Genomic DNA, 115,343 nt, shown 5'->3' with positions numbered 1-115,343 from the left:
CATTATGTGAAGCGCGGCTTCGATGGAACACCCCGGTGCGCCGTCATAGTTCCTAAGCTTGGTCATACATCATCCTCAGTTGGGTAGTACGCTTTTTGGCACTACGTGCAAATAAATGCCATATACGCGGTGACGATCATAACTTTAACATGCGCATGTCGAGTGAGCGCAATGGCCCGCCTCGCTTCTCAAACGACCGAAAATGATGGGCGAATACACGCTACAGGTCGGCGGCCGTGAGCGGCCGACCAAGGTTTTTTCTCGTTGAGATTCATGTTGGTATTCATGATTGGGGGTGCAAATGTTTGCAGTTATGGGTGTAACTGGCCAAGTTGGCAGAGCTGTTGCCAACGCATTGCTGGATGCCGGGGAGCAGGTCAGAGTGATCGTCCGGGATGCTGCCAAAGGTGCGGTATGGGCTGCTCGCGGGTGTGAAGTCGCCGTCACGGATAATCGCAATATACCGGCCATGACACGGGCGCTGACTGGTGTGGACGGTGCATTCATCCTGATGCCACCCAACTATGACCCCTCACCCGGTTTCCCGGATACCGTCGAGGCAAACCGCTCGGTGCGTGAAGCCCTGGATAAGGCGAAACCAGCGAAAGTCGTCGTGTTGTCTACGGTAGGCGCCCACGTCGAGCGCGTGAACCTGCTCAACAATTTGAAGATGTCCGAAGAGAGCTTTCGAACCTTGAACCTGCCAATCACCTTTGTGCGTGCGGCATGGTTTATGGAGAACTCATCCTGGGACTTGAGCGACGCCCGCGTCGGCAACATCAACAGTTTTCTCCAGCCTGCCGACCACCCCATTCCCATGATTGCTATCCGCGACATTGGCACCACGGTTTCGCAACTGCTGCATGAGGAGTGGGACGGGGCAAGGTTTGTGGAACTGGAGGGCCCATCACGTTATTCCGCTAAGGACATCGAAAATGCCCTCTCACTCGCATTCGGTCATCGAGTAACAACCAACGTTATACCTCGCTCCGAATGGGAGCCACTTTTCCGATCCCAAGGGGCTACCAATCCCCTTCCCCGCATTCAAATGATCAATGGTTTCAATGAAGGGTGGATTGATTTCGAAGGCGGCGGTATCGAGATGCGCAAAGGTTCGACAACGTTGAACGAAGCCATCTCGCAATTGGTTGCAGAGCGGGCGTAATAGCCGGCGCAACCCTTCAGGCCGGCGCATACGTCCAGAGCGAGTATGTGTCCGCCCTTTATCTTGAGGAATTCATTATGTCCAAAGTCGTCCGCTTCCACCGTATCGGCGGCCCAGAAGTGCTTCAGATTGATGACGTTGATGTGCGTAGCCCAAACGCCGGAGAGGTTCGTATCAAGGTTAAGGCTCTTGGCCTCAATCGAGCAGAAGCGATGTATCGGCTCGGCCAGTACACCTTTACCCCTGAGATGCCCGCCACTCTCGGTTACGAAGCAGCCGGTACAATCGAGAGCGTTGGGCCTGGTGTCACCGAGTATGCTGTGGGCGATGAGGTGAATGTAATCCCCGCTTTCTCGTTCGCAGACTACGGCATGTACGGCGAACTCGCTGTTGCCCCGGTGCACGCTTTAGTTCGTCAGCCAGCAGGAATGACATCCGTAGAAGCCGCCGGTACTTGGATGCAGTTCGTTACCGCATACGGTGCTCTGGTTGATATCGGGAATCTGCAGAAGGGTGACACCGTTCTGATTCGCGCAGCGTCGAGCAGCGTAGGGTTGGCGGCCATCCAGATTGCAAACATTCTGGGGGCAGTTCCGGTCGCGCTAACCCGCACCAGTGAAAAGCGCCAAGCGTTGTTGGACGCGGGAGCCGCCCACGTTATTGCGACACAGGAACAGGATCTCGTCTCCGAAGTGAACCGGATCACCGCAGGCGCAGGTGCCCGCATGGCGTTTGACCCAGTGGGCGGACCAGAGGTAGCCAATGTCCTGCGAGCACTCTCCTACCTCGGAATTTTCTTCCAGTACGGAGCGCTCGATACAGCAGACATGAGCATCCCTGTGATGGAAGTGCTTGGCAAAGATCTGACCATTCGTGGATACCAGTTGTTTGAAATCACTCAAGACCCCGAACGTCTGGACGGCGCTAAAGCATTCATCACCAAGGGCCTGCAATCCGGCTCGCTGCGTCCATTGATAGCAAAGGTCTTCCCGCTTGCTCAAATCGTCGACGCCCACCGGTTCATGGAGTCGAACGCACAAATTGGCAAGATAGCTATCGAGATCTAAGATCTATTCTTCCGCGTCTGGTGGCTTCGTCGCCAGCGCAGTTTGAATGGTGAATAGCACCATATCGGTGTCACTAAAGCCGGACGGGGACTTTAAGCCGGCATTAATTGCTCATGAATGCCTTAGCCCTCACATGTATTTAACCCGACTTTCTAAGCAAGATCCCATCCTATCCCAAAGCCGTCAAACTACCCTGAGACCCCAATAGGCGCTGGGAGCCGCATGTGCGCTATGCCGCGACGCGTTTTGTTTTGCTAAACACCCTCTTACCAAATTGCAAATTCCGTAAACGGCCTCCCCGGCGCATCCTCGGCACACAGCTTCATAAAAACAACAAAAGCCGATCGAGATACCTCCTATGTCCCCATCCAGACTCAAGTTGATGTGCGTGCGGATCATGACCAGTGCGGTTGTGGGTCTTTCTACGCTACCTGCGTACGCCGAAGGCGATAAGCCTGACTCCGTCAAAATCGGCATCACGACATTTATGTCCGGCTCCGCCTCAGTCTTTGGCATGCCGGCTAAGGCTGCAGCCGAGCTATATATAGAAGAACTCAACGCAGCCGGCGGTATTGATGGCGTCAAGGTAGATCCTGTCTACGTTGACGAGGGCGTAGGGGGTGATCGGCTTTTATCTGAATACCGCCGGGTCGTGCAGGAACAGGGTGCGAAGGTGATGATCGCCTCGATCTCCAGCGGTAACTGCAACACACTCGCCCCCGTCGCTGAAGACCTGAAGGTTGTGAACATTCTCTGGGACTGTGGGACAGAAAAAGCACTCGAAGGCCATTCTTACAAATATGTCTTTCGCACCCAGGCAAACGCAGTCACCGAAATGGTTGCCAGCGTCCTTTACTTGCTAAAGGTCAATCCTGATTTCAAAACCATCGCAGTCGTAAACCAGGATTACGCATGGGGCCGAGACTCATGGGAAATCTTCAGCGCTGTGCTGAAGCAGCTCAAACCAGACGTGAAAGTCGTTGCTGAGTTGTTCCCCAAATTCGGAGCTTCTGATTTTTCTGCCGAGGTCAGCCGACTGCAGGTCTTGCGACCAGAAGTCGTGCTCACCACCTCGTGGGGAGGCGACCTGGATACCTTCGTACGCCAAGCCAGCCAGAGAGGCCTGCTGAAGACCTCTAAGTTTTTCCTGGCCCTGGGCGAAACCTCACTTGAGCGCCTTGGTAATACGCTGCCTGATGGCGTCCTGATTGGTGCGCGCGGCGACCATTATTTCTTGAATCCCCAATACGCCAAGGATGCCCGGCATCAGGCGTTCGTCACCAAATACCACGAGCGCACGGGCACCTACCCGATCTACTCGGTGTACCACATGGTGCAGGCGCTCGACGGCATGAAGGCGGCCTACCTGAGGGCGATCCAGGCCAACGGCGGCAAATGGCCCAATGAGGAACAGTTGGCCGATGCCTTCAAGGGGCTCGAATTTCGGGGGCTGACCAGTCAGATCCGCATACGCCCAGAAGACGGGCAGGGCCTGGAATCTCAGCTCTTTGGCATCACCACCTCAAGTCCCGACTACAAATTCAAAGTGTTGAAAGACATCGTGATCGTCCCTGCCGACAAGATCACGACGCCGCCAGGTGAAAAGTCCCCTTTGTGGGTCAAGACCGTGACGCCAGCGTTGCTTGACCAGGTTCAACCTGTGAGCGCCTTGCAATGAGCCGGGATATTTTCATCCTGGCCATGCTGGACGGCATGTCTTACGCCGGATTGCTGTTTCTGGTTGCACTGGGGCTGACCTTCATCTTTGGCGTAGTGCGCATCCTGAATGTGGCACACGGTAGCCTCTACGCGTTCGGTGGCTATGGTGCAGCGTCTTTGGGGCTATGGCTTGGGCAGGGGTCGGAATCTGCGGTGGCATCCGTACTGCTGCTGGTCACAGGCGCTATCGCGGTGGGGATTGTACTGGGTACGGTACTGATGCTTTTGCTCAGGCAGTTCCAGGATCGCGACCCGATTCTCCAGCTCCTGGTGACCTATGGCACCTTCATGATCTTTGAGGATCTGCAAAGGATGATCTGGGGGACGCAGCCTTATTTTGTGGCGGATGTCGTCAACCAGATGGGGACATCTGAACTGCTGGGCGTGGTGTACATGAACTACCAGTTGCTCTTCGTCCCAGGCGCGGCGATGGCGGTCTACTTCCTCCTCAAGTGGTTCCTGAACAGCACCCTAATGGGACGGCAGATCATCGCCGTCACCCATGACCGAGAAGTGGCGACAGCTCTTGGCATCAATGCTCGGCGCATCGCCTATCTAACCTTTGTCGTCGGCGCAGTCCTGGGGGCCTTGGGCGGAGCACTGGCTTCACCCACCACGTCACTGGTGCCGGGTATCGGCGCGGACATGATCGTACTGTCGTTCGCAGTCGTCGCAAGTGCCGGTCTGGGTCAAATAACGGGGGCACTGATCACCGCCCTGCTGATTGGGCTATCACGTTCTTTCTGCGTGTACCTTGCCCCCGAATTTGAAGTCGTCATGCCCTACCTGATCATGGTTCTGGTGTTGCTGGCGAGGCCTCAAGGCCTGTTCACTGTCGTTCAGGCGAGGAAAATCTGATGCGCGCTCTCCTACTTAATGCTGCAGCGGTCGTTGTCATCCTTGGTCTGGCAATGACATTCCCTTGGCTCAAGCTTCCCCTGATTTTGTCGCTGTGCTACGGCTTGGCCGCGTTGGGCATTGTCGTTCTGCTCAAAGCCGGACAGATCTCGTTCGGTCACGCCATGTACGCCTGTATCTCTGGATACGTGGTGGCCTTTGTTGGGCATCGCTTCCCAGGCATGGACGGGGTCTTGCTAATCGCGCTTGGCACCTTGGCGAGTGTGGTCGCGGGGATGCTCATTGGTGCGTTCGTTGTTCGCTACCGGGAGATCTTCTTCGGCATGCTTAACCTTGCCATCTCGATGGTGCTGTTCACCGTCCTTGGCAAGTTCTACGCGGTCACAGGCGGCACTGATGGATTGCGGATCAACCGCCCGACACTGCTGGGGTTTGAACTGACCCGTGACCCATTCGAGATTGCCTTGTTGGTACTGGTCGTTGCGATCTCGCTTGCGGCTATCTGGGGGGTACAGCGCTACTTTGTGTCCAGCGGTGGACAAGCCCTAGCCGCCATCAAGACCAATGAAACCCGCCTGGAATACCTCGGGGTTTCGGCCAAGAAGGTGCTTTGGAAAGGGTACGTTCTGTCGGCCTCGCTGTGTGGCCTGTCAGGGTCGTTGTTTGGCCTCTCTCAAGGTCTGGTCACACCCGAGATGGGCTACTGGCTTCGGTCTGGTGAGTTCGTCTTCATCGCCATCCTGGGAGGTGCCGGTCACGCAGTCGGCGCATTCGTCGGGGCGATCCTTTACGAGTTTTTGAAGATGTATGCAGCCGCGTTGGTCAGTGGTTCCTGGCAGCTCGTGTTGGGCTCCATCCTGATCGTGATTATCTACTTCCTGCCCAAAGGCATTACCGGTCTGATGAATCGTCGTAAACGCCTCATCGGAGGTGCAGCATGACAGCGCTTTTGCAGACTCATGACTTGACGCTGGCCTTTGGCGGACTGGTGGTGGCAAACGGCATCAACTTCAGCCTGGAACAGGGCGAGCGCCTGGCAGTGATTGGCCAGAACGGTGCGGGCAAAACGACTTTCATCAATATTTGCACTGGGCTGCTCAAGCCTAGCAAAGGTCGGGTCAGCTTCGCCGGCCGTGACATTACAGCCCAGTCACCGCGAAAAATCGTCAGACAGGGCATGGCAAGGTCTTTCCAGCTTCCCCAGTTGTTCCTTGAACATACCGTGCGCGAATGCCTGCAGCTGTCCGCAGTCGCGCGTGCTGAGAATTTGTCTTCCTGGAGTTCGTTGGCTGGCGGCAGCAGCGCAGTAGAAATCGATCGGATGCTTGATCTGATCAGTCTGTGCGATCGACAGGATGAGCTGTGCAACAACCTTCCTGAAGGCCAGCGCAAGCTGCTGGATGTGGGCATGTCGCTCATGCTTCAGCCCAAATTGCTGATCCTCGATGAACCCACCAGTGGCGTGTCGACAGAAGAGAAGCATGGCGTGATGGAGATTCTCATGCGTGCTCTGGACGACCAGAAGGTCACCGCGATCTTCGTCGAACATGACGTGGATATCGTTAAGCGTTACGCAACCCGCGTGGCTGCCTGGATCAGTGGAGCGGTCGCTGCTGACGGTAGTCCTGCCAGTGTACTGAGCAATCCGCTCATCCAGCGTGAGGTGCTTGGCGAATGAAAAACGACATCCTGATCCACCTTGCCAACGTCAGCGCCGACATCGTCCGAGTACCTATTCTCAGAGGCGTAAACGCTGATCTGAATAAAGGAAACATCATCGCCGTGGTAGGCCGAAATGGCGCGGGCAAAACGACCCTGCTGCGTACGATTATGGGCCTCATCAAGCCCAAGGAAGGGCAAATCCTGTTCGAAGGCGCTGACCTTGCGCGTGTGCCAGCCCATGGCCGCGCACGCCTGGGCATTGGTTACGCGCCGCAGGAGCGCGTGATGTTCCCGACCCTTTCAATTGAAGAAAACCTTCGCCTGCCCTGCCAGGTTGCGGGGATGAACAAACGTGAGGTTGATGAACGATTGGCGACGACGCTTGAGGTCGTGTCTCAGCTCAAGCCCATGCTAAACCGCTCTGGCGCAGCCTTATCAGGTGGCCAAGGCAAAATGGCTGCCCTTGGTCGAGCGCTTATGATCGGCAGCAAGCTGATCTTGCTGGATGAGCCATTTCAGGGTTTGGCACCTGCCCTCGCGACCGAGTACAGCAACGCCCTCAAACAGCTGCAGCAGCGTCTTCCAGACCTCTGCATCGTCGTGACTGAATCAAACGGCAGCCTGCTAAAGGATGTCCCTGACCATGTGTTGCACATCGAGCGGGGGGAGCTGTCACCTGTCCTCAATACCAGCCGCGAAACTGGTTCCGACTCAATTAACCATCTGCCAATGGAGGCACAATCATGAGCACGCTTTACATCGACGGCCGCAAAGTCCCTGCTACCGGCGGGCAGAGCATTCCTGTCTACTCACCTGTCACTGGCGAGGCGTATGCCGAAATCGCCCGGGGCATGCCTGAAGACATCGACTTGGCAGTAAAGGCCGCGCGCAGTGCAGTCAATGGCGACTGGGGTCGGATGAGCGCTACCGAGCGAGGCCGCATATTGGTTCGTATCGGCAACGGCGTGCTGGCGAACATTGAGGAACTGGCAGAGATCGAAGCCAAGGACACGGGCAAACCTATTGCCCTGGCCCGCAAGGATATCGAGGCGCTTGCACGCTACTTTGAGTTCTACGGTGGTGCAGCCGATAAAGTCCATGGCGAGGTAATTCCGTACCTGTCTGGCTACACGGTCAGCGTGGTCAGAGAAGCCTGTGGTGTGGTGGGTCACATCATCCCCTGGAACTACCCGGCTCAGATGCTCGGGCGTACGATTGCGCCTGCGTTGGCCATGGGCAACGCATCGATCGTCAAGCCAGCAGAAGATGCATGCATGACGTCGCTTCGCTTCGCCGAGATTGCCGCAGAGGCCGGTCTGCCTGCTGGTGCGCTGAATATCGTGACCGGCTATGGTCGCGAAGCGGGCGCCGCGCTGGCGGGTCACCCAGGCATCAACCTGATCACCTTCACCGGCTCTCCTGATGTCGGAGTCGCCATTCAAACCGCTGCTGCCGTCAACCACGTCAAATGCGTGCTGGAGCTGGGTGGTAAATGCCCTCAGGTGGTGTTTGCAGATGCCGACCTCGACAAGGCAGTGCCTGTGATCGTGGGAGCGATCATCCAGAACGCAGGCCAGACCTGCTCTGCTGGTAGCCGTGTCCTCATTCAAAAAGAGGTCTACGAGGACGTCATCACACGCGTAGCTGCCAAGTTCCGTGAAGTACGTGTCGGACTGCCTGAGACCGCGCCAGACTGCGGCCCAATCATCACCAAAGCTCAATTTGGCCGGGTCAACCAATTCATCCAGGAGTGCAAGGACTCCGATCTGCCAGTGATCGCAGAAGGTGCCATGGACAACGATCTGCCCAAAGGCGGCTACTACGTGCGTCCGACTCTGTTCGGCCCCGTTCCACGCGACCACAAACTGGCGCGTGAAGAAGTGTTCGGCCCTGTGCTCGCGGCGTTGTCATTTGATGACGAAGACGATGCTGTGGCCCTGGCCAACGGCACTGACTATGGCCTGGTTGCATCGATCTGGAGCGAAAACGGTGCACGTCAGCAGCGCATGGCCAAACGCCTGGAAGGCGGGCAAGTGTTTATCAATTGCTATGGAGCAGGCGGCGGTGTCGAGCTGCCATTCGGCGGTATCCGCAAAAGCGGGCACGGGCGTGAAAAAGGCCTCCTCGCCTTGGATGAATTCAGCATCACCAAGACCGTGGTCAGTCACCACGGCTAAGCCTGTATCGAACAATCAGATTCTTAATGGTAACGGAGAGAAAAATGGCACAGCTCAATAATAAAGTCGCCATCGTAACCGGCGCGGCAAGCGGCTTCGGCGCTTGCATCGCACGTCGCTACATCGAGGAAGGCGCCAAGGTCGTCCTCGCGGATATCAACTTCGAAGCTGCCAGCAAACTGGCCGATGAACTCGGCGCCAACGCGATCGCCGCTGCCTGCGACGTCACTCAAGCAGACCAGGTTCAAGCAGCAGTGGATCTTTGCGTCAAGACCTTCGGCGTTCCCGATGTTGTGGTCAATAACGCAGGGACAACGCATCGCAATCAGCCACTGATGGACGTTGACGAAAAAACCTTTGATCGAGTCTTCGCTGTCAACGTGAAATCGATTTTCCACATGACCAAGGCCGTCGTGCCACTGATGCGCGAGCGCAAGAACGGCTCGATCATCAACGTCGGTTCGGTTGCCGGTATTCGCCCGCGCCCTGGTCTGACCTGGTACAACGGCTCGAAAGGCGCTGTGAATCTGCTGTCCAAGTCCCTGGCTGTAGAGCTGGGCCCAGACGGCATTCGGGTCAACAACATCTGCCCGGTCATGGGCGAGACAGCCCTGCTTGAAGACTTCATGGGTATGCCGGACACGCCTGCGAACCGCCAGAAGTTTCTTTCCACCATCCCGTTAGGTCGCTTGGCCAAGCCTGATGATATCGCGGCTGTCGCAGTGTTCCTGGCAACAGACGGCGCCGCCTTCCTGAACGGCGTTGAACTTCCGGTCGACGGTGGCCGAGTGGTGTAAATGCATTGAATCCCGGGGCGCCCGCCCACGACTGCGTGCCTCGGGATTATTCAATGACTCATCTGGACTCTTCATGCACTCAAAGCGCAATGCTTGGAATTTAGCTCGCTCAACGCGGCCAGTTAGCGTTCGCCCTGGATTAACACCCCCTTTTCAGAATGCAGATTCAACTTACGCCAATTCTGATGCATGGTGGCGATAGCCGCGCCCTTGTCATTTTTCAAAACCACCAACAAGTTGGCCTGGGGCGCACGGAGAATAATAAATATGCAAATCAGAGCGGCAGTCGTTCGTCAAAAATCAGCTCCTTTCGTGGTCGAAACCCTCACGCTTGAGGCTCCACGTAAGGACGAAGTGCTCGTAAAAATCGTCGGTGTTGGTGTGTGCCACACCGATATGGTGGTCAGAGATCAGGGCTACCCTGTCCCACTTCCTCTCGTGTTAGGGCATGAAGGATCCGGGGTTGTGGAAGCGGTAGGTTCTGAGGTGAAAACCCTCAAACCCGGCGACCATGTGGTTCTGAGCTATGCCAGCTGCGGCCACTGTGGGAACTGCTTGAAGGGCTTGCCCGGGTATTGCTCTCAGTTCTACGAACAGAATTTCGGCGGCTATCGGCCCGATGGGACCAGCCCTTATAAAGGCGGGGATGGCGGTACTGTCTGTGGATGTTTCTTCAATCAGTCCTCATTCGGCACACATGCGCTGGTATCAGAGCGCAATGCGATCAAGATCGCCCAGGATGTCCCTCTGGAGCTGATGGGCCCGCTGGGTTGTGGCATCCAGACGGGTGCTGGAGCTGTGATGAATGCGCTCAAACCGGGCGTTGGTAGCAGCATTGCCGTGTTCGGAGCGGGTTCGGTAGGACTTGCAGCCGTTATGGCGGCCAAAGCCGTCGGCTGCACTACCATCATCGCCATTGACATGAATGATAGCCGCCTGGAGCTGGCACTTGAACTGGGTGCTACCCACATCATCAATGCAGGCACTACCAACGCGCTTGATCGCATCCGCGAGATCACTGATGGCGGCGTTCAATACAGCCTTGAATGCACCTCCAGCCCTAAAGTGCTTCGCCAAGCGGTCGACTGCCTGTCGATTCCGGGCGTGTGCGGGCTTGTGGGAGCTGCTCCACTGGGCGCCGAGGTATCGCTGGACATGAACACGCTGCTTTTCGGTCGAAGCGTGCGGGGCATCATCGAGGGCGATAGCGTTCCTCACGTGTTCATCCCGCAGCTGATTGAGCTATGGCGCGCCGGCCGTTTCCCATTTGATCAATTAGTGAAGTACTACGATCTTGAAGACATCAATCAGGCCGTAGCCGACTCCGAAAGCGGTGTCGTGCTCAAGCCCATCCTGAAGCCTTGAGGATGTGTCTACTCATTCGAAGATAATAAGAAGGATTGCATAATGAATACTGCTCATTCGTTGGATCTGCTCCAAGCGGCTGGATTGCCGTCGGTTTTCCACCTATCCATTAATGGGAAGCTGGTCGACGCTGACCGCTCCTTCGACGTCTTGAACCCTGCTAACAATAAGGTCATCGCTCAGGCGCCCCAGGCTTCTGCTCAGCAGCTTGAAGAGGCCATCCAGGCTGCGGCTCAGGCGTTCAAGAGCTGGTCTGCTCTGTCTTGGCAGACCCGATCGGATTACATCCTGCGATACGCTGACGCGCTCGAAGCCCGCCAGGATGAGCTGATTACCTTGCTGACACTGGAACAGGGTAAGCCCAAGCACAGTCAGGCAAAGTCAGAGGTGGAAGCTGCGATCTACTGGGTTCGGGAAGTGGCAAAGCGCGAAATTCCAGTCCAGGTGATCGAAGATACGGCGGAGCACGTCGTCGAAGTTCACCACACGCCATTGGGCGTGGTGGGTGCGATCACTCCTTGGAACTTCCCAGTGCTTCTTGGCTTGTGGAAAGTGGCGCCATGCCTGATCACCGGCAACACCATGGTGATGAAGCCGTCGCCCTACACGCCTCTCACCTCCCTGTTCTTTGGTGAGATCGCCCAGTCTGTGTTGCCGCCAGGCGTGCTCAGTGTGCTGTCCGGGGGCAATGAACTCGGACAGATCATCACAGAACACCCCGCTATCGCCAAGATCAGCTTTACCGGCAGCACCGCGACAGGCAAGAAAGTAATGGCCAGCGGCGCCTCCAATCTTAAGCGCATCACATTGGAGCTGGGCGGCAACGATGCAGCTGTGGTACTGGCCGATGCTGACTGGCCATCGATCGTCAAACCCTTGTTCTGGGCAGCGTTTGGCAACTCTGGGCAGTGGTGCATTGCCGTGAAGCGGCTTTACGTGCACTCCAGCATTCATGCGGCTTTTACAGCAGCCTTTGTGGAGTACGCCAAGACGGTCAAGGTGGGTGACGGGATGGATCAGTCAACTGACCTGGGCCCGATCCAGAACCGTATGCAGTACGAAAAGTTGATTGACCTGTTCGAGGATACCCGCAAGCAGGGCTACAACGTTCCGCTAGGCGGTGTTATTGACCAGAGCCTGGCCGGCAATTTTGTTCCGATTACCGTTGTGGACAACCCGCCCGAGAATAGCCGCATTGTGCAGGAGGAGCCGTTTGGCCCCATTCTGCCCGTCATTGCGTTTGACGATGTGGAAGATGTAATTGCTCGGGTCAACGCTAGCCCTTACGGCCTTGCAGGTTCTGTATGGGGTGGCGATCGCGCTGCCGCGATCGCGGTCGCCAAGCGAATGGAAACCGGGACAGTGTGGGTCAACGAGATCCACATCCACGGCATTGACATTCCGTTTGGTGGACACAAGCTATCCGGGATGGGCGTTGAGAACGGCCAGGAAGGTCTGGCTGGGTTCACCAACACCAAGAGCTACATGTTCAAGAAATAGGCCCCGGACGCGGCCTCAGCGTGTTTGCGCTGGGGCCTGATTGGCTTGTGATTGTTCCCTTAGCTCCATCATCAGCTCGCTCACAAGTGATGTGAACCATCGAGTGAACGGATCCTGATTCAACACATGCTGCCACGCTATCCCGATATTGAATCGGGAGGAGTTGAACGGCAGAGCGCTTATGGCCAGTCCGAAATGGTCGGCCAGGAAGTGTGCTGTGGTGGAAGGTACGTTGCACAGGATGGGGGTCTCTTTGAGCACCAGCGGCAGCGTTGAAAACCTCGCCAATGTGGCAATGACATTTCGGGTGCGTCCTAGCGCCTGTAGTTGAGGCTCAAGCATTCCGCAGATCTCACCACGAGGCGAGATCAGCAGCTGCGGGGTCGCTAAGTACTCATCCAGTCCTATGGGAGCGGCCAACACGATTTGTTTGGGGTCAAACAGCGCCACAAACCCCTCTTCATAGAGGATTTGGCAAGGCTCTCTGAGCTGCAGTTCTGGCAGTAATGCAGCCAGCACCACCTCCGCGTCGCCCGACTGCAGCATTTTGTCGATGCAGTGGTAGTCAGCGTCTCTGACGACCAGTCGAACGCCGGGTGCCTGCTCCTGAAGCGCACGAATGAGGCGCGGAAGCAGCGCCGCCTCCAGGTCATCGGCTATCGCAAATCGCACCACACGTGTGACGGTGGCTGGATCGAAATGCCCTCGTTCCAAAAGTGCCAATCGAAGGTCTTGCAGAAATGGATCGATCAGCGTCACCAGCTCCAACGCCTTGGGGGTAGGTGCCATGCCCCTCCCCGTTCGCACCAAGAGCTGATCATTCATCAACTCTCGAAGCCGGTTCAGCGACATGCTGATCGCGGGAGATCCCACATGCAAAAGCGCCGCTGTTTGCCTGACGCTGCGCTCACGTACCAAGACGCTCAACACTACCAACAGGTTGAGATCCATTTTCCTAAGTTCATTTAAAGTGAATTCGCTCTTCATAATGTTCACTCTAGTCGAATCTATGTGTGCTCGCTATGCTTTTTTCACCAGCATTACAGATGGAGAAAAACATGACCACCATGCGTACTGTTCGAGTAGACACCCTACGAGAACCGCTAAAGATCTGCCGAGTGAACATCCCGGAAATCGGTGATGACGAGGCCCTCGTGCGGGTCACCGCATCGGGGATTTGCCGTACCGATTGGCATCTGTGGAATGGCGACTGGGCCTGGTTGGGTTTGAAGCTGCCAATGCCAACAACCCTGGGTCACGAAATTGGCGGAGTGGTCGAGAAAGTCGGCTCACGCGTCAAAGGACTTACCGCAGGTACCCGTGTCAGCGTCCCGTTCAACTTCGCGTGCGGATGCTGCCCACAGTGCCGCAAGGGCTCTCAGAATATTTGCGACGACGCCTCATGGCCTTTCATGCTGGAAGGGTCAGGCGGTTGGTCTGAGTACGTTCGAGTGCCTAACGCCTCGCTCAACTGCGTTCCACTTCCTGAGAGTGTTACGGAGCTCGACGCTGCAGCGCTGGGCTGCCGATACATGACGGCCTACCGAGCGGTGGCCAGTCGCGCCAATGTCAAAGGTGGCGAAAAGGTAGCGATTGTTGGCTTGGGTGGTGTTGGTCTCGCAGCAGTTGAGATCGCGGTTGCGCTCGGAGCCCAGGTGATCGGTATCGATACACGTGAAGCTCAGCTCAAGGCCGCTGCCAAGCTTGGCGCCGTCGCGACCCTCAACAGTTCGGGCCTGACCCCAGAACAGGCCGGTGAGAAAGTGCGTGCACTGAACAACGGCACTGGCGTTAGCGCATCGATCGACGCGGTCGGGGTCAGCAACGCCACACTGACAGCCCTTGAAAGCCTGATGAAGGGTGGCCGTATGGCGACCGTGGGCTTGTCCAGCGAAGAAGACAAAGGCCTGTTGACCATCCCGATCGACAAGCTTGTGTTCAGCGAATGGTCGATCGCCGGCAGCTTGGGCAATCCGCAGCCTGAATACGCCAAGCTGCTTTCAATGATCGACGCAGGCCGACTCAATCCGAGCCAGCACGTGACCGAGCAAGTCAGTCTGGAAGACGTCCAGTCCGTGATGGACAGGATGCCCAAATTCGATACCAACGGTTACGTCATCATCACCAAGTTCGACTGAATCAGGAATTTTCTCAATGCCTCTTATCTACGTAAACAGCCCCGAAGGCACCTTCAGTGATTCGGCACGCGACGCCTTGGCCGAAGAGCTGACTGTCGCGGCCCTTGAGTCGGAAGGCCTGCCCACCACCCCGTTTGTTAAAAGCACCACCTGGATTTACTTCAAAGATCACCCTGCTTCCCATGTCTACCACGGCGGTAAGCCTGGCGGCACCAAGATCATTCTAGATCCGGGGCACATTCCGGTGCTCGCCGGGCTGTGGCACATCGACGGCGCAACGGCGCGCCACGATGCCGTGGCCTGGGGTTACGCCAAGCAGGCGGCCAAGCACGGCGTGGAGATTCACCAGCTAACCGAAGTGCAGGAACTGGTCATCGAAAACGGCACCATCACGGCGGTCAAAACCAATCGCGGCACGATCCAGTGCGGCTGCGCGGTTCAGGCCGTCGCGGGGATGAGTTCGCAACTGATGAAGAAGGCCGGGATTCGCTCGCCGATCCAGACCTTCCCGCTGCAAGCCATGGTGACCCAGCCGTTCAAGCCATTCCTCGATCCGCTGGTGAGTTCCTCTGCCCTGCACTGCTACGTGCAGCAGACCAGCCGTGGCGAAGTGGTCTTCGGCGGCGGTTCCGATCCCTACCCGCTGTTCAACACCCGCTCCACGCTGGATCTGAAAGAAAGCCTGCTGGCCCACGCCATCGAGATGTTCCCGTTCCTGGCCAACGCCAAGCTCATGCGTCAGTGGGCCGGGATCACCGACATGACCCCGGATTACAGCCCGATCATGGGCCTGTCGCCGGTGAAGAATTACTACCTCGATGCGGGCTGGGGCACGTGGGGCTTCAAGGCCACGCCGATCTGCGGAAAGACCATGGCTGAGCTCGTGGCCAGCGGCGGCAAGGTGCCGGAGCTGATCAAACCCTTCGGTCTGGAGCGTTTTTCGACCTTCCAGCAAGTCAACGAAATGGGCGCCACAGCGGCCAGTCACTGACCGCCCTTGAGCCAGGAGAGACACATGAAAGTCATGACTTGCCCGCTCAACGGGCCGCGCAATATCAGCGAATTCACCTACGGCGGCGAGTTCAAGCAGATGCCCGATCCTCAGACCTGCAGCGACGCCGAGTGGGCCGATTACGTGTTCAACAGCGAAGACACTCTGGGCGTGGTGCGCGAATGGTGGATGCACAACCCCTCCAGCTATTGGTTTCTGGCCGAGCGCCACACCGGCAGCGACGAAATCCTGCGCACCTTCGACCCGAAAGAACTGTTCAACGCCCGCGTGGAATTCACCGCTGTTGCCCCCAGGGAGACCACCCGATGAGCCGCCTTCCCGCCCCCATGGGGCTGCTGATTGACCGTAATCAGCCACTCGATTTCAGTTTCGATGGCAATCCGTATCAGGGCTTTGCCGGCGACACCATCGCCAGCGCCCTGCTTGCCAACGGCCGCTTTCTGCTGTCTCGCTCGTTCAAATACCACCGCCCACGCGGCCCCCTGACCATGGCCGGGCAAGACGCCAACACGTTGGTGCAGCTGCCAAGCGAGCCCAACGTGCTGGCCGACAGTCACTTGCTGGAAAACGGCGTGCAGGTCACCGGGCAGAACTTCAACGGCTCGCTGGACAACGACAAGGACGCTTACCTCGGCAAGTTCTCCAAGTTCATGCCGGTGGGCTTTTATTACCGCTCGTTCTACAAGCCCAAGGGCGCGTGGAAACTCTGGGAGCCGATCATTCGCAAGAAGGCCGGCCTGGGCGTGCTCGACCTGAAATTCCAGCCCGAGTATTACGACAAAGCCTATCTGTTCGCGGACCTGGCCGTGATCGGCGCAGGCCCGGCCGGTCTTCAGGCCGCCCTGACTGCCGCCAACGCGGGCGCCAAGGTGCTGCTGATCGAGCAACAGCCGGTCCTCGGCGGCTCGCTGACGTACGCCCGCTTCGACCTCGAAGGCACCCGCGCCGAAACCCTGCGTCGTGAACTGGTCAGCGCCGTCGAAGGCCACGCCAACATTCGCGTGCTGAAAAAAGCCACCTGCAACGCCTGGTTCACTGACAACTACCTGCCGGTGATTCAGGGCAAGCGCATGTACAAAGTGCGGGCTACGCAATGCCTGATCGCCAGCGGCTCGTTCGATCAGCCGGTGATCTTCCGCAACAACGACTTGCCCGGCGTCATGTTGACCAGCGCCGCGCAACGCCTGATGAAGCTGTACGCGGTCAAGCCGGGCAAACGCGCGGTGGTGTTGACGGGCAACGACGACGGCTACCTGGCGGCGATGGACTTGCACGATCAGGGCGTTGACGTGGTAGCGCTCGTGGACATGCGCAGCAACCCCGCCGACCGCAGCCTGCTACTGGCGCTGGAAAAGCGCGGCGTGGTCTGTCACTTGGGCAGCACCGTGTTTGAGGCGCTGCACGAAAAAGGGATGCGCCACGTCAGCGGCGCTGACATTCGCAAGATCACCGGACAAGGCCAGGTGGCCAGCAGCGGTCTGGTTCTGGGTTGCGATCTGCTGTGCATGTCCGGCGGCTACATGCCGGTCTATCAGTTGTTGTGCCAGGCGGGTGGCAAGCTGGCCTACGATGACCAACTGGCGGAATTCACCCTCAGCGGTCTACCGAAAAACCTCACCGTTGCAGGCTCGGCCCACGGTTATCACGCGTTGGACAACGTGCTGGCCGATGCAATTCACGCTGCAGCCAATATCGTCATGGCGCTGAATTTGGAACTCGCTGCCAGGCCGCTGGCGATGCGCCCGGAAGCGCAGGTGAACTTCCCATGGCCGATCTTCCCACACCCCAAGGGCAAGGACTTCGTCGACTTCGATGAAGACCTGCAGGTGCGTGACATAGTGAATGCCACCAAAATCGGCTACCGCGACATCCAGCTGGTCAAGCGCTACTCCACGGTCGGCATGGGCCCGTCCCAAGGGCGTCATTCGGCGCTGCCAACCGCACGGCTGGTTGCCGCCTCGACGCAACGCAGCGTCAGCGAAACCGGCGTCACCACGGCACGTCCGCCTTTTGAAGCCGAGAAACTCGCCCATGTCGCAGGGCGGGCGTTCGATCCGTACCGCCAGACGCCAATGCACAAACGGCATGTGGAGGCCGGGGCGAAGATGATGCCTGCCGGCATCTGGCAGCGTCCCGCGTATTACGGCAAGGCCAGCGAGCGCGACGCGTGCATGCAGGCTGAAGCGCTGCACGTGCGCAACAAGGTCGGCATCATCGATGTCTCGACGTTGGGCGGTCTGGACGTGCGCGGCCCGGATGCCGCCGAACTGCTCAACCGTATGTACACCTTCGCCTTCCTCAAGCAACCGATTGGTCGCTCCCGTTATGCGCTAATGACCAACGAACAGGGCGCGGTGATCGACGACGGTGTGTGCGCACGCTTCGGCGAGCACCATTTTTACGTCACCGCCACCACCAGCGGCGTTGATCGCATTTATCAGCAGATGCTCAAGTGGAACGCACAGTGGCGGCTGGATGTGGACATCGCCAACGTCACGGCGGCGATTTCGGCGGTCAACGTGGCTGGGCCGGATTCGCGCAAAGTGCTGGAAAAGGTATGCCAGGACCTGGACCTGTCCGCTGAAGGCTTCCCTTATCTGGGCGTGCGTCAGGGCACGGTGGCGGGAATCAAGGCGCGCTTGCTACGAGTCGGTTTCGTCGGCGAACTGGGCTATGAAATTCACCTTCCCGCGCGCCATGCGCTGAAGCTGTGGGACGCTTTGATGGAAGCCGGCAAGGCTTTGGATATCCGCCCGTTCGGCGTCGAGACCCAACGCTTGCTACGCCTGGAAAAAGGCCACGTGATCATCAGTCAGGACACCGACGGCATGACCCATCCCGGAGAGATCGACATGGGTTGGGCGGTGAGCCGGACCAAGCCGTTCTTCGTCGGACGCCGCTCGGTGGACATCCTCGAAGCCCAGCCGCAGAAACGCAAACTGGTGGGTTTCACGCTGCCCAAGACCAGCCCGCAACCGCTGGAAGGCCATCTGGTGCTCCGCGGTCCGGACATCAGCGGCAACGTGACCTCCTGCGAGTACTCGCAATCCCTGGACACGATCATCGGCCTGGCCTATGCCGCGTTCGATCAGAGCCAGCCAGGGCAGCAGATTCCGATTCGGGTGGAGGGCGGCGTGATCGTCCAGGCCACGGTGGTGAAACTGCCTTTCTTCGATCCTGAAAACCAGCGCCAGGAGCTCTGACATGTCGAGCCTCAACACAGAAACATACATCGAACCCGCTCCGCTTCAGCTCGGCGCTTTACAACAATGCGTGCTGGTCGATCTGACCGAAGTACCGAGGGTCGGCTTTCGCGGTCAACAAAGCGCCGATTACTTGCAGGCGCGAGGTTTTAACCTGCCGGATGAGCCAAACCGGGCGGTCACTCAGGCCGATGGCAGCCATGTGGCACGCCTGTCGCAGACTGAGTACCTGATTCTCGGCAGTCTTCAGGACCGTGGCGAACGCATCGCCGATGAGGAAGCGCGCTGGGAGCTGGATCACAGCGCCAACTACCTATTGCCCCGGGAAGACAGTCACGCCTGGCTGCACTTGAGTGGCGTATGCATTGCCGAAGTCATGGCCAAACTCTGTGGCGTCGACCTGCGCCCCGCTGCCTTTCCGCCGGGCGCTGTCGCGCAGACCTCGGCGGCCCGCATCAACGTGATCGTGATCAACCTGGGAGCGAAAGACCAACCGGCGTTCCAGATCCTCTTCGACCGGGCGTCGCTGGCGTATTTCAAGGACGCAGTGATGGATGCCGTTACCGAGTTCGATGGGCAGGTGTTGGAGATTGAAGCACTCCAGTGAACTCAACTCCTTTATCAGCACAGCTTATCGGCGGCAGCGGTTTCAAAAGCCTCACTGCCGGCAAGCCGGACCGCTACGGGCAGTACTAGGGCTATTATCAAGGAGACGCCCGGATGAAAATGGCCGAAACGCCCGACAATGACACCGACTACAGTGTCCCCGCTCTTACCCGTGGGCTCAGTGTGCTGGGCATGTTCAACGCCGGCACACGCATCCTAAGCATTCAGGAAATCGCTGAGCGGCTGGGGGTCAGCACTTCGGCGGTATACCGCATCCTATTCACTCTGACCAAAATGGGTTATCTGAACAAACACAACACTCAATACGAACTCGGCGCTCGCGTCATCAGCGATGGTTTCAGTTACCTGGCCAGCCGCGATATAGTCGAAGTGGCGATGCCGCACTTAAACGAGCTGCGTGATCGCACATCTTTGTCCTGCCATCTAAGCATTCGTGAGCAAAGTGACAGCGTCTATCTATATCGGGCCTTCGCCGCCCAGCGGCTCTCGGTGAATATTCCTGTGGGCACGCGCATTGCGTGCCACTGTACCGCAATGGGTCGTATGCTTCTAACCTCACTTGGCGAAATAGAGCTAGGACAACTTTATCAACACATCCGTCTGGACGACTATCCGAACCCAGCACCCCGTACACTAGTGGAATTACAAAGCTTGATTGCCGAAGACAGAGCACGAGGCTGGGTACTGCATCGGTCCGATTATTCGACAGCTATTGCAGCATCAATCAAAGATTATAGCGGGAAAGTAGTGGCCGCTATTAATCTGTCTGGGCCCGATGCAGTAATGGATCCCGACGGGATTGAAACGCAATATCGAGAATTATTATTGGATTGCAGCTTTAGCATTAGCAGCGAGCTAGGTTACCAAAAGCAACAAGGGCCACCGTAAAAAAGCCACTCTCTAATGAGAGTGGCCGTTCTCTTATGCAGTGACGTTAACCATATTGCCAGAATTTTCACTCCCAGCGCCTTTTACAGCTTGCAACAATGCAGCCATTACAGTCTGTAACGCTGCTGACGTGCTTGATATCTGAGTCTGAACAGCGCCAACGGCGGCCGCTTTCAACTCGGCAGCCTGTTGGCTGGATTGAATTTTTTGTAGCTGTTGTTGTTCTTGCTGGAGCTGCTTTTGAAGCTGAGCTATCTGACGTTTCAATTGCGACATTATATCAGATGATGCAGCGCCAGAGTTACCCTCCCCCCTACTCGTTTCTTTATCAACTTCTGAACTGTTTGCACCTCTTGCAGCTGCTACATTAGAGAGCTGTAACTTAGCTGCATCTGTGTTGTTAATATCACTAGCAGCCATCCTGCTAGTAACTCGTGTGAGGCCACCAGCATTTACATCATCATTGAAAACGTTTATCACACGCCACCTTTCCCCATTAATTATTAATTCACCGCCTAATCGGCTCAGCGTCAGCGTTTACTCAACGGAGAGATGAACGCTGTAGCATCAACGGCGAAGCGTCCAGCGAGCGTACGTGCGTGGGAGGTACGGCTATAGTTCCCAAAGAACTCCTTAAGTCCTCCCGAGCCTGCCCACAACAACATTGCCTTTTGCTCCCCAGTGTTGCCATCTAACGCCTCCAATTCGACAGCCAAGGCGCCGTTCAGTAGCGGTCCTATGGCCAAGGAAGTTACAGTATTGATCACAGGAGATGCCTCTGTAATTCGTGTAATACGAATTTTTATACGAAGAACCGGCTCAGTAGTAGGGTCACCCTTCAAATCAAACTTCTTTCGCATCTGCGCATTAACATCATCACGCAGCACGTCTGAAATTTCTGTGCAGACCTCAGGAGATACTTCCTTGGCAACGGCAGGAGCAACCTGCACCGACTCTATAACGGCCACTCTATACCGACCAAAATCGACAGGCTGGGGAGGAATCGACATCTCGTTTTCACCACTTGCTGCCAAGCCCTGATAAGACGTCGCCTGGTCAGATTTTAGTGGAGTATGCGAGGCACACGCACTAATACCGAAAACCGCCGCGATCAAAAAACAGCCTCTCCCAAAATAATGGATTTTATCTGAGGCTTTATGCGAAGACCCACATACCAAACTTGCACGCCACGCACTTTTTGAAGCATTCATATATTAGCCCTTAATGATTGAAACACCTGGTCTCGCGCAAAAATAGCGCGAACACATAAAACCAACGCTCGTAAAAAAATAGGATACAGCGCGATCGCGCGCCTCGCATTAAACATGCCGAAACAACAATCACTGTGCAAAAGATTATATCTAAAACTTCAGATATCAGACGTTAGAAATTTAGCCAGCAGTCTGATCAGCATAACTTCAAAGCATTTGCAGAGGCGCACTAAAAAGCGCGACTATAGAATAAAGAAAAAGACTCAATCCCATCATTCGGTTCTTTTATCCCAGCATTTGAGTAATGTATTGCTCGAACACCTACTTTTTGAGTCTCACCGATTTTCAAGCCAGCACCTAGACGATCCTCAAAGTTAAAGCGGACCCCATAGCCCTATCACCTGCATTTCCTCCGGAGAAAACGGCTAAACCCACCCCCAACTCTATGAAAGGTTTGATGTGAGAGGTACCGAATTCGTAGACGAAAACGGGAGCAAAAGATAAGGAATGTCTAGCACCAGCTTTTCTACCAGCCTCCCAAAAGGTGTAACCAAAATCCCAATATCCTGTAAGTTTCCCTATTCGACTCTGCAACCATGAACTGCCCCAATTCACGCTCAGACCAGCGCGACCAGTCAGGCCGCCCTGACTTGTCGAACCAACAGACGAGGACAGCTCAACGGCCTGCGAGGCAGAGGAAAAAAAAACAGAAGTATTGCCATGATGACTCTTTTCATACCCACACCCCTTAATTTCAGATATTTAACTCTTCCATCACTTAAGATTTTTCTATAAAAATACCGCCAGGGGAGATTCCGAGATGCGTAGTACTAGTGAAAAATTATCCTACCATCCCCTTGACCAGCATTAACTGCGAGCATGACACAATCAACCAGCCTGCTGAGCGCCTAGTTTAATTAGCAAAACCCCACCAACGATTAAGACAATACCCAACCCCATTAATTTAGTAAGTGGATCTTTAAAAAGATAGTTCGCAACAATTGCAGTCAGGGCCACACCACAGGCAGACCATATCCCATAAGCGACTCCGACACTCAACCCTTCAGCAAGAGTCAAACTGAGCAATGAAAACGCAATTAAATAGGAAGCCAGAACTGGCAAAATCCATACTTTACGGCGAAAACCATCTGAAGCACGCATTGAGAGCGTGCCTGCGACTTCGAACAAAATGGCACCAATCAAGTAGATCCAACTCATTGTCATTCCTCCACTTTGCGATGAGATGCGACAGATCCCGCTTCAACTAGCCAGACGCCAGCGATGATGCAAACGATGCCTAGTCCCATAATCCAAGTAAGGGGATCGCTGAACAAAATGTGTGCCACCACGGCGGTAAACGCCACTCCGCAAGCGGCCCAGATACCATAGGCGACGCCAATAGCCATGCCTTCTCGCAGCACCATGGAAAGCGCTACAAACGCCCCCACATAGCCGCAAATAACGACCACGATCCACTGAGGATTATCCACTGCAGCGCGGAGTGAGAGCGTCGCCACAACCTCAAGTACTATCGCCATAAGAAGCCATATCCACTGTTTCATTCGGTTTCCTCGTTAGCTAATTAGGCTGTAGCCGCCGCACAGCCAGAGTTTGTAGAAATCCTTGATTTAATTTGGGCAAGCGTAGTCCGAGCTTGCCATCCAAGGTATCACCGTCTGAACAATGCGGACGCTGAGCTCCCTTATCAATTGTTGATGCGCCAAAACCAACGCGCTCATTTCAGCGGTCGCCTCCTGACGAATCACTGATGTGCAGCTCAAGCTTCTGCGTGGACCAGCTCCCCTAGTATTTCTCAGGCTCCAAATTGCCTCAATCAAAGCATAGTGCCCTGGAACCATCTCGAGACGACGTATGTCGACCTGTATAGACGCATTTTGCAAACCTGAGTCGCGAGCGACACCCGCACTGTCCGCCCGCCCCATCTGCAGTCTTAGGTGATGCCGTAGCGCAGATCTCACCTCATCTGACAAAGGGGAGGCCCAGCGTTCTGTCTCCAGTATCTGAACGCCACTCTCTCCTTGACGAACAACTATCTGAGGCTGATCAACTTGAGCCGGTACGTTAACGGTCGTCAGCTCATACTGAAACGGCACCACTGTTGGGGTGATAAGTGAATCCGTAGCAGGCATCAGCGTGTAATAATGCGTGGGCGCAGAGCTGCAAGCAGTCAGGGTTAGGCACGCTACAAGGACATAAAAACCTATTTTCACTCAGAAGACTCCGAAGATAGAGCGGGTGAAGAGGAATTGCTTGAGCGAATACCGTCAGGTTGCCCATCCTTCACTCTGCCGCGAATCAACGCTTCTGGGTGTCGGCTCAGCAAATCGCTAAGCACACGCACTGATCGTGCAGAACGTTGTACTTCATCCATCACCTGACCAAACTGCTGGCGCTGTGGGGAGTCCTCAGCAAAACTCTCGTTGACTATGGTCAGCGTTTTTTGTGTCTGGCCTAACGCATCACGCATTTGCGGCAGTACCTGTCCATTAACCTGCTGCAACGTCTTACGCATTTCTACTAAGTTGTTATTGAAGTTACCTGCAATCTGCTCGAACGGAACTTTACTGATTTTTTCCACGATACGCTGAACCTGGTCCTGCAGTTTGTCTAAACTGCCAGGAACTGTTGGCATTTCCATAGGACGAGCGGCTAAATTAAAATGTACGGGCTGAGCATTTGGGACGAAATCAAGTGCAATATAAAGTTGGCCCGTCAACAAGTTTGCTGTTCGGACTTGAGCGCGCAGCCCCTCTTTGACGAATGTTGATATTAACTGTGCTGACTTTTTACCGTCTTCATCTTCACCTGTACCATACGCAGTAAGTATTTGGTCATAAGCCTGGCCTAAGCGTTGGGGGTAAATAACCGCGCCAACCATAACCGCGAAGCTATTGGTTGACGGGTTGAAGTCCAGATCGGTGGACACAACCTTCCCAATGTTCACGCCTAGGAATTCGACAGGCGCATTTACCGCTAAACCGCGCATTGACTGATCGAAATGCATTCGAATGAAGAAGGGCTCACCATCTGGCGGAGCCAAAGCAGTTGCTTGGTCTTTAAATAATGGAAAGGCGCTATGCTCTTCAGTATTTTTAGCATCGGCCCCATAGGGCGGCTCCATAAAAGCAATACCGCCCGATACGATGGACGCCACAGACTGGGTATTAACCTTCAGCCCTTCTGCGCCAAAACTCACGTCTACCCCACTGGCATTCCAGAATCGAGTTCCAGAGGTGATAAATTTATCATTTGGCGCGTTAATGAAAATTTCGATTTCGACACCTTTGCCATCAACAGACAGCTGGTAAGAGACAACCTGCCCGACTTCGATGCGCCTGTAGTAAACCGGAGAACCGACGTCAAGCGAGCCAAGATCGTCAGCGTTCAATGTAAAACGCGTCCCTTTCTGCCCATAGGTTATTGGCGGCGGACTTTCCAACCCCTTGAAAGCTACCTTGGTTTCACTTGATTCACCGGGATCTGCGCCAATAAAGGCGCCCGACATAAGCGTGTCGATGCCCGAAATACCCTGTGCACCGACGCGGGGTCGAACAACCCAAAAACGCGAATTCTGAGCTGTAAACGCTTTAGCGGAACGTTCTAATTGAACAGTCGCCACAGCGTGATCACGATCATCGCTCAAAGAAATATTAGCGACTTGGCCGATGACTACATTTTTGTATTTCACCTGAGTTTTTCCCGCCACGAGACCTTCGGCACTTGAAAAACTGACTTGGATTTCTGGTCCCTCTGACAGAAGGTTATGCGCAGCCATCGATACGCCGATCAATGCAGCAACTATAGGAAGCAACCAAACCAGTGAGAAGCCCTTGCTTCGATCTTTTACACGAGGTCTTTCAGGCTCTTGGTTAGCACCGACACTCAGTTGATCAGACATTTTCTACCTCAGAATCCCAAATAAGTCGGGGATCAAAACTCATAGAAGCCAGCATGGTGAAGACCACCACGAGGCCAAAAAAAACGATCCCTATTCTGGGTTCGATATTGCTCAACAACTGAAATTGTACAAGTGCAGCCAGCACCGCGACGACCAGCACATCGAGCATGGACCAATAGCCAATGCGTTCAACAATGCGATAGAGACTGGATCGCTCTAATGTGCGCCATCGGCTGCGGCGCTGAGTGCTTGTCAGTAGCAGGAACATAATAAGAAACTTCATGCACGGCACTACTACACTGGCTACAAATATCAATAACGCGATGTCCCAAGCACCACTTTTCCACAGTTCGATCACACCACCCATGATGGTGCTATCACGACCATGACCTAGAATATCAGTACGCATAACCGGCATTAAATTAGCCGGCAGATAAAAAATCATGCCCGTGAGGAGCAGCGCCCACGTTCGAATAAGGCTATTGGGCTTACGGTGGTGAAGTTGTGCTCCACAACGATCACAAATGTTCACGAGAATGGAGCATGTCTTTTTACAGGTATGACAAAGAACCAACTGTAACTCTGAGGCATTTGGAGGACGTCGGGCCATCATACGTAACGCGCCTCGCCCCATAACTGCTCAATGCTTTTATTGGTTACAACAATACTGACAACGCAAAGTAAAACTAACGCCAACAGCCCCAATCCTGGCCGAACATCTAACAACCCATTCAGTTTAATAAGCGCGACTAGAATACCCAGCAAACATACCTCGAGCATGCTCCAAGGTTTTAAGTCCACTAGCAGACGCATGCAGCGCTCGAAACCGGGCGCACGTCGATGTCGGTTAGCAAATCCAAGCAACCAGCACAATAAAGCAATCTGCAGACCCGGAGCCAAAATAATGCATAATCCAGCCACAAAAGCGATCGGGGTAACTTCGCCTTGCGCTAATGCCCAAACCGAAGACCACAATATTGCCTGATTACCCACCCCCTGAAAACTCACATCTATGACAGAAAATACATTAGCAAAGACGAACAAAAGCGCACTGGCGATAGAGATCGCAAACAACTGTTCAATCGTAAATGTAGATCCCTGTTGAAGCACTCCCTTGCACCGTGTGCAAAACGCTGTCTGACCAGATTCCAGCATTACATATTCGAAAACTGAATCGCAATGCTCACAGATAATCCAGTCAGAATTTTGCTGCATGTAAGTTTTCCTAAACGTGGGTTCGACACACCATCCACTCTTACTGAGTAACTACGTAAACGTATAGAACACTCGAAGATTCTTAACCAGGAACCCACAAGCGGTCAGTAAACGGGGAGCGATGGTCTAATTTGAAAAGCACAGAGCAAGGCTACACTGCGCTTTTCAATAAACGATTCAGAAAATATCAAGATTTTATCAAGATTTAGCAATACTCACTAAGGCAGTGCGCGACGATCGCCACGATTACCGTGTGGAGGTTCTCAATTAAGCGCAGGGATTGATATTTGAATAGCCAAGCCCCCACCATCGCGGTTGGACGCACTGATATTACCGCCATGAGCCTCACAAATCGCCGAGGCAATTGACAACCCCAACCCCGTACCGCCCCAAGGCCGAGCGCGAGAACTTTCAGCTCGCCAAAAACGGTCGAACATGCGTGATAGCTGGTCCTCCTTCACTCCAGGGCCTCTATCGGCGACAACCAAGAAAAAAGCACCGTCAAACTGACTTGCTGTCACTTCGCAATGTCTACCTTGAGCGGCATAGCGCAGCAAGTTGTCAATCAGAATCGACAACGCCTGGCCAATCCTATCTCGATCAGCCATCAGCGTGAATTCACGTACAGCATTAACCTGCACCACGACACCCGCAGCGACAATCTGAGGCGCAGCCCATTCAAGGCGCTCAGAAATCAGCTCATTCACGGAAAACTGGTATTTCTCCATCGCTAACTGACCAGCCCGGGCCAGAGACAACAAATGCAAATCACCCACTAGTCGATTCAACTGGTCAAGCTGACCTTTGACCAGCATTAGCTGTTGAGGATCACTGGGGAACACCTCGTCCAGCATGCCTTGCACGCGCCCCATCGCCGCATTGAGCGGAGTTCTAAGCTCATGGGCGAGCACCGCACTGGACACACGAACCTCGCGCTCATACTGCTCAAGCTTCGCAGTCATCCTGTTGAAGTCTTTCGCCAGTTTTCTAAGCTCGGCGGGAGCACCAGGGACACTTGGCGCCCGCACCGAAAAGTCCCCCTGTGCAACTTTCCGGGCAGCACGGGCAACATCTGAAAATTGTTGAGACAATGGCCGAGAAGCCAATAGGCCACCTAAAATCACGACCGGTATTGAGACCATGACAAATAGTGCAAGCCACCACCAATCACGGTTTGCCATACCCGGGAGAAAGTCTCCTACGTCATAATAACGTTGAAATAGCTCCCACAATCGAGCTTGATTGTAATTTGGATCTGCGCGAAGCTCTTCGAGTTCGGGCCTTACCGACGCAGGGATCTGCTGAGTCGTGGTGTAGTCCCAAATCGCAAATCGTAGCCACATGCCAAATGTAATACTGAAAACCACACCTAGTGCAAGCAAGCTCATGCGTAGGCAAACCCAGTACCAAAGTGTTGAGCGAGTTTTACGCGAAAAAGGGAGTTTCATTGTGCCCTCCGAAACCGATAACCGACGGCTCGGACGGTGACCAACACATCAGTTATACCATTCACCTCCAATTTCTTGCGGAGATTGTGAATATGAGTGTCTATAACGCGATCTAAAGCTCCACTTTCAGGCAAACACGCCTCTAACAACTCATTGCGCGTAAATGCTTTGAATGGGGCGCGGAGCAAGGTTGCTAATAAATTAAATTCAGTCGGAGTGAGATCCAACAATTCGCCACCCATTTTCCCTCCTTCTACATGCGCGGTAAATGTTTGGAGATCAACCAGTAGAGAACCATCGCGAAGTTGATTTTTTGGCGCAAGGACACCGGCATCTGTTCTACGAAGAACTGCAACTACCCTGGCAACCACCTCCTTAGGATTATAAGGTTTAACAACATAGTCATCTGCACCGTAACGAAGTGCCCCTAATTTTTCTGGCTCGTCACCAATCGCAGTCACCATAATTACCGGTGTGTTTCCCAAACGGCGAATGATTGAAAGAACTTCCGTACCACTAAGTTTAGGCAGCATCACATCCAGCAGGACCAAATCCGGTCTCCAACGGGCATGCATTTCTACACCGCGCTCGCCATCCTCGGCGATAGCCACTTCAAATCCGTCACCACGAAGATATGCCTCGAGCGTGTTTGCACTTAAGGCGTCGTCCTCAACCACCAGCACCTTTTTGCCTACCATAATAGCCTCTTGATGAAACCTTGATAATTTCCGCAACGATTCTTGAAAGTCATATGCAACCATCTGTTTCCAAGATAACAGCGAATGGTTGAGTTGATGGCTACTTTCTTACCAACAGAGAATCAGACCAGTTTCTTCCGACGCAGTGGGACGCTGGTATTCGGGGTTCTGCTCCCCGTAGTCATCAGTCTATCTGCTTGTTCACTGGCACCAACGTACCAGCGACCTGAAGCATCGATTCCTGCAAAATTTGATACTTCGACGGTTCCCACCTCGAAGGTTTCGGAAGGAAGATCGGAACCGCTCTCTACGCAGGAACGCCTTTTTCTTAAGGCGTTTTCGACAAGCGATGATCTCGTCCCGCTCGTCGAACGTGCTTTGGCTAACAATCGTGACTTTAAAGTCGCAACGCTCCAGGTCGAACAAGCACGCGCGCTAAATCGCATTGATCGCGCACAACAGCTTCCCAGCGTGAGTGCCTCAGTCCAACGCTTCCGTCAGAAATTCGATGATCCCAGCCTCGATGCGCGCTACGGACAGAAATTGAGTGCTGCGACCATTGGTACATCGGATTTCGAGCTGGATTTCTTCGGCCGGGTTCGCAGCCTTTCCGACGCATCCAGGCATCGGTATCTGGCCAGCGCTCAAGGACAACGCGCGTTTCGCGGTGCTCTGATTTCAGAAGTTCTACGTGCTTATGTCATTGATCGCGCAGCTGCGGCTCAAGCACAACAACTGCGAAACGCATATCTCGATACGCTGACCCTACTCAATCTCGCCGAACGCCAACGAGACGTTGGGACGTTATCTGAAGATGAAGTGAACCTGCAACGCAGCGACACCGAACACTCACACGCAAGCATGCAGCAGGCTCAAACCGACGCGGCTGGCGCACGAAATGCGCTGCAGTTGCTGACTGGCTACGCCGGCGCGCCCCCCGCGGGAAAGGTCGAGGAGTTGGCCAATCCCAATGAGTCGCTCGACTGGATGAATTCGTTGCACTCTGAGGTACTGCTGGAACGTCCCGACATCCTTCAGGCGGAGGAGCAACTGCGGGCCTCCAATGCTGACATCGGCGCAGCCAGAGCCGCGTTCTTTCCATCAATTACGTTGAGTACCTCATTGGGTACTGCCAGCGATGGTCTGGGAAACCTGTTCGATTCAGGTGGCCGCGTTTGGACCTTCATTCCTCAAATCACGCTGCCCATTTTCAATCATGGCCGTAACAGCGCCAATCTCGATCTGGCACAGCTACGTAAAGAAGCGGCAGTGGCCGACTACGAAAGAACCGTGCAATCAGCGTTCCGAGAAGTATCCGATGCGCTCATTGCCCGCACCGCGCTGATTGAACGAGTACGTAGCGAGCGTGGACTGGGGATCACAGAGGATGAACGTGTTCGGCGAGCGACTGCGCGCTTCGAAGCGGGATGGGAGGACCAACCGCGGCTATTGTCGGCACGCCTTCGGCTCCACCAAACCCGCATCGACGGTATTTTCGCGCAACGGGACTTAGCCCTTAATCGTATCGCCCTTTTCCACGCCTTCTATGGCGTAACCATGAACGCTCCAGCAACGTTAGGAAAAAAATCATGAAAAAACTTTCTGCGCACGCATTAAGACGCTCTGCTGCCCACATATTCTACGGTTCGGTCATGTCCTTGCCGTTGGCGCTTCAAGTGCAGGCTGAAACGCCCTCAATTACCGACAGCATCTTTGGTGGCGAAACTCAAGCTAGCATCGGTGTAGGTGTTGCCGGTGGGCCCCGCTACATGGGCTCAAAGGATTACCGGAGTGTGCCGGTTCCGGTGCTCTCGCTAAGCCGCGGCATTTTTTTTGTTGATACCTACCGAGGGTTAGGCTTGCAGTGGCAGTCGTCTTCCGGCTTCTACATCAGTCAGTCATTTTTCTACGACGCTGGCAGGGATGATCGCAATAACGACTTCAGGCCTGGGTCTAACCGACTCTCAGGCATGGGCGAAGTCAACAGCACAGCAACCAGTATTCTGTATCTAAGTCAGCAAGTGACGCCATGGCTCTCGGTCAATGGCGAAGCCGAATTTGCGCTGGATGGTGGAGAAAGGGGAACACGCTATCGCGCCGGGCTAGAAGCGACGGTATTGAACCAGTCCAGAGACATCATTGTGCTTGGGCTTGACGTCCGAGCTGCCGATCATCGCTACAACCAGGCCTATTTCGGCGTAACTGGTCAGCAATCTCAGCAATCGAGGTTTACCGCATTTACCCCTGGGGGCGGCCTGAATCAGTACGCTCTGAACGCGAACTGGACTCATAAATTTGACGAAAACTGGTCAACGTATGTGCTGGTAACCGCATCGGAATTGGGCGGAAAAGTTGAGGACAGCCCTCTGATCGAACGCAAAGGAGCTGTGAGCGCCGTTACCTCCATCAGTTATACGTTCTGACCCTGCTAGACGGCAGCCGCTCAACTATAAATATCGGGAATACATGTCGTGATCCATGCCCCTCGTGCGCCTCTTGTACCTTTAATAATGATGTTAAGTCTAATTGCTGGGTGCGGTCGTTCAACACCGCCCCCACAACCCCCGCCTCGTTCGGTGAAGGTTGAAACCGTGCGGGATAGCGATGGCAATCGCCTCCCTATTACGGGTCGGGTCCGGATTGAACAACGCGCTGATCTGAGCTTTGAAGGTTCAGGCCGTATAGCTTCCATTGCCGTGGATGTCGGCGATACGGTTCGGCGCGGACAAACACTCGCACGGCTGGATCCAGAGCCGGCACAACTCAAACTACAACAGGCCCGTGCGGATGTGAGCGCTGCAAAAGCGCAAAAAGCTGAACGAGAGCTGAATTTTCGCCAGCAACAAGCATTGTTTGATGATCGCGTGATCTCACCCGCTACGCTCGCTGCTGCTCGTGCAGCCTACCTGAGCGCCAACGAGCAGTTGGACAGCGCAAAGGCAACAGAAGCAATGGCCAGTCGAGCCGTGCGCACCAGCGCCATTGTGTCGCCATTTAATGGACGCATCGTCGCTCGTTCAGTTCAGCCCTTCGTAGACGTGACAGCGGGACAAAGCGTGCTTCAGATTGAGGGCGCCGAGAAGGCTGAAGTCGTCGGAATGCTTCCCGCGGCATTGGTCACTAAACTTAAGCCTGGGGATGTCGCGTCAGCCTATACAAATGCAAACCCCACGCGAATCGTCTCCATCCGATTGGAAAGCCTATCCAGTCGCCTGGAAAATGGCGCGCTGGTACAAGCCATCTTTCGTCCCGTCGATGCTAACAGCGAGCTGCGCAGCGGCGAGGCAGTACTAATTACATTGCCAACAGCGCAAGCACGATCGCCCTCTGTACCGGTGACAGCACTTATCCCACAAACACAGAGCAAACAAGCGAGTGTCTTTGTGTATGACTCAGGGACCGCAAAAGTCAGCCGTCGCGAGGTCACCCCAGAAACGGTGGAAAACGGTCGAGTACTTGTACATGACGGCCTTGCCGTCGGCGAAACCGTCGTGGTCGCAGGCGCCGCATTCCTGGTTGATGGTCAGGAGGTACGTCTGTATCAACCCGCCACACACATTGGCCGAGACAAAGCCTTATGAACCTGACGCGAAGCGCACTCGGCGCCAGCCGCCTGACCTTATTTACCGCACTTCTGATTTTGATAGGCGGCGTACTAACGTTCCTGCGGTTCCCCTCCCAAGAGGAGCCAACGATCACCATTCGTGACGCGCTTGTTGCAATTTACTTTCCGGGTATGCCGGCAGAGCGCATAGAAAATTTGCTAGCCAGACCGACCGAAGAAAAGTTACGTGAACTGGCGGGCATCAAAAAGATCATCACAACCGTGCGCCCCGGAAGCGCAATGATTCAGATCACGGCCTACGATCAGGTCAAAGACCTTAGCGCGCTGTGGCAGCGTGTACGCGCTAAGGCGAACGAGGCAGCTGCAGGATACCCGCAGGGCAGCCTCGGGCCGTTTGTCGATGATGATTTCGGCCGCGTGGCCGTAGCGTCCGTCGCAGTCACCGCGCCCGGTTTTAGTATGAGCGAAATACGCGAGCAACTTAAAAATACTCGTGAGCAGCTCTACGCTTTACCAGGCGTTGAACGTGTCTCTATATACGGTTTACAAGAAGAACGCATCTACCTCGAATTTGACCGCCAGCGCCTTGCTGGCCTCGGGCTGGGTCCCAACGCTGTACTGGAGCAACTGCGTACTCAAAACGTTGTGACGCCTGGCGGACTGCCCTCTGTTTCCGGATCGGCTTTCACCGTGATGACTACCGGAGAGATGCGAACTCTGGACGACCTGCGTCGATTTCTAATCTCCGTCCCGAGGGGAAATGACACAACAATTGTGGCGTTGGGTGAATTGGCAGACATTCGCTTGATGCCAGCCGACCCGCCGGAAACGGCGGCAATTTATGAAGGACAACCGGCCGTGGTACTTGCCGTTTCGATGGCATCCGGCCAGAACATCGCCGCTTTCGGCCTTCAATTACGCCAACGATTGAACGAAATCGCCAAGCAACTGCCGGCCGGTTTTGCCCAACATATCGTGACCTTCCAGGCCGACGTGGTTGAGCGCGAAATGGGCAAGATGAACAGCGTGATGGCCGAGACAGTCATTATTGTGATGGCGGTGGTGATGTTGTTTCTGGGCTGGCGCACTGGGCTTGTGGTGGGGGCAATCGTGCCGCTGACCATTCTCGGCTCACTGATTGTCATGAGCGCGCTGAAGGTCGAACTTCAAACGGTGTCCATCGCAGCGATCATCATCGCACTGGGACTTCTGGTGGATAATGGCATAGTGATTGCCGAAGACATCGAACGACGTCTTCAGGCCGGAGAGGAGAGACGCTCCGCCTGCATAGAGGCGGGGCGCACGCTAGCCATTCCACTGTTGACTTCATCGTTGGTTATTGTGTTGGCGTTTTCACCTTTTTTCCTTGGCCAGACCAGCACAAACGAGTACTTGAGATCACTTCCGATCGTGCTCGCCGTAACGCTGCTGGGATCATGGGTATTGAGCCTGACGGTAACCCCCTTGTTATGCCTTTACTTTGCCAAGGCTCATGCCCCAGCGGGCAATAAGGAGGCCGCCTACGATTCAAAACTGTATCGGGGCTATCGCCGTGTTATCCAAGCGCTCATGCTCCATAAACTGATGTTCATTGCCATGATGCTGTTGATGCTGACTGGAGCTGTCGCCGTACTCGCGTCCCTCCCCTACAGTTTTTTGCCTGAGTCAGATCGGCTGCAATTTCAGATGCCATTGACGCTTGAACCGGGTAGCGATTCTCGTCAGACACTGCAGACCGTCAAGGAGATCAGCAACTGGCTAGCGAATGACCAGGTAAATCCGGAAGTTGTCGACAGCATCGGCTACGTCTCAGACGGTGGCCCACGCATCGTACTGGGATTGAATCCACCGCTGCCTGCCACGAACGCCGGTTACTTCACCATCAGTGTGCGCCAAGGGAGCGACATGGATGCGGTGATCGCGCGCGTGCGCAATCATATGCTTGAGACCTACCCGCAAGTGCGTGCTGAGCCAAAACGATTTTCCCTTGGCACCACCGAATCTGGAAAGGCGGTCTATCGCGTCAGCGGACCGGACGAGACCGTATTACGTGCAGCGGCCGACCATATAGCTAAGGCTTTGCATGGCCTGCCAGGCACGGTCAACGTGCAGGACGATTGGGATGCTCGAATCTCACGTTACGAAGTGGTGGTTGACCAAGTGCGCGCCCGACGCGCGGGCGTGACCAGCGCCGATGTCGCTCAAGCGCTACAGACTCGGTACTCAGGCGCACAGGTGTCTCAGATCCATGACGATGACACGACGGTGCCAATCATGCTACGTGGGTCGATGACTGAGCGTGACCAAGCTGAAGACGTGGGTAGCACATTGATCTATCCGCAAGCGAACGGCTCGCCGGTTCCGCTGGCGGCTATCGCGCAAGTGACGCTTAGTTCAGAGCCCTCTGCGATTCAGCGTCGGAATTTAAATCGGACCATTACCATCTCAGGCCGTAATCCCGGGCTGACGGCGGCGACCCTAGTCGCGCAGATTGCGCCTAAGGTGGCAGAGTTTAAACTGCCACCTGGATATCATATTGAAATCGGCGGGGAAATGGAGGAGTCCGCAGAGGCCAATGAGTCGTTAGTGCAATATATGCCAGTTGCCGTATTGTCGATGTTGTTACTGTTCGTCTGGCAATTCAACTCGTTCCGAAAACTGCTGATCATCGTTGCCAGCATCCCATTTGTACTTATTGGCGCCGCACTGGCATTGGTGGTGACCGGCTATCCGTTTGGATTTATGGCCACATTTGGATTGCTATCCTTGGCAGGGATAATTGTGAACAACGCGGTCCTGCTGCTTGAGCGAATCGAGGTGGGTGTCGCCGAAGGCCAATCCCGTCACGATGCTGTACTGACGGCAGCAGTAGAACGGCTACGGCCAATCTTGATGACCAAACTGACCTGCATTGTCGGACTGATCCCGTTGATGATGTTTGCCGGTCCTTTGTGGACAGGCATGGCGATCACGCTAATTGGCGGTTTGGCGCTCGGCACCTTAGTTACATTAGGGTTGATCCCGGTGTTGTATGACCTGCTTTTCGCGGGCGCCATCGGGGAGCGGATTACCAACAAGGAAAAGGAACAGAACGTCTAAGGCGGAAGCGCTGAATCGCAAGCGCCCCCCCAATATGCGTTCTCTTGGATGCGTGATAGGCGGAGCCGGGCATCGGTCGCGTCGATTTTTTGATGAGACCGATGTATCACAGGGAGGCCCAGCAACGAAGGAGTGCATGGATGGGACCCATTGGAAGCAATGCTCCGGCGAAACGCCATCCCTAGTGCAACTGATCGGAAACTCTTCACACCACTTTAGCGCAGAGGTGAATACGGGCCTGGTGCATTTCTTTGTAGGCGTCCTGGTTATTTGTTGAGGCGCGCCCTTCGGCGACCAGAGACCGAGGCATGATGAAGCACTCTTAGCAGGGAATTCTCTTATTTGCTGGAAAGGTCCCTGATGTGGGTAATACGCAGCGGGCCAACCCACTGATAATAATTGGCGCGAGAACCATATTCGACCATGGATTCTGGGACGCAAAATTTGAAGGTCTTTCTCCCCCCGTCTACCGATGCAGCGAGCGAGTGAAATTGGCCAATTGTTGTCAAATCGGTGGGCGCCACCTAACCACGCAGGTGGTTTTAGGTGAGCGCTATTCCGCTAGCTATAGGATCCGAGACGAATCAGATCGATATGGCGCTCGAATCAACTTTGGCAGAATCGTATCCGATTACCGAAAGGGTCATAAACCTCCAGAACCTGCCCCCCTCCCTGCTGAACAATATCCGGATGACCAAATCCGTACCGTTTGCCAAGTAACTCATTGCGTAGAATTTCGATATTTTGCATCGGAATAAATATTGTCGATCCTGGACAGGCATCACCCTGCTGTTCGGACAAGTGGAGCTATAAACTGTTTCTGTTGCCCCCTGAATACAACGGTAGATTCGCTTCGAATCGGTGATCAAACTCGACGCTGAAGCCCAGAAAATCAACATATAACTCGCGGGCCTTAGTTTCGTCAAAAATTCGCAATACGGGAGTCGATTTGTCAAATGTAACAGCGGGGTCAGGATTTTCATCCGGAAGCATCGCTGATGCTACCTTCCAGCCCTTATAACCCAACTGCTGTGCGACCAGTTCGAGTGCAACGGTGGGCGACACTTCTTAATTGCGTTAATTGCGCGTCCCTAACGAAGCACACAGGCCCTTGGCCATCCGTTTGGCTTCTAGATTGAAGACATTATTTCTCTTGAAATGGAGACATTTGGTGCTCGCCTTGCCAAACCTCTTTCATCAAGAGAAATTCGATATGGTTCGTAAAAACATGCTCTCCCCTTTCCTTTACGGAGCGAGCGGCTGGCAGCATCGGCGACCCCTTATAGTACTCAACTGCTATTGGAGGCGAAATCTTTCAGGTAGACCGAGTGTAATCACGCAAGGTGGGTTAGACGGACGCACACGACTAATCGTTATCTATCGCCATAAGGCGATCAATGACATTGATCAACTGCTCCACCTGGGCCATAAACTCGGCCGCATTGTCGGGTTGGCCAGAACATTTAAGATCATACGCTAGCTCGGCAAGCCGTTCGGCATACAACTCAAGCTTGCTTATGATAAGCGAGCGCTCGAACTTGGACGTTTGGGCCATCACAACACCTATATTTTTATGATCATGGCCTCTAAAATTAGCTCGGGTTTTTTAATAAACGGTCGAGCTTTTTTCAATATTTCGTCAAGATGTTGATTTACTAGAAACTAAAACTTCGCCAAAATCACCAGCCAATTGATTTAAAAAATAAGCAATAGCCAACTGCGTACACATGTTAAACGTTGCGGTTGCTTGGCGAAGGACTGTGCTTGCGCCACGAACTCTCAGACTCAGAGTGCTGATCAACGATAGAGCCGGGCCGATAAGACGGGCACACTATGCTCAAGACCTGAGTCGCCTCAAGCAGCCAGCTAGCGAAACCATGGGCAGCCATCAGGTTCAGGCTTTCTGGGCCAAAAGCCATCATTCGAAGCTTTTACTGCACGCCGATGAGCCATTCATCGCCCAAGTCTCTGAATATCCAGCCCTCAATAAAAAATTGATAGATCCTTCATACAATCTTGATAATCAAGTGACAGCCTATAGGCAGACACAGCGCGAAATTCGTTTTAGATGCCACTTGCTTAAATTGGGTTGATCCTACTTTGAGGTCTGATGGCTCTCCGCCATAAGCATTTTCTCCTTTGGGGCTATGGCGTTTTTCTCCTGCAGCTGTCGCCTTAGGCCTCGGCTGCCAAGACCTGCCGGCAACTTTAGTACTGGATCGTTGATTTCAAGACGCTAGCTATCGATCAGAAGAAGAATCTTAACTTAACCTCATCGACCGCTAATACTGTCTACACAGCCATTCACTAACCCTGCTGGGCTGTGCCTCAAAATAGCAGCATTCGTTTGAGTCGATTGGTAGCGGAAAGCTCATGTGTTCGAAAGCCAATGTGCGACCTACTATGAATTCCCTGCTTCCTATTTGAGTAAAAGACCTTCGCGGCAGAGACAGGGCGACGCCAAAATGCATAGTGATTAGGGTGATAAACTTCAGCAGATCACGGCTTGACTCTAGACAGCGCGAATCCCCCATGTTCGTCAGTTTTCCGCTCTGGGTCAGGTATCAACGGGAAGGAGGTCGATTCATGCTTGAGCCCCTACAAGGCGTAGCCACCATCGCGGCCACCAATCAGTTCTTTGATGACTTGTGCCGGTTGGTGGACGCTAGAGAAGAGCTGCCCCTTTTGCGGCCTCAGGTCGAAGCATATCGCTGGGAAACCCTACATCATGCGGGAATGGTAAACACATATCATCAAATACAAGGTTTTTTGTGCGGCCTCATGGTCTCCGAGATATTGGACATCGAACAAGGTCGGCACCTGAATCAGCGCCTCGATAATTGTCATGACGTTGGATGGCGTTGATGAGTGCTTCAGCCGGTACAACGGACTACTGACGGGTGAAAAAATAATTACGGGTATCGTATCAATCGTTCGTGTTGCTTTGTGACGTCCAAACCGCCCTGTGAGGGAACGGCCTGGCAATCTTCGAACAGTGCCCCACAAAACCACCTGAAAAACAGCATCAGGACCACAGAAATTGCAACCTATCAGGGAAATAGGACAGCAACCGCATGGAAGCCTAGGTCAAGTGTTGGATCTTTAGACAATACCTAGCGGGTCTGCCCTTTGATAACAAGGCGACCTTTATGTACGACCTCAATAGCTTCGGCTCGATCGAAAAGCTGTTCTATAGTCCCATCGAAGCAGCGATACGCTGGTGCGATTTAATTGCTTATGAGGCTCAGATTCTGGAATCAGAATGGGAGACCCCAGGCCGGATTATCCATTCCTTTCCACAATGGCCCTGCTTGCACATAAAAATAGAAAAAATTCTGGATGCCATTCGAAACCACGAACTACCTTACGGAGCTCTGGGAACTACGGTTGCACCAGGCACTCCCGTTGATATTAAACTACTGACCGTCAGGCATTCGGACTTAAAGCGGTGGATGTTTCACTACCATCCAGATCAGCGGCCCACCTTCCTTTTCAGCCCAGTTGCAGCCGATCAGGTTGCGATCCATTACAGCACCTACTTGATTTTACAAGCAGATCGGGACGCCTTGCGGGTGCAGTTAAAGGCAACCAAAAAGCATCTCCAAATGCTGATCGATGAGCTAAAAGCAGCTGGGCTGGAGCGCGAAAATCTGCGCATGTTTGCCGAAAACAAAGAGCAGATCAGTAACCAAAGTAAAGCGAGCTACCTGAATGTCATTGGAGCGCTGGTAAACACCATACTGGGATCGTCTTCAACAGGAAGAAAGCATTCCATATTCGATAGTCAGGCTTCGATCGTCGACTCCATAACCGCTTATTACGACGGAGTACCAGGGCTGAGCAAGCGATCGTTGGATGAGAAATTTGCAGCCGCAAAACGTAGTCTCGCCCAAGCCAAAACATGAGGATTGCATTGCAATCATCGACGTTGCATTGCAATGACCGATAGCATTTTCTGGTATTGAATCCAGGTCACTTCCCACCCAACGCCATCTGGCTCTAGGAGTGACCACCATGTCCCATCAATCCTCCCCCATCGTTGCTCCGCCACCAAAACAAATCGAACGTCATATCATGCGGCGCGACGAGGTGGAGCGTAAAACCGGTTTCAAGCGTGCCCACATCTACAACTTGATGAAGGAAGGTAAATTTCCTCAGGCTAAACGCATTGGGATGCGTGCTGTCGGCTGGGACTCGCTGGAGATTGAGCAGTGGGTCGTAGAACGCTTAGATACGCAGGCCTGATGCAATGCGTGTGATTTCGGTGGTCTCCACCAAAGGTGGGGTGGGCAAAACCACAATAGCTGCCAACCTTGGCGGTCTATTGGCAGATGCGGGTCTCCGCGTTCTGCTACTCGATCTGGATAGCCAACCCACCCTCTCCAGCTATTACGCCTTGAGTCAGAAGGCTGATGTGGGTGCGTACGAGTTCATCGCGCTCAACTTAACAACCCCTGCGCAGTTTATTTCCAAGACAGTGATTGTAGGACTTGACCTGATCCTATCCAACGATGATCAAGGCCGACTGAGCTCATTGTTACTACATGCCCCAGATGGGCGGCTGCGGCTGCGCAATCTGCTATACACATTGCGCCCCCATTATGACCTGCTGTTGATCGATACACAGGGCGCACGCAGCGTCCTACTGGAGATGGCCTTACTGGCCTCTGACCTCGCCCTCTCTCCCATCACTCCGGAAATGCTCGCGGCCCGCGAACTGCGCCGCGGTACCTTGAAGCTGCTCAGTGAGCTCGAACCGTTTAGTCACCTGGGCGTTTCACCGCCAGCCTTGCGGCTACTACTTAACCAAGTGAACGCCAATCGGGTAGACAGCCGAATGATCATCCGTGGCCTGCGTGAAAGCTTCGCTAAGGTTAATAACATCTCTGTACTAGATAACATAGTTCCTGACCGAGTGGCGTATCTCAACGCTGCTTCTCTTGGGTTACCGGCCCATCGAATCGAGAAGCGTCGGTCACATCAAAAACGCTCTCCATCCGCGCATCAAACCATGCAATCGCTAGCTATCGAATTGTTTCCGGAATGGCGCGAGGCGATCTCTAGGGTGAACGGATGCGCGGAGATTTAATAAGACGAAATACCAAGCCGGCATTTCTCGCCAAGTCATTTTTTATCGACATTGATGCCAACAGCGTTTGGCAAGGAGTCTTTTGATGTTGGATCAGCTTCCCATCATCGCTCAACCATCCACTCGCCCACAGCACCCACCCCGCGAGGAGTACTGCACTGTGGTGTTTCGCCTGCGGGGTGGGCGCTCGGCCATGGGTTGGCTCCTCGAAGAGCTCTCCCGACATTTCGAAGGTTCGGGAACTGCCGAGATCGTAAAATTCGAGGTCGGTGACCATTTGCGTAACCGGCGTTAACTGAGGTTGTTCCGATGAAGAAGCTCAGTCAGGAAGAGATCACCGACAAGCTGCACCAGGAGCATTTCCCTCGAGGGCCGGAACTGGAGCGGCTGTCCGATCCACTTGCTGACACGCCTATGTTGGTCACGCTGGAGCAGTTGCGGCCCTACGAACACAACCCGCGTTTCATCCGTAATCCTCTGTATGACGATATCAAAGCCTCGATCCGTGAGCGCGGGCTGGATCAACCACCGCCGATTACCCGCCGTCCGGGAGAGTCTTATTTCATAATCCGTAACGGAGGCAATACACGCTTGGCGATTCTCGGCGAACTGTGGCAGGAAACCCGCGAGGAGCGGTTCTTTCGCATTCACTGCTTGTTCCGCCCCTGGACCGATGAACTCACCGCCCTGCTCGGCCATTTGGCCGAAAGCGATCTGCATGGTCAGCTCACCTTTATCGAACGTGCGCTGGCCGTGGCCAAACTCAAAACCATGCTCGAACCAGAGGGAGCTGTGCTCTCTCAACGTGAGCTGGCACGACGTCTTGCCGCTGGCGGCTATCCCATTTCGCAGTCGCATATCAGCCGAATGTTGGACACCCTTGAACACTTGCTGCCCGCCATTCCGCAAACACTATATGCCGGATTGGGTAAGCCTCAGATCGAACGCCTGATCGCTCTGCGTAGCCAGGCAGAACGAACCTGGAACCGTTACCCGCCCGTCACCGTTTCGTTCGCCGAGTTTTGGCTCGGCACCTTGGTCATCTTCGATGCCGATCCCGAATCCTTCGATCTTGAGCAGATCCAGGATGAACTGCTCGAACGCATGAGCGGTTTACTCGGACAGTCCTACCGTATGTTGGCCTTAGAGCTGACCGATACCCAACGCGTCACTCCTACACCTGGCTTTGTAGTCACCAAACCTTCGGAGAACAGTGTTCCGCCGGGTATTGATGAAGCCGAGACAGGACCGCGTTCCTCCAAGCCCGGTCCCAAGTCAACCGAGAGTCTGATCGAACCACGGGGCGAGAAACTGCCAGAACCGCCTGAAATGGATGTCGTCTCAGCGGCCAACCCTCCGTCACGCGTTCAAAAGATTCGTGAACAGATTGACCGCGAGACTTCCACCGATGCAGCGCCCACCGTCGAAACCTGCACGATCGACGACATCTGGATCATCGCACCAGCACTCGATACCCCCGAACAACTGCGTTTAGCCATTGCCGGGCTGGCTCGGGAAATGGCGGCCTATGCCGGACATCCTGAGAGCATTATCGATCAGAAGCATGGCTTGGGCTTCGCTCTAGACATCGAACGGGTTGATCTTGCCACGCCTCGCGCGGCCGGCGTTCACCTGCTGCTCCTGGCCCTGTTGCGCGCTCAAGACGACGTGAACTGGGAAGATCGTAAGCAACTGCCGTCAGCGCTATTCGGCCAGTTGTTGCTGGGGATCTATCAACTTTCGCTACCAGACCGTCCCGTCATGGACGTAGGCCTCGAACGACTACCTGATAGTCTGTTAATCAAATTATATCGCCTGATCCGCCTGGCCCGTCGCCTGATCGACTTAACACTTACCCCTGAAGATGACTCACCGAAGGAACTGCCATGAACCTGTCCTTCAATGTGCTCAACCAGGCCATGCTGACTCAGGTACTGCATGAGCTGCGCCTGGGTAACCTGCAACGCTGTAAGGCGCTCGGGCTGAGTGAAGACGACATCTACCTGCTGCAATCTTTACCACCCACCACGCTGTCGCGTTTGGCCCATGCCACCGTACCTTGGGTAGAGGTCAAGATCGACTCGCCGGTGCTGCATCGATTGATCGAACAAGCCGAGCGCGACGAGCAGAACGAGCGCTTGATCAATCGAGCGCTCAAGCTTGGCGCCAGCAGCACCATCATGTATCAGTGCTTCGGCCTGGCGCATTCGGAAACCGCCCTGCGTCGACGCCTGCTCAAGATAGAAACCCGTAAGGGCCGCCCTCAGCATTTGAGCGAAACCCAGGAACACGCGCTATGGCAGCGTTGGTGCCAACTGCGGGCTCAGGACGGTACCGAGGATCAGCTCGACGCCATGATGATGCTGGCGGAGGAGCAACAGATCAGCTTGACCATCGTGTGGCAGCAGATTGACCAGTACAGCAACAACACATGAATACTGCCCCTTCCAGTCGCTGGCAGCGTGTCCTGCAACAATGCACCCAGCAGCTGAGTGAACGCTGGCCCGCACGCCCCACCACTGAACACCCCTCCAACCCGGCTCTGCAGGCGGGCTTTCTGTTCAGCGGCCAATCTCACGAAGTCGTGCCACGTCGGCTGCTGTTGGATAGTCGATTGACGCCATTGGAACGGAATGCCTGGCAAGTGTTCCGACTCATGCTGCAAGGCCAGGGCGTGGTCACGCCGCGCTATGAGGATTTGCAGCCTTACCTGTCAAGCGTGCCCTACGGTGCGTCAGCCTCCCGGGAAACCATTGCTCGGGTGTTGACGATGCTCAGGTTGACGCGTTGGCTGAGTTTGGTGAGTCGCGGACGCGATCAGCTCAGCGGACGTCTTCAAGGTTCGCTGTACGTTCTGCACGATGAGCCGTTAACCCCCGCCGAAGCCATCGAACTGGATCAGGATTACCTGGCGATGGTCGGACATGCCCTCGGTCATGCGACCAAGGCGGTGCGCATTGTCGCGCAGAACATTGTGGAAGAAATCCGCCAGGACACCGATATCGATCAGGGTCGATTACCGACACGGCTCGACAGCTGGGGCGAAATTTGGACGCAGCAAGGATTGGATCCGGCAACCGGTACCGCTCTGCTCGATTCCGGACGGGGGGAAGATGCCCTCGTTCGGAATCGTGCAGGCCCTCGTTCGGATTCCGAACCGGGGCTGAACGCCAGTGTTTCCGGCACTGTTCGGAATCCGAACGCCGCCTGTACTGTATTAAAAGAAAGTATTTGTACAGTACCGCGCGCGACTCCGACGGTGGATAACCTGCACTGGCCCGCTGCGCTGCACCTGAGCCCAAGCGAGCGTCAGGCCGTCGCCGTGGCGCTGAACAAGCTCAAACCAGCGGATCGGCAGGCGGTGCTCAACGAAGCGGGGGCACGCTGTGCGGCCGGTGGAATCCGCAAGCCAGCGGCGTATCTGATGGGCCTGATCCAGCGCGCGCTGAAAGGTGACTTTCATCCTTGGGCAGGTCAGGCCGAACCGCCACCCATTGCAGAACCGCCTGCACAACCACCCTTGCGCCCGATTCGAAAACAGGGCGAACCCGTGTCTGCCCTTGCTCAAGCGTGCCTGAATGAGCTGCGCCAACTGCGCGGCAAACGGGGTGGACGCCAGTAGATTTGATGCCAGTGGCATCAAATCCACTGAGGTCTTCATAGTTAGCCCCTTAAACCAAACCGAACAGACCGCATTCAGCTTTTTGGCTGCCCTTGCCCCTCATCTGTCGCAACGTTCCCGTCCAAGCGAATGCGAGGACAACACCGTGGCCGATCACTATCAACTCAATCTGGGTTCATTGCGCAGCAGCATCACCCTGACCCTGCACACTCACCATGCCGCCCGTATCTGGCAGGGTCGAACCGCACGCGAAGGCGTCCACTCGATCATGGGCATGGCCGGCTACATCAGCGTCACCAACCTAATCAAACAAACCGCGGCCCAAGACGACCCCTATGCCGACTGGGCCATGGTGCAACTCGAAGAAAAGCTGATGCAGGCCAAGGCTGGGATGCTGGAATTGACCCGACAGCTGGACCGAATCAGGCAGGACCTGCCGACACAGATCGACATGGGCGACAACCTCAACATCCACCCCGTCACCTTGCCGTTGTACATCGGCAGCCAGCTGGGCTTTCTCGCGGTCTACCTGCTGACCGACTACGACACCCTGGTACGCCAGACTCTATTGGCCCATCACACCGCCTTGATCGGCCGCATCGACATGGAAGCCTGGATCGACGACGGCGCCCATCTGTTGCGCAGCCTATTCGGCCAGGCCCAGCGCTATCGGCATGCCGGCGTCACACGCGATGATATGGCGGCGAACAACGCCCGAGCCATTGCGGCCATCGAGAAGATGGGTTTGCCCCCAATGGACATCCTGGAGGGTCATCGCCGCTCCCAGTTCGCGCCGCCAATCACTCGCCGTGGTGCTGTGGCAGTGCATGACGCCGACGCGCTGGCAGAGGACGTCGGAGTGTCGTCTGCGACAGTGATTGTGCCGGAGGACGAAGCATGAATCGGATGATCCCGGCTCAACCAATGCCCTTCGAAGCGTTAACACCGGATGCCTATCGACAGCTCGAACACGCAGCCTCCCTAAAAGGCCTTTTAAAACCTTTTAAGGGTAAGGGGGAGTTGGAGCACTTGGCGCAGCTGGCGAGGGAAATCGAGGCGCAGTTATGTCACCTAATGGAGGCTGTGGTGCAGCAAGCCGGACAGCCCCCTTACTCGCTGCTGGACATTCGTTTAGTGCTGCAGAACACCAGCGCAGGCAGCACCTTTTTGCGTTGGCGCACCCGTGACTTCGCCCGTATGGGGGTTGCGGTCTGGGAACGCCAGATCTGCAACAACGCCCTGCCGCAGGCCGTACGCGAGAGATTGCACCGTTTCGAATGCGATCGCATTGCACTGAACCTGCAGATGAGCGTGGTGCATTCGCTCTACCGCCAGGCCTCGACCTGCGCGATCAAAATGGCCAGTGCCGAACGGTTATTGCGCCAGTTCACAACCGCAGTGGAGATATCACGATGAGTACTTTTTTTGTCGGCGAAGGCAATATCGGCAGTGCGCCAGAGTTCCAGGAATTTCCATCAGGCAATGACGAGCCACGGCGTTTGCTGCGGCTGAATGTGTACTTCGACAACCCTGTGCCACGCGAGGGCAGCTATGAAGATCGAGGCGGCTATTGGGCGCCGGTTGAGCTATGGCACCGTGAGGCTGAACACTGGAGCACACTGTACCAGAAAGGCATGCGTGTGCTGGTCGAAGGCCGCACCGTACGTGATGAGTGGGAGGACAGCGAAGACAATGCGCGGGTCACCTTCAAGATCGAGGCCCGTCGAGTCGGCATCCTGCCTCACCGGGTGCACAGCGTGGTCATGCGCGAACGATCCAGTGAACCGGCGGTATCTGCGACACACGTCGGGAAAAGTACAGAACAGGCCAGTTCACCTGCGTCGAAACCCAGAAAGCGCAGAGGGCAGCCACCTACGGACTGACAGACTTTCAGGCATGGAAATTGCGCCTTTGCGCGAAGTTGCTGGTCTACTTTTACTCACTGCTCGTGAAGACCGACCCTGTCGTCCACGCTACAACGGGGTACCAGCCTCGGTCCATCCCGCCCTCACCGACTAATATGAGGAACCTGCCATTCAGGTTTCTCATATCTCGCCCCTGCTACCTCGAACAACGCTGCTCCGAACTCAATCCGGAGTAGTTATATGTACCTCTTCCTCTGCGAAAAACCTTCCCAAGGTCGTGACATCGCCAAGGTTCTCGGAGCCAACCGGCGTGGTGATGGCTGCCTGATCGGCCCCGAGATAACTGTCACCTGGTGTATCGGCCACCTACTGGAGACAGCATCGCCTCAAGCCTATGGCGAGCAATTCAAGAGTTGGTCGTTGGATGATCTACCGATCATTCCCGTGCAGTGGCAGGTCAAGGTCAAACCCAAGACCGCGGCACAATTCAAAGTCATCAAGCGCCTGCTCACTGAAGCCACCACCGTCGTCATCGCAACCGACGCCGACCGCGAAGGTGAAATGATTGCCCGCGAGTTGTTGGAGCTCTGCAAGTATCGAGGCTTCGTTCAGCGCCTCTGGTTGTCCGCCCTCAACGAGGCGTCGATTCGCAAAGCCCTCTCCTCGCTGAAGTCTGGTCAGGAGACCTACCCGCTTTATCTCTCAGCCCTCGCCCGCAGCCGCGCCGACTGGCTGATCGGCATGAACCTAAGTCGTCTGTTTACCCTTCTTGGTCGGCGGGCAGGCTACGACGGCGTATTGTCAGTGGGGCGCGTCCAGACACCCACCTTACGTTTGGTAGTCGATCGGGATCGTGAGATTGCCAGCTTCGTCCCGGTACCTTACTGGTGCGTTGAAGTGCACCTATCGTCAATGGGCCATCGATTCATCGCATCGTGGTTACCGCCACACTCGGGAAGGGATGAGACGGGCCGCTGCCTGCAGCAGGCACTTGCCCATCAGGCGGTCCAAACAATCACCCATGGTAAGTCCGCCACGGTGCTCTCGTTGCAGACTGAACATTCCCGCGAAGCACCACCCCTGCCCTTCGACCTGAGCACATTGCAGGAAGTCTGCTCGCGTAAGCTGGGGCTCGGCGTCCAGGAAACCCTTAATATCGCCCAAGCCCTGTATGAAACTCACAAAGCCACCACCTACCCGCGCAGCGATTGCCGCTATTTGCCAGAGAGTATGTTCAACGAGGCGCCCGCAGTGCTCGACGCCCTGCTCGAAACGGATCCGGCACTCAGACCTGCATTCGGGAGCCTCGATCGATCATTGCGCTCCCGCGTGTGGAGCGATGCCAAGGTCACCGCGCACCACGGCATCATTCCCACCACCGAGCCGGCAAACCTGGCGCGGATGTCTGAACAAGAACGCCAAGTCTACGAACTGATTCGTAGCCACTACCTCGTGCAATTTCTGCCGCACCATGAGTTTGATCGAACCCAGGTCGAGCTGGAGTGTGGCGAAGAACGTTTGATCGCTGTTGGCAAACAGATCCTGGTCCAGGGCTGGAAAGGCTTACTCTGCGAAAACACCGAGGAGGATGAGCCCAATCACAAGTCCCAAGTCTTACCGGTTTTACAACAGGGTACACAGTGCGCAGTGGACGACGTCGAACTCGAGCCCTTGCGTACCACCGCTCCCAAACCTTTCACCGAGGGTGATCTGATCAAGGCCATGAAAAACGTCGCCAAGCTGGTCACCGACCCACGACTTAAACAGAAACTTCGGGACACCACCGGTATCGGTACCGAAGCCACCCGAGCCGGCATCATCAAGGGGTTGATTGATCGCGGTTATCTGCTGAAGAAAAAACGTGCCTTAATGGCCTCCGCTGCTGCCCATACACTGATCGAGGCGGTACCAGCCGCCGTCGCAGATCCAGGTATGACCGCCGTTTGGGAACAAGCTCTGGAGGAGATCGAAGCGGGACGCCTGACCTTGGATGCATTCGTCGCCAAGCAGGCGAACTGGATTGCGCAATTGGTCGAACACTGTGGATCGCTCACCTTGTCGATACCGATCAAAGCCGGGCCGACCTGCCCCATTTGCAATGCATCAATGATCAAGCGTAAGGGAAAATCTGGTCCGTTCTGGTCATGCTCGCAGTACCCGAACTGCAAGGGCACGACGCCTATAAGAAAAGAGACGCAGCGTCAATGACCGTTCAGTTGAATTCGTCATGATGTTGGGGGTTGCACTGTTCAGTGCATTATCAGCGGCGCCTGAGCCCGCTCCAAATCGATCAAAGGTTGTCCGTTTTCTCGGGCCAAGGCGATGCCAATAGAAATCCATATCTGCCCGAGTTCGTTGAACGCTTTCAGATGAGCAGGACTTTCGTTGAGCCAATGAACAAGGCTGTCGAAGTGTTCGGGGTTATCAGGGCAATCATGGATTTTGATGAACAGCTCCAGTGTTCGATCCCAAATCAGATCCATGTCCTTGTTTTCGTCTTCCATGCTCAACCGTCCCTCAGCTTGGCCCTATCAGGCTTTCATTCTCACCGACCACCTTGGACGCTGATTCCTGGTGGAATAGAAACCACGTCGCGGTACACAGCTATTTCAGTCACTATAACAACCCAATGAGTCGATACTCAACCCTTAGGGATGTTCATGTCAACGGGTCTTTGCTCAACCATTCGGGTTGAACTGGAGAACTCATCACTTGGCACATAAACATCCTACCCAAGCCCAAATCGGGCGCATGATCGCGAAGCACCGCAGCGAACGTAATCTGACCCAAGAAGAGGTAGCTGAGCGTTTAGGGATCGGTAGCGAAGCCATCTCTCGCCTGGAACGGGGAGTAGTGGAGCTTACCGTGGTCAAACTGATGCAACTGGCGGACATTTTCGATTGCCGCATGGATGAATTGCTGACGGAATCGAGTAATCGCCCCAATGACCAGAGCCAGATGATTGCGGGTCTGCTGAGTGGACTGAAAGAAAGCGACCGTGCCTTTATCTTGGCAACCGTCGAACAATTAGCCGCACATCTAGGCAGTAAGTGACCTCTTTCATCGCGCTCAACGTAGCGTCTTATGAAGGGGCTCCTACAGACTTGACGTCGTGTTGACCTCTTTGCTGTAGTAGCTTCAGATCACCGCCAACGGCGACCCAAGACCGATTAGCTCCGGGCAGCTCGGTCGAACTCTTCGAGTTCGGAGCCTCCTATTCTGCGGAATTTAATTCCCGTTTTTTGCTCGACCTGATTGTGGTGGCGGATGACCACTGTTGCCTCTATCCGGCAATAGCGGTCATCCGCTTCTGCGATCGTATTCAGTCCCGGAGCCCACCGGGGAAAGAAGGGGGCACCCTTTGTGCGCGGATGCGTGCCAGCATGTTCCGACCCAGGCCACGACAAGGGTCGGTTGGCGAATCATTGCGCAGTTCAACCAAGTTTTGCGAGGAGCTTGTCGACTGCGTAAGACCGCCAAAGGTGGCTTTTCTCTTCCTCGCCTGGCGCCCAGCCGGGCCCACTCTTCATTTTTTTCATTTTCTTAATTCCAGTGACTGCCACCGTATTCCAGCCTTAAAAAAACGGGTTGCAGCGTCTTGACGCCCCCCTGTTACAGGCTTATACAAAGGGCGTGGTTCGCTGTCGTCGACAGCCCAGCCCAGGTAGCTTGAACCTTCAAGGCTACGCCACGTTCGTGGTGGTTTACCCAAGTGCGATCAGCGTTCGGAAGCTCGCGCGGTTACCGCTTCGGCGGTGATGAATGCCCACTACACCAGATCCGCAGACCACTACTGCGGATTCTCTTCTGCTTCACCGCTATTCCCCGGACGCATCGTTCTGATCGTCATCGGATTGCCGGTGACGAGTTGTACATTGCTCGCCTTCACCTACCCACCCTGACGGGGGCTCACATCCCCGTCAGGGATTGTGCGTCGCCGTTTTCCCATGAAACAGGAGAACCACCATGGCCCACGCCAACCAATCCCAAGAAGCGACCACTTACTTCAATCTGCACACCGTCGGTATCGGTTACCTCAACCGTGTTCGTGAAGTACAAGTCCGCCGCGGTCAGCCATTCATGGCCTGCGATATTGCAGCCCTACACGGTGCAACCGATGCGGTGGAGTACACCCGTTTCGACTGCAAAGTCGCCGGGGGTGAAGCTGAACGCTTGATTCGTCTCTATATGGACGCCGTCAAAGCCGAGAAAAAGGTCTTGCTGTCGTTCCGTATCGGCGACCTGTGGATCGATCCGTTTCTCTACGAGAAAGGCGTTAAACAAGGCCAACCGGGCGCCAGCCTGAAAGGTCGTTTGCTGTTCATCGACTGGATCAAAGTCAACGGCACGTTCGAATACAAAGCGCCCGCCAGGCAGGAAGCAACAGCACCTGCTGAGCAAGCGCCGATCAATGAACCCTCTCTAACGTCGGCTGATGTCGACGCCGAGGAGACCGCTAACCCAACAGAGGCTCAGGTCGAACCTGAATCTCAACCCACTCCCCGCACGGCCCGCCGTGACGCCCCCCGTACCGTTCAGTCCGCCTGAACAGTCCACGATGTACACATCAAGGCGCTCCCTCGAGCGCCTTTTCTTCAATTAGCACAGGAGAACCCACATGGAATCCTTCTGGCTTTGCGACGACTGCCTGTTCGCGGCGGCTTACGAGGACTACAGCACGTTATCGCTCTACTACACGACGGATGAAACCGGGGAACGCATCGCCGCGATGCAATGTGGGCTGGTTCGGTTGATGCCCATCAGTGCCGACTTTGATCCCGAAGCCGGCTGGGGAATAAAAGCCTTTTCCCCATTTCCCTGTGACGGTTGTGGTTCACCCCTGCACGGTCAACGCCACCGATTCACTCGGCTGTAAACAGCGCGCCATCTGCTAAGGCCCGCGACTCTATATCCACCTTGGGGACACCACTCCCCTCGGGCGTGTACCCCTGATTGTTCCCTTCGGAGGTACCCCCATGAGCACCCAACTCACACTGATTGAAACCTCGGATTTCGAAGCTGATCGTATCGTCCAAGAAAACCAGGTGATCGACGAAGCGCTGCATATTCTGGATCGTCGGCTGTTCGCCCGCGGCCCTAACCTGACGTCGCCTGATACTGTGGCCTCATACCTAAAACTGCACCTTGCGCAACAAGAGCATGAAGTCTTCGGTGTGATCTTTCTCGACGCAAAGCACCGCGTGTTGGCGTTCGAAGTCCTGTTTCACGGCAGCATTGATGGGGCCAGCGTTTACCCCAGACAGGTCGTTAAACGCTCATTGGCGCATAACGCTGCGGCCGCCATTTTTGTTCACAACCACCCCTCAGGGTGCACGGAACCCAGCCAGGCGGATCGCGTGCTGACGGCACGGCTGAAGGAGGCCTTAGCCTTAATCGAAGTGCGCGTACTGGATCACTTCATCGTGGGAGAAGGTCATCCTCTCTCCCTTGCCGAATACGGTTGGCTTTAACCCTCACAGGCGCCTACGGGCGCCTTGTTCATTTCCATTCTGGAGAACCCTCATGAACCAAACCCCAGCCCTGCTGCAAGGCTCAAACCCATTTTCTCGCGGTTACGACAACCTGCATATTGAACGTCGACTACTGATCACTTACGAAGACGACTGCCCTCCCTGCTTTCGACCCCTGCACGACTCACAAGCCCATCTGCCCGACAATGAGTTGCAACTGTTACCCTGCCTGCTCAATGACGATTTCGCCTTGATCAGCGAAGGCCAATCCATTCCGGAGGAGTTGGATGAACGCTTCCAATCAACCGGACTGGTGCGCCAAGTGATCTACGCCGTGATGGGCGAAATGCTTAACGAGCGGCATCATGTCGGCGATCTGTACTCCCGGGAAGATGCTCAAGCAATGATCCATTGCTTGAGCTTCGAGACGGGACACTACAGTCGAACCTGGGAGATCAGTACCGCACACCTCACTGAAGAAGCATTGCGCTATTTGGAGCGCCGGGCTAGCAATTTCGACTTCAAACCAACTGGTCTGCTGTTCGAACCCTTTACCCTGGCGGACTGCAATGGCGTCGGGTGTAAGCTGATTGGCACGCCTTGGACCGACGATAACCTGGAGAAAATCGAGGGCTGTCCTTACTCATCGCTGAGGCAGGAGCAACTCGATGCCTGTACGCCGGAAGCCTTGGTCAACGTACTGTATATGGCGGCATTGGTGGATGTGCGATTCTTGATCTTCGACCCCGACGCTGCCGTCTTGGATGGGCTCGCCATTTTCGTTGAACAGCAACGTGTTCAGCGTTAACACGACCCACCTTGAATCAACTTTCTCACTGAATCGCTCCTTCACCTCATGTCAGGTTCTGCACTGAATCTGACATGAGGTTTCTTCCATGGAGCGTTTTTTCACGCCTGTCTGCATGCTGGGTTTGTTGAGCGCCTGCACCGCGCAAATCCCCAACCCGTTGCCGACCAATCCAGAGATCGACAGTGGCTCCAATCGGCCCCAGCACTCGAAGGGCATAGCCGAAGAATGCCATCCGGCAGAGCTTCGTTATGGCCGCTACACGCTGGTCAACACCGAGCCCACCAAGGAACAACGCGATCTTCTTGCCCAAATCATTGAAGTGAATATCCCGCCCAGCCTGAACCCCTCGGTACAGGAGGCGCTGCACTACGTGCTGCAGCGTTCGGGTTATGCGCTTTGCGCAGATACTGCGTCGGTGAAGGTGCTGTTCACCCGGCCCCTGCCCGCAGCCCATTACCGGCTGGGCCCGATCCCTTTGCGCCGCGCGCTACAAGTGCTGGCTGGCCCCGCCTGGCAACTCACGGCCGATGAAGTCGGCCGTTCGGTCTGCTTCGAACAGCAGAAAGCTGATGTCGGCAGCGTGCGGGTCACACCCAACTCGTACCATCAGGCGGAGGCACATCCATGAAAGCCTCGACGTTACAAACCTTCATTATTGGATTGCTTTGTCTGGCGGCCGCCGGGCTGAGCGGGGTTTTATATAACCAGTATAAACGTGTGGCCGAGCTACAGAGTACGAACACCCAACACCTAAAAACCCTGGACACTCTGCAACGTGATTCAAACGCCCTCAAGGACGCACAGGAGCAGTTGCAGTACGCGCTAAAAGACCTGAAGCAGATGGTCGATAACGGCGAGCAACAGGCCAATACCCTCGATCCGATGCTAGATCAATGGGCGCAAGAAATACAGGAACTGCGCGACGGTCTGGCAACCCGCGCCACCGCGGCAGACCTGACAGCGCTGCGCGCAAGCCTTGAACAGGTCGAGCAGCAGTTCCACGAGCACAAGCCCCAGCCATCACCCCCACCGCCGCCTTCCGCGACTAAACCGAAAAAGACCGCTCGCCCCAAGCCCGTATCGCTCTCGCCACCGTTCTCAGTGTTGAGCGTCGAGTTCCGCGGTGGTGAGCGTTTTCTGGCGGTGGCACCTCATGACAGTCGCTCGCTCATGGATGTTCGGCTGCTGCACAGCGGCGAGCAGTTCGGTACCTGGCACCTGAAAGTGCTGGAGCCGAACTCAGCTATCTTCGCGGTGGCCGCTCAGCCAGACCAGACCGTGCACCTCCCTTGAGAAGCGATCATGAACAGAGCGCTACTGCCCACCGTCGTCTGTCTCGCTTCGCTATTGGCCATGGGCGCTGCGATGGGCAACCCCGTCACGACACAGTCACGGACCCAGGACACGCAGTCTGCTCCGCTGGGGCGCTCTGACTCTGAACAGGCGGCGAGCTGGGGTCTGACGGAGCAGGAGTGGACGCGCTTCGAACAGATCCAAGCCGGCCCGCGCAGCTTCTGGAGCCCGAACCTCGATCCGTTGACCGCACTCGGGGTCGAGGCCCAGACCGACCAAGAGCGCCAGCGCTATGCCGAATTACAGGTGGCGCTGGAAGCCAAACGCGCCGAGCGCGAGTTGGCTTACCAAAACGCTTACACCGCGGCCTGGGCCAAGCTGTTTCCCGGGCTGCAGCCGATCCAGGGCGCGGCGTCCCCTGGCAGCTCATCGGTCGTGCCGCGCCAAGCCCTGTTTGTGGAGGACCACTGCCCAGCGTGCACCGCCGAAGCGCAGCGTCTGCAAAGCGGCGACACGGCGTTCGATATCTATCTGGTGGGCAGCCAAGGCGAGGATAAACGCGTCCGTAGCTGGGCTCGGCAAGCGGACATCGATCCGGCCAAGGTTCAACGCCGGCAGATCACCCTGAACCATGACCGTGGTCGCTGGTTCAACCTGGGTGCTCCGGGGCCATTGCCTGCCACATTTCAACAGGTGAATGGAAAATGGCAACGCCTCAACTGAGTGCTATTGCGCTCCTGCTGACAATGCTCGCCGTCCAGGCTGACGAACTTCCGCCTCCGGCCTACCAACTGGCGGCGCATGACGCCGACATCCCTTCTACGGTGCTGTTCGCGATTGTCCTGCAGGAGAGTGGTATCCGCGTCCGTGGTCGACTGCTGCCCTGGCCTTGGACCCTGAACATCGCCGGAACACCCTACCGCTTCGCCACTCACCAGGCCGCCTGTCACGCCTTGCTTCAAGCGCTCACCCGGCATGACGCCAAGCGGGTCGATGTCGGTCTCGGACAAACCAACCTGGGTTACCTGGGACAACGTTTTTCCAGCCCCTGTGACGCTCTCGATCCCTACCGAAATCTCGCCGTGACCGCCGCGCTGTTGCAGGAGCATCACGCTGCCACAGGTGATTGGGTGTTGGCTGCCGGACGTTATCACCGCCCGGCAGGAGGAACGCCAGCCGCGCGTTACCGCGCCGGCTTTTCCCGACAACTCGAACGACTGCAGGTTTCCTTCAAACAGGGCACACCGCCATGAAGCGAATATTCCTTATCTGTTATTTCATCCTGCTCTTGGCTCCTTTCGCCCAGCCGGAACTGACCGTAGCCGGGGATCAGCCTAGCGACTTCACCCGGCCCCATTTTCAAGGTTCCAGGACGCCAATAAACAACAAGACCCAGCCTGATCGCGTCATGCAGGCGGACCTGTCCACGTTTGCCGATGAAGCCTGGATACTGCCCGTCCGCAGCTCCCATTTGAGCCCCGGCCAGATCGCATCTCGTACCCTGAACATGCCTGGCCTACAACCCTTCTTTCTGGTGGGCGACGATCCCCGTTCGCGGGCTTGGCTGCATCAACGTGCGACTGAACTGCACGAAATGGGCGCAGCCGGCCTCGCCGTCGAAGTGGCCGATGCTGAAGCCCTGGCCCGGATTCGAGCAGCCGCTCCGGGCATCACCATCCTGCCGGTCAACGGCAACGACATCGCCACCCGCCTGCAGATTGAGCACTATCCCGTCCTGATAACTGCCACCTCACTGGAACAGTGAGTCCAGGTCATGGCCGAGCATGCGATGGAGTCCAAGCTCCGGCCAGCGGTGGAGCTGTACACCGTAGCGATCTGCATCGCTGCCGCGGTGTTGTGCGTGTACTCGCCCTGGGCTGTGGCCCTGTCACCCGAGATCGGTCTGGTTACAGCGCTGGCCTATGCCCTGTTCGGCCTGATCCGGCTGCGACAAGCCTGGGATGTGTTACGCTATCGGCGCAATATCCGCCGGCTGCCCCGCTACGAACTGACCAGTCGGCAGATTCCGGTCAGCCGTAAGCGTTTGTTTATGGGTCGCGGCTTTCGCTGGACCCGCCTGCACACCCAGCGCTTGGTCGAGGCCCAGGATCCGGCTGTTGCTCACTATATCGACCAACCGACTCGCTATCGTCTGGCACGCGGTCTCGAACGCCGCCTGGAACATGCACCGTTTCCGCTCTCCACATTGGCCCGTGTCACCGCTTGGGACAGTGCCTTCAATCCGTTGCGCCCTTTGCCCCCAGTAGGTGGCTCGCCGCTGTTGCATGGGGTCGAGCCCAACGAAACGGAGGTCAGTCTGCCACTGGGCGAACGGGTCGGACACACCCTGGTGCTGGGCACTACCCGTGTCGGCAAGACGCGACTCGCCGAGGTGTACATCACCCAGGACATTCACCGCGTCGAACATGAAGTGGTGATTGTCTTCGATCCGAAGGGTGATGCCGACCTGCTCAAACGCATGTACGTCGAAGCCAAGCGAGCCGGTCGGGAGAAGGAGTTTTATGTCTTCCATCTGGGCTGGCCAGAAATCTCCGCCCGCTACAACGCCGTGGGACGTTTCGGTCGCATCTCGGAAGTGGCGTCACGCATTGCTGGGCAACTCAGTGGCGAAGGGAACTCTGCGGCCTTCCGTGAGTTCGCCTGGCGTTTCGTCAACATCATCGCCCGCGCCCTGATCGAGCTGGGCCGACGTCCGGACTACCTGCAGATCCAGCGACATGTGGTCAACATCGACGCACTGTTCATCGAATACGCCCAGCAGTTTTTCGCCAAGACTGATCCGAAAGCGTGGGAGGTGATCGTCCAGCTTGAAGGCAAGCTCACCGAGAAAAACATTCCCCGGCATATGATCGGGCGCGAAAAGCGTGTGGTGGCCATCGAGCAGTACCTGGCGGTGAAGCGTGTATTTGATCCGGTAATGGACGGACTGCGTTCGGCGGTACGATATGACCGTACGTACTTCGATAAAATCGTTGCCTCGCTACTGCCGCTGCTGGAGAAACTCACCACCGGCAAGACCGCCCAGTTACTGGCCCCCAACTACACCGATTTAGAGGACCCGCGGCCAATCTTCGACTGGATGCAGATCATCCGAAAACGTGGCATCGTCTATATCGGCCTGGATGCACTGACCGACGCCGAGGTGGCCGCTGCTGTGGGCAACTCCATGTTCGCCGATTTGGTCTCGGTCGCGGGGCACATCTACAAACATGGAATTGACCATGGCCTACCCGCATCGGGCAGCAGCAGTGACAAGTTGCCGATCAACCTGCACGCCGATGAGTTCAACGAGTTGATGGGCGATGAGTTCATCCCACTGATCAATAAGGGTGGCGGGGCCGGCATCCAGGTGACGGCCTACACCCAGACCCTCAGCGATATCGAAGCGCGAATCGGCAACCGCGCCAAGGCTGGCCAGGTCATTGGTAACTTCAACACCTTGCAGATGCTCCGGGTACGCGAGACCGCCACTGCTGAACTACTCACCCAACAGTTGCCCAAGGTCAACGTACTGACCAAAACCCTGGTCTCCGGTGCCACCGACACCTCCGATCCTGAGGCCAATACAGACTTCACCTCATCCTCGCAAGATCGCGTCAGCAGCACCAGCGTGCCGTTGATCGAGCCCGCTCACATCGTCAGCTTGCCCAAGGGGCAAATGTTCTCCTTCCAGGCCGGTGGGCAGCTCTGGAAAGTCCGAATGCCTTTGCCAAAACCCTCCAACGACGATGCCATGCCCAAGGACCTGCAGGAGCTCACCCAGCGAATGCGGGCCGCCTACAACGAGCAGGCGGGGCAATGGTGGAGCGCAAGCGGTGGCGGCCCAACAACAAACTTCGATCTGGATCAGGTGGGGTAGCCCGCCCCTGGCACAGGTTTCGATTCAGCAAAAACTATCCAGAAGGCCTCATGACGACATCAACACTGCAGCGCGCAATGGAGTGAACGATGGCGACTTCCGTCCAGAACACGCCGCCACAACCGATCCAGCGCCCGGGGTTGTTCACCTCGGCGATCAGCCTGGTCCTGCGCATCATCGGACTGCTGATTGCCTCGTTGCTATTCTCGATCCTCACCGAGTTCGCCGGCTTGCTGCTGTTCTGGGCCGATCAGGGTTGGCGGCACAGCCAAGCCATGTTGGCGAACGAACTGGGCTGGCTGAGTGAGCACTTCAAATCTTCTCTCATCCTCCAACAACCTGGACAGACGATTGTTCAATGGCTGGATTTTCTCAATCAATGGCTATTAGTTAAGACTGGCTTTGCGGATTTTGCCCGGCAGGCGCGGATGTCGAGCCAGGGCAACGGCATCTGGGGCTGGATCAACCAACTCTACGTGAGCATTGAGGATTTCGTAGTGGCCGCAGTGTATGTGACCTTTACCTTCGTGGTGCGCCTGACGATTCTAGTCCTGGCCACACCACTATTTTTGTTGGCCACGCTCTCCGGTTTTGTTGATGGTTTGATGCGCCGCGACCTGCGCAAGTTTGGAGCCGGGCGAGAAAGCAGTTTTGTCTATCACCGCGCTAAACGAGCAGTGCTACCGCTGCTGATCGTGCCCTGGATCATTTACCTGTCATTGCCCTTTTCGCTCAATCCCATGGCCATTTTTTTGCCTTGCGCAGTGATGCTCGGAGCAACGACAGCTATCACCGCGGCGACGTTTAAAAAATACATTTAATAAAATGTAACGCTGACGTGTTAAACCATTCCGGTGAATTTGGCCAAAATAGCGACGACATAACCGCCAATAATAGACAAACCAACAATACCCAATGGCCGCTGCCACCAATCACCGCTAGGGGACGGCGGCATAGACTGCTGATAAAAATTGATCTGCCCGATCTGATTTGCGTTGAGTTGGGTGGCTGCTCCATTTTGCATCGAGTTGCGCCACTGAGCTTCCTCAAGACGTTCGAGTTGAACCTGAACACGCCTCTTGAGTTGGCTAGCGGAAAGGAGAATTTGCTTTCCAATAATCATCACACCCAGCAAACCGAAAAACAGCAAATTTCCATAGCTGAGCGGGTTTTCCTGGCTGAGGGTAGGCGCGTGCTCCCATACAAAACCGATGTAGGGTGATGTGGCCTGGTAAACATCGGCTACTAAATTTTGCACAACCCCTCCAAAATGCCCAAAAATTTTTGTGCTCGCGAGAATCTCTGCTTGATGGTGCAGAAAAATCAACGATGAAACCAAATAAAATAGCGCCCCGAAGACCATCAAGGAGACGCCCACGGCCTGTCGAATACGATACCGCCGAATTGCTTGTTGGATGTTCACTCTCTGCAATCACTCTTCGTTAACTGATTTCGTCCGCGCTTATCTGCGCCCCGCTAACAATGTTGTTAGCGGAATCAAACGTTAACGGCTACTTATCGTTTTTCATGAGTAACCAATGCTGTACTTGCGGTCCAATCGTGTCATTTTTCCGCGTTTCGTAGCTCTCGATACGATGTTCGAACTCGGTACACGATCAGAGACTGTATCGAAATAAAATGACGCTGCGTGTTTCGTGTTTCTTACTGCTGAGTTCTGGACGTTAGTTGAATGCTGGCCCCATCTCCAAATGGGCTATCCACATGCCGACTACATTTTTCCGAATCTGCACGCTGCTCATATTGATGACGTTCCATAGCGGCGGCTATGCCGCATCTGCTCATGAGCGCGAACAGCTCAGCCTAGTTCAGCAGCAGCTCGATGCTATTGAGCGCCTTGCGGCGCAAGCTAAGGTAGCCAGGACCTCTGAACCAAACGAACGCTATCGCTTCGACTATCCCCGCCTGTCTCAGGACATCCAACGCATTCGCCAAGGAATGCAGAACTATCTGTCGCCCTCGCGTGCTCAACCTCACGATCCTGGTGAGCTGGTCGGCGATTACCGCCTCGACACTCCGCCCCCGGAGCCGTCGCCATGAGCATGACCGACGCGCAGACCGCTGCCTTTCAAAACGCCTCCGGCTTCTCACCGCAGAGCAGTTCGACGCTCTGGCTGTCCCTGGTTCTCGTCCTGGTTTTGCTGTGGTGTGCCTGGGTGATGTGGACGGCTTACCGGGGCTGGGCAACAGGCAGTGTGCGCTTCGGCGCGTTTGGCGGCAGCGCCGCGCGCGTGCTGCTCACCTTGCTGGTTCTGATGTTCTTCACCTTGTCCTAACCCCGGAGATCGCCGTCATGCTCAAGTGCCTTGCCCCCCTGAAAAACAATCTGCGTGATCGCGCTAGCCAGCGCTTGATCGGTCTGCTGTTAGTACTCGGTCCAAGCCTGGCTTTTGCCGAACTACCGACTATGGAAGCTCCTTCACGTGGTGAAGGTTCCGGGTTGATCGAGACGATCAAAAACTACGCCTACGACGGCGGCATCCTGCTCGGTCTGCTGATTGCCCTGCTCGCTTTCTTGGGGGTGGCCTGGCATTCGTTGACCGTGTACGCCGACGTGCAAAACCAGCGTAAGACCTGGAAGGACTTGGGTGCGGTGGTCGGTATCGGTGCTCTGTTGGTGGTGATCATCATCTGGTTCCTGACCAAGGCTGCCGCGATTCTTTGAGGTTGGCATGAATGACGCTATCGAACACCTTGCCGACGGCACTTTGGTTTTTCTACCAGAGCGACTCAATCGTGATCCTGCCGTATTGCGTGGTTTGACCAATGATGAGATGTGGGTGGCGCTCGGTGCCGGCGCACTTGTCGGCCTGGTGCTGGGTGTTCCTCTGGCGATCGCCACCGTCTCCATTGCCGTGGCGCCAACCAGCATGATCGCAGGCATGGCGGTGGTGCTATTTGCCGGTGGCACACTACTGCGTCGGGCCAAACGGGCCCGGCCAGAGACCTGGTTGTACCGCAAACTCGAATGGGTACTGGCCAGCCGTTGGCGCCTGGGTCGCGGAAGTCTGATCCTGCACTCCGGCGCCTGGACGGTTCGCCGTTCGCGTCGGCTGCGCCCTGCCCTGTCCCGGTGGCAGCCATGAGCCGATTTCGAAACAAGGTGGATGCCCAACAGGCCCACATCTTCAGCCTGCGTCTGGCGGTAGTGATTTTGGCCCTGGTCTGTGCCGGACTTTGGTATGGCTGGCGCTCGGCACCGACCGATCTGACGGTGCATGTCCCCCCGGATCTGCGCTCGGGCAGCACGCGTAAGTGGTGGGATGTCCCCCCAGAGAATATCTATGCCTTTGCCCTGTACATCTTTGGCCAACTCAACCGCTGGCCCTCGGATGGCGAGCAGGATTATCGCCGCGCCATCTATGGCTTGCAATCCTACCTGACCCCCGCCTGCAAGGCCTTTCTCGACGGTGATTATGAGTACCGTAAGGCCGCCGGCGAGCTGCGCCAGCGGGTGCGTGGCGTCTACGAAATTCTGGGCCGAGGCTACAGCGAGGATCCGGAACTCAGGGTCAAGCAACTCGACCGCGACAGCTGGCTGGTCAAGCTCGATCTCAATGCCGATGAATATTACGCCGCCGAACCGGTGAAACGGGTGGTGGTGCGGTATCCATTGCGCGTGGTGCGTTTTGATCTGGACGCCGAACGCAATAAGTGGGGGCTGGCACTGGATTGTTATCAGGGCACTCCCCAAAAAATCTCCCTGCCTGGAGGTGAGCCATGAAGCGGATTTCTACCCTGGGACTCGCCGTCGCACTGACTACATGGGGAGCTGTGGCGCAGGCCGTCGAACTGATGCACTGGGAACGCCTCCCCCTCGCGGTCCCTCTGGTGATCAATCAGGAACGGGTGGTCTTTATCGATGAGGATGTTCGAGTCGGCCTGCCCTCAACCCTGACGGGCAAGCTGCGCGTGCAATCAACCGGCGGCACGCTGTACCTGCGAGCGTCGGAAGCCATTGCACCGACCCGACTGCAACTGCAATCGGTCACGACGGGCGAGATCATCCTCCTGGATATCGCGGCCACCCCTGGCGATCAACCGCTGGAGCCCGTGCGTATTCTCAAGAATGCTCCGGTGCAGGCTACCGAGGCGGAATCGAGCACCGCACCTATTCCAGAACGTACGCCGATCCCGGTCGCTTTGACGCGCTACGCCGCACAGAGCCTGTACGCGCCGCTGCGCACCGTAGAATCCCTACCCGGTGTACGCCGCGTACCGCTCAAGCTGCGCACCGAACTGCCGACCCTGCTGCCGACCGAAAACGTGTCCAGCACGCCCATCGCCGCCTGGAGACTCGGTGATTACTGGGTGACGGCGGTGAAGTTGCGCAATCGTGGTTCAGAGACGGTGCAACTCGATCCGCGCCGGCTTCAGGCCAAGCTGTTCGCCGCGGCCTTCCAGCATGCTTTCCTCGGACCTGTCGGCAATGCTGAAGACACCACGATTACCTACCTCGTCACCCTCGGTGCCGGCCTCGAACAAGCGGTCCTATTGATCCCATCTGTTACGCAAGGTAGCGGCCATGAGCGCTAACGCCTTGCTCAAATGGCTGGTACCGGCTGCGCTGCTGGGCGTGGTGCTGATCATCCTGAAAAGCTGGGTCGCGGGTGGCAGCACGCCCTCTCCAGAGCACCCAGTTGATCAGGGAAATATTCAGTTATCCGCCGAGCAAGCCAAGTCGCTCGGCATTGCTGGCGATACCCCACGCGACACGGTCGCCACGCTGGTCGGGCAGGTGAAGGCCATGCGCAGTGACATGCTCGGCCTGAAGAAACACAACGAGTCGCTGCAGACGGAGAACAACCGCCTGCGCGAGCGGGAAAACAGCGTCGATTCGCGTATCCAGACAGCGCTTGGCAGCGTAACCCAGCAGGTCGACGAAGGCCGACGCCAAGCCAACGAGGCCCGACTCAAAGCAGAACAAGACAGTCGTCAGGCCCGTGGTCTGCTGACGCAATTGCAGGAGCAGTTGTCGGGGCTGACCGGCAAAGGCAAGGACATACCTATCGGATTGGGGCTTGAGCCGGGTGACGGTGCTCAGTTCGAAGGGCAGCATTCTGCCAATGATGCACTGCAGTGGATTGAACCTTCGGATGCTCAGCCCACCGGCGCCCGAGGCAAAACCAAGTCCGCCTCCGCACTGAGTCTGCCTACCACCTTCAACTCGCTGGAAGGCTTGAAAGATAACGCGATTGATCGTAGCCAGAAACAGCTACGTGCAGTCAGCAAGGGTGAGCGTGACCTGACACGATCCGCTGATCGTACCGAGGGCGCGAAGCCGGTCTACACCATTCCTGAAAACGCCACGCTGATGGGCTCGGTCGCCATGACCGCGATGATCGGCCGAGTCCCGGTGGACGGAACAGTGAATGATCCTTATCCCTTCAAGGTGCTGGTCGGTCCGGAGAACCTGACCGCCAACGGCATCGACCTGCCAGACATTGCGGGGGCCGTGATGAGCGGCACGGCGTCCGGGGATTGGACCCTGTCGTGCGTACGCGGACAGGTCGAGTCGATCACCTTTGTGTTTACCGATGGCACCATCCGTACGGTGCCTCAGCCGAAGGCGGTAGCCAGCCGAAACGCCTCCACCACCCAGAGCTCAAACACCGACAAGATCCGCGGTGGGCTCGGTTACCTGTCCGATCCGTATGGCATTCCTTGCATTGCCGGCGAGCGCCGCTCGAACGCACAGCAGTACCTCGGCAGCCAGAGCCTGATCACTGCAGCCGGCGCGGGTGTTGCTGCCTTGCTCGGGAATGAGCAGAACAACAGCAGCGTGATCAGTTCGGGCGGCAGTGCCTTCGGGGTCACCAGCAGCAGTGGCAATAGCGCACTGAATTCAATTCTCAGTGGTGGGGTCAGCGACGTCCGCGAGTGGGTCAACAAACTGTATGGCGAAGCCTTTGCTGCCGTGTACGTGCCACCTGCAGCACAGGTCGCACTGCACCTCGACCATGAGATCACCATCGACTACGAGCCCAAGGGCCGGAGCGTTCACCATGAAAAAGACCATGCTTCCCTGCCTGACCTGGATTAGCTTGCTCTGCTGGGTCCTGACGGGGTGTTCCACCGACAAAGACACGCTGCTGCCCCATGGCGAGCAAACCATGATGGATATCTGGAACGGCGCCGGTTCGCAAGGTACTCAGCAGCAACTGCTGGATGCTCGACAGCAGTTACGCCGCCCGCTGGCTCAGGCAGATGTCTCCGCGGCTCTCCAGGAACCGTATACGCGCACCGCAGCGAACGAGATCCGCAACCTGTTCCCTCGCCTGCCCAATCCCGATCTAGTGCTGTACGTGTATCCGCATTTGAGTGGTACCGAGCAGGCACCGGTCCCGGGCTACTCGACCGTCTTTCCGTTCTACCAACGTGTGCAGTACGCATTACCTGGTGAACGTCAGGAAGACTTATGATGCGAACCGGCACTCCCGCGTGGAAAAGCTGGCGCACCCCTTTGCGCCCTCGCGCGACCTTAGCCGACGAAGCCGCACTCTACGCGCACAACCCCAGCTTCACCGATCACCTGCCGTGGGTCGAGTACCTCGACACCGAGCAGTGTTTTCTGCTCGATGACAATCGCTCGGTGGGCGCGGTGTTTGAGTTACTGCCCGTTGGCACCGAAGGGCGCGAACCTGATTGGCTGATGGCAGCCCGCGATGCCCTTGAGGATGCCCTGCAAGACAGCTTTGACGAGCTGGATCAATCGCCTTGGGTGGCGCAGTTTTTCTGCCAGGACGACAACGACTTCACAACCTACCTGTCCCGGCTTACCGATTACATTCAGGACAGCGCACGAGGCACGGCCTTCACCGAGGCGTATTTGGAGCTCAGCCGCCGTCATCTAAAGGCCATCGCCAAGCCCGGTGGCCTGTTTGAGGATAAGGTTGTGACACGCCTACCCTGGCGAGGCAATAACCGCCGGGTGCGCCTGGTGGTCTATCGCTGGCTCGAGTCTGGCGCTGAAGAGACGGGACTCACCCCGTTGCAATCCCTGCAACAGGCTTGCGAACGTATCGGTGCTTCGTTGCAGGCGTGCGGAGTGCAATCAACGCGAGTCGATGGGCGAGATTTGTATGCCTGGTTGTTGCCCTGGTTCAATCCAGCACCCAGGCTCACCGATGAGTCGCCCGAAGAGTTCTATCACCGTGTGGCCTATCCAGAGTCAGGCAACGGCGAGTCGCTGGAACTACCTTTCGATCACGACTTCGCCGAACGGTTGTTTTTCAATGAGCCGCGTTCAAATGTGCAGCACGGACTCTGGTACTTCGATGGTCAACCCCATCGGGTCATGGTGGTGGACAAGCTGCGGCGGGCACCTTTGATTGGCCAACTCACTGGCGAAACCCGTAAGGGTGACGCGGTGAACGCCCTGTTCGACCAGTTGCCTGAAGGCACGGTGATGAGTCTGACCCTGGTGGTCAAACCGCAAGATGCGCTCGAGGATCAGTTGAACCGCTTGGCACGCAAATCCATCGGTGAAAACCTGGCCTCGACCCAAACCCGTCAGGATGTCGAAGAAGCCCGCGCGATCATCGGCCGCCAGCACAAGCTGTATCGGGGAACCCTGGCGTTTTACGTGCGCGGTCACGATGAACAGCAATTGCACCAGCGCTCCGTCAGCCTGGCCAACGCGCTGTTGGGCGCGGGGCTGCAACCGGTACGTGAAGGCGATGAAGTCGCAGCCTGCAACAGCTATCTGCGTTGGTTGCCGATGGCTTACAACCCGGCCCGAGACACGCGCAACTGGTACACGCGCCTGATATTCGCCCAGCACCTGGCGAACCTGGTTCCGGTGTGGGGCCGCAGCACAGGAACAGGACATCCGGGTATCACCCTGTTCAATCGTGGCGGTTCGCCATTGAGTTTCGACCCTCTGTCACGCCTGGATCGGGCTATGAACGGTCATCTGCTGTTGTTCGGCCCCACCGGTGCCGGCAAGTCGGCGACCCTGGTCACCCTGCTGATGCAGGTCATGGCGGTGTACCGCCCTCGCCTGTTTATCGTCGAGGCCGGTAACTCATTCGGCTTGCAGGGCGACTACTTCGCGACACAGGGCCTGTCGGTCAATAAGGTCCAATTGAAACCTGGCGCTTCGGTCAGTCTCGCTCCCTTTACTGATGCTAGGCGCCTGGTCGAGCAGCCGGATCAGGTGGCGAGTCTGTCGATCGATGAGCTGGACGATGAGGTGGTAACCAGTCGCGAAGACCAGCGCGACATTCTCGGCGAATTGGAAATCACCGCCCGGCTGATGATCACCGGCGGCGAGGCCAAGGAAGAAGCCCGCCTGAGTCGAGCCGACCGCAGCCTGATCCGCGAGTGCATCCTGGATGCGGCGCAGACCTGCGTCACGGCGGGCCGCCAGGTGCTGACTCGCGACGTGCGCGACGCCTTGCTGCGCGTCGCTGCTGACCCGCACTTACCGGAGAAGCGTCGTGAGCGTGCCCAGGAAATGGGCGAGTCCATTGACCTGTTTTGTCAGGGTTTCGAGGGTGAGTTGTTCGATCGCGAGGGCACACCTTGGCCCGAGAGCGATGTGACCATTGTCGACTTGGCCACTTACGCTCGCGAAGGCTATGAGGCACAGATGTCCATCAGCTACATCAGCCTGATGAACACCGTGAACAACCTTGCCGAGCGCGACCAATACCTGGGGCGACCGATCATCATGGTCACCGACGAGGGCCATATCATCACCAAAAACCCGCTGCTGGCGCCCTTCGTGGTCAAGGGCACGAAGATGTGGCGCAAGCTCGGCGCTTGGTTCTGGCTGGCGACGCAAAACCTTGCCGACTTTCCCACTGCTGCGCAGACCATGCTCAACATGATCGAATGGTGGATTTGTTTGAACATGCCGCCCGCGGAGATTGAGGAAATCGCACGGTTCAAGAAGCTCACGCTGGCACAGAAAGCCTTGTTGCTCTCCTCCAGTAAGGAGCCGGGGAAATACACTGAGGGGGTCGTGCTGTCGAAAAAGATCGAAACGCTGTTTCGGGCCGTGCCGCCCAGCCTTTATCTCGCCCTGGCCATGACGGAGCCCGAGGAAAAAGCCGAGCGCTGGACACTGATGCAGGAGAACGGCTGCTCAGAGTTGGAAGCGGCCTACCGGGTAGCTGAACGGATCGATAGAGCGCGAGGAATAGAACCTGTGTAGGACATCTGTTTACGCATCCTCCTGCCTTTCTTGCAACTTGACTGGACAATGCAAGTTAGCGCATCTTGCATACTCAAGTGGCCCTTGGCCACCCTCTCAGGGCGATAGGAGCCTTGTCTATAGGCCGTGAAACACCTAGTAGGGGTGGTTCGGCAGAGTCTTTCTTGAACATCAAACTACGCGGAGTCTCAAGCACACCGCATCAACTCGATAGCTAGGCACTGCCATCCCCTATGTCTTCAACAATTACACTCGACCTAATCAAATCAGTCGCACCAATTGCAGCACCGGCAGGACTAGCTATTGGAGCGGCCCTTTGCGTTGGCCGTGACATCATTGCAAAGGTCATCTTTCCGAACCTCACAAAGAAACAAAACTTTTGGATCGTCATGTTCACGGCGTTCACTTTTTTGACCCTAGGGCTCTCAAGCATCGCGGCTTGGGTATATGTATCAATTGCAAGCTTTGGCGCCCAGCCACCAGGCGCAATCACCTACCCTCCGATTTCGATGGAGGTATTGAAAAATCTTACGTATAGAATTGACGACGATTTCATTACGTTGCAAGGCGGAAAGCGTGAGTTTGCTCCTGACACCGGACGTGATTTGCCCGATAAAGATATAGCCGTTTATTTAGTAGACCATGCGTTTGGCGATATTAATGGCGACGGTAACGGTGATGCCATCGCTGTGTTGCAGGCATCGGAAGGAGGCAGTGGGATTTACTACTACCTTGCCACCGTTTTCAATGACAGAGGAAATGCAAGGGCTTACGGGAAAGCTTACGTCTTGGGGGATAGGGTAGAGATTCGTAGCGTATCTATTCAGGGTGAGAGTGTCGTCGTGCAACTGATGATGCATGCTGATAATGACGGCTTGTGTTGCCCAACGCAGTTTCGAACCCTCGAGTTTGTGTTGAAAGGCCGTAAACTCCAATGCACAACAGAACCCTGTTCCGAAGTGTGAAAGTAGCTCCCATTGATGATCGGTGCCTAAGGTCAAAATTGAGAGTTTAAGTGAAAGTGTTAGGGGAGCTGTGTGCCTGGATAGTTATGTATTGCCGCCATTGGTCTATCTCGCCGAGGTTCGATCGAGGTCTTACAACGACGGGGCAAAAGCACAAAGCTTCAAAGCCTCCAGAGATTCAAATTGCTGTCCTTGTGACAGTGCCAATGCACATCGACTCAGCCTGCGAGTAGTGAATCACCTCTGTGCGCCTCCAAGCCGCTGCTGGATGCTCAACAAGAACCCGGCTTCGAATGCATCTTGGCAGTCACCGACAGGAAAGGTCTTGCGGGTTTGCGCCAGCTCCCACCACAGTGGAATCTCGCCGGACGTATCAAGCCAAGCCTGAGCGCATTGCACCCCACGTTCGATCATCGGCGCAAACTCGCTGCCCCAAGGTGTCAGAAGATTTGGGCTACCATCCGCCGCCGGAATTGAAATGTAGTTTTCGTCCATACACACCCTAGATTTCTGATTTTTTGTTAGACGCTGGGCCCAGCTTCGAAAAGCTTAACGACACCAAATGAACGCTTGATAACAGGAATGAGCATCAAATGGCCTAGATCAATACCAATGTATTGGCTATATCCCGTGGATTGAGAGTCCCTCAAGGCGCAATTTGCGCGCATGACTCAAGACTACGAACAGCTTCGTCTGCAGCTGGCGGAAAACATCCGCTTGATGCTACGCGTGAAAAACCTTACCCAAGAGCAGCTCGCGCTCATGGCCGAGGTGGATCGCACCTACGTCAGTCAATTCGAACGATGCACGGGCAATCCGTCGCTGTTGGTTCTGTGCAAGCTCGCCAATATTTTTGAAATTACCGCAGATCAGTTACTTGTGGATGCCGATATCCTGCGCAGTTCCCTTCACGTCAAATAATAGTCTTACGTCTCACAAATCCGATAGATCCGCCTTCATAATTACCGCTGACAGTATTCAATCCGTAACCGACGCTGCCCAGGCCAACCACCGAGAGCTTGGATCATGCTTGTTGCCTGCTCCTCAATCCCGCCCACAAAGCTACGGCCCTTTGCGCTGAGCGTCCTGCTAGCGTGCGGTCCAAGCATGGCTCTGGACACCGGCAGCATCACGTCTTCCGTGCTTTCGCCAAATTGTCTCGAATATAGGGTCGTCGGCATTTGTTTCTGGCTCCTCTGCACGCCCTTCGGCTGCACAGTCAAAACCTCGACCAAGGTTCGTCATTTCATTCCTGAGCTGGTGGTCTCGAGCTACGCCACCACCGGCAATAACTCCTGGACCGAAATGGCCACCCTCTCCTATCCCATCAGCGGTGCGGAAGGTGGCGGCAACCTAATCACCCCGAACACTCACCGCGACAACCTGCCCCGCTTCAAGAACGTCGATGGCATCGGCCACCCCGGTGGCTGGATCGCAACGCAACTGGCTTCGCAATCTGGCTATGCCTGCGCCAGTGGTGCAACTGCTTTCATACCCTACTACCTGAGCACCTTGGACTCGCTGGCGTGGCGCCATGGCATCCCGGAAAGCTTTTACCCCGAAGCTCTCATGCCGGGGATACGAGAAATCGGTCGTCAGGCTTCGGGAAACATGTGGGGCAACGTCTATCCCCGCCAAGGCTTTCTGGTACAGCCCGACGATTTCAAGGCGGCCGCAGTCATGGCGCAACGGGCGGGCGATGTGATTACCCGCAACTGGCAGCCGCATGTGTACTTACCACTCACGCCCGCCAAACGCGACGGCTACTGGCCACCCGGCCCGATCGTTGAAAACGACGCTTCGACCCACAAATGGCAATTGCTCTACCCTCAGGTTCAACCGACATGCGCCATCTTCCCCAGTGATCCGGTACAGAGTGCGGATGGCGGCTACGCCTGGTCGTTGTGGCGTCCCTACACCTGCTGCAAGCGCGAGGGGCACACCTTTCTGTTCAGCATCGACTTCGAAGGCGGTGCGTCATGAGTCGGTTTCTCGCACGACCATGGTTGGGCGTGGTGAGTCTGTTGCTCTACGGACTGCTGACCGTTGTCCTCCATGTCCACGCCGCCGAGGGCGATTACCGCCTGGGCACTCAAGGCGAAGTGCTCGATGACCGGGTGATGTACACCATCGGTGGCGGTTCGGCAGTCGGCTCACCAAGCTCGCTCTACCGACCCAGCGGTCTCGGCGTCGGTGGCTCTTGGCGAGCAAACATGATGTGCGGAAACATGAGCCTCACCAACACCCTGCAAAACCAGCTGAACGGCGCCACCGAAGGTTTCCAGCAGATCATGGGCAGCATCGTGCAGAACGCGACCCAAGCGGTGATGTCGCTGCCGGCGTTGATCATCCAGCGCGCCAACCCCGGCCTCTACGAGTTGTTGAGTAACGGGGTGATGCAAGGGCGTATCGACTTCGATCGCTCCAAACTGACCTGCCAAGCCATGGCCGAGAAGATGGCGGACAAGGTCGGTCAAGCCGGCTGGGGTGCGCTGGCCAAGAACGAGGAAATGCAGGGCAATCTGGAGCAAACCGGCGGTGATGCGGTGGCGGCGGTAAAAAACACCGAGACCCATAACGGCAACAATGGGGTGTCCTGGGTCGGCGGCCAGAAGGCTGGAGGTAGCGGGCAGACACCCATCCGAGTGACCGCCGACGTAGTGCGCGCAGGCTATAACCTGCTGCATAACCGGTCGGTGGATGACAGTGCCTCAATCAGTAGCGGCGATTGCCTGGGTGGGGCTATTTGCCAGACATGGACCTCGCCCCAGGAGGAATCCGAATGGGCCGTTCGCGTGCTGGGCGAGAGCGAAGTCTCGACCTGCGACAGCTGCGAAACCCTGCGTGCAACCGCGGGCAGCGGATTGACGCCGCTAATCCAGGAGGCCTACAGCGAAGGTCTCAAGGGCCTGCAAGGGCTGCTGTCCGGTTCACTGTCGCCTACCCCTGACAACCTGGCTAAAGCCTCGAGCCCAATGCTGCCGGTGACCCGTGGCGTGATCGAAGCCTTGCGCGACGATCCCGACCAGGATCTGCTGGCGAGACGCCTGGCCAGCGAGACGGCCCTATCCAGCGTACTCGATAAGGCACTGCTGCTACTGCGCACGTTACTGGCGGGCAGTCACGAACCGAACATTGCTTCCGCCAAGCCGGCCCAAACCGCCTTGACGAAAAACATGGACGCTCTGGAGCGCGAAATACGCCTGCTGCAAACCGAACTGCAGGTCCGGCAGATGTTGGCCACCAACACCGCCAGCCTGGTGCTCGATCGGCATGCCGGCGGTGCTGATGCTTCGCGCACCGTCGAGCAAGGCGACCCCGAGCCCGGTCGACTGAATAATGCTGACGCCAGGCGCAAGTGAGCTGTGAAACGCTCACCGCTATTCACTTTGCTTTCGAGTCTGGGGATTGCCGCGGTGATGATCCTGACCGCCGCACTGGTCGCCTGGATCGGCTGCACTGCGCTGGGTAGTTTCGAGGCCTGGCAGCAGGCATTCGAATCCGCACGACCTTATCTGCGGGGGTGGCGCACCCTACTTTACGGCGCCCTCTTTGCCCTCTGGTGGAACCTGCTTCGACGCTACCGACATCGACCACAGGATCGACTACGCGTGCAACGCATAGGGGCATTAGGGTTCGTGCTCTTTACCTGCGTCGAACTCACCCGACTGTGAGGTCACCCCCATGCTTATGAGCACCAACAGCTACCTGGAGTTTTACCTCTCCCTGCTGGCCTGGATCATCAACAACGGCCTCTGGAGCGTCCTGTCCGACACCGGGCTATTCGCTGCGCCCTTTGGTGCAATCATCTTGCAGGAGTGGTTGTCTGCCCGTCAGCAAGGCGCGGATGAAGGCAACAAGGGACTGCTCTCGGTGCCGCGGATCGAGAACCGATTGTGGTTGGCCTACATAGTCGTGTTGTTCGGTTGCGCGCCGGTCTTTCCGTTGAGCCTCGCATCGATGGCGTTCGATGATGCGGCGAGTCAGCGCTGCGGCGTGAGTGTGGCCAAACCGACGGAAACCGCCTGGGGGACGACCTTCAATACTATCGGCGAACGCTCCGCCAATGTGCCGATCTGGTGGTTTCTGGTGCATGCCTTGAGCAAAGGCGTGACTGCGTCTATCCCTTGCGCACCGGATATCCGGCAGATGCGCATGGAGATCGACAGTTCGCGCATCGACAACCAGGTACTGCTGCAGGAAGTCGCCGACTTCACCCGCGACTGCTATGGCTATTCCCGCTCTCGGCTGTTCACCAACCGTCCGCAGTTGGACAAGGCACAAAGTCACGACGCGTCCTGGATCGGCTCAAACTTTTTTCTCGATACGCCCGGCTACTACGATACGGATCGTTCACGCAGGCCGCGCGTCAACTGGCCCTATGATGAAAACCGCGATGTTTCCTTGCCTCGGTTAGAGAATGGCGCGGGCTACCCCACCTGCAAGCAGTGGTGGAGCGACAGCGGTGTCGGCTTGCGCGGGCGCTTGATCGAGCAGGTCGATCCTTCGCTGCTGACTCAGTTGAACGGTTGGTTGACTGGCCGTTCGGGCAACGAGATAGAGGATGCCACCCTCCGTGAGTTGGTCAGCCCGCGCCAGCAATCGATGTCCATGTCGCCCGGACAGGTGTACCAGGACTATGGTTCCAGCGCTCGTGGCGGCTCGATCAATCAGGGGCTTAATAACCTGGCCACCAATACCGGATTGGCCCTCGGCTCCTTCAGCAACTTCCCGGCAATGAATGCACTACGCGCCGCTCTGCCAATGGTGCAGGCCTTCCTCATCATGGGCGTCATCATCAGCTTGCCGTTGATCCTGCTGGTCAGTACCTATCAGTTGAAGACCGTCATGACAGTGACGTTCGCACTGTTCACCTTACACATGCTGACCTTCTGGTGGGAGCTGGCGCGCTGGGTCGACTCCAGCATGCTCGATACCTTGTACAACCAAGTTTCGGCTTCCAATCAAGTGCTGTTATCGCTGCCCACATCCGGGTTTATGGATGGGACTGTCACGGCGCAGGTAATTGAGTATGTGATGGGGGCGATGTTCATCGTGCTGCCGATGCTATTTCTAGGAGCCATGAGCTGGGCAGGATATTCAGTCGGCAACGGGATTCAAGGTATGTTGGCGAACGGTAGCAAAGCTGCAAGTGACTCAGCGAGCAAAGGTGCGGATCAAATATTGGGTGCTGCTAAGCGCTCAATTAGATGACTTGCTGTCGCCTATATAATGCCCATTGTCGTCGAAGTCACCGATGTAGAGGTCAGCACCTAGGTAGTCTGGCCCTGGATTTTTCTCTTGTTGATCGGCACCAATAAAAACTCTGAGCCATAGCAAAGTAGTGACAGCCAGCATCATCACAATGAAAGTAACCATCCAAGCACTGACAAAAAGCAATCCTCCGATCAATGCCAGTTTGGCAATCAAAAAACTCCCGCGAACAAGTAATTTACCTGCGGGCATACCTGCCGTCACCGCACGCTCAACCACGCGGTACTCAAACGTTTTCAACTTACGGTAACCACGCTTTACCGACATGCCACATGTGTAGACCCAGCGGTGGGCACGGGAAACTTGAACGGGATTCTGCGTCTGCATGTTCTCGCCCTCTTCTGAGCGTTTTCATGATTGAGACAGGAGTAATAGCGTACTACTGAAATCGGCCCGTGCCTGACCGTTTATCAGTTTGCCCCAGCCGAAAAATCTTCACTGGAAGACAGAAGACAAGCTCCGTGAAACAGCGTCTCTACAGTCATTGACCCATACAAATCGTCCGGCTAAATACAAGGTATGGATCGCTGTTATCGACAGCACCTTCCCAGGTAGCCAGAGCCTTCAAGGCTACGTTCACTTCGGTGATGGTTCTCCCCAAGTGCGATTAGCGTTCGGTGGCTCGCACGGTGACCGTTTCTACGGTGATGAACGCCTACTGCTCTTCTGAGCGCCTTTCGAGCGCTGCTCGTGAGGTAAGCCCTCTTGATTTTCTTCAACCCACTGCGGGGAAATCTTTCCCCGCACGGGACAGGTTTCTTCGCGTATTCAACGGAGACATACCATGCCCGACTTACTTACACCGGAAACACTGAACACCCTTCGGTTGCCCATCGTGTTCACTCCTGGCGCGTGGCAACGCGCAGTACTGCTCGAGTGTTCAGATCACGCTGAGAAGCTGAAGGTCGATCGGCTGAGCCACGTATTGCGCGCAGCCTTCGAGGCTCACCTCGCCTCTCCACACGAGCCCTATGTACTGTTCGAGGTAGTACACATTCAACCAACAGATCACTTAGACCATGATCCGTTGCTGCAATTGAGTCTCAGCCTACTCCAAGAGCCGGACCAGCCTGGCGCATTGCTGATCGCTCTTGTAGGAGAGCACCAGCGCTGAGTGCACACGACTGTACTCGACGCTCAGATCCACACTCAGACGGCATGCAAGACCTGCATCAATCCACCCACACCCAATCGGGGAACCCTCCCCGACGGGTAAGGCGTTCCTTCGTTTTCTCTCGAGGAAAATGCCATGCGCGATATCTACCAAGACGTGACTGACAAGATCGTTGCCGCTTTGGACCAAGGCGTTGCCCCCTGGATCAAACCCTGGTCCTCAAGTGGCTCAGCTTACATCGGTCATCAACCCTACCCCATCAATGCCATCACGCGTCGTCCCTACTCGGGCATCAATTTACCGTTGCTTTGGGCCGAGGCCAGGTTGCAGGGATTCACTCAAGATCGTTGGCTGACCTTCAACCAAGCCAAAAAAACCGGTGGGCACATCCGTAAGGGTGAGCACAGTACCCTGGCGGTGCTCTACAAGCCGATGGAGCGTGAGGAGCAAAGCGAGTCAGGCCAACCCGTACTCGATGAAAACGGTCAGCTCAAGGTCACTCACTTTGGCATTCTCCGGACGCATTTCCTGTTCAACATCGAGCAAACGGAGGGGCTCGAAATGCTCAATGAAACCCTGCTCGAGACGGAACAGAGTGATCCCTTCCAGCCCAACAGCGCTGCGGAAAATCTGCTGTTAAGTTCGGGTGCACACATCGTTCATCGATCTGCCAACGAAGCCTTTTACCACCCGATCAGGGATCTCATCCATCTGCCGACAAAAGCGCAGTTTCAAGACGAGGGTGGATACTACGCCACTGCACTTCACGAGCTGACGCACTGGACTGGGCATCACTCTCGGTTGCAACGCGAGGGTGTGACGTCATCCTGTCCTTTCGGCTCGCCAGGCTACGTGTTTGAGGAGTTGATCGCCGAGATGGGCGCTGCTTTTTTATGTGCCTACGCCGGTATACGGGGGGAGCTGCGGCACGAGGGCTACATCGACTCCTGGCTCGGCCTGCTCAAGGCTGACAAACGCGCGATCTTTCGCGCCAGTGGTCACGCCCGAAGCGCATCGGAGTATGTGCTCAACCTGGAGCAGCAACTGAAGCAAGCGGTCCTAGTTGATTCGCTATGCATGAACGATGGAGCTTAATCGTTACCTCACCGCTGCAATCGCTTCACAGGGCCCAACGCGAGTTGAGCCCTTTTTTCTGTTTCCAGAAAACAGAAGGCATCACGCCTTGGGCCCCTCACGCAATGAACAAGAGAGGGGCGCACACCCGCAGCATGTCAATCCGCATCCAGGTTCTGCGCCAGAAAATCCACCAGCTCGAGGGGACTCTGGCTGTCGATCACCTTGTAGATCAGATCGCGCTTACTGCGCGGCAACTTCTTGACCACGCTCTTCGCCGAGGCCCTGACGGCTTCGTCGGTCCCATGGATACGTGCCGCGAGCAGCAGCACGAGCGTAGCGTCAGTGAGGTTCATGGTAAGGCCCAAAAAATATGCACCGCAGTGTACCGACTCTTTTCTTTGCCGTACTAGCCCCCAACAAAACGATATCCAGCAGTATCAATATTCCGATTGCCGCAGAAAGGGACACGAGCCAAAAGGACGGGTAAGGGTTGGAAGGGAATGGGCACTCAAGGGTAAGAGCGCTATCCGAAAAGGCTAAAAGGCCGATGACCCAGCCACTTCCGGAGGTCACGATGCTCAGTCTGTTTCGCCACAAAAGGCAGAAGCCCCCTCCGCCACCGACCGTCAACGTCGCCGAAGGTTACCTGTCCATCGAGTCAGCCCATACCCTCTTAGCAGTGGAGCACCGCCGTCAGTTACTCGATCGCATCTGGCAATACACCGCCCTCTCCCACGTCCAATTCACCCAGCTCTACTTAAATCCGATCCATCGCTACGCCGAACAGGTCCAGCAACTCCCGGCCAGCGAGACGCACCACCATGCGTATCTCGGTGGCATGCTCGACCATGGCCTGGAGCTGGTCGCTTGCAGTTTGAAACTGCGTCAGTCGTATCTGCTTCCCACCGGCGCCGCGCCCGAAGACCAAGCCGCCCAGACCGATGCCTGGTCGGCTGGCATCGCCTATGGCGCCCTGCTGCATGACATCGGCAAGATCGCCGTGGACCTGCTGGTCGAACGCCAGGATGGCCGTGTTTGGCATCCTTGGCAGGGCTCCCTGGATCAGCCCTACCGTTTTCGTTACATCAAGGGTCGTGACTACCACCTGCACGGCGCCGCCGCAGGCTTGCTCTACACCCAAATTCTCGACCGCCCAATCCTCGATTGGCTCAGTGGATTTCCGCCACTGTGGGCCAGTCTGCTGTATGTCCTGGCGGGCCAGTACGAACGTGCCGGCGTGCTCGGTGAGTTGGTGATGCAGGCCGACCGAGTTTCCACCGCACAGAACATCGGTGGTAACCCGAGCAAGGCGCTGCAAGCGCCGATTCATTCGCTGCAACATCACTTGATCAGCGGACTGCGTCATCTGGTTCAGCACGAGCTGAAACTCAACCAGCCGGGTGCCGCGGGATGGCTGACCCAGGACGCACTCTGGCTGGTCAGCAAGACGGTCACGGACAAGCTGCGAGCCTATCTGCTGTCGCAAGCGATAGAGGGCATTCCCTCATCCAACATCGCGGTGTTCGACGAACTACAATCGCATGGGCTGGTCGAGTCTACCCCCGAAGGCAAAGCCATCTGGACCGCGCTCGTGGCACAGGGAAACTGGCAGCAGAGCTTCACCTTTCTAAGGCTTCAGCCGGCATTAATCTGGGGAAGCGAAGACCGCCCCGAAACTTTCAGCGGAACGGTGAGCGTGGCACTCGATGACCACCCGACTGACACTCCGGCATCACCAGCAGCGCCCGAGACTGTCAGTACAGGATCGCGTCAAAGCTCTTCGCTGGCAGATCCCAGGGCGATAGAAGACGCTGACTATCTCGGAACGTTGTTGGATATGTTCGAGCTGGAAGAGCCTGAGGCCAGCAACGCATCGTCAGCAGGCACCCTCGAAATCTCAAATCCCCCATCGGACAACCCTGGTCAGGCATTCCTGAATTGGCTCAAGGAAGGCATCCTCAGCCATAAGCTGATCATCAATGACAGCAAGGCCAAAATCCACACGGTGAGTGGCAGCGTATTACTGGTCACACCTGGCCTCTTCCAACGCTACGCGCAGGAGTTTCCTGGTATCTCACAGGGGGCCGATCAAGAAACTGAAAAATGGCGCTGGGTACAGAAGCAGTTTGAAAAACTGAAGATCCACAGGAAGCGTGAGGACGGTCTGAATATCTGGACGTGCCAAGTGCACGGCCCCAGGAAAACAGCCACTTTGAAGGGATATCTGATTGAGGAACCGAAGCTATTTTTTGAATGGATACCACCCGATAATCCCTTTCTTAAAATTGAGAAAGCTTAAATCCCCCAAGGATCTCATTTCGGGTCGAAGCGCGAGACTGCCTCATCGACGCCTTCGTTATCCAAGACGCTGGGTGATAAATCCGGAAGTACTCTTGGTGAGGTACCACGTCAGGATGCAGATCACCGGCACGGCAAGAGCAATCGTTAGAAGAGATATGATGATCTTGACAGACGACCTAAATGTTTTGCAGGAAGAGACCCCATCTCGGGTTTCAAGTCCGCCCACCGACTTGTATGCTCTGTAGCGATCAAAATCGCTCCCGCGACAACCGTGACGTTGTCACTGTTCAGACTTTTCGTCGGTAAACCATCTCCATGACCATCGCCATCACTGCACCCGAGAAGTTCAACTTTCAGGATTTGGCCTGCCTGGAAATGATGTTGCGCTTCGAAAACAAAACTCAAGCGAACTTTTACGTCGAACCTCTGGGTGGAGAGGACGGGGAGATCCGATTTGATGGCACAGCAACAGGCCGCCGGGTAGAAATCCAAATCAAAGGGTCGGAGCTACCGGTCAAGCTGTTGGACATTGCCAAATATCTGGCTCATTGCCCACCACGGAAAAGTAACGGCACCTTGCTCGAGCGTTTATTGGACGACCCAGAGCTTACCGTGCTGTTCATAGTCTCCGGTCGTTGCGATGATCAGACGGCGCTTTATTCCGTGGCACCTGATTGGTTGGGCGCCAGTCACGGAAAGCCGATCAAGGTGACGGATGCCCAGGCATTCATTGATGTATGGTCCAGCTGTTCTTCGCCCCATGAGGACGATAAGGACTTGGCAATCAAGCGCAAGAATCACTGCCTGACGCTGGCCGGGAAGCTTTCAACATCGGAAATACGCGATGCCTTTCAACGGCTGATCATCCTTGAACGGGTGAGCAACAACTCTTTGCTAGCGAGCTGCTCCGAACATTTGAGGCGGTCTTGGCGTGTCCCTGATGATCGAATTGACCAGGTTATTCTTGAGCTACGGGAGATCGTTAGCGCATCGAAAAGCCTTACCCACCTGATCGACTCATTCCCAAAAGTACGCGCATTGCTCAACACCATTGCTCCCCTGAGCATCCGCCCCACGGACTATGTCGCACGTGGCCAGGAGCAGGCATGGTTCACTCACTTGTCTCGTCATGGCGTACTGCTGCTTTCGGGCTTGCCACGAGTCGGTAAAACCTCTTCTGCGCGCTGGGTCGCTGCAGAGTTCGAGCAGCTCGGGTATGAAGTACGACGGTACTCTGATATCGACGACGCAGAACGATTTCTATCGCAACCAGGTACAGCGAGTCGGTTGGTGGTATTGGACGACCCTCTCGGTGGAACGCATTCGGTGGTCGAGCCGGTAAGGGTCCTTCGTCGACTCGAGCAACTGACAATCGAGTTAAGCCGAGGAACTCGGCGAAAACTGATCGTCGCCCAAGTGGAAAACCATCTGCTGACCGCCAGTCGCAAAGCGAACTTGAATCTTCTGAAAACGGCAGGTCACCAATGGTGGGATCTGGGCCAGTCCGGCAGCCTTTTCAAGGGACAGCTGTGGAGTCAGTTTGCATCTACGGAGCAAGTCCCCGATCCCATTCGCTCATACGTGCAAAATGCTGTTGACCAAGGGGCCTTGGATTTAGAGCCCGGTTGCTTGCTCCACTTGGCCAGCCACCATTACGAGTATGAGGGAGGCTGTGACCTGGACAACCTATACCGTTTCGCGAGGGTCGATGCAGCTAGCCTCGGACACGCTCTCACGGAGCAAGGGTTTAGCAGCATCCTATTGGGAATGTCTGTCGCCTCCAGTGTCAGCGAGCCGATTTCGTCACAGATGCTGGCCGTTTTGGTGGACAAACAAAACGAGGACTCAGAAGCCGCGATCTTAGCCGCAGGTTCACTGTTCGATGATCTTTTCGGTATTCCGTTAGAGCAACTTGCAATGCCATCCATTCCTCAAGACAGGGACAAAGAGGCACAACTCGCCTCGCTGGCCAGTAAGAGGATCATTGAGGTAGTTGCACAAAAAAATATTGCGTTCAGTCACCCGTTTTATCGCTCGGCTGCAGAGGCTAGTCTCGACGACGTCAATTCGTTCAACGTCGACCGGGTCACCAAAGTGATTGCCCAAGGCTTATTCTGTTGGATACCAAGCACATCTCGCGCCACTGCACGTAACCTCGATTGGGTTTTCCAGAGCCTCGTTCAACTGCCTGAGGCTCGCCAGCAAATAGTCGACTACGCCGAGCGTGGATTGAAATCGGTCTTTCCTTCGACTCGTGACCTTTGTTTCAACTTTCTACTTCGCCACCTGAGCGTACTTCAGGCTGATGTACGCCATCGGCTACCTCAGTGGGTGTCAGCAGTCAGTTACTTGACCCTCGATGACATGGAATGGCGTAACGGTGAGGCGCGCCTGTCAGACGAGGCCGGACAGGGGTTTCGTAACCTTGGGAACTGGGGAGCGAAGCCGTCACTGGACGAGGGAGAGCTAGACCTATGGGGAGCTAAGGACAGCCCGTTACCAACGCCTGAGCAGGCAGCTCGAGTGCTCAGTTATTACAAAGACAACCTGGAAACCATGACCTTAGGCAGCATGGGCCGTTTGCTTAGTTTCAATGAGGCCGTAATTCGCGCGGAAGCAGTCGAACTGTGGCTGCAGTTTCCGCGAGCGGACGACGACGAGGTCATACTGCGCATTTTCCGCGAGGACCATCCACTGGTAGCGCTTGCAGCTCTTAAAGGAACGGTTAAAGGCTGGAACCAATGGACAGAACCGCGGCGAACGCTAATTCTGGAAGGCTTGGCAAGACAAGTTGGCGTCCCCAGCGCAGCAACAGTCGTCATCGCGAAGTTGCTGCTATTCGGTCGTGTGGAGCACACGGGAAAGCAGACTCCCTGGCGGATCTTTGCCACGCTGATGCCGATTGCATTGAGCTCGCTCCCACACAACGCACCAATCGTTGACGCTCGGCTCCACGATGTTTGTCTTCAGTCAACAAAATATCTGCAACCTGCCGAGATGATCGACATCTGCGATGCCTGGACCGGTTGGCTCGAGCGCATGCTTCACGATCAGCGTATTCCTGCAGACTTTGCCCTAGGTGTTGTCGAGATTTTGATGCATGCCACAAGGATGCATCCAGAGCTGAGAAAGTCGCGCATTGAACACCTGCTCGCCTTCAAGGACTCGGGAGCGGTACTGGCGTTCACTGCAGACTTGATACACCACGTTGAGCAGCTGACAGATGTTGAGCATCAGAAGCTTATGAAAGTTTGTCTCGAACCACGCCCGGACAGCCGATGGATATCTGCGGCGTTGCTGATGCTAAGTCAAACCCCGTCTTCTGTACTGCACCAGATTCTTCCTTCGGGATTGACGGTCGATTCCTCACCAAAACAGCTTGTAGAACAGCTGCCACTGCCACTACTTGAGGCGGTGATGGACATATTTTACGGCGTCAGAGGTCCTTTGGGTCAGCTCGGTATCGGTAGAGCCAATTCGCACATTTGGATGCCTGTTTTCGAACTGATTGCGAGCCTACCAGAGCATGCCTTATTCAATGACATGTGGGAGCATTTGGCCAGCGAAGGTTGGCATGAGACAGACCAAGTCGTGACACGTCTGATCCGGGCAAATGCCACCTCTGACAGCGAACGAATTCTCGACATTCTGATTCGGGTCACTTCGCGCTCAGGGAACCCTCTGCCACAGAGCTGGAAGCTGCTATTGGGTCGGGCGCCCGATCCACAGACGCGAGAACGTTGGCTGAAAAAAGTACTGGTGTTGGGGCCGGTGATCCTGCGGGATCTTAGCGAGTTGGACGATTGGCTAGTAGAGAAACAGGATCAACGAGGATTCTGGGAGGTGTTCAAGGAAGATGGGGCCTTGTTGAGATTCACAGCAGCATTAAAAGAAGGTATGCCCGGCATCGACCTTCATGGTCCGCATCTCGCCTCCATCCTTGAGATCTGTATCGACAAATGGAACGGACAGTTCGCCGATACTTACTCCATCCTGCAGAGGCGGTTCACCACCTTAGGTATCACCAGCCCGGAGTTATTGGCACTTCTAGAACAACGACGGCATCAGGCAATCAACAATGCCACCCAGTTGCGCACGCAAACTTACGCACCTTGGCCCCCAACTGATTGGATTGGACCATGACGCCTACCATTTGAGGCGCGGCACTAGTCTGTAGTGATCTCGGGAACGGCAGCGTCGCTCAGAAGCTGATACAGCTCGGCCACACGACGCCGCTGGCCGCGCTCTCGACAGAAAGCAAAGATCGCGCGCTGCTTGGCGCGTGTGAGTGCCACGAAAAAAGTTGCAAGGCCTTCGGCGTTACCCGGTGTGTGTGCCCACCAAGCATGATCATCAAGGCCGACGAAGACAATGGTGTCGTATTCGAGTCCCTTGCTCTTGTGGACGGTCATCAGTGGAATTTGCTCGAGGCCCTCAAAGGCATCCAGACAGATCGTCCAGTTCGCAGCCCCCCTCGCCGAAGCGGCGAGATGCAACTGGAAGGCTTCGACCATGATTGCGAGCAGATCGCCTGATGAATATTCAAGGTAGGTTCGCGCTACTGCTGAGAGATCCAGGAATGCCAGTACTCGGTTTACGAGGGTCGTGACACTCACCTCCGTCGGGGGAGTGTTTCTCATCTCCGCTCGCATCGTCGCCAAGAAGGCTGTGAGCTCGGCGTCAGTGCGTGCTTCGGTGATGTCGTCACCGTCCGCTAACGCTCGCACTGCCGAGAGTGCAGCAGAGCATATTTGCCATGCGTCCGGAGCGCGCTGCGTTGAACCGAGTCGAAATAAGCCGATCGCAATTCTAGCGAACTCATCTGAGAGTAGATCCTGCAGAGTCGTACGTCCGAGTGAGTGGCTTTCATTTCGCAGTCGTAGGCCCGCTTGGGCAAACGTCGCAGCAAGATCGGCCTCGACATCGTCGGACTTTTGCTTGACCAAGATTGCGTAATCTCGAGGTGCACGGCCGCGCGTTGCCATATCGGTCGCGAGCCACCGCGCAAGGTATTCGGCTTCGCGCGAAATCGTCGGAATATTCCAAACCTGGGCGACATCGCCGTCGACCTGCCGCACAGCCTGGGCCACAGTGAGCGCGCTATGGGGATCTAGCGCTCTTGCGACGACATGCTGGATTCGGACGAGATCTGGCGAGGATCGGAAATTGAAAAGTAGCTGAATGCGAGTAGCAGCAAAATCTATCGCAAACCGCTCAAAGGCATCGGTTCGTGCACCAGCCCAAGTCATTATGCGTTGTTTGTCATCTCCGACCGCCGTCACAGCAATTTCGCCGCCGCTAAATGCCGAGAGCAGGAAGTCGTACTGCGCGAAGGTTGTGTCCTGAAATTCATCCACAAAGACGAACGGATAGGTCAACTGGAGTGCGCGCCGTATGTGCGGGCAGGAACGCAAGAGCAATTCAGCTAATCGATTGATGATTACAAATGTGAGGGTGGACCGGGGCTGCGTTGCTAGCTGTCCTGCCAACCAGCGCTGGATGATGAACTCCGCACCCGATTGCGGCGCTTGTTGCGTGATAGGGAGACGGTAGGCACCGACATGGCGAGCTTCAAAACTTTCAGCGTGAAAGCCCGCGATCTCAGTCCGCCATTGCGGGGGAGCAGTGTTGCTGGAAAGGTTCAAGAACCCCTCTTTCTGCCGACGAGTGGGGAATACGAGGTCGTATGGACGGGTCGGACACCAGTGAGCGGGAATAGCTGACAAGAACCGATCAACCAAGCCTTTGGCGAAGGCGTCGAAGGTGAGCGAAGTAAAGCGGTTAGCCAGTTCAGCCGGACACCGCTTGCGAACCCGTGTGGCGAGATTTTCTGCCGCATCGCTCTTGAAGGAGATTGCCAGGACGCGATAAGGCGCTGGGCATAACCCCGTTTCGAGTAGGTAAACGGCGCGTTGTGCGAGAAACTCGGTCTTTCCTGCGCCCGGACCGGCTATAACGCAGGTCGAGCCGGCTTGGCGCAATGCGCGCCACGCGTCAGGCTCAAGGTCATCTATACCTCGTGGTCGCCAATCTTGTGATCGGATGATTGGCATGATCAAAGCACTGGCGGTGCGGGTGGTACAGGTGGCGCTAGACGGGCAGCAATGGATGTCAGAATCGCCCGCAACTCCTCTGGAGCGCCTGCTGTTAAATCCTGGGATGTCTGCGCACTAAGAACACGGACGTGCGTGCTGGGCTTACCACGCCCAAGGAAAAGATAGCGATACCATCGCAAGAGTTGATCTTGGTCTGCACCATAGAGGTAGCCTTGACCTTCGTCGCCCAGCACCGCCGTACGTGGGTCACCCCGTTGCGACGGCCCCAGTCGACCGGGCTCAAGAACCTGGTACGCAGCAGGAAAGGCACGCATCATCGAATAATCAAGATCCAGAGGAGAGCAGAAAAACACGTTGAATCGTCGCAATGAAGTGGCCCAGTTAGTCAAACCGACGAAGTCTGTTATTAGGTGCGTATCAAAGACAGCCAGATTTGATGCAGGCCCCGCAGGGTCTGGCTGTGCGAAGATTGCCTGCGGCGAAACACCATTTTCTAAAAGTTGGGCGCATGCTGTCTTGATGCGGCCCCATCCGCCGCCGTCACGCCCCCAATCAAGATCGAGGAGCGTCGCGTAGGGGATGTCGAGATCAGCCAGGAGACGCCACAGATGATTGACGTGCCGCCCACCGAGGGGAACGACGGCAACGAAGGAACGATCTATGTCGAAGCCCATCGCCTCGGCGAGGCGTGGCAGCACCACTTCTTCGGTGGCGCCCTCCCCAAGCACCGCAAAGCGGGCGAAGTAAAGCTCAGGGTAGGTGCGGACGGCCTCTCGCACAAATTTCGATGCTTCCTCCTGACCGATCGGTAACTTAATAGCCCTAACCCGGGCAGTTCGGCTGGCTGGGTCGAGACGGAAATGCCTGACTTGCGACGGATCAACTCGCGCAAGAATGCTCGCTGAATGACTAGAAATAACCGCCTGAGCTCGATTCCCGCTCGTTAAATCTTCGATTTGCCGAACGATGCGTGAAAGGTAGAAAGGAGCGAGATTGTTCTCCGGTTCCTCGACCGCGATGAGCGTCAATGCAGGCAGAGGCACTCCGCCAGGCTGGAATCCAGCCGCCTCCGGGTCATCGGCGATACCGCCCTCGACATCCAGCGTTGCTGCCGTCATCGCTAAATGAAACAGCGAACGCTGTCCATCGCTCAGCTCGTCGAGCGCGCGCTCACGGCCTGCTATATCGGGATGGAAAACTACTTCGACCTTTCGGATGAACTCCTGAAAACGCAGGTCGACTGGCCGAAACAGTGGAGTCGTTTCAGTACCTGCGTTATGGACCTCTTGCCAACGTCGCTGCACAGCGGCTGCAACGAGGTCGACAGCAGGCTCACCGGCGAAGGCGCCATTCAGTGTGGCACCGGCTTCGGAGAATGTGTCCCGAACACCCTGAGACCAGTTGATTGCACGCCATAAACGTCCACGCAGAAAGGCCGTTACTTGGGATGCGCCATCGCGCGATGCGGGCACATAGATCATCTGGATGCGATTGCGGTCGATAGCCTTCAGCTCAATGCAATCAGCCTCGTTGAATTCTCCGAGGTTACGAACTGCGCGATATTTCTGCTCAATGAACCCGTCAAGTGATCCGTCATCTGTCCAGGTTGCTTCAAGCCTAAGTCGACATTTCAGCCGGCCTGCTTCGTCGGCGGCCATCTGGTTGAAGAACTCCGGAATAGCTACCCCATCACCTCCATTTTCCAGTTCGGGAAAAGCGATGATTGCCTCAAGCACAAAGGTACGCTGGACCGGCGCAGCAGTCTCATCGGCGGGAATATGAAAGTCATGGAGCCTCAGACGCCGATGCTCCCCGGTGATGCCGAAGAGCCGCTGAAGCGCCTGCATCACCGCGGTCTTGCCTGCACCATTGACGCCTATGAATGCCGTGAGACCGGGCGTGAGATCAATCGTCAACGCCTCAGGACCGAAGCATCGGAAATTGATCAGATTGAGCCGCTCAATGAACATATCTATACGACCTCCAGACTTGGAGTCTCGATTGTTTGGTGTAGTCGCTTGATGGTCAAGTGCGGTACCGATAGATCGATCGATTAATCGGTAAATACTCAACTCAGACCGCTGAAAATCATTCCAGGCCTTGTTGAGCCAATAGACATTGGCTTCGTTCAGGCATACTGGTGTTGCCGTTGGAAGCTATGAAGCCGTCTTGTACTTTAGCCATCACACGCAAATCCAGATATAATCGCAGAAGCCCCCCTAAAGATGCTCCGTTTGAGCAAGAAACTCAGCACCTCTAAATTTATTATTAATATTAGAACGCCTTAAAAAACTCAAATCAAACACCAGCAACTGATCTAGCCTCAACAATAACACGCTGCCTTTTAAACTCTTCAACTTCCTTCAAAACATACTCAACATGGTGAGTAGTATCAATAGCAATCCACTTTGATGCCAACCCTCTAAACGCCCAGTGGCTACAATCTAGGAGTTCTTTGTCACCCCAGCTAAATTCCGGCCCTTCATAATATCCAGAATCGATAATTTTCTGGGCAAGGCCATAGTATTGACCACCCTTCTCACCAGTTTTTAATTGATAGCCTCGGGCGATAAAGTAGCCATCCTGAATGGTATATCTAATTTTACCGTTCTGATTGCCTGCCCCACCCGATACTAGAGAGCCAGGACCCCTCACACCATAATCGGAAAAACCTACATCTTTAAAGCCTTGCAGAGAAACAATACTTTTCCATGCAAGCATTTCTTTGCGAGGAACTGTTTTCTCTGTGCTCGGTAATGGAACAACCGAGGAAATATAAGCACCTATTGAACAACCCGAGACGACAAATTTTTGATGCCCAGCACGCCTAAAAATTTCAATTACACGCTCGGCCTGCGTGGTTATTTTTGGGATCTCATACTTTGCGGATGTGACATCACCAAAATCGATCATAACTGCTGTCGCACGAGGATCATAGTTAAGAGTAGCTGCAATATCTTCCAGCCTGGCTAAAAACTCATCTTCCTCGGCCATCTCTTCCGCAGAGTCAACATTCATCACAAGCCTAAGAATGACCTCCTTATCTGCCTTGTGAGTTAATCCTTTGAATGCGTATACATATATCGGATCATCCCAACGCATACAATCCACAACGGGAGTAACTCTCACTCCAAAATGTTCTGCTTGCTTACAAAAAAACTGGATTACATGTTCACCACCTTCAGTCTGGGCGTTAGGCGCCCATAGAGGCAAATCTACATAAGCATCCCTGTGCTTCCATACTTTAGAGATGGCATGAGCAATATTTGTAAGAAACGCTTCTACAACTGAGACATTCTTTCCTTTAAACTTTTCCTTGTCTTTGTCTGTAATCTGAGGTACGTCAAACCAAGGCTTAAGATTGTTCCTTGTGCTCTCAAAAAGGCAGCCTAACGCGTCTAACTCTCCTTCTTTAGCCTTGAGTATTGGAATATAAGTTGATTGCATTTTCATTCACCTTCTGAAGTATTAAAAAACAAACGTCTTACATCCCCATGCCCGATCAGGTCATTGTACAACTGATAATTTTCCGTCTCCCTTCTTATCCTACCCGCGATAATAGAAGGATGAATTTTAAGCTCCCTTGATAGCTTATCTATATTTTCACGACTTGGAGCAAGGCATGCCTCGCTACGCCGCCATAAAATACGGGGAATAAACGCCTCTCTAGCAAGGCGGTTCGCTTCGGCTTCTCTCTTATCTTCAGATGTAGCATCCAAATCATCGAGAAAGGTTTCATTTTTTCCTACGTGCTTCCACAAATGAGCAAGCTCATGCAACAGCGTAAACCAAAAATTATCCAGCCTATCATGACGTAATGTCATACCAATTATAGGTTGTCCATCTACATCCTTTAAAGCTGCCCCATCCAACAATGTGCCCTTCAAATGAGGCTCCACTATCAGGGCGATACCACTTTTTTGCAAAAACTCTACCGCCAGCAAAGGCCCATTATCAAACCAGCTTAAGCGAGCAACTTCTTGTAAAAAAGAAGCTGACATGACACTTTCACTAAAAACACCGATTGAAGATTTTTTTTCACGAGACTTCTGAATCACCCTTACAAGCCATGCATAAAGAGCATATTTAGTTGTGGGTGAATAAGCATCCCCAGCAAGTGAGCGTTTGAAAGCCGTATCCCCGAACTGCCATCCAATTTGAGATATAAACTCTTGAACAATATCCTCAGTTGAGCGCGATACTTTTCCAGCAAACTTTTGGATCCACCCCCTTGCAATCATCTCCTTAACGGGAAATCTGGACCAATCAATGTCATTTTTTGTTTTTTGGCTTTCAGAATCACCCACACCTATAAGTGTTTCTGCTGAAATACCTAACCCGATTGAGATGGCTCTGATCATCGGGACAGTTAATGGTCTTTTCCTCGACAATATCTCTGAAACTCTACTTCGCGTTCCAAAATAGGGTATAAGATCGGCCTGTTTATACCCTTTCTCTTGCATACGAAAAATAATGGCATCAACGGGATCAGGTAGCTCCACGGGATAGCGTTTGCTCTCATATGCCTCTATCAGCACGATAAGTAACTCAAGACGCTCACTGTTTTCAGATCCAGGGGTCGGCATAAGAGTCATGAGCTTATGGAGTTCATCCAAGTAAGCTCTATGCTGCTCTTCTGTGCGAATTACCCTAGTATCCATTTGCATCTTCTATATTTACCAAACCGGTGATCAAAACGACTTTTTGCGGAAAGCTCACAAACACCTCTATAACATGCAGCCCTGAAGACACTGAAAAACGGTATTTACCAGAGCCTATTTCTAGTGCCTTTGGGAATTGCGTCAAGACATCCCCAGGTCCGGCCCACGCCGCATGGCACACCTCTGAAAGCCAGGCTGACACCCAAAGATCTGTAGCCCTCTCTCGCCCCCTAAGGCTTTCGAGCTTGTCCCTACCAAAAAGATACATAAATGTGTTCCCAATTTGGGATTAGAATACGTCGGAAAGCGGCCATCGTCAATTTATATTCCCAATATGGGAACACGGCCAAGTCATGGCCTTTTACCATCGCTATTCGTTTTAGCAGAACACATGCTCCTTTAGGAAGACCCCCCGCACCCCGCTTAGTTAATATTGCTTTTGTGGAGGCTTCAGCCGTGTGCTGGGAAACTCGCATGCACGGTTCTTAGGGGGTTGGATGAGGGTAACCGTGCCTGACAACCCGACAATCAGATCCGGCCGTGGGCGCGGAGTCGCAAGAATTGGCCACTTGACGGCTCACTGCCCAGCGACAAACGAGCGGTAGCGCTCATGAGTCTGATCCAACCGGCACGGTTCAACGGGCATGACCCGTATGCCATCTGAAGGATGCACTCACGCGCCTACCGACGTAGCGGGCGAGTGATATTTCCGAGTTGCTACCGCACAGATGGTAACCGGCTTAGTTACGCAAGACGGAGGCCCGGACGCATACCAAATCACCAAGGTTCACCAGGGACGAGCCCAATGCTTCTCGCAGGTCGTGCCTGATGACCCATTACCCTGATCGGCGGCCTTGGCGCTCATACACCACTGGCTGCTTGCATTGAAATTTTCGGGCAAGCAACGCCCGCCTGATTTCACTATTCTGTGCCCTAGGCAGCACCCATTGGTGAAGACGGGGCGAAACTAGGCGCTTTACAGTCAATAGATATTACCGCGATGCCACAGTTCAAGGAGCAGGAAAAGGCTAAACTTTGGCTCACTCAGTTTGACAACAAGCCAGCTAACCTCGCAATCGCTGAGAAACTGTTGGATTCGGTCAACTACTGTCCTGTCGTTGAGCTCAAAAGCAGCCTGATCAAGCTACTTCGCCAAAAACTCCCACTTAAAAGCGGCTCAAGGCCGCTATTTCCGTAGCTTCCAGGCGTTAAGTGGGCCTTAGTGGAAGCAAATATGGCGCAGCGGACGAGACTCGAACACAACCAAGCCTCTCAAATGGTAAAGCTATTAAGATCCAAGATATCCGTGGGAGTAAATGTGGGAGTATTTTTCAGGCATGAAAAAGCCCAACCTTTTCAGATTGGGCTAAGTCATTGAATAATATGGTCGGGACGGAGTGATTCGAACACTCGACCCCTAGCACCCCATACCTGGGGTAGGCAGATATGCACGGGGCCAAGGCGGAAATACTCTAAGAGTTGAGATCCTTGGCGCGGCCCAGGTTGCCAAATTCCTGTGCTTCGCACGCAGTTATCGCATAGGGGCCGAAACCGACCTGCTCCGATTAGGCTTGGTGCACCTCACCGCTCATGCCGGCGTCATTGTTGAAAGCCCAGCTGTCCCCCAAGCCCCATCGGCACACAGTGGTTGCGCATCTTGCGGATTGGCGTGATGCCCGAGGTTATGCTCGAGCACAGGCATTGGGCGCCACCGCACCGCTGGCCGCTATGGAAGTGGCCGATCAAACCTTCATCTCAAACAACCCTAGACTTATTTACGCGAAGAAACCTCAAGCCCACACCGAAGCCCAAACGAAATACACTGATCCAGGCACTGCCAGACTTGAGGCCGTTGGAAATCGCCGTTCGCGATCGCTTGTACACCCGGTGCGAACGGGGGCAAAACTGGGGGCACAATTCTATTTTTTCAGGCTGTAACTACCGCCCTAGAGCCCAGTCAAAATGTTTTTTGGGGATCCGGAGAGCCTTTGAGAATGGCCTTGGTAAAAAATGCTCATCCTTTGCGCCAACACATCCAGCGTTGCAGCCGGGATGGCGTGACGGTAAAAGCGTCACGCAATTGCCTGGCAGTGATCGTTCGATCCGCCACGTCGAAAGCCAACGCTGCACGCAAGGCGGGCCAGACATGTCCTGGCAAGTTGAGCGGTGCTGGCAACTCGCGCTCCAACTGTTGATTTCGAGCCTCGGTCGAGGGCAAGCGGCGGAACGGATGCTTGCCTCCCGACAGTTCATAAATCACACACGCCACGCTATAGACATCGGCACTGGCAGACAGTGGCTGGCCTTCGAGTAACTCCGCAGCCGCGTAACCGCAAGTCCAGCCGTTGAAACGCTCGCGGCTCAGCTGCGGCAGGCCAGGCAATATGCCCTCCTGCGCCTGACCAAGGCCGAAGTCAAACAGGCGTATGCCCTCATCGCTGAGCATGACGTTGCTGGGTTTCACATCACCATGCAACACCCCGCGTGCATGGGCGTGGGCCAGTGCATCGAGCAACGCCAGCGTGATATCGCGCAACTCATCCCAAGGCAGGCCATGGGGTCGTTCGCAAAGGAAGTTGTCCAGGGTCAAGCCAGGCATCAGTTCCATGGTAATGAAGGCCCGCTGGCAATCACTGTCGACTTCAAAGGTGTGAACACGCACTATGTTGTCGTGACGCAGGTATCGAGTCAGGGCGAACTCGCTGTAAAGCAAGGCGCTGGCGTCCGGTGAGTCGGCAAGGTCTTCGCTGAGGATTTTCAACGCGATATACGGCGCTGGCTCACCGAACTGCTCACTTAGCAGGTCCCGCGCCCGGTAGACCGCGCCCATGCCACCGGCGCCAAGCAGGCGCTCGATACGGTAACGCCCTGCCAGGACCTTGGGTAGCTCCCCTCTGACCGCCTTGGTTGGCGCTATCACAGCTTCAGCTGTGCACGGCTTGGCGAATGCAAAGTAGGTCAGGTTGCTGCCCTGCTCTTCACTTGCTGGCAGGATGTCGATCGCTCGCATGTGTTCATTCATTGGCGGATTACTACCGCAGTCAGGTTGTCCCGGGCCGAGCCACGCAGTGCACCGTCAAACAAACGCGCCAACGCAACCTGTGGCGCGATCAGGCTCAACGCGTCGCCGAGAACATCGCTGCCAAGCCCCTGGTACAGGCCATCGCTGCAGAGCAGGAATGCATCACCGGGATAGACCTCAAGCTCCAGCACATCCAGGGTCAAATGCTCGGCAGCCCCGATCGCACGGGTCAGGGCATGCGCTGAAGGATGGTTGCTGGCCTGTTCGATACTCATCTGTTGTTCGTCGATCAGTTGTTGTAGCAACGAATGGTCCCTGGACAGTTGATACAAACGCTGGCCACGCCACAGGTAGCAACGGCTATCGCCAGCCCATATACAGGCCGCACGTTTGCCCGCAACCAGCAGCGCCACCACGGTGCTGCCCATGATGTTGTCGCGGCGTCCGGCAGTCACCGTCAGCTCCTGCCCGAAACGACGGTTGAGCCAGTGCAAGCACTGGCGAATACCTTTGAGGCGCTCGTCGAAATCTGCCTGCACCGGCAATTGCGCCAGGCTGGAGACGATCAACTGACTGGCAATGTCCCCTCCTTGATGACCACCCATGCCGTCCGCGACCACCCACAGCCCCTGCTGGGGTGCGTCCAGGAAGGCGTCTTCGTTGCGCGCCCGAACCTTGCCTGCTTCGGTCCGTGCAGCGCTACGCCAGGGCCGGGTGTGCAACATTAGAGTTGCACCGGCATGCGAAAAGTACGCAGCACGGCCATGTCGAACGGGTTGGGCGCGCGTTGACTGGTCAACAAGTAGTTAGCGCGCAGGCCACCTATGTCAGCCTTGAGCACCAGGACATCGCGCCCGGTAAGACTTTCGGTCTGCATCAAATCAATCAATCGGAACAACGACCAAGGGCCGCTGTTCTTCTCGATACCCAGCGGGCGGCCGGCCATTTTGTCGAGCACCAGGCTGGTCCGTCCGCCTTCAGCGTCGGTTGGCCATTTGAATGCCACCGGCACTATCGGGCCATGACGATACTCGAGGGCCTTGTCGCCAAACTTGAACTCGGCACGGCTGACAGCCGGGTCAAGGGTGTAAGGCTCCAGCTTGAACTGCACCAGAGGTTCGGCCGGGTTGTCGGCGAAGAAACTTTGGCGGATCACAAGCGCGGCGGCCATCTGATCAAGGTAGGTCTTGGAGATCGGCAGGCTGTGACCATCGACGCTGCGCAGGCGGTAGTTACCCGGATCACCGCTGACAAACGCACGCAGGTAGCTGTCGAAGAAGCGCTCGGCAATCCCCTGGCCCTTGAAGAAGTCGCGAAAGTCGCTGATCGCCACGTCACTGACGCTATGGGCATTGAACGGATAACGCTTGCTGATCGCCTTACTGTAGAAACTGTAAACTTCGCTTTGATAGCGCTGATTCACATATCGACCCGAGTCTGCAAGCACCAGACGCCAGGCGTCTTCGGCCAATTCGTTGAACCACACGCCTACAGGCTGTGGCAAGCGTACCGACGCATTACGCAGGTTGCTCAGTGCATCGCGCTGGCCGCTCATGCGGGCCTTGGCCATGTCAAACGCGGCCTGTTCTGGCGAACTGGCCCGGGCCAGGCTGGCCATCTGCATTTGCAGTTCGTTGAGGGCGGCCAGGGCCGGGGTCAGACCAGCGGTTGGACCGTTGTTGTCATCCAGCAGGCGGTGCAGCGAATCAAAGCGACTTTGCAGCGCCTTCTTCGCCGTATCCGGCAGCTTTTTGATCACCGCGTCTGAGGCCTTGCCCACCGCGGCTACCGACAGTTTACCGAGCTTGCCGCCCTTGTCGGCCACCTTGCCGGCGGCCTCAACGGCATCATCTGGCATATCCGTCAGCACTGGAAAGCGAGTGTTTTCACGCACTTGCACCAACAGTTGAAGGAGAGGCGAATTGGCCGACGTCAGGCTCGCCAGTTGTTCGGCGCCGTCACTGTAGTCGTCGACACCCGCCAGCGCGACCCGGCCCACCGCTTCACCCCAGAAGTTTGCGTAGTCGCGAAAATACAGTTGCTCGAGTTCAACCATCAGCCGACGCAAGTCCATGCCGCTGAGGCCCGAGCTCTCACCGAGCACCCAGTTGTCATTCAAGAGTTCAGTGACCAGCGTCGACCCCTGCACCGAAAAATACTGCTGGTAGCCGGTCTGGGTATAAAAACCCGGGATGACATAATCAGTTCCGACAAACAACGACGCCTGCGGGCCGAGGTGTTGGCTCAAACGGTATTCCGGCAGGTGACGGGCCTGCTCGCGCAGCATCCGATACACGACGCTGGCCAGAGACTCACGACGCAAAACCTGACGCGCCTGCGTCACCAATTGTTCATTGAGCTGATAAGTAAACGGCTGCTTGAGCAAGCGCGCGAAGTGACTGTTCAACCCGTTTTGCACCGTGGTGTTGCCGGGGTAACGCCGGGACCATTCGCTGGCGACCCACTCCTTGAGCCAGGACGCGTCACGGCGATCCTGTGTACTGAGCATCAGATATGCACGCAGACTGTTGAGCAAACGATCGCGATCTTTCATGTTGGCGCGAATCTGCCCTTCCAGCTGTGCCGCGACCCGTGGCAATAACAGCCCTTCAAGCTCACGCTCATAGGCGCTCTTGACCACCGGGTTAACATATTCACCCTGATACAAGCCGACACGCTGGTGGTAACTCACATCACTTTTTTTCGGGAACACTTGAGTCGCGGCATAATCGGTGTCAAGAGTCTTCAGCTCCGTCATGGCATCATCAGGGGTGGCAAGGCTCAGGCGCTGCTGTGCCCCGATGTGTGCCAGGTTGCGCAGGGTTTCCAAACGCTCGTGGTTGGCAGAGAAAGCCCCCGACCAGAGCAGGCCAAAAAGCGCCAGAGCGGCCAACGCGCCCGCGTAGAGCGCACGCTGGCCCCAGTGAATGCGGCGACGCTCGTGCTTGTCCAGGCCTGCAAGATCGGCCTCCGGAAAAATGACCCGGCTGAGCAAATGGTGGATAAAGCGTGAACGGCCACTGCGCAGGGTCGGCAATACGCCAGACTTCAGCCCCAGGTTGGCGCCGATACCGGCGGTGGTGGCGTCCATTGGCTCATTCAGGTGCGGTGCGCTGATCAGGTAAAAGCCACGCAACTGACTGGCACGCTGGTAACGGTTGCCGGTGAACGCCATATCGACGAACAGGCATAAACGCTCGCCGATTTGCCCCAACTGATGCGGGAAGTCGAGAATCCGGCCACGGCGCTGGGTATCCCGCTCCTGATGGATGCGTGTGATCACCTGGCTGTTGAGACGATGCAGCAACGCTTCAAACTCAGTACGCAGCACGCTCACATCAGTGCCGCTCTGCTCCTTGCGAAAACTGGTGCCGAGCACCTGATCACTTTCTTCGCGGCTCAATTGATCAAAGAACTCATCGAAACCGAGCAAACGATCCGCCTTGCTCAGTACCAGGTAAATGGGCACATCAACATGCAACTTCTGATGCACGTCCTGCAGCCGAGCGCGTGTCTGACGGGCCAAGGCTTCAAGGTTGTGTTCATTGCCGCTCAGCAGGGCCTCCACTTCAATGGTGACCAGCACACCGTTCAACGGGCGCGTACGACGGCGTTTGTGCAGCAGGTCGAGCAGCGTACTCCAGGCACTGCCATCGACGTGGGCATCCTCCTGGGTAAAGTAACGCCCGGCAGTATCGATCAGCACACCATGATCGGCGAAGTACCAGTCGCAGTGTCGAGTCCCGCGGGTATCGCGGGTCAGTTTGCGATCAATCTTGTTGATCGGAAACTCAAGCCCCGAGAAGTCCAGCAAGCTGGTTTTGCCACTGCCCTGCGGACCAATCAGCAAGTACCACGGCAAATCACTGCGCCAGCGTTCGCTACGACCGCGATACAGGCTCGACGTCTTCAGGGTCTTCAGCGCGTCCTTGAAGCGCGCCTTCAACTCCTGGTGCTCTTCGTCGATCTGCTCTTCACGGCGGATACGACCCTGTCCGTCTTCGCTGGCCTCGACCGCTTTTTTGCGCACGCCCGCGCGCCAGCTGACAAATACCATGCCCAGCCCCCAGATCAGGAAGAGCACGCTGATGGTCAGCAACCGTGAGGTCGGCCCCGCCCAGAACTTGTAGTCATCAACCGCCAGCAGCGGCCCGGCGAACCACACCAGCAACGCGACGAACAGCACCAGCAGCAGTGTCCAGACCCAAGTCTTGCGCAAGATTGCGCCGACTTCCTTGAATATTTTTTTCATCATACGTCCCTGTTTACGGCTGCGACTGCGGCGCGGTCGCCGCCGGATCAATCCACTGGTAAGGCTGCACAACGCTGTCGCGCTGTTCGCTCAACACCCAGGCGAAGCCCGAATACATCACCACCAGGCAGACCACTGTGAACAGCACCACCATCCACGCAGGCACCATGCGCACCAGGCTGCGGCGTTGATGACTCAGGCCCTCCCAGTGCGGTGACAGCTCACGGGGCACATCACCGCGCAGTTGCCGGATCTGGCGATAGAGGGCATCGCGGATACCTTCAAGCTCATGCATGCCGCGTACCTGTACGCGGTACTTGCCTTCAAAACCCAACGCCAGGCACAGGAACATCAATTCCAGCATCGGCAGATGCTTGACCGGGTTTTTTGACAGGCTATCGAGCAACTGAAAAAACTTCTCACCGCCAAAGGTTTCGTTGTGAAAGCTGCTGAGCAGACTCATTTGCGACCATTGGCTTTCATTGCCCCATGACGTCGTGACGACTGCTTCGTCAGCCACGGTGCACAGCACGTAACGGGCGGCCATCACCTGGCTGCCTTCAGCACCGTTGTGCGAGGCGCTGGTTTCAAAAAGCTCCAGTGCGCTGGCCAGTCGTGCTTTAAGCAACTTCAGGTCTTCGGGTGTGTCGCTGTGCTTGAGTCTGACCACTTCTGACAACAACTCGGACGCCGCAGCCACCAGTGAATTGAGACTGATATTGAACGACTCGGCCGGGCGCAGGCGCGCAGCGTAGATCATGCGTTCTTCCAACTGCTCAAAGCGTGGCGGTGCATCGAGGTCCGTCAGTGCAGCCGACGCAGAGTCGGCGCCATTGCGGCCGAACAGGACGGTTTTATCGTCCTGGCTGTATTGGGTTTCCTTGATCATGTCGGTCAATTCCTGATGGCCCAGAATTTCAGTTCAAGCTCGGCAAATTCGCCGGACACATGGAACGCGAAACCACCCGAGCGTTGGAGTTGCTCCTGGTCTTCGGAACTGAGTTCGAGAATGAAATAGGTTTTATTGGAGTGAAACGCGATCTGCCGCGGCGCAACAGGCAACGGTTTGACCTTGATACCGGGCAGATGCAGGTTGACCAGTTGGCGAATACTCTCCACCGGGCCGACCTTGAGATGCGCCGGCAAACGGTGGCGCAGTTCTTCGGGGTCGCAGTTGGCACTCGCCGCCAGCACAAACGAGGCTGAACCCAACAGTGTGTGGTCGTGCAACGGTGAGACGATGATGCCGTATTGACGCGCCTGCAGTGCCAGTTCAATGGCGTGCTGTTCCAGCACCATCGACAACACCTGGCGGATTGCGTCCATCAATTTACGAAAGCTTGCCCCCTGATCGCTGTGCTGATAGTGGCTGTCCACACGCGGGCGCTTGCTATCGCTGGAGAAGGTCGCCAGATCACCGAGCATGGTCAGCAGCGTGCGATACAACTCTTCCGGGTGAACCTGCTCCAGCCCAAGATAGTGGCGCAGCAACAATTCGGTACGGTTGATCAGTTGCAGCATCATGAAATCGCCGACTTCCGCGCCCCCCACCTTGCCATTGGAGCGAATCCGCTCAGCAATAGCGTCGCCCCGATTGCCGAGCATGCTGATCACTTCCTTGAGGCACGACAGCAGGTAGCTGGAGGCGTGCGCCTGGATGTAGGTCGGTACGAAGTCCGGATGAAGGCTGATCACGCCATCCGGGGTGGTGTCGAGCACTTCGCAGATTTTCAGTTTCACGTACGCCTGATCGCTCTGCTGCTCGCCGAGCAACAGCTTGAGGTCCGGCCGGGCGCAACTGACCTGGCTGGCAGAATCATCACCCGCATTGGAGTCGGCTACTTGCGCTTCGTACACGGTGTAACGCGCCAGCACGTCTAACTGCTCGGCACGGCGGGCCTCGATATGGTTACCTGTCACCAACGGCAGGGCCAGGTAGATAGGTATGTTGCCGGTGTTGGGGGGCACGTCCAGAGCCAGTGGCTCGGTGTTGCCTCCCAGCTCGAACAGGCTGCCGTCGGGGAAAATCCCCGATGCCTGACTGATCACCAGTTTGCCCATGTTGAGAAACTGCAAGTCGATGTCTAGACGCAGGAAGCCCCATATGTAGCTACCCAGCAATTGGGTGCGGGTCTTCATCTGGTGGTCGTAGTAGCGATCGTTGTGCTGGAAGTGCTGTGGACGCAGCAACATGCCTTCCTGCCAAATGACTTTATGGGAGTTCATGGTCGGTCAGCCGCCTTGACGAGCAATTCATGGGTGTTGCGAATGCCGCTCTGGTCGAGGGTCAAGTCAACGTCGGTGACCTGTGCCGGGGTGATTTGAAAGGTGTAGTGCCACTGGGTGTCCATGAGGTCACGGTAAGCGGCGAGCACTCCGACATAGCGGCTAGCGCTCTCGACGCTGAGCTTGAGGTCGACGGTTTCGCCCGGACGCAGTTCCAGCTCCTCGGTCGTAACCAGGTCTGCAGCCAGGGTCTCCTTGACGCGCTCGTACAGGCTGAAGAAGTCGGCATTCTCGAACGCCACCGGGTGCTTGAGTTCAAAAAGACGGATGACGATCGGCGATGGACGCCCGTTGAGGTCCGGATTCAACTGATCGCTGGCCGTCAGTTTCAAGTTGAGTTTGGTGACGTCGGAGTACGGCGATAGCGACGAGCAACCGGCCAGCAGCATCCAGGTGATCAGCGCAGTCAGCGCCTTGAAAAAATAAGTCGTACGGCGAGACATGCGCATCATCCTTGGTCGTCATTGTGAAGGGTGGAAATCAGTCGAACCTGTTCTTCGTAGGCCTGGGCGAAATCGCGAGCCATCAGGCGTTCGCTCCAGTCATCATCCTGGCGCAAAGCCTGGTGATAACGCCCATACGCTCTCCAGCGGCTGCCATCGGTGGCGAGCAATGGTTTGTTGTCACGCTCGAAACGCAGGGTAAGCTGCTGCGGCGCGAAGTGCGCCAGGGTGCTGCGCACGACGGCGCGACTGGCCGTCAGCAAGGCCACCTGATGCGCCTGTAAATCGCGGAATGCCCGGGGTATGGCCTGTTCAGGGGGTAACTGCCCTGGCCTGTTCGGCTGCAACAGCAGGCCCAGCACTTCACCGGCATCGATGGCGAGCTTCAGCGGGTTTTTTTGAGCGCCTTGCACCATGCTCTGTGCAAGGCGCAATTCGTTTTTCAACTCATTCCGAGTGCGCAGGCTCTGCTGCAAGCCGCTGACGCTCTGCTTGAGCAAGCTCGCGGCACTTAATGCAAGAGCCTCTCTGGCATCATGGTCAAGGCCTTTGAGGTCCACGCCCAGGGCACCGGCAAACTTGTCCCAGAAGCCGTCAGCCTGATGCTCGACCACAGTCGATGCGGCTACAGGCTCTGGCGGGGCATCGATCAGCTGCGGAACCATGAGGTTTTCCAGGTCGATACGCGCATAGTCAGCGCGCTGACGGGTGTCCTGTGGTGTCAGGCCTGGCGCGATCAGTTCGTCGATCTGCCAATCTGCAGTTCCCTGCTGATCGATGGCATGCAGCGGATCAAGGTCAAGGAATGCATTGTCAGGAATGATGCTGCCAGCGGCTCGCGGGAGACCGACTTCCACATCGAAAGCCGCCTGGGCATGAACCAGCCGTGCACGAATTTCAAAATCACCCAACACGTAGATGCTGCCATGCTCGACACGGACCGATTGGCCCTTGTGCAAGCGCGCGCCGCTGGCCCGTTCAAGGACCCCGTTGCTACTGGTATCGGTCAGGAAAAACGCACCTTCGCGGTAGCTGATCAGCGCATGATGGCTGGACAAATGACGCGTGCCGTCAGCAATGATCCATTCACAATCCTCGCCCCGTCCAATGACGCCACCGGCCTGGGTGAACGTTTTCTGGCACCCTTGCGCAGGCACGAACTGTTTGGTGTTCAGCAGCTCGAAAACCAGTTCCATAGTGATACTCCTTGTGGTCACTTGCCGCGATTGACTGCCTGCGGATCGCCCAGCGGGCGATAGCTGTGGTCGTTGTATTTGTAATTGCCGCTGCAGCCGCCGAGGCCACTAAAAACGACCACTGTCAGCAGGACGGCTTGCCAGTAACGAATAGACATCAGAAAGTCTCCAGGGGCAGCACAAAGCGCCGGCCCTTGCGGTTGTGACGGTTCAAGGCGATAGGTTTGAAAACGCGTGGGCCAGGCCTATGCATCGACGTTTCTCACGTTGATATTCAGGCGTTCGAGGCGGTAGAGAAATGTGCGCCGTGGCAAGCCGAGTTCACGAGCAGAGAGGGTCTGATTACCGTCGTTATTGCGCAGGCAGTCGATCAGCAGGCTGCGCTCAACCTGCTCCATCCGTTCACGCAAGCTCAGCTTTGCCGCCTCGGGCAAGGTGTCCATCCGCAGGGAGAAGTGCTCCACCAGCAACTCGCTGCCTTCGCAGAGCAGTACCGCACGCTCGACCACCCCCTTGAGCTCACGCACGTTGCCAGGGAATGCGTAACTGGCCAGAAGATCCAGCACCGCAGAGGACCAACTCAGCTCTTCACGCTGCAAGAATGCACAGGCCTTGTCGGCGAAATGCCGTGCCAGGTCGAGAGTGTCGTCTTCGCGCTCCCGCAGGGCGGGGAGTTCGATGGGAAACTGCGCAAGTCGATAGTACAAGTCTTCGCGAAACGTCCCCTGGCTGACCAACACCGATAAATCCCGATGTGTCGCGGCAATGATGCGCACGTCAATGGTGTGGGTGTCGCTGGAACCCAGCGGACGAATCTCGCCCTCCTGCAGCACCCGCAATAGTTTGGCTTGCAGCGACAGCGGCATGTCACCGACCTCATCAAGCAACAAGGTGCCGCCATCGGCTGCGTCGAACAGCCCGGATCGGTCACTGTCGGCGCCCGTAAAGGCGCCTTTGCGATAACCGAACAGCTCGCTTTCGAGCAGGTGTTCCGGCACCGCCGCGCAGTTCTGCACAATAAACGCCTTGGAGCGCCGCGGCCCACACTCGTGGATCGCCCGGGCTACGACCTCCTTGCCAGTGCCTGTTTCACCGCCAAGCAGTACGGTGCAAGGGCTGTGCAAGACTTTGCTGATCAGCGAGTAGACATGGCGCATGGCTGCGCTTTTACCCTTCAGGCCATAACCACTGGCACTCGCAGCCGTAACCGGCGTCGGTGATGCCCCGTCGCTTGGCCGTCGTAACCGTTCCAGCAGTTGCAAATGGCCCAGCACGAACGACCCAAGTCGACCAAACGAATCGGCAAAGCCTTGCAGTTCGACGTGCTCATGACTGGCACACAGCAATAACCCTTCTACAGACTTATGCTGACTGACCAACGGCACGCACAGCAGTGTTTGCCACGGCCTCGCCTGGTTCGGCAGAAAACTGGTTTCGTGCAAACTGGCGCTCAATTGACCAATACACACCACGCGGCTTTGGCACAGCGCAAACTGCAGCAGTTGTTCACCGGTGTAGTCCGCTGGCACGCTAGCCGTTCCCCTGGGTTGCAGACTGCCGTTCAGGCACTCGGCATTCAGCTCCAGGAATGAATGAGTGGCATCCAGCAGGTACAGTTGTGCCAGCTCACACCCACTGAGCTCGGCCAGGCCGCGCACAAAGTCACCCCACAGCGCTGTTCCATCAGCCACTCGCGACAGGTTGGTAAATTGCGCAAACAGGGCTTCGGCATAGGCCAATGGTTGCGGCACTTGACTGAACATCGCACCCACCTCAGGCGAACTCGCACGTCACGCTGGCGTTGCCGTCGAGCGTTGTGTGCACGCGCTTGAGGCTTTCGCCGGTGGCCATTGCGTCCAGCAACCGGTCAGCCACCAACGGCAACACATGCAGGTCCAGCAAATGGTCGATCAGGCGCGCGCCGCTGTCGCTTTGGGTGCAGCGTTGCGCCAGATAATCGACAAGGTCCTGCGAGTAAGTAAAGTCGAGCTGACGACGGTTCAGGCGCTCACCCAATCGATCGAGCTTGATTTCAATCAGCTCGCGCAGCACCGGGCCACCGACCGGGTAGTAAGGCACCACCCGCATACGCGCCAACAACGCTGGCTTGAAGTGCTTGCTCAGCACCGGGCGAAGGGTTTCTTCGAGAACTTCAGCGGTTGGCCGCGCACCGTGTTGGCACAGCTCACTGATGCGCTCGCTACCCAGGTTCGACGTCATCAGGATCAATGTGTTGCGAAAGTTGATCTCGCGCCCCTCTCCGTCGTTGGCGACGCCCTTATCAAAGATTTGGTAAAACAGGTTGAGCACGTCAGGATCAGCCTTTTCCACCTCATCGAGCAGTACGACGGAATAGGGTTTCTGCCGCACGGCTTCGGTCAACATGCCACCCTCGCCATAGCCAACGTAGCCAGGTGGAGCGCCGATCAGGCGCGAAACGGTATGCTTTTCCTGGAACTCGGACATGTTGATCGTGGTGATAAAACGCTCACCGCCATACAACAAGTCAGCCAGAGCCAACGCCGTTTCCGTCTTGCCGACGCCACTGGGGCCAACCAGCAAGAACACCCCTACGGGTGCCTCGGGCTTGTTCAGGCCCGCGGCAGTCGCACGCATTGAGCGGTCCAGCGCGTGAACGGCTTGTTCCTGCCCACGAATGCGAGTACGCAGATCAGCAGCGAAGCTGGCAACCTTGGCGTTGTGCTCTCGGGCCAGTTGCGCCAGGGGAATGCCGGTCCAGGCGCTGATCACTTCGGCCACCAGGCGCGGGCAGACTTCAAAACTCACCAGCCGCTCTTTCACCTGCAATGCGGTCAGCGTTTGGTGCGCAGTATTGAGCGCGGCTTCCAGGGTTTCGACGCTTTGCGCTGTGCCTGCAACATCTTCTTCGATCATTAGCGCCGACGTCACGTCGACCGCCTCCCGGGCCTTGGCCAACTGCTGGCGCAGTTCCAGCAGGTGCTGCGCCAATGTTTTCTGTTCGACCCACAGAGCCTCCAGCGCGCCCCTTTCCAATTCAACTGCTTGCAGGCGCACTTCCAGCTGATCGAGCGCGTCGCGGTCGATCAGCAGGCCAGCCTCGGCATCGCGGCGCAGGGCCTGACGTTGGCGCCCTCCTTCGGCCAGCTCGCTGCGCAGGCGCTCCACGCTTTGCGGGGCCGCTGCAAGACTGATACGCACACGGGCACAGGCGGTGTCCAGAACGTCGACCGCTTTATCCGGCAGTTGACGACCCGCCAGGTAACGCGCGGACAACTCGGCAGCGGCGACCACGGCGTCATCACGCAAATAGATCCCGTGACTTTTCTCATACACCTGGGCCAGGCCACGGAGGATAGTCACCGCTTCGCTGACCGTTGGTTCATGCAATTGCACCGGCTGGAATCGACGGGCCAGTGCGGGGTCTTTCTCAAAGTATTTCTTGTACTCAGCCCATGTGGTCGCAGCGATGGTGCGTAACTCACCGCGGGCCAGCGCGGGTTTGAGCAGGTTGGCGGCGTCGGAACCACCGGCATTTGCGCCTGCGCCGATAAGGGTATGGGCTTCGTCGATAAACAGGATGATTGGCCGCGGCGAGGCTTTGACTTCATCGATCACGCCCTTGAGTCGACGTTCAAACTCACCCTTGACGCTGGCGCCGGCCTGCAACAGACCCATGTCCAGAGACAGCAACTCGACGCCTTGCAACACCTGCGGGACTTCACCGGCCGCAATACGCGAGGCCAGGCCTTCGACAATCGCGGTTTTACCGACACCTGCCTCACCCACCACAATCGGGTTGTTCTTGCGGCGCCGGGCAAGGATGTCAATCATCTGCCGGATCGCGTCATCGCGGCACAACACCGGGTCGAGTTTGCCGTCTCGCGCCTGCTGGGTCAGGTTATGGGTAAAGCGCTGCAGTAACGACTCCCCCGGTACGGCGGGTTTGCCGGTGGCTGATGGCTCTTTCTGCGACAGGGCGAATTCCTTCAGACGCTCAATGTTCAACCGGGCCAGCAACGCCTGGTAGCGGCTGCCCGCGTAACGCATCGGGTTGCGCAACAGGGCGAGGATCAGCGCAGCCTGTTCAACCTGGGTCTGACCCAGTTCAAGGTTGGCCACCAGCAATGCATCCTGCAGCCACTGGACCAGCTCGGGAGCGAACACCGGATTGCGCGAGGCGCTGTGCTCGACCCGCGATTGCAGCGCTGCACTGAGTTCACCGGCATCTACTTCGGCATCCTGCAGTGCACGGGCCAGCAGGCCTTGAGGACGCTCCAGCAACCCCAGCAGCAGGTCTTCGACGAGGATCTTGCTACCGCCACGAGCCACACAACGCTCGGCGCAGCTTTCCAGGTCACGACGGGTTGGGGCATCCAGCGCCTGAATCAGTTGTTGCAGGTCTAGGTTAATCATTGGTCATCTGTCCTTAATGAGTTTTGCTGCCCAGAGTCACCATGCCGTCGGCTTTCTCGCGGCCAATCCAGCTGGTCCATCCCAGGCGACACGCGTTTTCCTCGCCGATACGTAGATCGCGAATTTCTTCCTGGCGCAGCATCAGGCGAATGTCGTAATCAAGCGGATCACGCAAGGTGAACCGCACCAGCGCACACAGGGGCTGATAGCCGAAACCAATCGGCAGGAATTCGTGAAAGCGCTGCCAGTCGAGCTCGCGGATGTGAATCCGGAACTTGCCACTGCGATCACGCACCGCCTCCCCCAACACCAGGTTTTCACCCAGTGCTGTGTTGGCTCGTCCCAGGCAATTACGCTGTTCGTCGAGGATCTCCACCCGACGCTCAATACACTGTTCAATCGTCAATTCGGCATGCTTGAAGTAATAACGCAGCACCGCTTCGATCAGCGCAGCCGAATGCGCACGCAAACTGAGCAAACCCAGGTACGGCAGCAGTCGTTTCCAGTTCAGCTCCTGAGCGCGTCGAATTTCTTCACCTCCGAGGCCAATCAGGGCGAACAGCTGAGCGGAAAACGGGTCCAGGGCACCACTCTCGAAACTGGCTCGATAGCGATATTTTTTCCAGATCGGCAACATCAACCGTTGCAGGCGATGGTGAAACAGGTCGAGGAAGTTACGGGTCGGATTACCGTCCTCGCTATCGCCCAGGGCCTGTTCGGCATAAAACGCTGGCAGTGGCGACCCGGAACCGACCAAACCGATCAAGTTGAACCGCAAACGAGCGCGCAACTGCCCGTGCTCGCGAAAAAACTCAACACGATCAACGTCACTGCCGGGAAACCCCAGACTGGGATTGGCCTGAAACTCCAGTTGGTCGTACACATCGTCCTGGCTCAGATGCGGGTGCTCTTCGCCAAGCCGGTCAACGACCAACAGTACGGCCTGAAACAGCGAATACTCGCGAATCCCTTGGGTAAGCCTGTTTAAAGAAGCGGTTGCAGGCCCATACGTGGAGTCCATTGGTACACCTCTCCCTGTGTGCTTATAACCCGCAGTTCGTGGTACGAATTGAGGCTGGCGTAAAGCGCGAAAAACTCGTTAAGAACCGAAGCAAAAACGAACAGGTCGCCCTCACCGATATACCCTTGCGGATCAATGGTCAGCTCGGTGCGCAGCCCGCGAACCGGCAATCCTCGGTGCAATCGGTCGACATGCTGATGCCTGATCGACTTGAGCCCGCCTAACAGACGCTGGCTGACTTTTTCAGCGTGTTGGTCGTAGTAGCGCGGCAGGTCATAGGTTTCAAGAATGACCTTGAGCGCGTTGACGTCGGCCAGCGACAGATAGTTAAGCGACATGTTGCTGATCAACTTCCAAAGGAAGTCGTGACTCAGCGGTGGCGCGAAACTAGAAGTGGCCGGAGTAATGTTGCGAAAACTAAGGAACTCCGGGGTTAATTCGCAGGCCTGGCTGATGTCGCCAAGCTTGAGCTTGCGCGGCAGGTTCTGGTTGGTGCACGTCAGCTCTATCGACAGGGTTTCACTGGCCTCAGTGTGACGAATGCCAAAGCTCAGGTAAGTATCGAGCCCGATGTGCAGCGAGGAAGAACGCTGGCGAATGCTGTAATGAGGACGGCTATTGGGGACGTCGAAACTCGGGTCGTGTTCAAACGATTCAAACGGCACATACTCCTGATAACCAAGGCCGCCAGGTTTCCAGCCTGTCACGCCGTCCACCGAGAACACCCCGCAGTGTTCCAGGTCGTACTCGGCCGGCAGCAGCAGGTACTCGTCCTGCTTCCCGTCAAGGCGGATCGGCAGTGCATCGTGGGTGAACAGATTGACGATGGGTGTGCAATGCAGCTTCACGTTGTCCAGCGTCGGACGCAGGCGCATAACCCCACTCTTGCGAATGTCGAAACGCAACTCCAGGCCGCGCACCTGTTTAAGGATGTCTGCCGGTAACGCCTTGAGCAGGTCCAGGCCGTTGATATCGACAAACAGGAATTTGTCCTGGAAAGCAAAATACTCTTGCAGATAGCGATAACCACGGAAGGTATTCAGCGGATAAGGAATCAGCGCTTCTTCTTCCGCAAAGCCTACCGGCTGCACTCGGTCGCCGGGCAATTTGAACGCCATTGGCGTGCCGTTTACGCCATTGATGGGGGTGCCTGCGACGTCAAGCGGGATCAGCTCGATACCTTCCAGATTACGCAACAGGCTCAGGTACAGCATCTGGCTGATGTAGCGCTCGCCCGTAAAATGCAGGCGCAAGCGGTTCATTTCCAATTCACCCAAATGCCCGTCGGCGCTCATCTCAAGACGCAGGCTCAACAGTGAGCCATCGCCCTTGACCGAATAATTCAGCGCCGTCAGGTCCAACGGCAGTACTTCAGTCGGATAACAGGTGCGAAAGCGACAACGCACACCATCCACCGGCACGCTCTCCACCGGTGTATCGCGCTCGACCCTCAAGGCCGGACCAGCACGGCTCAACGCATCGAACTGCAAAATGCTGAACGCCGGTAGCGGCCGCATGTAGTTTGGCCACAGCAATTGCATCAGCGAATGGCTGAGTTCCGGTAACTCGTCATCGAGTTTTTGGCGCAACCGCCCGGTCAGGAATGCAAAGCCCTCCAGTAACCGCTCCACGTCCGGATCCCGTCCGGCTTGCCCGAGAAAAGGCGCCAACGCCGGGCTGCGCTCGGCAAAGCGACGCCCTAACTGACGAAGCGCAGTGAGTTCACTTTGGTAGTAGTGGTTAAAGGACATGGGGTACCTGCCTGGCAACCGTGTTCATGGCGGTTCGCTTCCTGTTTTTTTGAACTTCAGGGCATAGCAGTCTCATTAGCTGACCTTGACCTGACCGCTGCCATCCAGGCAGGCGGCGAAACTGACCTGACGCTTGAAACCCTGCACTTGCAGCAGGCCTTCAATGTTGAAGGACAGACGAAGCTGATCGTGGCCGCGCGGCTGGGAGATGACACGCACATTGCTCAGGCGTGGCTCGTAGGCTTCGATGAAATTTTCGATGGCCTGACGGGCCTGACTCACAGAGTCATGCAGGCTGAGGCGCATGTCATTGAGATCGGGTAGCCCGTAATCGGGCAGCGTTTGCACGCTGCCCGCACGGGTGCTGAGCATCTTGGCCAGATGGGCAGCCACGGACGCCATGGCGCAGGCCTCGCGGCTCCAGCCGACGCGCGTATCCGCGCCACCACCCAGGCGTTCAAAAAGGCTGCCGTATCCAGTCATGAGTCGCTCCGCTTACTCTTTGTCCAACTTGCCAACCAGCGACAGGGTGAAATCGGCGCCCATGTACTTGAAGTGCGGCCGCACATTCAGGCTGACGCGGTACCAGCCAGGCTCGCCTTCGACATCACTGACAATAATCTGGGCGGCACGCAGCGGACGCCGGCCACGGACTTCGGCGCTTGGGTTTTCCTGATCAGCAACGTACTGGCGGATCCACTTGTTGAGTTCCAGCTCAAGATCGGTACGTTCTTTCCACGAACCGAGCTGTTCGCGCTGCAGCACTTTCAAGTAATGAGCCAGGCGGTTGACGATCATCATGTACGGCAGTTGGGTGCCGAGCTTGTAGTTCAACTCGGCCGTCTTGCCTTCTGCGCTGATGCCGAAGAACTTGGGTTTTTGCACCGAGTTCGCGGAGAAAAACGCGGCGTTGTCGCTGCCTTTGCGCATGGTCAGGGAAATGAAGCCTTCCTCGGCCAGCTCGTATTCACGACGGTCGCTAACCAGCACTTCGGTAGGAATCTTGGTTTCGATTTCACCCATGCTTTCGAAGTGGTGCAACGGCAGGTCTTCAACTGCCCCACCGCTTTGCGGGCCAATGATGTTCGGACACCAGCGGAATTTGGCGAAACTGTCGGTCAGCTTGGTACCGAATGCATAGGCCGTGTTGCCCCACAGGTAGTGCTCGTGACTGTTGGCGACAGTCTCTTTGTAGACGAACGATTTAACCGGGTTTTCTTCCGGATCGTACGGGTTACGCAGGAGGAAGCGCGGCACCGTCAGGCCAATGTAACGGGAGTCTTCCGACTCACGGAAACTCTGCCATTTGGCGAATTGCGGGCCTTCGAAGTGATCTTTCAGGTCTTTCAGGTCCGGCAGACCGGTGAAACTTTCCAGGCCGAAGAATTTCGGACCGGCCGCAGCAATGAATGGCGCATGAGACATGCAGGCGATGCTGGACACGTACTGCATCAGCTTTACGTCCGGCGAGCTGGGGGACATAAAGTAGTTGGCGATGATCGCGCCCACCGGCTGACCACCAAACTGACCGTATTCGGCGGTGTAAATATGTTTGTACAAGCCGGCCTGCATCACTTCCGGCGAATCTTCAAAGTCATCCAGCAGGTCTTCTTTGGAGACGTTGAGGATTTCGATCTTGATGTTTTCACGGAAGTTGGTGCGATCGACCAGCAATTGCAGACCACGCCACGAGGACTCCAGGGCCTGGAAATCCGGGTGATGCAGGATTTCATCCATCTGCCGGCTGAGCTTGGCATCGATCTCGGCAATCATGCGATCGACCATGGCCTTCTTGACCGGCTCACCGCTGTTCTGCGGCTTGAGCAGTTCTTCGATAAAGGCTGACACCCCGCGCTTGGCGATGTCATAGGCTTCATCGTCTGGTGTCAGACGGGTCTCGGCGATAATGCTGTCGAGTATGCTGTATTCGATAGTCTTCTGCTGCGCTGCACTCTTGCTCATAGTCTTGGCTTCCTTGGCTGATGGGGACTCAAGCGTCCTGGGCGGCGGCGTTCAAGCCCAACTCACCCAGGACGCGACCACGGGATTCGTCGTCGGCAAGAACGCCTTCGATTGCTTTGCGAAACGCAGGTGCATTACCCAGCGGGCCTTTAAGGGCCACCAGAGCGTCGCGTAACTCCATCAGTTTTTTCAGCTCAGGCACTTGCTCAACCAGCGAGGCCGGATTGAAGTCCTTCATTGAACTGACGCGCACTTTCACCGCCAGTTCTTCAGTGCTGCTTTCTTCCTGGAGACGGTTCGGCACACTCAATGTCAGCTCCAGTTCTTGCTTGGCCAGCACTTCGTCGAAGGTCATTTTGTCGATGCTGATCGGCTTGCGATCTTCAACCTTGCGCTCGTCCTTGCGATGGGTGTAGTCACCGACTGCCAATAGCTTGAGTGGCAGCTCAATTTCCTCCTGCGCACCGCCAGTGGCGGGTTTGAAGGTGACATTGATACGTTCTTTGGGGGCTACTGAGCCTTCTTTGGCCATGGATGTTCTCCTTACGTTTTGGCCCTGAGGCCTATTCGAGTACCACTTCAAGATCGAGATGGCACAACCTGCGATAAACCTCTTCTTTACGTTCACGCACCGCATGGTTCTGCGGTAATAATTCGCAGCAGCTGTGCAGCAAATGCAGCACTTCGAGTACAAGTTCGGGTTCCCAGGCTTGCAAACCTGAGTCGTGTAATGTCTGGTCGAGGGTTTCGAGCTGGGTCTTGGCCAGTTCGTATTTCTTGGCCATAAAGCACAGGCGTGCGAGGGTCAACTGCCAGAAAAACCGCACGCGCCCGCCTTGTGCACATTGCAAACCGTGCTTGAGGGCCTGCACGGCAGCCTTGAGGCCGTCTTTGCGCAAAACCGGCATAACCTCTTCCAGCGCCAACTCCCAGGCCGATTGGGTGTCGGTTGTTTCAACCTTGCGTGGTGAGCTGGGGGTTTGCAGATGAGGGTTGACGCTGGCACTGATCCAGGCGCGAGTGGCCGGATCTGCGAACGGAGTACCGTTGTGAAAACGCAGTTCAATGATGCCCGGCAGACGTTGGATAAACAGCGCAAAGTGAATTTCCACTTCGCGCATCGCCATCTCGGCGTTCAGCCCTTGCAAGCATTCCCAGACCATGCGCTGGCCATCGAACCAGAAGGGAGCCTTGGCCAGGCTCGCCTCCAGCTCCACCAGCAGGTCTGCGTATTTGGCTTGATCGTAGCGATCCTGATAGGCCTTCAGCTTATCCTCTGGCAGACCTCGCAGCGCGGTAACCTGCTCGGCGTTGCGCTCAGGAATCGCGTCAATGGGCAACCACAGGAGCGTGCGATTTAGGCGCAACGCACGCGGGTCGGTGGCTTTTTGCTTAAGCCACCAGGCGCACAACGGACGCGCGCTTTCCTGTTGGGCACGCAACGCCTTGTGAGCCTCTTTTTCGTTGTCGATCGGCGCACCAGAGGCGAACAACTGCGTTGCAGCCTGCTTGACCTGGGCAACCGCATTGCCGACCACACCAGGCTCCGGCTGGTTATCAGCGGCGCGCTGAACCATGTTTTTCAGGCGGCGGGAGATTGGCAATAGCAGAGGGGCGTCATCACCCAAGTGTTCTGTACACGTCGCATCAAGGCCCTCAAGGTGTTCGACCAGACGACGGAACAGCGGCAATTGCTCTTTGATCGCGATATTTTCGTTCAACACCTGTTCCAGGCGTTGCACCAGCCAGTTGAAGGCAGCAGCCCGAGTGCGGCTCTTGTCCGGGTAGATCTGCGCCCAATGGTTCTCACACAGATGCTGCAAAAATCCGAGGCCCGCCAACAAACCCTGGAAAGACTCACGCTGGTACAGGCCCCAGGCGAGCCAGGCGCCTACCCGCAAATCCTTGGACTGGGTGCGTAGCAGGGCTTCACTGTCTTCACAAATTTTCAGCCAGTCGATCTGGCCACTTTCATGCATGGACTGAGCTTTCCCAAGCTCATTTTCCAACGCCTCATACTCGCTCGAAAAACGAACGTCCCCGCCCGCGAAAGCCTCTGTGGATATTGAGGCTTTCGCGAGCTCAAGATAATGAGCAGAAAGCTTGCTGGAATAGGACATCCATAACCTTTAAGTAAGATTGTTAAGCCACATCAATTCATTGCGCTTGCAATGGTGCTAAACAGCAAAAAATGACGCCACAGATAGAAGCGCCATCCAGCACGCGCCCCTCATTGGTACTCACACAAACTCTCCAATCGCCCCATTCAGGAAATTCATATTTACAAAACAGCCAAGCCCATACCGCCAAGCCAACACACCAGCAAATATCAGGCGAGCCAAACGATTTATAGCCGACCCGTATACTCCGACTTCTCCCTCCTTCTCGGCTGACAACCCAAGTAACGAGACAGACTCCGCAAAGACCTTCAGCAACTCTATACTCACCACGACAAATAAAAATATAGGACTATTCTTAGAGTTTGATAGGAAAGATCCTACGAACAACCTCCGGCCTGGACTTATTGTCATTTCAACCCGCGACAACGCATTCGTACCAACTGCGCAACTTCTTGCGCACTAAAATGTGGATAACCCTGTGCATACATCGCTGTAGATCATATATAAACCGTCCTGTAGACGAGTGCGCAAGAAGTTGCACACCACTGCGCAACTTCTTGCGCACTTTTTTGCTGTTTTCCATGTGAAAAATGGATCTTATTTTTCCTTAAATTCACAAACCACTGATAAGCAACACATTTTTGAAAGCTGGCATATAACTTGATTACTCAATGGGTATCTACAGGCAATTTCGCCCTCAGATATCGAGTTATCCACAAGGAGAGTATCCATGGCTACGCCAGCGTATATGTCCATCACGGGCACCAAACAGGGCCTTATTACTGCCGGTGCGTTTACCGCTGATTCGGTGGGCAATACTTATCAGGAAGGTCATGAAGACCAGGTTATGGTTCAGGGCTTCAGCCACGAAGTGATCATTCCTCGCGACCCGCAATCCGGCCAGCCTACCGGTCAACGCATTCACAAACCGGTCAAAATCACCAAGGTCTTCGACAAGTCTTCGCCGCTGCTGCTGGCCGCACTGACTTCCGGCGAGCGCCTGACCGAGATCGAAATCCAGTGGTTCCGCACCTCGGCGGCCGGTACGCAAGAGCACTACTTCACCACCAAGCTTGAAGACGCAATCATCGTCGACATCAAGGACTACATGCACAACTGCCAGGACCCGTCGAACGCGCACTTCACCCATCTGGAAGACGTGGAATTCACCTACCGCAAAATCACCTGGACCCACGAAGTCTCCGGTACTTCCGGTTCCGATGACTGGCGTACGCCAGTGTCTGGCTAAGGGTTTTCCAGCACCGACCTGTGCAACAGGTCGGTGCTTTATGTGCTTGTGCAATATCTGTGACGCGCGGCCTCTTCATCTCGCGCAACGCTCACTCTTTTGGCTAAGGAGCAGTTAAATGCGTCAAAGGGATTTGAGGTTCACCTTCTCTGTACTTACCAGTCCGATAGCGTTCGAGGTCGTCGAGTTCACATTGGAGGAGGCGATTTGCGAAACGTTTCGGCTAAACCTGCAACTGGCCAGCCATAACCCTTCTATCGATTTTGCCCAGATCCTCGATCAGCCGGTACTGCTCACGATCTGGCAAGGGTCCACGGCTGTGCGCCATGTTCACGGGTTGGTGTCGAGTTTTACCCAAGGCAAAACAGGGTTTCGCCGCACACGCTACAGCCTCGTGGTCGAACCGCAGCTGGCGCGACTTGGCCTTAATACTGACTGGCGCATCTACCAACAAAAAAGCGTGCCGCAAATCCTCAAGTCCATGCTGACCGAACACGGCATTCTGGAATATGAAGCACGTATCAACACCGAACACTTGCCCCGTGAGTACTGCGTTCAGGCGGGTGATACAGACCTCTACTTATTTGACCGGCTCTCGACCGAAGAGGGTTTGTTCTACTTTTTCAAACACACAGAAAAAGCCCATACGCTGATTCAGGGCGACAAACTCTATGTGCAGGAACGCATTAAGGGCGGCCCCGTACTTTACACCACGGAGCCCGCTGCCGATGCCGAGCAACCCGTACTGTATGCCTTCAGTTACACAGAGAACGTGCGCACCACTGAGCAAACCCAGCGTGATTACACATTCAAGCGCCCGCTGTTTGACCAGCAACAACATACGGTCGGCGAAGACCTTGAGCCTCAGTCATTTGCATACGCGCGCTACGATTATCCGGGCCGTTACAAATCCAGTGGCGTAGGCAAACCTTTCACCCAGGATCGCCTGCGAGGACATCGCCGGGACACGCAGGTAGCCGTGGTTGAAGGTGATGACCCGCGCTTGATTCCGGGGTTTTCGTTTCAACTCAGCGGCCACCCTCGGGCAGACTTTAATCGCTGGTGGCGCTCGGTGCGCATCACCCACAGAGGGGTGCAGCATGCCAGCCAGCAGGAAGAATCTGCCGACGCACAAATGGGCGTGAGTTACGACTTCCGCGCCGAAATCATCCCGGAGCAAGTGGAATGGCGCGCCGCTCCCCTGCCCAAGCCGCGCATCGACGGGCCGCAGATCGCCAGTGTCGTGGGGCCTGCCGATGAAGAGATTTACACCGATGAGTTTGGCCGGGTAAAGGTGCAATTCCCATGGGACCGCCAAGGCAAAAACAACGATTTCAGCTCCTGCTGGATTCGCGTGGCGCAAAACTGGGCCGGGGCTGAATGGGGCCATATGGCGATCCCGCGCATCGGCCAGGAAGTCATCGTGGATTACCTGGACGGCGATTGCGATCAACCGATCATCACCGGTCGCACCTACCGTGCCACCCACATGCCGCCGTACCACCTGCCGACCCACAAAACCCTCAGCACCCTCAAAAGCAAGGAATACAAAGGCGGTCGAGCCAACGAACTGCGCATCGACGACACCACCAAAGAAATCAGCGCCGCGTTGATGAGCGACCATGCCAGCAGTGCCTTGCATTTGGGCTACCTGACCCACCCACGCCCCGAGGGCGGCGCCCCCCGCGGTGAAGGTTTTGAATTACGCACCGACGAAAAAGGCGCGCTGCGGGCGGCTAAAGGCTTGCTGCTGAGCACCGAGGCCCAACTCAATGCCGGCGGCGGGCACCTCGACCGTGGCACCGTGGTGCAAGTGCTGGAAGCCGCACTGCAACTGGCTAAAGGCCTGGGCGACTATGCCGCCGACAACCAGGGCATCGACCACGACACCGACCCGCAACAAACACTCAGCGAAGCGGTGCGTGATCTGGGCCACGGCGCGAACAACGAACCGAACAAAGCCAACGGCGGCAACCCGGCCATCGCCCTGAGTGGCCAGGCGGGTGTGGCCGTCACCTCGCCCAACAGCGTCACCGTGGCGGCAGGCGAACACATCGACAGCGTGGCCATGGAAAACCAGCAACTCACGTCGGGCCAAAAGTTCGTGGTCAACGCCGGCACTGATCTGGGGTTATTCGCCCAAAGTGGCGAGATGCGCCATATCACCCATCAGGGCCCGTTACTGTTGCAGGCGCAAAAAAACACCATCCGCCTGGAGGCGGATCAGAGTGTAGATATCTCGGCGAGCAACCAGCACGTGCTGGTGTCGGCCAAGGAGCACATCACTCTTATGTGCGGCGGCGCGTATATCACCCTCAAGGGCGGGAATATCGAGTTGGGGATGCCGGGTAATTTCACCGTTAAAGCGGCTAAACACAGCCATATCGATGGCACCAGCCTTGACGCTGAACTGCCGACCTTCAAGGTTGGCGACACCCAGCGACGCTTCATGCTCAAACAGATTGATGGCACCACGGCGATGGCCAACGTGCCGTACACAATCACCTTGGGTAATGGCGAAATTGTTGAGGGCGTCACCGATGCAACAGGTGCGACAGAGCTGTTGCAGAAAGATGCCATGAACATTGCCCATGTACAGATGAAACATTCAAAAGCATCGATAATAGCGGCAGTCGCGGCTGTATCAGGCGCCGCAATTCTGGCTAAAGCGCTCACACACCCTTCTGCTGAAAAAGGCCGAGCGCTCACTGCTGGCGAAATCACCATGGCAAGAACCGTATTCGCAGACTCCATTGATTACGACACCGTTCGCCTTCGTGATGAAAACTACGTGCCATGGCAGGGGGCGAACTATGTCATGGCCCCCAACGGGCATATTTACTTTGGTGAGAACTTGCGCGGTGTTTTAGATTGGAGTCTTGAGGACTCGAACGGGCAAGGCCTTTTTATTCACGAAATGACGCATGTCTGGCAACACCAACACGGCGTCAACGTACTGCTGGTGGGGGCTTACCAACAGACAAAACAGTTTTTGGTTGGCGATCAATATGACTACCACCTGGAGGCTGGAAAGACGCTCAAGGCTTTTAATATCGAACAGCAAGGGGACATTGTTCGTGATTACTACGCTGCCTTGAACTTTGGAGACGCCCAAAAAATAAATACCTTCAAGCTCGTTTTGGGAAATTTCCCAGAGGGATACTGAATTATGAAATTCCAAGGATTGATCCTGTTGCTTGCTGTATCACTAATGCCAGCACCCGCGGTAGCCGTGTCCAAGATTCCTCCTGACATCCCGATAAGGATGGAGGCCGGCCAGCCTGTTGCTGATTTGCAACCATTGTTAGCGAACGCCAACAACCCTGAAATAACCCGTGCATTCCTCTGTCGCCGTACAGCCAGCCGTTGCTATGAAACTGTTTGGGAAGTTGAATTTCCAGCCGGTTGGCAACAGCCAAAGTTGAATCTACTTGGAGAGTATCCTGGCGCTCTTGTAAAAAAGTCAAAGCCCGAAGCATTGCAGCCAGGCGGCAGTTATAACCTGAGCATCGAGTTTCACGAGCGCGGTCGTTGGCACAAACAAACTGTTTCAAGCCTGGGCGGCCGCGAAAACTGAGTGCAACACCTGACCTTTCCGGTACGGTGCTGCCCCTATGTCCTATTCCGAACTCAGCGTTGAAGAGCGCGCGATCATT

104 protein-coding genes and 4 pseudogenes (1 of these 108 running past the window's edge) are annotated in these 115,343 nt (G+C 56.0%); 68 read left to right on the top strand and 40 right to left on the bottom strand.

Going from position 1 to position 115,343, the window contains the following annotated elements:
- Window positions 1-66, bottom strand: the beginning of a protein-coding gene (locus tag ACZRMH_RS11380; protein WP_102879471.1) for a winged helix-turn-helix transcriptional regulator. 357 nt of this gene lie to the left of the window's left edge; the window shows 66 of its 423 coding nt (coding positions 1-66); its start codon is at window positions 64-66; its stop codon lies off the left edge, out of view.
- Between the two features lie 235 nt (window positions 67-301).
- Between ACZRMH_RS11380 and ACZRMH_RS11375 the strand changes: the two genes are divergently transcribed.
- From ACZRMH_RS11375 to ACZRMH_RS11325, 11 genes are all read left to right on the top strand, one after another.
- A complete protein-coding gene (locus ACZRMH_RS11375) occupies window positions 302-1,165 on the top strand; it encodes an NmrA family NAD(P)-binding protein (RefSeq protein ID WP_102879472.1) in 864 nt (287 codons plus the stop codon).
- A gap of 77 nt (window positions 1,166-1,242) precedes the next feature.
- Window positions 1,243-2,232, top strand: a complete 990-nt coding sequence (locus tag ACZRMH_RS11370) for a zinc-dependent alcohol dehydrogenase family protein (protein WP_102879473.1) — start codon at window positions 1,243-1,245, stop codon at window positions 2,230-2,232.
- A gap of 397 nt (window positions 2,233-2,629) precedes the next feature.
- The gene (locus ACZRMH_RS11365) at window positions 2,630-3,910 is read left to right on the top strand and encodes an ABC transporter substrate-binding protein (protein ID WP_197881981.1); all 1,281 of its coding nucleotides are present in this window, start codon (window positions 2,630-2,632) and stop codon (window positions 3,908-3,910) included.
- On the top strand, window positions 3,907-4,809 hold the full coding sequence (locus ACZRMH_RS11360; protein WP_102879474.1) for a branched-chain amino acid ABC transporter permease: 903 nt from the start codon (window positions 3,907-3,909) through the stop codon (window positions 4,807-4,809). Before ACZRMH_RS11365 ends, ACZRMH_RS11360 begins: the two co-directional genes overlap by 4 nt.
- Entirely contained in the window at window positions 4,809-5,750 is a 942-nt protein-coding gene (locus tag ACZRMH_RS11355) for a branched-chain amino acid ABC transporter permease (RefSeq protein WP_102879475.1), read from the top strand. Before ACZRMH_RS11360 ends, ACZRMH_RS11355 begins: the two co-directional genes overlap by 1 nt.
- The gene (locus ACZRMH_RS11350) at window positions 5,747-6,487 is read left to right on the top strand and encodes an ABC transporter ATP-binding protein (RefSeq protein ID WP_102879476.1); all 741 of its coding nucleotides are present in this window, start codon (window positions 5,747-5,749) and stop codon (window positions 6,485-6,487) included. The genes ACZRMH_RS11355 and ACZRMH_RS11350 overlap by 4 nt, the downstream gene beginning before the upstream one ends.
- Entirely contained in the window at window positions 6,484-7,218 is a 735-nt protein-coding gene (locus tag ACZRMH_RS11345; protein ID WP_197881983.1) for an ABC transporter ATP-binding protein, read from the top strand. Before ACZRMH_RS11350 ends, ACZRMH_RS11345 begins: the two co-directional genes overlap by 4 nt.
- Entirely contained in the window at window positions 7,215-8,648 is a 1,434-nt protein-coding gene (locus tag ACZRMH_RS11340) for an aldehyde dehydrogenase family protein (RefSeq protein WP_102879477.1), read from the top strand. The genes ACZRMH_RS11345 and ACZRMH_RS11340 overlap by 4 nt, the downstream gene beginning before the upstream one ends.
- Window positions 8,649-8,692: 44 nt before the next feature.
- Window positions 8,693-9,445 carry an SDR family oxidoreductase gene (locus ACZRMH_RS11335; protein ID WP_102879478.1) on the top strand — a complete coding sequence of 251 codons (753 nt, stop codon included), beginning with the start codon at window positions 8,693-8,695 and terminating at the stop codon, window positions 9,443-9,445.
- A 267-nt stretch (window positions 9,446-9,712) separates the two neighbouring features.
- On the top strand, window positions 9,713-10,810 hold the full coding sequence (locus tag ACZRMH_RS11330; RefSeq protein WP_102879479.1) for an NAD(P)-dependent alcohol dehydrogenase: 1,098 nt from the start codon (window positions 9,713-9,715) through the stop codon (window positions 10,808-10,810).
- 42 nt (window positions 10,811-10,852) lie between these two features.
- Window positions 10,853-12,310 (top strand): aldehyde dehydrogenase family protein, encoded by a 1,458-nt coding sequence (locus tag ACZRMH_RS11325; RefSeq protein WP_102879480.1) that lies wholly within the window; start codon window positions 10,853-10,855, stop codon window positions 12,308-12,310.
- A 15-nt stretch (window positions 12,311-12,325) separates the two neighbouring features.
- Here ACZRMH_RS11325 and ACZRMH_RS11320 read toward each other — a convergent pair whose 3' ends face one another.
- Window positions 12,326-13,297 (bottom strand): LysR substrate-binding domain-containing protein, encoded by a 972-nt coding sequence (locus tag ACZRMH_RS11320; RefSeq protein ID WP_102879481.1) that lies wholly within the window; start codon window positions 13,295-13,297, stop codon window positions 12,326-12,328.
- A 71-nt stretch (window positions 13,298-13,368) separates the two neighbouring features.
- On the opposite strand from ACZRMH_RS11320, the gene ACZRMH_RS11315 reads away from it, so the two are divergent.
- The 6 genes and pseudogenes from ACZRMH_RS11315 to ACZRMH_RS11290 all read left to right on the top strand — a co-directional run bounded on the left by ACZRMH_RS11315 (window position 13,369) and on the right by ACZRMH_RS11290 (window position 20,178).
- Complete coding sequence (locus ACZRMH_RS11315; RefSeq protein ID WP_169906557.1) at window positions 13,369-14,448, top strand: alcohol dehydrogenase catalytic domain-containing protein; 1,080 nt, start codon at window positions 13,369-13,371, stop codon at window positions 14,446-14,448.
- A gap of 223 nt (window positions 14,449-14,671) precedes the next feature.
- A pseudogene (locus ACZRMH_RS11310) lies at window positions 14,672-15,439 on the top strand (FAD-dependent oxidoreductase); the annotation flags it as partial.
- A gap of 24 nt (window positions 15,440-15,463) precedes the next feature.
- A complete protein-coding gene (locus ACZRMH_RS11305; protein ID WP_169905043.1) occupies window positions 15,464-15,769 on the top strand; it encodes a sarcosine oxidase subunit delta in 306 nt (101 codons plus the stop codon).
- Window positions 15,766-18,663, top strand: coding sequence for a 2Fe-2S iron-sulfur cluster-binding protein (locus ACZRMH_RS11300; RefSeq protein WP_197880422.1), 2,898 nt, complete (start codon window positions 15,766-15,768; stop codon window positions 18,661-18,663). The genes ACZRMH_RS11305 and ACZRMH_RS11300 overlap by 4 nt, the downstream gene beginning before the upstream one ends.
- Window position 18,664: 1 nt before the next feature.
- Window positions 18,665-19,270 carry a sarcosine oxidase subunit gamma gene (locus ACZRMH_RS11295; RefSeq protein ID WP_102879483.1) on the top strand — a complete coding sequence of 202 codons (606 nt, stop codon included), beginning with the start codon at window positions 18,665-18,667 and terminating at the stop codon, window positions 19,268-19,270.
- A 113-nt stretch (window positions 19,271-19,383) separates the two neighbouring features.
- Window positions 19,384-20,178, top strand: a complete 795-nt coding sequence (locus ACZRMH_RS11290; protein ID WP_102879484.1) for an IclR family transcriptional regulator — start codon at window positions 19,384-19,386, stop codon at window positions 20,176-20,178.
- A 33-nt stretch (window positions 20,179-20,211) separates the two neighbouring features.
- Here ACZRMH_RS11290 and ACZRMH_RS11285 read toward each other — a convergent pair whose 3' ends face one another.
- The 11 genes and pseudogenes from ACZRMH_RS11285 to ACZRMH_RS11235 all read right to left on the bottom strand — a co-directional run bounded on the left by ACZRMH_RS11285 (window position 20,212) and on the right by ACZRMH_RS11235 (window position 28,669).
- Window positions 20,212-20,598: a hypothetical protein gene (locus ACZRMH_RS11285; protein ID WP_146036628.1), complete on the bottom strand. Its 387-nt coding sequence runs from the start codon at window positions 20,596-20,598 to the stop codon at window positions 20,212-20,214.
- A 110-nt stretch (window positions 20,599-20,708) separates the two neighbouring features.
- The gene (locus tag ACZRMH_RS11280; RefSeq protein ID WP_102879485.1) at window positions 20,709-21,389 is read right to left on the bottom strand and encodes a DUF3313 family protein; all 681 of its coding nucleotides are present in this window, start codon (window positions 21,387-21,389) and stop codon (window positions 20,709-20,711) included.
- 229 nt (window positions 21,390-21,618) lie between these two features.
- Window positions 21,619-22,142, bottom strand: a pseudogene (locus ACZRMH_RS11275) (acyloxyacyl hydrolase).
- A 135-nt stretch (window positions 22,143-22,277) separates the two neighbouring features.
- Window positions 22,278-22,607: a DMT family transporter gene (locus ACZRMH_RS11270; protein ID WP_102879486.1), complete on the bottom strand. Its 330-nt coding sequence runs from the start codon at window positions 22,605-22,607 to the stop codon at window positions 22,278-22,280.
- A gap of 2 nt (window positions 22,608-22,609) precedes the next feature.
- The gene (locus tag ACZRMH_RS11265) at window positions 22,610-22,951 is read right to left on the bottom strand and encodes a DMT family transporter (RefSeq protein ID WP_102879487.1); all 342 of its coding nucleotides are present in this window, start codon (window positions 22,949-22,951) and stop codon (window positions 22,610-22,612) included.
- A gap of 66 nt (window positions 22,952-23,017) precedes the next feature.
- A complete protein-coding gene (locus ACZRMH_RS11260) occupies window positions 23,018-23,539 on the bottom strand; it encodes a PqiC family protein (RefSeq protein WP_102880063.1) in 522 nt (173 codons plus the stop codon).
- A gap of 77 nt (window positions 23,540-23,616) precedes the next feature.
- A complete protein-coding gene (locus ACZRMH_RS11255) occupies window positions 23,617-25,308 on the bottom strand; it encodes a PqiB family protein (protein ID WP_102879488.1) in 1,692 nt (563 codons plus the stop codon).
- Entirely contained in the window at window positions 25,301-25,921 is a 621-nt protein-coding gene (locus ACZRMH_RS11250) for a paraquat-inducible protein A (protein ID WP_232103917.1), read from the bottom strand. Before ACZRMH_RS11250 ends, ACZRMH_RS11255 begins: the two co-directional genes overlap by 8 nt.
- Entirely contained in the window at window positions 25,918-26,523 is a 606-nt protein-coding gene (locus tag ACZRMH_RS11245) for a paraquat-inducible protein A (protein WP_198832035.1), read from the bottom strand. The genes ACZRMH_RS11250 and ACZRMH_RS11245 overlap by 4 nt, the downstream gene beginning before the upstream one ends.
- A gap of 263 nt (window positions 26,524-26,786) precedes the next feature.
- On the bottom strand, window positions 26,787-27,971 hold the full coding sequence (locus ACZRMH_RS11240; protein WP_102879490.1) for an ATP-binding protein: 1,185 nt from the start codon (window positions 27,969-27,971) through the stop codon (window positions 26,787-26,789).
- Window positions 27,968-28,669 carry a response regulator gene (locus tag ACZRMH_RS11235; protein WP_198832037.1) on the bottom strand — a complete coding sequence of 234 codons (702 nt, stop codon included), beginning with the start codon at window positions 28,667-28,669 and terminating at the stop codon, window positions 27,968-27,970. The genes ACZRMH_RS11240 and ACZRMH_RS11235 overlap by 4 nt, the downstream gene beginning before the upstream one ends.
- 84 nt (window positions 28,670-28,753) lie before the next feature.
- Here ACZRMH_RS11235 and ACZRMH_RS11230 point away from each other — a divergent pair, with 84 nt between their 5' ends.
- From ACZRMH_RS11230 to ACZRMH_RS11215, 4 genes are all read left to right on the top strand, one after another.
- The gene (locus ACZRMH_RS11230; protein ID WP_197880421.1) at window positions 28,754-30,262 is read left to right on the top strand and encodes an efflux transporter outer membrane subunit; all 1,509 of its coding nucleotides are present in this window, start codon (window positions 28,754-28,756) and stop codon (window positions 30,260-30,262) included.
- A complete protein-coding gene (locus ACZRMH_RS11225; protein WP_102879492.1) occupies window positions 30,259-31,092 on the top strand; it encodes a MipA/OmpV family protein in 834 nt (277 codons plus the stop codon). Before ACZRMH_RS11230 ends, ACZRMH_RS11225 begins: the two co-directional genes overlap by 4 nt.
- 153 nt (window positions 31,093-31,245) lie before the next feature.
- A complete protein-coding gene (locus ACZRMH_RS11220; RefSeq protein ID WP_169905047.1) occupies window positions 31,246-32,250 on the top strand; it encodes an efflux RND transporter periplasmic adaptor subunit in 1,005 nt (334 codons plus the stop codon).
- Window positions 32,247-35,333, top strand: coding sequence for an efflux RND transporter permease subunit (locus ACZRMH_RS11215; RefSeq protein WP_102879494.1), 3,087 nt, complete (start codon window positions 32,247-32,249; stop codon window positions 35,331-35,333). The genes ACZRMH_RS11220 and ACZRMH_RS11215 overlap by 4 nt, the downstream gene beginning before the upstream one ends.
- Window positions 35,334-35,939: 606 nt before the next feature.
- Here the strand turns inward: ACZRMH_RS11215 and ACZRMH_RS11210 are convergent.
- Together ACZRMH_RS11210 and ACZRMH_RS11205 are read right to left on the bottom strand one after the other, a co-directional pair.
- A pseudogene (locus ACZRMH_RS11210) lies at window positions 35,940-36,398 on the bottom strand (glyoxalase superfamily protein); the annotation flags it as partial.
- Window positions 36,399-36,699: 301 nt separating this feature from the next.
- Complete coding sequence (locus tag ACZRMH_RS11205; protein WP_102879495.1) at window positions 36,700-36,888, bottom strand: hypothetical protein; 189 nt, start codon at window positions 36,886-36,888, stop codon at window positions 36,700-36,702.
- Between the two features lie 1,031 nt (window positions 36,889-37,919).
- On the opposite strand from ACZRMH_RS11205, the gene ACZRMH_RS11200 reads away from it, so the two are divergent.
- The 12 genes from ACZRMH_RS11200 to ACZRMH_RS11145 all read left to right on the top strand — a co-directional run bounded on the left by ACZRMH_RS11200 (window position 37,920) and on the right by ACZRMH_RS11145 (window position 48,117).
- Window positions 37,920-38,198, top strand: a complete 279-nt coding sequence (locus tag ACZRMH_RS11200) for a hypothetical protein (RefSeq protein ID WP_102879496.1) — start codon at window positions 37,920-37,922, stop codon at window positions 38,196-38,198.
- Window positions 38,199-38,482: 284 nt separating this feature from the next.
- The gene (locus tag ACZRMH_RS11195; RefSeq protein WP_169905052.1) at window positions 38,483-39,238 is read left to right on the top strand and encodes a hypothetical protein; all 756 of its coding nucleotides are present in this window, start codon (window positions 38,483-38,485) and stop codon (window positions 39,236-39,238) included.
- A 109-nt stretch (window positions 39,239-39,347) separates the two neighbouring features.
- Complete coding sequence (locus ACZRMH_RS11190; RefSeq protein ID WP_102879497.1) at window positions 39,348-39,578, top strand: AlpA family transcriptional regulator; 231 nt, start codon at window positions 39,348-39,350, stop codon at window positions 39,576-39,578.
- 4 nt (window positions 39,579-39,582) lie between these two features.
- Window positions 39,583-40,422, top strand: coding sequence for a ParA family protein (locus tag ACZRMH_RS11185; protein WP_102879498.1), 840 nt, complete (start codon window positions 39,583-39,585; stop codon window positions 40,420-40,422).
- Between the two features lie 85 nt (window positions 40,423-40,507).
- Complete coding sequence (locus tag ACZRMH_RS11180; RefSeq protein ID WP_102879499.1) at window positions 40,508-40,717, top strand: hypothetical protein; 210 nt, start codon at window positions 40,508-40,510, stop codon at window positions 40,715-40,717.
- A 14-nt stretch (window positions 40,718-40,731) separates the two neighbouring features.
- The gene (locus ACZRMH_RS11175) at window positions 40,732-42,312 is read left to right on the top strand and encodes a ParB family protein (protein ID WP_102879500.1); all 1,581 of its coding nucleotides are present in this window, start codon (window positions 40,732-40,734) and stop codon (window positions 42,310-42,312) included.
- A complete protein-coding gene (locus ACZRMH_RS11170; RefSeq protein WP_102879501.1) occupies window positions 42,309-42,857 on the top strand; it encodes a DUF2857 domain-containing protein in 549 nt (182 codons plus the stop codon). Before ACZRMH_RS11175 ends, ACZRMH_RS11170 begins: the two co-directional genes overlap by 4 nt.
- Entirely contained in the window at window positions 42,854-44,044 is a 1,191-nt protein-coding gene (locus ACZRMH_RS11165; protein WP_102879502.1) for an STY4528 family pathogenicity island replication protein, read from the top strand. Before ACZRMH_RS11170 ends, ACZRMH_RS11165 begins: the two co-directional genes overlap by 4 nt.
- Before the next feature lie 145 nt (window positions 44,045-44,189).
- A complete protein-coding gene (locus ACZRMH_RS11160) occupies window positions 44,190-44,945 on the top strand; it encodes a PFL_4669 family integrating conjugative element protein (RefSeq protein ID WP_102879503.1) in 756 nt (251 codons plus the stop codon).
- On the top strand, window positions 44,942-45,460 hold the full coding sequence (locus tag ACZRMH_RS11155) for a DUF3158 family protein (protein WP_102879504.1): 519 nt from the start codon (window positions 44,942-44,944) through the stop codon (window positions 45,458-45,460). Before ACZRMH_RS11160 ends, ACZRMH_RS11155 begins: the two co-directional genes overlap by 4 nt.
- Window positions 45,457-45,927: a single-stranded DNA-binding protein gene (locus ACZRMH_RS11150; RefSeq protein WP_102879505.1), complete on the top strand. Its 471-nt coding sequence runs from the start codon at window positions 45,457-45,459 to the stop codon at window positions 45,925-45,927. The genes ACZRMH_RS11155 and ACZRMH_RS11150 overlap by 4 nt, the downstream gene beginning before the upstream one ends.
- 222 nt (window positions 45,928-46,149) lie before the next feature.
- The gene (locus ACZRMH_RS11145; RefSeq protein ID WP_102879506.1) at window positions 46,150-48,117 is read left to right on the top strand and encodes a DNA topoisomerase III; all 1,968 of its coding nucleotides are present in this window, start codon (window positions 46,150-46,152) and stop codon (window positions 48,115-48,117) included.
- A 41-nt stretch (window positions 48,118-48,158) separates the two neighbouring features.
- Here ACZRMH_RS11145 and ACZRMH_RS11140 read toward each other — a convergent pair whose 3' ends face one another.
- On the bottom strand, window positions 48,159-48,413 hold the full coding sequence (locus tag ACZRMH_RS11140; protein WP_102879507.1) for a hypothetical protein: 255 nt from the start codon (window positions 48,411-48,413) through the stop codon (window positions 48,159-48,161).
- A 208-nt stretch (window positions 48,414-48,621) separates the two neighbouring features.
- Here ACZRMH_RS11140 and ACZRMH_RS11135 point away from each other — a divergent pair, with 208 nt between their 5' ends.
- From ACZRMH_RS11135 to ACZRMH_RS11080, 12 genes are all read left to right on the top strand, one after another.
- A complete protein-coding gene (locus ACZRMH_RS11135) occupies window positions 48,622-48,963 on the top strand; it encodes a helix-turn-helix domain-containing protein (RefSeq protein ID WP_102879508.1) in 342 nt (113 codons plus the stop codon).
- 912 nt (window positions 48,964-49,875) lie between these two features.
- Window positions 49,876-50,457, top strand: coding sequence for an STY4534 family ICE replication protein (locus ACZRMH_RS11130; RefSeq protein ID WP_102879509.1), 582 nt, complete (start codon window positions 49,876-49,878; stop codon window positions 50,455-50,457).
- Window positions 50,458-50,527: 70 nt separating this feature from the next.
- The gene (locus ACZRMH_RS11125) at window positions 50,528-50,785 is read left to right on the top strand and encodes a hypothetical protein (RefSeq protein WP_102879510.1); all 258 of its coding nucleotides are present in this window, start codon (window positions 50,528-50,530) and stop codon (window positions 50,783-50,785) included.
- Window positions 50,786-50,885: 100 nt separating this feature from the next.
- On the top strand, window positions 50,886-51,380 hold the full coding sequence (gene radC, locus ACZRMH_RS11120; RefSeq protein ID WP_102879511.1) for a RadC family protein: 495 nt from the start codon (window positions 50,886-50,888) through the stop codon (window positions 51,378-51,380).
- Between the two features lie 52 nt (window positions 51,381-51,432).
- Window positions 51,433-52,188 (top strand): DUF5983 family protein, encoded by a 756-nt coding sequence (locus ACZRMH_RS11115; RefSeq protein ID WP_102879512.1) that lies wholly within the window; start codon window positions 51,433-51,435, stop codon window positions 52,186-52,188.
- A gap of 88 nt (window positions 52,189-52,276) precedes the next feature.
- Entirely contained in the window at window positions 52,277-52,819 is a 543-nt protein-coding gene (pilL2, locus tag ACZRMH_RS11110; protein WP_102879513.1) for a PFGI-1 class ICE element type IV pilus protein PilL2, read from the top strand.
- Complete coding sequence (locus ACZRMH_RS11105; protein WP_102879514.1) at window positions 52,816-53,484, top strand: chemotaxis protein; 669 nt, start codon at window positions 52,816-52,818, stop codon at window positions 53,482-53,484. Before pilL2 ends, ACZRMH_RS11105 begins: the two co-directional genes overlap by 4 nt.
- 9 nt (window positions 53,485-53,493) lie before the next feature.
- A complete protein-coding gene (locus tag ACZRMH_RS11100; protein ID WP_102879515.1) occupies window positions 53,494-54,207 on the top strand; it encodes a TIGR03759 family integrating conjugative element protein in 714 nt (237 codons plus the stop codon).
- Window positions 54,189-54,737, top strand: coding sequence for a lysozyme family protein (locus ACZRMH_RS11095; RefSeq protein ID WP_102879516.1), 549 nt, complete (start codon window positions 54,189-54,191; stop codon window positions 54,735-54,737). Before ACZRMH_RS11100 ends, ACZRMH_RS11095 begins: the two co-directional genes overlap by 19 nt.
- The gene (locus tag ACZRMH_RS11090; protein ID WP_102879517.1) at window positions 54,734-55,249 is read left to right on the top strand and encodes an integrating conjugative element protein; all 516 of its coding nucleotides are present in this window, start codon (window positions 54,734-54,736) and stop codon (window positions 55,247-55,249) included. The genes ACZRMH_RS11095 and ACZRMH_RS11090 overlap by 4 nt, the downstream gene beginning before the upstream one ends.
- Before the next feature lie 9 nt (window positions 55,250-55,258).
- On the top strand, window positions 55,259-57,364 hold the full coding sequence (gene traD / locus ACZRMH_RS11085; RefSeq protein WP_102879518.1) for a type IV conjugative transfer system coupling protein TraD: 2,106 nt from the start codon (window positions 55,259-55,261) through the stop codon (window positions 57,362-57,364).
- A gap of 89 nt (window positions 57,365-57,453) precedes the next feature.
- Entirely contained in the window at window positions 57,454-58,185 is a 732-nt protein-coding gene (locus ACZRMH_RS11080) for a TIGR03747 family integrating conjugative element membrane protein (RefSeq protein ID WP_102879519.1), read from the top strand.
- Between the two features lie 20 nt (window positions 58,186-58,205).
- Here the strand turns inward: ACZRMH_RS11080 and ACZRMH_RS11075 are convergent, their stop codons facing one another.
- Complete coding sequence (locus ACZRMH_RS11075) at window positions 58,206-58,787, bottom strand: hypothetical protein (RefSeq protein ID WP_102880067.1); 582 nt, start codon at window positions 58,785-58,787, stop codon at window positions 58,206-58,208.
- Between the two features lie 299 nt (window positions 58,788-59,086).
- Here ACZRMH_RS11075 and ACZRMH_RS11070 point away from each other — a divergent pair, with 299 nt between their 5' ends.
- The 10 genes from ACZRMH_RS11070 (at window position 59,087) to ACZRMH_RS11025 (ending at window position 67,507) form a co-directional block, all read left to right on the top strand.
- On the top strand, window positions 59,087-59,422 hold the full coding sequence (locus tag ACZRMH_RS11070) for an integrative conjugative element protein, RAQPRD family (protein ID WP_102880068.1): 336 nt from the start codon (window positions 59,087-59,089) through the stop codon (window positions 59,420-59,422).
- Window positions 59,419-59,658, top strand: coding sequence for a TIGR03758 family integrating conjugative element protein (locus ACZRMH_RS11065; protein WP_102879520.1), 240 nt, complete (start codon window positions 59,419-59,421; stop codon window positions 59,656-59,658). Before ACZRMH_RS11070 ends, ACZRMH_RS11065 begins: the two co-directional genes overlap by 4 nt.
- 17 nt (window positions 59,659-59,675) lie before the next feature.
- Complete coding sequence (locus ACZRMH_RS11060; RefSeq protein ID WP_060738069.1) at window positions 59,676-60,047, top strand: TIGR03745 family integrating conjugative element membrane protein; 372 nt, start codon at window positions 59,676-59,678, stop codon at window positions 60,045-60,047.
- A gap of 7 nt (window positions 60,048-60,054) precedes the next feature.
- Window positions 60,055-60,468, top strand: a complete 414-nt coding sequence (locus ACZRMH_RS11055; RefSeq protein ID WP_102879521.1) for a TIGR03750 family conjugal transfer protein — start codon at window positions 60,055-60,057, stop codon at window positions 60,466-60,468.
- Window positions 60,465-61,106 carry a PFL_4703 family integrating conjugative element protein gene (locus ACZRMH_RS11050; protein ID WP_102879522.1) on the top strand — a complete coding sequence of 214 codons (642 nt, stop codon included), beginning with the start codon at window positions 60,465-60,467 and terminating at the stop codon, window positions 61,104-61,106. The genes ACZRMH_RS11055 and ACZRMH_RS11050 overlap by 4 nt, the downstream gene beginning before the upstream one ends.
- Window positions 61,103-61,918: a TIGR03749 family integrating conjugative element protein gene (locus ACZRMH_RS11045; protein ID WP_102879523.1), complete on the top strand. Its 816-nt coding sequence runs from the start codon at window positions 61,103-61,105 to the stop codon at window positions 61,916-61,918. Before ACZRMH_RS11050 ends, ACZRMH_RS11045 begins: the two co-directional genes overlap by 4 nt.
- A complete protein-coding gene (locus tag ACZRMH_RS11040; protein WP_102879524.1) occupies window positions 61,908-63,425 on the top strand; it encodes a TIGR03752 family integrating conjugative element protein in 1,518 nt (505 codons plus the stop codon). The genes ACZRMH_RS11045 and ACZRMH_RS11040 overlap by 11 nt, the downstream gene beginning before the upstream one ends.
- The gene (locus ACZRMH_RS11035) at window positions 63,388-63,804 is read left to right on the top strand and encodes a TIGR03751 family conjugal transfer lipoprotein (protein ID WP_102879525.1); all 417 of its coding nucleotides are present in this window, start codon (window positions 63,388-63,390) and stop codon (window positions 63,802-63,804) included. The genes ACZRMH_RS11040 and ACZRMH_RS11035 overlap by 38 nt, the downstream gene beginning before the upstream one ends.
- Window positions 63,801-66,542 carry a conjugative transfer ATPase gene (locus ACZRMH_RS11030; RefSeq protein ID WP_371359949.1) on the top strand — a complete coding sequence of 914 codons (2,742 nt, stop codon included), beginning with the start codon at window positions 63,801-63,803 and terminating at the stop codon, window positions 66,540-66,542. The genes ACZRMH_RS11035 and ACZRMH_RS11030 overlap by 4 nt, the downstream gene beginning before the upstream one ends.
- Window positions 66,543-66,775: 233 nt before the next feature.
- Window positions 66,776-67,507, top strand: a complete 732-nt coding sequence (locus ACZRMH_RS11025; RefSeq protein ID WP_146036630.1) for a hypothetical protein — start codon at window positions 66,776-66,778, stop codon at window positions 67,505-67,507.
- Between the two features lie 237 nt (window positions 67,508-67,744).
- On the opposite strand, the gene ACZRMH_RS11020 is transcribed toward ACZRMH_RS11025, so the two are convergent.
- Window positions 67,745-68,002 (bottom strand): LasR-specific antiactivator QslA, encoded by a 258-nt coding sequence (locus tag ACZRMH_RS11020; RefSeq protein WP_102879527.1) that lies wholly within the window; start codon window positions 68,000-68,002, stop codon window positions 67,745-67,747.
- A gap of 171 nt (window positions 68,003-68,173) precedes the next feature.
- Between ACZRMH_RS11020 and ACZRMH_RS11015 the strand changes: the two genes are divergently transcribed.
- The 5 genes from ACZRMH_RS11015 (at window position 68,174) to ACZRMH_RS10995 (ending at window position 72,721) form a co-directional block, all read left to right on the top strand.
- The gene (locus ACZRMH_RS11015; RefSeq protein WP_102879528.1) at window positions 68,174-68,428 is read left to right on the top strand and encodes a helix-turn-helix domain-containing protein; all 255 of its coding nucleotides are present in this window, start codon (window positions 68,174-68,176) and stop codon (window positions 68,426-68,428) included.
- A gap of 105 nt (window positions 68,429-68,533) precedes the next feature.
- Window positions 68,534-69,490 (top strand): TIGR03756 family integrating conjugative element protein, encoded by a 957-nt coding sequence (locus tag ACZRMH_RS11010; RefSeq protein ID WP_102879529.1) that lies wholly within the window; start codon window positions 68,534-68,536, stop codon window positions 69,488-69,490.
- Entirely contained in the window at window positions 69,487-70,869 is a 1,383-nt protein-coding gene (locus ACZRMH_RS11005) for an integrating conjugative element protein (RefSeq protein WP_102879530.1), read from the top strand. Before ACZRMH_RS11010 ends, ACZRMH_RS11005 begins: the two co-directional genes overlap by 4 nt.
- A gap of 3 nt (window positions 70,870-70,872) precedes the next feature.
- Window positions 70,873-71,181: a hypothetical protein gene (locus ACZRMH_RS11000; RefSeq protein ID WP_102879531.1), complete on the top strand. Its 309-nt coding sequence runs from the start codon at window positions 70,873-70,875 to the stop codon at window positions 71,179-71,181.
- A 10-nt stretch (window positions 71,182-71,191) separates the two neighbouring features.
- Window positions 71,192-72,721, top strand: coding sequence for a conjugal transfer protein TraG N-terminal domain-containing protein (locus ACZRMH_RS10995; protein ID WP_464013451.1), 1,530 nt, complete (start codon window positions 71,192-71,194; stop codon window positions 72,719-72,721).
- On the opposite strand, the gene ACZRMH_RS10990 is transcribed toward ACZRMH_RS10995, so the two are convergent.
- The gene (locus tag ACZRMH_RS10990; RefSeq protein ID WP_102879533.1) at window positions 72,710-73,108 is read right to left on the bottom strand and encodes a DUF3742 family protein; all 399 of its coding nucleotides are present in this window, start codon (window positions 73,106-73,108) and stop codon (window positions 72,710-72,712) included. The two genes, ACZRMH_RS10995 and ACZRMH_RS10990, sit on opposite strands and share 12 nt — an antisense overlap.
- Before the next feature lie 457 nt (window positions 73,109-73,565).
- Here ACZRMH_RS10990 and ACZRMH_RS10985 point away from each other — a divergent pair, with 457 nt between their 5' ends.
- Together ACZRMH_RS10985 and ACZRMH_RS10980 are read left to right on the top strand one after the other, a co-directional pair.
- Window positions 73,566-73,895: a hypothetical protein gene (locus ACZRMH_RS10985; RefSeq protein ID WP_102879534.1), complete on the top strand. Its 330-nt coding sequence runs from the start codon at window positions 73,566-73,568 to the stop codon at window positions 73,893-73,895.
- A 135-nt stretch (window positions 73,896-74,030) separates the two neighbouring features.
- On the top strand, window positions 74,031-74,990 hold the full coding sequence (locus ACZRMH_RS10980; RefSeq protein WP_102879535.1) for an ArdC family protein: 960 nt from the start codon (window positions 74,031-74,033) through the stop codon (window positions 74,988-74,990).
- 137 nt (window positions 74,991-75,127) lie between these two features.
- Here ACZRMH_RS10980 and ACZRMH_RS10975 read toward each other — a convergent pair whose 3' ends face one another.
- On the bottom strand, window positions 75,128-75,325 hold the full coding sequence (locus ACZRMH_RS10975; protein WP_102880070.1) for a DUF7740 domain-containing protein: 198 nt from the start codon (window positions 75,323-75,325) through the stop codon (window positions 75,128-75,130).
- Window positions 75,326-75,546: 221 nt separating this feature from the next.
- On the opposite strand from ACZRMH_RS10975, the gene mobH reads away from it, so the two are divergent.
- Both mobH and ACZRMH_RS10965 read left to right on the top strand, forming a co-directional pair.
- Window positions 75,547-77,271 (top strand): MobH family relaxase, encoded by a 1,725-nt coding sequence (mobH, locus tag ACZRMH_RS10970; RefSeq protein WP_102880071.1) that lies wholly within the window; start codon window positions 75,547-75,549, stop codon window positions 77,269-77,271.
- Between the two features lie 317 nt (window positions 77,272-77,588).
- Window positions 77,589-81,416 carry an nSTAND3 domain-containing NTPase gene (locus ACZRMH_RS10965; RefSeq protein ID WP_102879536.1) on the top strand — a complete coding sequence of 1,276 codons (3,828 nt, stop codon included), beginning with the start codon at window positions 77,589-77,591 and terminating at the stop codon, window positions 81,414-81,416.
- Between the two features lie 23 nt (window positions 81,417-81,439).
- Here ACZRMH_RS10965 and ACZRMH_RS10960 read toward each other — a convergent pair whose 3' ends face one another.
- The 4 genes from ACZRMH_RS10960 to ACZRMH_RS10945 form a co-directional block, all read right to left on the bottom strand.
- Complete coding sequence (locus ACZRMH_RS10960; protein WP_102879537.1) at window positions 81,440-83,326, bottom strand: UvrD-helicase domain-containing protein; 1,887 nt, start codon at window positions 83,324-83,326, stop codon at window positions 81,440-81,442.
- 2 nt (window positions 83,327-83,328) lie between these two features.
- A complete protein-coding gene (locus ACZRMH_RS10955; protein WP_102879538.1) occupies window positions 83,329-85,299 on the bottom strand; it encodes an ATP-dependent nuclease in 1,971 nt (656 codons plus the stop codon).
- Between the two features lie 328 nt (window positions 85,300-85,627).
- Window positions 85,628-86,776, bottom strand: coding sequence for a beta family protein (locus ACZRMH_RS10950; protein WP_157815126.1), 1,149 nt, complete (start codon window positions 86,774-86,776; stop codon window positions 85,628-85,630).
- 2 nt (window positions 86,777-86,778) lie between these two features.
- On the bottom strand, window positions 86,779-87,990 hold the full coding sequence (locus tag ACZRMH_RS10945; protein ID WP_102879539.1) for an ImmA/IrrE family metallo-endopeptidase: 1,212 nt from the start codon (window positions 87,988-87,990) through the stop codon (window positions 86,779-86,781).
- 523 nt (window positions 87,991-88,513) lie between these two features.
- Here ACZRMH_RS10945 and ACZRMH_RS10940 point away from each other — a divergent pair.
- A pseudogene (locus tag ACZRMH_RS10940) lies at window positions 88,514-88,683 on the top strand (IS66 family transposase); the annotation flags it as partial.
- A gap of 1,321 nt (window positions 88,684-90,004) precedes the next feature.
- On the opposite strand, the gene ACZRMH_RS10935 reads toward ACZRMH_RS10940, so the two are convergent.
- The 16 genes from ACZRMH_RS10935 to tssA all read right to left on the bottom strand — a co-directional run bounded on the left by ACZRMH_RS10935 (window position 90,005) and on the right by tssA (window position 110,438).
- The gene (locus tag ACZRMH_RS10935; protein ID WP_464013450.1) at window positions 90,005-91,012 is read right to left on the bottom strand and encodes a serine/threonine-protein kinase; all 1,008 of its coding nucleotides are present in this window, start codon (window positions 91,010-91,012) and stop codon (window positions 90,005-90,007) included.
- Window positions 91,009-91,737 (bottom strand): PP2C family protein-serine/threonine phosphatase, encoded by a 729-nt coding sequence (locus ACZRMH_RS10930; protein ID WP_464013449.1) that lies wholly within the window; start codon window positions 91,735-91,737, stop codon window positions 91,009-91,011. Before ACZRMH_RS10930 ends, ACZRMH_RS10935 begins: the two co-directional genes overlap by 4 nt.
- Window positions 91,737-95,264 carry a type VI secretion system membrane subunit TssM gene (gene tssM, locus ACZRMH_RS10925; RefSeq protein WP_464013448.1) on the bottom strand — a complete coding sequence of 1,176 codons (3,528 nt, stop codon included), beginning with the start codon at window positions 95,262-95,264 and terminating at the stop codon, window positions 91,737-91,739. Before tssM ends, ACZRMH_RS10930 begins: the two co-directional genes overlap by 1 nt.
- Before the next feature lie 13 nt (window positions 95,265-95,277).
- Window positions 95,278-96,153: a type IVB secretion system protein IcmH/DotU gene (icmH, locus tag ACZRMH_RS10920; protein WP_464013447.1), complete on the bottom strand. Its 876-nt coding sequence runs from the start codon at window positions 96,151-96,153 to the stop codon at window positions 95,278-95,280.
- Window positions 96,154-96,158: 5 nt separating this feature from the next.
- Window positions 96,159-97,490 carry a type VI secretion system baseplate subunit TssK gene (tssK, locus tag ACZRMH_RS10915; protein WP_464013446.1) on the bottom strand — a complete coding sequence of 444 codons (1,332 nt, stop codon included), beginning with the start codon at window positions 97,488-97,490 and terminating at the stop codon, window positions 96,159-96,161.
- Complete coding sequence (gene tssJ / locus ACZRMH_RS10910; RefSeq protein ID WP_464013445.1) at window positions 97,487-97,993, bottom strand: type VI secretion system lipoprotein TssJ; 507 nt, start codon at window positions 97,991-97,993, stop codon at window positions 97,487-97,489. Before tssJ ends, tssK begins: the two co-directional genes overlap by 4 nt.
- Before the next feature lie 5 nt (window positions 97,994-97,998).
- A complete protein-coding gene (gene tagH / locus ACZRMH_RS10905) occupies window positions 97,999-99,189 on the bottom strand; it encodes a type VI secretion system-associated FHA domain protein TagH (protein ID WP_464013444.1) in 1,191 nt (396 codons plus the stop codon).
- Between the two features lie 17 nt (window positions 99,190-99,206).
- On the bottom strand, window positions 99,207-99,347 hold the full coding sequence (locus ACZRMH_RS10900) for a type VI secretion protein (RefSeq protein ID WP_464013443.1): 141 nt from the start codon (window positions 99,345-99,347) through the stop codon (window positions 99,207-99,209).
- A gap of 87 nt (window positions 99,348-99,434) precedes the next feature.
- The gene (locus tag ACZRMH_RS10895; RefSeq protein ID WP_464013442.1) at window positions 99,435-100,952 is read right to left on the bottom strand and encodes a sigma-54 interaction domain-containing protein; all 1,518 of its coding nucleotides are present in this window, start codon (window positions 100,950-100,952) and stop codon (window positions 99,435-99,437) included.
- Window positions 100,953-100,962: 10 nt separating this feature from the next.
- On the bottom strand, window positions 100,963-103,584 hold the full coding sequence (gene tssH, locus ACZRMH_RS10890; RefSeq protein ID WP_464013441.1) for a type VI secretion system ATPase TssH: 2,622 nt from the start codon (window positions 103,582-103,584) through the stop codon (window positions 100,963-100,965).
- Window positions 103,585-103,597: 13 nt separating this feature from the next.
- Complete coding sequence (gene tssG, locus ACZRMH_RS10885; protein WP_464013440.1) at window positions 103,598-104,605, bottom strand: type VI secretion system baseplate subunit TssG; 1,008 nt, start codon at window positions 104,603-104,605, stop codon at window positions 103,598-103,600.
- Window positions 104,569-106,356: a type VI secretion system baseplate subunit TssF gene (tssF, locus tag ACZRMH_RS10880; protein WP_464013439.1), complete on the bottom strand. Its 1,788-nt coding sequence runs from the start codon at window positions 106,354-106,356 to the stop codon at window positions 104,569-104,571. Before tssF ends, tssG begins: the two co-directional genes overlap by 37 nt.
- Window positions 106,357-106,431: 75 nt before the next feature.
- Entirely contained in the window at window positions 106,432-106,839 is a 408-nt protein-coding gene (gene tssE, locus ACZRMH_RS10875; RefSeq protein WP_464013438.1) for a type VI secretion system baseplate subunit TssE, read from the bottom strand.
- A gap of 12 nt (window positions 106,840-106,851) precedes the next feature.
- Window positions 106,852-108,318, bottom strand: coding sequence for a type VI secretion system contractile sheath large subunit (gene tssC / locus ACZRMH_RS10870; RefSeq protein WP_464013437.1), 1,467 nt, complete (start codon window positions 108,316-108,318; stop codon window positions 106,852-106,854).
- A 28-nt stretch (window positions 108,319-108,346) separates the two neighbouring features.
- On the bottom strand, window positions 108,347-108,850 hold the full coding sequence (tssB, locus tag ACZRMH_RS10865; protein ID WP_464013436.1) for a type VI secretion system contractile sheath small subunit: 504 nt from the start codon (window positions 108,848-108,850) through the stop codon (window positions 108,347-108,349).
- Between the two features lie 31 nt (window positions 108,851-108,881).
- Window positions 108,882-110,438 (bottom strand): type VI secretion system protein TssA, encoded by a 1,557-nt coding sequence (tssA, locus tag ACZRMH_RS10860; RefSeq protein WP_464013435.1) that lies wholly within the window; start codon window positions 110,436-110,438, stop codon window positions 108,882-108,884.
- A 730-nt stretch (window positions 110,439-111,168) separates the two neighbouring features.
- Between tssA and ACZRMH_RS10855 the strand changes: the two genes are divergently transcribed.
- The 3 genes from ACZRMH_RS10855 (at window position 111,169) to ACZRMH_RS10845 (ending at window position 115,264) form a co-directional block, all read left to right on the top strand.
- Complete coding sequence (locus ACZRMH_RS10855; RefSeq protein ID WP_464013434.1) at window positions 111,169-111,687, top strand: Hcp family type VI secretion system effector; 519 nt, start codon at window positions 111,169-111,171, stop codon at window positions 111,685-111,687.
- Between the two features lie 118 nt (window positions 111,688-111,805).
- Entirely contained in the window at window positions 111,806-114,853 is a 3,048-nt protein-coding gene (locus ACZRMH_RS10850) for a type VI secretion system Vgr family protein (RefSeq protein WP_464013433.1), read from the top strand.
- Between the two features lie 3 nt (window positions 114,854-114,856).
- Complete coding sequence (locus tag ACZRMH_RS10845; protein ID WP_464013432.1) at window positions 114,857-115,264, top strand: hypothetical protein; 408 nt, start codon at window positions 114,857-114,859, stop codon at window positions 115,262-115,264.
- Window positions 115,265-115,343 lie beyond the last annotated feature (79 nt).

This window comes from Pseudomonas sp. B414 (genome assembly GCF_055408445.1).
This window is presented reverse-complemented; position numbering and strand designations above follow the sequence as displayed.

Bases quoted from the DNA above. Each gene is read 5' to 3' on its own strand.
- ACZRMH_RS11375 (WP_102879472.1), top strand. From the start codon at position 302: ATGTTTGCAGTTATGGGTGTAACTGGCCAAGTTGGCAGAGCTGTTGCC.
- ACZRMH_RS11370 (WP_102879473.1), top strand. From the start codon at position 1,243: ATGTCCAAAGTCGTCCGCTTCCACCGTATCGGCGGCCCAGAAGTGCTT.
- ACZRMH_RS11365 (WP_197881981.1), top strand. From the start codon at position 2,630: ATGACCAGTGCGGTTGTGGGTCTTTCTACGCTACCTGCGTACGCCGAA.
- ACZRMH_RS11360 (WP_102879474.1), top strand. From the start codon at position 3,907: ATGAGCCGGGATATTTTCATCCTGGCCATGCTGGACGGCATGTCTTAC.
- ACZRMH_RS11355 (WP_102879475.1), top strand. From the start codon at position 4,809: ATGCGCGCTCTCCTACTTAATGCTGCAGCGGTCGTTGTCATCCTTGGT.
- ACZRMH_RS11350 (WP_102879476.1), top strand. From the start codon at position 5,747: ATGACAGCGCTTTTGCAGACTCATGACTTGACGCTGGCCTTTGGCGGA.
- ACZRMH_RS11345 (WP_197881983.1), top strand. From the start codon at position 6,484: ATGAAAAACGACATCCTGATCCACCTTGCCAACGTCAGCGCCGACATC.
- ACZRMH_RS11340 (WP_102879477.1), top strand. From the start codon at position 7,215: ATGAGCACGCTTTACATCGACGGCCGCAAAGTCCCTGCTACCGGCGGG.
- ACZRMH_RS11335 (WP_102879478.1), top strand. From the start codon at position 8,693: ATGGCACAGCTCAATAATAAAGTCGCCATCGTAACCGGCGCGGCAAGC.
- ACZRMH_RS11330 (WP_102879479.1), top strand. From the start codon at position 9,713: ATGCAAATCAGAGCGGCAGTCGTTCGTCAAAAATCAGCTCCTTTCGTG.
- ACZRMH_RS11325 (WP_102879480.1), top strand. From the start codon at position 10,853: ATGAATACTGCTCATTCGTTGGATCTGCTCCAAGCGGCTGGATTGCCG.
- ACZRMH_RS11320 (WP_102879481.1), bottom strand. From the start codon at position 13,297: ATGAAGAGCGAATTCACTTTAAATGAACTTAGGAAAATGGATCTCAAC.
- ACZRMH_RS11315 (WP_169906557.1), top strand. From the start codon at position 13,369: ATGACCACCATGCGTACTGTTCGAGTAGACACCCTACGAGAACCGCTA.
- ACZRMH_RS11305 (WP_169905043.1), top strand. From the start codon at position 15,464: ATGAAAGTCATGACTTGCCCGCTCAACGGGCCGCGCAATATCAGCGAA.
- ACZRMH_RS11300 (WP_197880422.1), top strand. From the start codon at position 15,766: ATGAGCCGCCTTCCCGCCCCCATGGGGCTGCTGATTGACCGTAATCAG.
- ACZRMH_RS11295 (WP_102879483.1), top strand. From the start codon at position 18,665: ATGTCGAGCCTCAACACAGAAACATACATCGAACCCGCTCCGCTTCAG.
- ACZRMH_RS11290 (WP_102879484.1), top strand. From the start codon at position 19,384: ATGAAAATGGCCGAAACGCCCGACAATGACACCGACTACAGTGTCCCC.
- ACZRMH_RS11285 (WP_146036628.1), bottom strand. From the start codon at position 20,598: ATGGCTGCTAGTGATATTAACAACACAGATGCAGCTAAGTTACAGCTC.
- ACZRMH_RS11280 (WP_102879485.1), bottom strand. From the start codon at position 21,389: ATGAATGCTTCAAAAAGTGCGTGGCGTGCAAGTTTGGTATGTGGGTCT.
- ACZRMH_RS11270 (WP_102879486.1), bottom strand. From the start codon at position 22,607: ATGAGTTGGATCTACTTGATTGGTGCCATTTTGTTCGAAGTCGCAGGC.
- ACZRMH_RS11265 (WP_102879487.1), bottom strand. From the start codon at position 22,951: ATGAAACAGTGGATATGGCTTCTTATGGCGATAGTACTTGAGGTTGTG.
- ACZRMH_RS11260 (WP_102880063.1), bottom strand. From the start codon at position 23,539: ATGCCTGCTACGGATTCACTTATCACCCCAACAGTGGTGCCGTTTCAG.
- ACZRMH_RS11255 (WP_102879488.1), bottom strand. From the start codon at position 25,308: ATGTCTGATCAACTGAGTGTCGGTGCTAACCAAGAGCCTGAAAGACCT.
- ACZRMH_RS11250 (WP_232103917.1), bottom strand. From the start codon at position 25,921: ATGATGGCCCGACGTCCTCCAAATGCCTCAGAGTTACAGTTGGTTCTT.
- ACZRMH_RS11245 (WP_198832035.1), bottom strand. From the start codon at position 26,523: ATGCAGCAAAATTCTGACTGGATTATCTGTGAGCATTGCGATTCAGTT.
- ACZRMH_RS11240 (WP_102879490.1), bottom strand. From the start codon at position 27,971: ATGAAACTCCCTTTTTCGCGTAAAACTCGCTCAACACTTTGGTACTGG.
- ACZRMH_RS11235 (WP_198832037.1), bottom strand. From the start codon at position 28,669: ATGGTAGGCAAAAAGGTGCTGGTGGTTGAGGACGACGCCTTAAGTGCA.
- ACZRMH_RS11230 (WP_197880421.1), top strand. From the start codon at position 28,754: ATGGTTGAGTTGATGGCTACTTTCTTACCAACAGAGAATCAGACCAGT.
- ACZRMH_RS11225 (WP_102879492.1), top strand. From the start codon at position 30,259: ATGAAAAAACTTTCTGCGCACGCATTAAGACGCTCTGCTGCCCACATA.
- ACZRMH_RS11215 (WP_102879494.1), top strand. From the start codon at position 32,247: ATGAACCTGACGCGAAGCGCACTCGGCGCCAGCCGCCTGACCTTATTT.
- ACZRMH_RS11205 (WP_102879495.1), bottom strand. From the start codon at position 36,888: ATGGCCCAAACGTCCAAGTTCGAGCGCTCGCTTATCATAAGCAAGCTT.
- ACZRMH_RS11200 (WP_102879496.1), top strand. From the start codon at position 37,920: ATGCTTGAGCCCCTACAAGGCGTAGCCACCATCGCGGCCACCAATCAG.
- ACZRMH_RS11195 (WP_169905052.1), top strand. From the start codon at position 38,483: ATGTACGACCTCAATAGCTTCGGCTCGATCGAAAAGCTGTTCTATAGT.
- ACZRMH_RS11190 (WP_102879497.1), top strand. From the start codon at position 39,348: ATGTCCCATCAATCCTCCCCCATCGTTGCTCCGCCACCAAAACAAATC.
- ACZRMH_RS11185 (WP_102879498.1), top strand. From the start codon at position 39,583: ATGCGTGTGATTTCGGTGGTCTCCACCAAAGGTGGGGTGGGCAAAACC.
- ACZRMH_RS11180 (WP_102879499.1), top strand. From the start codon at position 40,508: ATGTTGGATCAGCTTCCCATCATCGCTCAACCATCCACTCGCCCACAG.
- ACZRMH_RS11175 (WP_102879500.1), top strand. From the start codon at position 40,732: ATGAAGAAGCTCAGTCAGGAAGAGATCACCGACAAGCTGCACCAGGAG.
- ACZRMH_RS11170 (WP_102879501.1), top strand. From the start codon at position 42,309: ATGAACCTGTCCTTCAATGTGCTCAACCAGGCCATGCTGACTCAGGTA.
- ACZRMH_RS11165 (WP_102879502.1), top strand. From the start codon at position 42,854: ATGAATACTGCCCCTTCCAGTCGCTGGCAGCGTGTCCTGCAACAATGC.
- ACZRMH_RS11155 (WP_102879504.1), top strand. From the start codon at position 44,942: ATGAATCGGATGATCCCGGCTCAACCAATGCCCTTCGAAGCGTTAACA.
- ACZRMH_RS11150 (WP_102879505.1), top strand. From the start codon at position 45,457: ATGAGTACTTTTTTTGTCGGCGAAGGCAATATCGGCAGTGCGCCAGAG.
- ACZRMH_RS11145 (WP_102879506.1), top strand. From the start codon at position 46,150: ATGTACCTCTTCCTCTGCGAAAAACCTTCCCAAGGTCGTGACATCGCC.
- ACZRMH_RS11140 (WP_102879507.1), bottom strand. From the start codon at position 48,413: ATGGAAGACGAAAACAAGGACATGGATCTGATTTGGGATCGAACACTG.
- ACZRMH_RS11130 (WP_102879509.1), top strand. From the start codon at position 49,876: ATGGCCCACGCCAACCAATCCCAAGAAGCGACCACTTACTTCAATCTG.
- ACZRMH_RS11125 (WP_102879510.1), top strand. From the start codon at position 50,528: ATGGAATCCTTCTGGCTTTGCGACGACTGCCTGTTCGCGGCGGCTTAC.
- radC (WP_102879511.1), top strand. From the start codon at position 50,886: ATGAGCACCCAACTCACACTGATTGAAACCTCGGATTTCGAAGCTGAT.
- ACZRMH_RS11115 (WP_102879512.1), top strand. From the start codon at position 51,433: ATGAACCAAACCCCAGCCCTGCTGCAAGGCTCAAACCCATTTTCTCGC.
- pilL2 (WP_102879513.1), top strand. From the start codon at position 52,277: ATGGAGCGTTTTTTCACGCCTGTCTGCATGCTGGGTTTGTTGAGCGCC.
- ACZRMH_RS11105 (WP_102879514.1), top strand. From the start codon at position 52,816: ATGAAAGCCTCGACGTTACAAACCTTCATTATTGGATTGCTTTGTCTG.
- ACZRMH_RS11100 (WP_102879515.1), top strand. From the start codon at position 53,494: ATGAACAGAGCGCTACTGCCCACCGTCGTCTGTCTCGCTTCGCTATTG.
- ACZRMH_RS11095 (WP_102879516.1), top strand. From the start codon at position 54,189: ATGGCAACGCCTCAACTGAGTGCTATTGCGCTCCTGCTGACAATGCTC.
- ACZRMH_RS11090 (WP_102879517.1), top strand. From the start codon at position 54,734: ATGAAGCGAATATTCCTTATCTGTTATTTCATCCTGCTCTTGGCTCCT.
- traD (WP_102879518.1), top strand. From the start codon at position 55,259: ATGGCCGAGCATGCGATGGAGTCCAAGCTCCGGCCAGCGGTGGAGCTG.
- ACZRMH_RS11080 (WP_102879519.1), top strand. From the start codon at position 57,454: ATGGCGACTTCCGTCCAGAACACGCCGCCACAACCGATCCAGCGCCCG.
- ACZRMH_RS11070 (WP_102880068.1), top strand. From the start codon at position 59,087: ATGCCGACTACATTTTTCCGAATCTGCACGCTGCTCATATTGATGACG.
- ACZRMH_RS11065 (WP_102879520.1), top strand. From the start codon at position 59,419: ATGAGCATGACCGACGCGCAGACCGCTGCCTTTCAAAACGCCTCCGGC.
- ACZRMH_RS11060 (WP_060738069.1), top strand. From the start codon at position 59,676: ATGCTCAAGTGCCTTGCCCCCCTGAAAAACAATCTGCGTGATCGCGCT.
- ACZRMH_RS11055 (WP_102879521.1), top strand. From the start codon at position 60,055: ATGAATGACGCTATCGAACACCTTGCCGACGGCACTTTGGTTTTTCTA.
- ACZRMH_RS11050 (WP_102879522.1), top strand. From the start codon at position 60,465: ATGAGCCGATTTCGAAACAAGGTGGATGCCCAACAGGCCCACATCTTC.
- ACZRMH_RS11045 (WP_102879523.1), top strand. From the start codon at position 61,103: ATGAAGCGGATTTCTACCCTGGGACTCGCCGTCGCACTGACTACATGG.
- ACZRMH_RS11040 (WP_102879524.1), top strand. From the start codon at position 61,908: ATGAGCGCTAACGCCTTGCTCAAATGGCTGGTACCGGCTGCGCTGCTG.
- ACZRMH_RS11035 (WP_102879525.1), top strand. From the start codon at position 63,388: ATGAAAAAGACCATGCTTCCCTGCCTGACCTGGATTAGCTTGCTCTGC.
- ACZRMH_RS11030 (WP_371359949.1), top strand. From the start codon at position 63,801: ATGATGCGAACCGGCACTCCCGCGTGGAAAAGCTGGCGCACCCCTTTG.
- ACZRMH_RS11025 (WP_146036630.1), top strand. From the start codon at position 66,776: ATGTCTTCAACAATTACACTCGACCTAATCAAATCAGTCGCACCAATT.
- ACZRMH_RS11020 (WP_102879527.1), bottom strand. From the start codon at position 68,002: ATGGACGAAAACTACATTTCAATTCCGGCGGCGGATGGTAGCCCAAAT.
- ACZRMH_RS11015 (WP_102879528.1), top strand. From the start codon at position 68,174: ATGACTCAAGACTACGAACAGCTTCGTCTGCAGCTGGCGGAAAACATC.
- ACZRMH_RS11010 (WP_102879529.1), top strand. From the start codon at position 68,534: ATGCTTGTTGCCTGCTCCTCAATCCCGCCCACAAAGCTACGGCCCTTT.
- ACZRMH_RS11005 (WP_102879530.1), top strand. From the start codon at position 69,487: ATGAGTCGGTTTCTCGCACGACCATGGTTGGGCGTGGTGAGTCTGTTG.
- ACZRMH_RS10995 (WP_464013451.1), top strand. From the start codon at position 71,192: ATGCTTATGAGCACCAACAGCTACCTGGAGTTTTACCTCTCCCTGCTG.
- ACZRMH_RS10990 (WP_102879533.1), bottom strand. From the start codon at position 73,108: ATGCAGACGCAGAATCCCGTTCAAGTTTCCCGTGCCCACCGCTGGGTC.
- ACZRMH_RS10985 (WP_102879534.1), top strand. From the start codon at position 73,566: ATGCCCGACTTACTTACACCGGAAACACTGAACACCCTTCGGTTGCCC.
- ACZRMH_RS10980 (WP_102879535.1), top strand. From the start codon at position 74,031: ATGCGCGATATCTACCAAGACGTGACTGACAAGATCGTTGCCGCTTTG.
- ACZRMH_RS10975 (WP_102880070.1), bottom strand. From the start codon at position 75,325: ATGAACCTCACTGACGCTACGCTCGTGCTGCTGCTCGCGGCACGTATC.
- mobH (WP_102880071.1), top strand. From the start codon at position 75,547: ATGCTCAGTCTGTTTCGCCACAAAAGGCAGAAGCCCCCTCCGCCACCG.
- ACZRMH_RS10965 (WP_102879536.1), top strand. From the start codon at position 77,589: ATGACCATCGCCATCACTGCACCCGAGAAGTTCAACTTTCAGGATTTG.
- ACZRMH_RS10960 (WP_102879537.1), bottom strand. From the start codon at position 83,326: ATGCCAATCATCCGATCACAAGATTGGCGACCACGAGGTATAGATGAC.
- ACZRMH_RS10955 (WP_102879538.1), bottom strand. From the start codon at position 85,299: ATGTTCATTGAGCGGCTCAATCTGATCAATTTCCGATGCTTCGGTCCT.
- ACZRMH_RS10950 (WP_157815126.1), bottom strand. From the start codon at position 86,776: ATGCAATCAACTTATATTCCAATACTCAAGGCTAAAGAAGGAGAGTTA.
- ACZRMH_RS10945 (WP_102879539.1), bottom strand. From the start codon at position 87,990: ATGGATACTAGGGTAATTCGCACAGAAGAGCAGCATAGAGCTTACTTG.
- ACZRMH_RS10935 (WP_464013450.1), bottom strand. From the start codon at position 91,012: ATGAATGAACACATGCGAGCGATCGACATCCTGCCAGCAAGTGAAGAG.
- ACZRMH_RS10930 (WP_464013449.1), bottom strand. From the start codon at position 91,737: ATGTTGCACACCCGGCCCTGGCGTAGCGCTGCACGGACCGAAGCAGGC.
- tssM (WP_464013448.1), bottom strand. From the start codon at position 95,264: ATGAAAAAAATATTCAAGGAAGTCGGCGCAATCTTGCGCAAGACTTGG.
- icmH (WP_464013447.1), bottom strand. From the start codon at position 96,153: ATGATCAAGGAAACCCAATACAGCCAGGACGATAAAACCGTCCTGTTC.
- tssK (WP_464013446.1), bottom strand. From the start codon at position 97,490: ATGAACTCCCATAAAGTCATTTGGCAGGAAGGCATGTTGCTGCGTCCA.
- tssJ (WP_464013445.1), bottom strand. From the start codon at position 97,993: ATGTCTCGCCGTACGACTTATTTTTTCAAGGCGCTGACTGCGCTGATC.
- tagH (WP_464013444.1), bottom strand. From the start codon at position 99,189: ATGGAACTGGTTTTCGAGCTGCTGAACACCAAACAGTTCGTGCCTGCG.
- ACZRMH_RS10900 (WP_464013443.1), bottom strand. From the start codon at position 99,347: ATGTCTATTCGTTACTGGCAAGCCGTCCTGCTGACAGTGGTCGTTTTT.
- ACZRMH_RS10895 (WP_464013442.1), bottom strand. From the start codon at position 100,952: ATGTTCAGTCAAGTGCCGCAACCATTGGCCTATGCCGAAGCCCTGTTT.
- tssH (WP_464013441.1), bottom strand. From the start codon at position 103,584: ATGATTAACCTAGACCTGCAACAACTGATTCAGGCGCTGGATGCCCCA.
- tssG (WP_464013440.1), bottom strand. From the start codon at position 104,605: ATGGACTCCACGTATGGGCCTGCAACCGCTTCTTTAAACAGGCTTACC.
- tssF (WP_464013439.1), bottom strand. From the start codon at position 106,356: ATGTCCTTTAACCACTACTACCAAAGTGAACTCACTGCGCTTCGTCAG.
- tssE (WP_464013438.1), bottom strand. From the start codon at position 106,839: ATGACTGGATACGGCAGCCTTTTTGAACGCCTGGGTGGTGGCGCGGAT.
- tssC (WP_464013437.1), bottom strand. From the start codon at position 108,318: ATGAGCAAGAGTGCAGCGCAGCAGAAGACTATCGAATACAGCATACTC.
- tssB (WP_464013436.1), bottom strand. From the start codon at position 108,850: ATGGCCAAAGAAGGCTCAGTAGCCCCCAAAGAACGTATCAATGTCACC.
- tssA (WP_464013435.1), bottom strand. From the start codon at position 110,438: ATGTCCTATTCCAGCAAGCTTTCTGCTCATTATCTTGAGCTCGCGAAA.
- ACZRMH_RS10855 (WP_464013434.1), top strand. From the start codon at position 111,169: ATGGCTACGCCAGCGTATATGTCCATCACGGGCACCAAACAGGGCCTT.
- ACZRMH_RS10850 (WP_464013433.1), top strand. From the start codon at position 111,806: ATGCGTCAAAGGGATTTGAGGTTCACCTTCTCTGTACTTACCAGTCCG.
- ACZRMH_RS10845 (WP_464013432.1), top strand. From the start codon at position 114,857: ATGAAATTCCAAGGATTGATCCTGTTGCTTGCTGTATCACTAATGCCA.